The sequence below is a fragment of the Tateyamaria sp. ANG-S1 genome, assembly GCF_000814025.1.
Lineage (GTDB): Bacteria > Pseudomonadota > Alphaproteobacteria > Rhodobacterales > Rhodobacteraceae > Tateyamaria.
Window position 1 is genome coordinate 280740 of sequence record NZ_JWLL01000006.1, and the last position, 110827, is coordinate 391566.

115 protein-coding genes and 2 tRNA genes (2 of these 117 only partly in view) are annotated in these 110827 nt (G+C 60.9%); 55 read left to right on the forward strand and 62 right to left on the reverse strand.

Annotation, left to right across the window (positions count from 1 at the left end):
• From trpC to RA29_RS12630, 3 genes are all read right to left on the reverse strand, one after another.
• On the reverse strand, window positions 1–250 hold the 5' end (the start) of the coding sequence (trpC, locus tag RA29_RS12620) for an indole-3-glycerol phosphate synthase TrpC (RefSeq protein ID WP_039686480.1). 566 nt of this gene lie to the left of the window's left edge; 250 of the gene's 816 nt are visible here — the first part of the coding sequence; the start codon lies at window positions 248–250; its stop codon lies beyond the left edge, outside the window.
• A gap of 75 nt (window positions 251–325) precedes the next feature.
• Window positions 326–1345: an anthranilate phosphoribosyltransferase gene (gene trpD, locus RA29_RS12625; protein ID WP_039686482.1), complete on the reverse strand. Its 1020-nt coding sequence runs from the start codon at window positions 1343–1345 to the stop codon at window positions 326–328.
• A complete protein-coding gene (locus RA29_RS12630; protein WP_039686484.1) occupies window positions 1342–1923 on the reverse strand; it encodes an aminodeoxychorismate/anthranilate synthase component II in 582 nt (193 codons plus the stop codon). Before RA29_RS12630 ends, trpD begins: the two co-directional genes overlap by 4 nt.
• A gap of 166 nt (window positions 1924–2089) precedes the next feature.
• On the opposite strand from RA29_RS12630, the gene RA29_RS12635 reads away from it, so the two are divergent.
• Window positions 2090–3580, forward strand: a complete 1491-nt coding sequence (locus tag RA29_RS12635; RefSeq protein WP_039686486.1) for a divergent polysaccharide deacteylase family protein — start codon at window positions 2090–2092, stop codon at window positions 3578–3580.
• A 151-nt stretch (window positions 3581–3731) separates the two neighbouring features.
• Here RA29_RS12635 and trpE read toward each other — a convergent pair whose 3' ends face one another.
• The 6 genes from trpE to fabI form a co-directional block, all read right to left on the reverse strand.
• A complete protein-coding gene (gene trpE, locus RA29_RS12640; RefSeq protein WP_039686488.1) occupies window positions 3732–5240 on the reverse strand; it encodes an anthranilate synthase component I in 1509 nt (502 codons plus the stop codon).
• Entirely contained in the window at window positions 5240–7087 is a 1848-nt protein-coding gene (locus tag RA29_RS12645; RefSeq protein WP_039687759.1) for a peptidylprolyl isomerase, read from the reverse strand. The genes trpE and RA29_RS12645 overlap by 1 nt, the downstream gene beginning before the upstream one ends.
• A 76-nt stretch (window positions 7088–7163) precedes the next feature.
• On the reverse strand, window positions 7164–8339 hold the full coding sequence (locus RA29_RS12650) for an aminotransferase (protein WP_039686490.1): 1176 nt from the start codon (window positions 8337–8339) through the stop codon (window positions 7164–7166).
• 64 nt (window positions 8340–8403) lie between these two features.
• Window positions 8404–8907 carry a xanthine phosphoribosyltransferase gene (gene gpt / locus RA29_RS12655; protein ID WP_039686492.1) on the reverse strand — a complete coding sequence of 168 codons (504 nt, stop codon included), beginning with the start codon at window positions 8905–8907 and terminating at the stop codon, window positions 8404–8406.
• A gap of 2 nt (window positions 8908–8909) precedes the next feature.
• Window positions 8910–9518, reverse strand: a complete 609-nt coding sequence (locus RA29_RS12660; protein WP_342666413.1) for a LysE family transporter — start codon at window positions 9516–9518, stop codon at window positions 8910–8912.
• 3 nt (window positions 9519–9521) lie between these two features.
• Entirely contained in the window at window positions 9522–10328 is an 807-nt protein-coding gene (fabI, locus tag RA29_RS12665) for an enoyl-ACP reductase FabI (protein WP_039687761.1), read from the reverse strand.
• A gap of 150 nt (window positions 10329–10478) precedes the next feature.
• On the opposite strand from fabI, the gene pdxH reads away from it, so the two are divergent.
• The 6 genes from pdxH (at window position 10479) to RA29_RS12695 (ending at window position 14942) form a co-directional block, all read left to right on the forward strand.
• Window positions 10479–11084, forward strand: coding sequence for a pyridoxamine 5'-phosphate oxidase (gene pdxH / locus RA29_RS12670; protein WP_039686494.1), 606 nt, complete (start codon window positions 10479–10481; stop codon window positions 11082–11084).
• Window positions 11085–11230: 146 nt separating this feature from the next.
• Complete coding sequence (locus RA29_RS12675) at window positions 11231–11740, forward strand: cold shock domain-containing protein (protein ID WP_152613036.1); 510 nt, start codon at window positions 11231–11233, stop codon at window positions 11738–11740.
• A gap of 40 nt (window positions 11741–11780) precedes the next feature.
• Window positions 11781–12212 carry a DUF192 domain-containing protein gene (locus tag RA29_RS12680; protein ID WP_039687762.1) on the forward strand — a complete coding sequence of 144 codons (432 nt, stop codon included), beginning with the start codon at window positions 11781–11783 and terminating at the stop codon, window positions 12210–12212.
• Between the two features lie 55 nt (window positions 12213–12267).
• Window positions 12268–12344, forward strand: a tRNA-Pro gene (locus RA29_RS12685).
• A 202-nt stretch (window positions 12345–12546) separates the two neighbouring features.
• Window positions 12547–13575 carry an AraC family transcriptional regulator gene (locus RA29_RS12690; protein WP_039687763.1) on the forward strand — a complete coding sequence of 343 codons (1029 nt, stop codon included), beginning with the start codon at window positions 12547–12549 and terminating at the stop codon, window positions 13573–13575.
• Window positions 13576–13736: 161 nt separating this feature from the next.
• Entirely contained in the window at window positions 13737–14942 is a 1206-nt protein-coding gene (locus RA29_RS12695; RefSeq protein ID WP_039686498.1) for an acyl-CoA dehydrogenase family protein, read from the forward strand.
• 124 nt (window positions 14943–15066) lie between these two features.
• Here RA29_RS12695 and RA29_RS12700 read toward each other — a convergent pair whose 3' ends face one another.
• Entirely contained in the window at window positions 15067–15453 is a 387-nt protein-coding gene (locus tag RA29_RS12700) for a hypothetical protein (RefSeq protein ID WP_152613008.1), read from the reverse strand.
• A 582-nt stretch (window positions 15454–16035) separates the two neighbouring features.
• On the opposite strand from RA29_RS12700, the gene RA29_RS12705 reads away from it, so the two are divergent.
• Entirely contained in the window at window positions 16036–19698 is a 3663-nt protein-coding gene (locus RA29_RS12705; protein ID WP_039686502.1) for a vitamin B12-dependent ribonucleotide reductase, read from the forward strand.
• A 298-nt stretch (window positions 19699–19996) separates the two neighbouring features.
• Here RA29_RS12705 and RA29_RS12710 read toward each other — a convergent pair whose 3' ends face one another.
• Window positions 19997–20470, reverse strand: a complete 474-nt coding sequence (locus tag RA29_RS12710) for a sigma-70 family RNA polymerase sigma factor (protein WP_039686504.1) — start codon at window positions 20468–20470, stop codon at window positions 19997–19999.
• 234 nt (window positions 20471–20704) lie between these two features.
• Here RA29_RS12710 and RA29_RS12715 point away from each other — a divergent pair, with 234 nt between their 5' ends.
• Window positions 20705–20965, forward strand: a complete 261-nt coding sequence (locus RA29_RS12715; protein ID WP_241462607.1) for a hypothetical protein — start codon at window positions 20705–20707, stop codon at window positions 20963–20965.
• 368 nt (window positions 20966–21333) lie between these two features.
• Here RA29_RS12715 and RA29_RS12720 read toward each other — a convergent pair whose 3' ends face one another.
• Window positions 21334–22875, reverse strand: coding sequence for a trimethylamine methyltransferase family protein (locus tag RA29_RS12720; protein WP_039686506.1), 1542 nt, complete (start codon window positions 22873–22875; stop codon window positions 21334–21336).
• 391 nt (window positions 22876–23266) lie between these two features.
• Between RA29_RS12720 and RA29_RS12725 the strand changes: the two genes are divergently transcribed.
• On the forward strand, window positions 23267–23854 hold the full coding sequence (locus RA29_RS12725; RefSeq protein WP_039686508.1) for an outer membrane beta-barrel protein: 588 nt from the start codon (window positions 23267–23269) through the stop codon (window positions 23852–23854).
• Here the strand turns inward: RA29_RS12725 and RA29_RS12730 are convergent.
• Complete coding sequence (locus tag RA29_RS12730; RefSeq protein WP_039686509.1) at window positions 23851–25029, reverse strand: pyridoxal phosphate-dependent aminotransferase; 1179 nt, start codon at window positions 25027–25029, stop codon at window positions 23851–23853. The two genes, RA29_RS12725 and RA29_RS12730, sit on opposite strands and share 4 nt — an antisense overlap.
• A gap of 114 nt (window positions 25030–25143) precedes the next feature.
• Window positions 25144–25500, reverse strand: coding sequence for an MmcQ/YjbR family DNA-binding protein (locus RA29_RS12735; protein WP_039686511.1), 357 nt, complete (start codon window positions 25498–25500; stop codon window positions 25144–25146).
• A 224-nt stretch (window positions 25501–25724) separates the two neighbouring features.
• On the opposite strand from RA29_RS12735, the gene RA29_RS12740 reads away from it, so the two are divergent.
• The 4 genes from RA29_RS12740 (at window position 25725) to RA29_RS12755 (ending at window position 30562) form a co-directional block, all read left to right on the forward strand.
• Window positions 25725–26384 (forward strand): ZinT/AdcA family metal-binding protein, encoded by a 660-nt coding sequence (locus RA29_RS12740; RefSeq protein ID WP_039686513.1) that lies wholly within the window; start codon window positions 25725–25727, stop codon window positions 26382–26384.
• A 273-nt stretch (window positions 26385–26657) separates the two neighbouring features.
• A complete protein-coding gene (gene cysS, locus RA29_RS12745; protein WP_039686515.1) occupies window positions 26658–28052 on the forward strand; it encodes a cysteine--tRNA ligase in 1395 nt (464 codons plus the stop codon).
• An 85-nt stretch (window positions 28053–28137) separates the two neighbouring features.
• Window positions 28138–29754: a citramalate synthase gene (gene cimA / locus RA29_RS12750; RefSeq protein ID WP_039686517.1), complete on the forward strand. Its 1617-nt coding sequence runs from the start codon at window positions 28138–28140 to the stop codon at window positions 29752–29754.
• Between the two features lie 40 nt (window positions 29755–29794).
• Window positions 29795–30562: a squalene/phytoene synthase family protein gene (locus tag RA29_RS12755; protein WP_039686519.1), complete on the forward strand. Its 768-nt coding sequence runs from the start codon at window positions 29795–29797 to the stop codon at window positions 30560–30562.
• A gap of 20 nt (window positions 30563–30582) precedes the next feature.
• Here RA29_RS12755 and RA29_RS12760 read toward each other — a convergent pair whose 3' ends face one another.
• Window positions 30583–31806, reverse strand: coding sequence for an MFS transporter (locus tag RA29_RS12760; protein WP_039686521.1), 1224 nt, complete (start codon window positions 31804–31806; stop codon window positions 30583–30585).
• A gap of 91 nt (window positions 31807–31897) precedes the next feature.
• On the opposite strand from RA29_RS12760, the gene RA29_RS12765 reads away from it, so the two are divergent.
• The 5 genes from RA29_RS12765 to RA29_RS12785 all read left to right on the forward strand — a co-directional run bounded on the left by RA29_RS12765 (window position 31898) and on the right by RA29_RS12785 (window position 35377).
• The gene (locus RA29_RS12765; protein ID WP_052249644.1) at window positions 31898–32581 is read left to right on the forward strand and encodes a precorrin-6A/cobalt-precorrin-6A reductase; all 684 of its coding nucleotides are present in this window, start codon (window positions 31898–31900) and stop codon (window positions 32579–32581) included.
• Window positions 32578–33210, forward strand: coding sequence for a DNA-3-methyladenine glycosylase (locus RA29_RS12770; protein WP_039686523.1), 633 nt, complete (start codon window positions 32578–32580; stop codon window positions 33208–33210). Before RA29_RS12765 ends, RA29_RS12770 begins: the two co-directional genes overlap by 4 nt.
• Window positions 33207–33872, forward strand: a complete 666-nt coding sequence (locus tag RA29_RS12775) for an alpha/beta fold hydrolase (RefSeq protein ID WP_039686525.1) — start codon at window positions 33207–33209, stop codon at window positions 33870–33872. The genes RA29_RS12770 and RA29_RS12775 overlap by 4 nt, the downstream gene beginning before the upstream one ends.
• Before the next feature lie 141 nt (window positions 33873–34013).
• Window positions 34014–34607 carry a hypothetical protein gene (locus RA29_RS12780; protein ID WP_152613009.1) on the forward strand — a complete coding sequence of 198 codons (594 nt, stop codon included), beginning with the start codon at window positions 34014–34016 and terminating at the stop codon, window positions 34605–34607.
• Between the two features lie 185 nt (window positions 34608–34792).
• A complete protein-coding gene (locus tag RA29_RS12785; RefSeq protein WP_039686529.1) occupies window positions 34793–35377 on the forward strand; it encodes an HNH endonuclease in 585 nt (194 codons plus the stop codon).
• A gap of 53 nt (window positions 35378–35430) precedes the next feature.
• Here the strand turns inward: RA29_RS12785 and RA29_RS12790 are convergent, their stop codons facing one another.
• Both RA29_RS12790 and xth read right to left on the reverse strand, forming a co-directional pair.
• The gene (locus RA29_RS12790) at window positions 35431–35910 is read right to left on the reverse strand and encodes a hypothetical protein (RefSeq protein WP_039686531.1); all 480 of its coding nucleotides are present in this window, start codon (window positions 35908–35910) and stop codon (window positions 35431–35433) included.
• A gap of 83 nt (window positions 35911–35993) precedes the next feature.
• Complete coding sequence (gene xth, locus RA29_RS12795) at window positions 35994–36776, reverse strand: exodeoxyribonuclease III (protein WP_039686533.1); 783 nt, start codon at window positions 36774–36776, stop codon at window positions 35994–35996.
• A 357-nt stretch (window positions 36777–37133) separates the two neighbouring features.
• Between xth and RA29_RS12800 the strand changes: the two genes are divergently transcribed.
• Together RA29_RS12800 and RA29_RS12805 are read left to right on the forward strand one after the other, a co-directional pair.
• Window positions 37134–37652, forward strand: a complete 519-nt coding sequence (locus RA29_RS12800; RefSeq protein ID WP_039686535.1) for a DUF6749 family protein — start codon at window positions 37134–37136, stop codon at window positions 37650–37652.
• A 46-nt stretch (window positions 37653–37698) separates the two neighbouring features.
• Entirely contained in the window at window positions 37699–38766 is a 1068-nt protein-coding gene (locus tag RA29_RS12805; protein ID WP_039686537.1) for a hypothetical protein, read from the forward strand.
• A gap of 2 nt (window positions 38767–38768) precedes the next feature.
• Here RA29_RS12805 and RA29_RS12810 read toward each other — a convergent pair whose 3' ends face one another.
• Window positions 38769–39092 carry an iron-sulfur cluster assembly accessory protein gene (locus tag RA29_RS12810; RefSeq protein ID WP_039687766.1) on the reverse strand — a complete coding sequence of 108 codons (324 nt, stop codon included), beginning with the start codon at window positions 39090–39092 and terminating at the stop codon, window positions 38769–38771.
• An 80-nt stretch (window positions 39093–39172) separates the two neighbouring features.
• On the opposite strand from RA29_RS12810, the gene RA29_RS12815 reads away from it, so the two are divergent.
• From RA29_RS12815 to RA29_RS12850, 8 genes are all read left to right on the forward strand, one after another.
• A complete protein-coding gene (locus RA29_RS12815; RefSeq protein WP_039686539.1) occupies window positions 39173–40306 on the forward strand; it encodes a deoxyguanosinetriphosphate triphosphohydrolase in 1134 nt (377 codons plus the stop codon).
• A gap of 60 nt (window positions 40307–40366) precedes the next feature.
• Entirely contained in the window at window positions 40367–42109 is a 1743-nt protein-coding gene (gene argS / locus RA29_RS12820; protein ID WP_039686541.1) for an arginine--tRNA ligase, read from the forward strand.
• 122 nt (window positions 42110–42231) lie between these two features.
• Window positions 42232–43236, forward strand: a complete 1005-nt coding sequence (locus tag RA29_RS12825) for an SPOR domain-containing protein (RefSeq protein ID WP_039687767.1) — start codon at window positions 42232–42234, stop codon at window positions 43234–43236.
• On the forward strand, window positions 43233–44234 hold the full coding sequence (gene nagZ, locus RA29_RS12830) for a beta-N-acetylhexosaminidase (protein WP_039686543.1): 1002 nt from the start codon (window positions 43233–43235) through the stop codon (window positions 44232–44234). The genes RA29_RS12825 and nagZ overlap by 4 nt, the downstream gene beginning before the upstream one ends.
• Before the next feature lie 10 nt (window positions 44235–44244).
• Window positions 44245–45048, forward strand: coding sequence for a ScpA family protein (locus RA29_RS12835; RefSeq protein ID WP_039686544.1), 804 nt, complete (start codon window positions 44245–44247; stop codon window positions 45046–45048).
• A complete protein-coding gene (scpB, locus tag RA29_RS12840; RefSeq protein ID WP_039687768.1) occupies window positions 45032–45685 on the forward strand; it encodes an SMC-Scp complex subunit ScpB in 654 nt (217 codons plus the stop codon). The genes RA29_RS12835 and scpB overlap by 17 nt, the downstream gene beginning before the upstream one ends.
• A gap of 79 nt (window positions 45686–45764) precedes the next feature.
• On the forward strand, window positions 45765–46001 hold the full coding sequence (locus tag RA29_RS12845) for a hypothetical protein (RefSeq protein WP_152613010.1): 237 nt from the start codon (window positions 45765–45767) through the stop codon (window positions 45999–46001).
• Between the two features lie 99 nt (window positions 46002–46100).
• On the forward strand, window positions 46101–47336 hold the full coding sequence (locus tag RA29_RS12850; protein WP_039686548.1) for a hypothetical protein: 1236 nt from the start codon (window positions 46101–46103) through the stop codon (window positions 47334–47336).
• On the opposite strand, the gene RA29_RS12855 is transcribed toward RA29_RS12850, so the two are convergent.
• The 4 genes from RA29_RS12855 to ihfA form a co-directional block, all read right to left on the reverse strand.
• Complete coding sequence (locus tag RA29_RS12855) at window positions 47333–48415, reverse strand: 2'-deoxycytidine 5'-triphosphate deaminase (protein WP_039686550.1); 1083 nt, start codon at window positions 48413–48415, stop codon at window positions 47333–47335. The two genes, RA29_RS12850 and RA29_RS12855, sit on opposite strands and share 4 nt — an antisense overlap.
• 67 nt (window positions 48416–48482) lie before the next feature.
• A tRNA-Pro gene (locus RA29_RS12860) sits at window positions 48483–48559 on the reverse strand.
• A gap of 70 nt (window positions 48560–48629) precedes the next feature.
• The gene (locus RA29_RS23585) at window positions 48630–49919 is read right to left on the reverse strand and encodes a MerR family transcriptional regulator (protein WP_039686552.1); all 1290 of its coding nucleotides are present in this window, start codon (window positions 49917–49919) and stop codon (window positions 48630–48632) included.
• Between the two features lie 4 nt (window positions 49920–49923).
• The gene (gene ihfA, locus RA29_RS12870) at window positions 49924–50226 is read right to left on the reverse strand and encodes an integration host factor subunit alpha (RefSeq protein WP_039686554.1); all 303 of its coding nucleotides are present in this window, start codon (window positions 50224–50226) and stop codon (window positions 49924–49926) included.
• A 264-nt stretch (window positions 50227–50490) separates the two neighbouring features.
• Here ihfA and RA29_RS12880 point away from each other — a divergent pair, with 264 nt between their 5' ends.
• Window positions 50491–50931 carry an AraC family transcriptional regulator gene (locus RA29_RS12880; RefSeq protein WP_052249645.1) on the forward strand — a complete coding sequence of 147 codons (441 nt, stop codon included), beginning with the start codon at window positions 50491–50493 and terminating at the stop codon, window positions 50929–50931.
• 6 nt (window positions 50932–50937) lie between these two features.
• On the opposite strand, the gene RA29_RS12885 is transcribed toward RA29_RS12880, so the two are convergent.
• From RA29_RS12885 to RA29_RS12900, 4 genes are all read right to left on the reverse strand, one after another.
• Window positions 50938–51909 (reverse strand): beta-ketoacyl-ACP synthase III, encoded by a 972-nt coding sequence (locus RA29_RS12885; RefSeq protein ID WP_039686559.1) that lies wholly within the window; start codon window positions 51907–51909, stop codon window positions 50938–50940.
• On the reverse strand, window positions 51906–52997 hold the full coding sequence (gene plsX, locus RA29_RS12890; RefSeq protein WP_039686561.1) for a phosphate acyltransferase PlsX: 1092 nt from the start codon (window positions 52995–52997) through the stop codon (window positions 51906–51908). Before plsX ends, RA29_RS12885 begins: the two co-directional genes overlap by 4 nt.
• A 35-nt stretch (window positions 52998–53032) precedes the next feature.
• Window positions 53033–53239, reverse strand: a complete 207-nt coding sequence (gene rpmF, locus RA29_RS12895; protein WP_039686563.1) for a 50S ribosomal protein L32 — start codon at window positions 53237–53239, stop codon at window positions 53033–53035.
• A 207-nt stretch (window positions 53240–53446) separates the two neighbouring features.
• Window positions 53447–54001, reverse strand: coding sequence for a DUF177 domain-containing protein (locus RA29_RS12900; RefSeq protein WP_039687770.1), 555 nt, complete (start codon window positions 53999–54001; stop codon window positions 53447–53449).
• A gap of 107 nt (window positions 54002–54108) precedes the next feature.
• On the opposite strand from RA29_RS12900, the gene bamE reads away from it, so the two are divergent.
• From bamE to RA29_RS12915, 3 genes are all read left to right on the forward strand, one after another.
• Window positions 54109–54561 (forward strand): outer membrane protein assembly factor BamE, encoded by a 453-nt coding sequence (bamE, locus tag RA29_RS12905; RefSeq protein ID WP_052249646.1) that lies wholly within the window; start codon window positions 54109–54111, stop codon window positions 54559–54561.
• A 76-nt stretch (window positions 54562–54637) separates the two neighbouring features.
• Window positions 54638–55360 (forward strand): GNAT family N-acyltransferase, encoded by a 723-nt coding sequence (locus RA29_RS12910; protein ID WP_039686565.1) that lies wholly within the window; start codon window positions 54638–54640, stop codon window positions 55358–55360.
• Between the two features lie 206 nt (window positions 55361–55566).
• On the forward strand, window positions 55567–57378 hold the full coding sequence (locus tag RA29_RS12915; protein WP_039686567.1) for an ATP-binding cassette domain-containing protein: 1812 nt from the start codon (window positions 55567–55569) through the stop codon (window positions 57376–57378).
• A gap of 222 nt (window positions 57379–57600) precedes the next feature.
• Here RA29_RS12915 and RA29_RS12920 read toward each other — a convergent pair whose 3' ends face one another.
• From RA29_RS12920 to mnmA, 3 genes are all read right to left on the reverse strand, one after another.
• Entirely contained in the window at window positions 57601–58146 is a 546-nt protein-coding gene (locus RA29_RS12920; RefSeq protein ID WP_039686568.1) for a sugar O-acetyltransferase, read from the reverse strand.
• Entirely contained in the window at window positions 58146–58901 is a 756-nt protein-coding gene (locus tag RA29_RS12925; protein WP_039687772.1) for a 3-hydroxyacyl-CoA dehydrogenase, read from the reverse strand. Before RA29_RS12925 ends, RA29_RS12920 begins: the two co-directional genes overlap by 1 nt.
• Before the next feature lie 71 nt (window positions 58902–58972).
• Window positions 58973–60112 (reverse strand): tRNA 2-thiouridine(34) synthase MnmA, encoded by a 1140-nt coding sequence (gene mnmA, locus RA29_RS12930; protein ID WP_039686570.1) that lies wholly within the window; start codon window positions 60110–60112, stop codon window positions 58973–58975.
• A gap of 123 nt (window positions 60113–60235) precedes the next feature.
• On the opposite strand from mnmA, the gene RA29_RS12935 reads away from it, so the two are divergent.
• The 5 genes from RA29_RS12935 (at window position 60236) to RA29_RS23765 (ending at window position 66041) form a co-directional block, all read left to right on the forward strand.
• A complete protein-coding gene (locus RA29_RS12935) occupies window positions 60236–60514 on the forward strand; it encodes a DUF1153 domain-containing protein (RefSeq protein WP_039686572.1) in 279 nt (92 codons plus the stop codon).
• Between the two features lie 99 nt (window positions 60515–60613).
• Complete coding sequence (locus tag RA29_RS12940; protein WP_039686574.1) at window positions 60614–61333, forward strand: response regulator transcription factor; 720 nt, start codon at window positions 60614–60616, stop codon at window positions 61331–61333.
• Between the two features lie 144 nt (window positions 61334–61477).
• On the forward strand, window positions 61478–63727 hold the full coding sequence (gene ligA, locus RA29_RS12945) for an NAD-dependent DNA ligase LigA (RefSeq protein WP_039686576.1): 2250 nt from the start codon (window positions 61478–61480) through the stop codon (window positions 63725–63727).
• Window positions 63724–65811 (forward strand): ATP-dependent DNA helicase RecG, encoded by a 2088-nt coding sequence (gene recG / locus RA29_RS12950; protein ID WP_039686578.1) that lies wholly within the window; start codon window positions 63724–63726, stop codon window positions 65809–65811. Before ligA ends, recG begins: the two co-directional genes overlap by 4 nt.
• A gap of 101 nt (window positions 65812–65912) precedes the next feature.
• Complete coding sequence (locus RA29_RS23765) at window positions 65913–66041, forward strand: hypothetical protein (protein WP_275041506.1); 129 nt, start codon at window positions 65913–65915, stop codon at window positions 66039–66041.
• Between the two features lie 177 nt (window positions 66042–66218).
• Here the strand turns inward: RA29_RS23765 and RA29_RS12955 are convergent, their stop codons facing one another.
• Together RA29_RS12955 and RA29_RS12960 are read right to left on the reverse strand one after the other, a co-directional pair.
• Window positions 66219–67613 (reverse strand): methyl-accepting chemotaxis protein, encoded by a 1395-nt coding sequence (locus RA29_RS12955; protein ID WP_039686580.1) that lies wholly within the window; start codon window positions 67611–67613, stop codon window positions 66219–66221.
• A gap of 73 nt (window positions 67614–67686) precedes the next feature.
• The gene (locus RA29_RS12960; RefSeq protein WP_039686582.1) at window positions 67687–68139 is read right to left on the reverse strand and encodes an iron-sulfur cluster assembly scaffold protein; all 453 of its coding nucleotides are present in this window, start codon (window positions 68137–68139) and stop codon (window positions 67687–67689) included.
• 75 nt (window positions 68140–68214) lie between these two features.
• Here RA29_RS12960 and hisI point away from each other — a divergent pair, with 75 nt between their 5' ends.
• Window positions 68215–68577, forward strand: coding sequence for a phosphoribosyl-AMP cyclohydrolase (gene hisI / locus RA29_RS12965; RefSeq protein ID WP_039687773.1), 363 nt, complete (start codon window positions 68215–68217; stop codon window positions 68575–68577).
• 28 nt (window positions 68578–68605) lie between these two features.
• Here hisI and gluQRS read toward each other — a convergent pair whose 3' ends face one another.
• The 4 genes from gluQRS to RA29_RS12985 form a co-directional block, all read right to left on the reverse strand.
• Entirely contained in the window at window positions 68606–69475 is an 870-nt protein-coding gene (gluQRS, locus tag RA29_RS12970) for a tRNA glutamyl-Q(34) synthetase GluQRS (protein ID WP_039686584.1), read from the reverse strand.
• Window positions 69472–70077 carry a methyltransferase domain-containing protein gene (locus tag RA29_RS12975; protein ID WP_039686586.1) on the reverse strand — a complete coding sequence of 202 codons (606 nt, stop codon included), beginning with the start codon at window positions 70075–70077 and terminating at the stop codon, window positions 69472–69474. Before RA29_RS12975 ends, gluQRS begins: the two co-directional genes overlap by 4 nt.
• 33 nt (window positions 70078–70110) lie before the next feature.
• Complete coding sequence (trmFO, locus tag RA29_RS12980; protein WP_039686588.1) at window positions 70111–71463, reverse strand: methylenetetrahydrofolate--tRNA-(uracil(54)-C(5))-methyltransferase (FADH(2)-oxidizing) TrmFO; 1353 nt, start codon at window positions 71461–71463, stop codon at window positions 70111–70113.
• Between the two features lie 514 nt (window positions 71464–71977).
• Complete coding sequence (locus tag RA29_RS12985) at window positions 71978–72763, reverse strand: enoyl-CoA hydratase (protein ID WP_039686590.1); 786 nt, start codon at window positions 72761–72763, stop codon at window positions 71978–71980.
• 57 nt (window positions 72764–72820) lie between these two features.
• Between RA29_RS12985 and RA29_RS12990 the strand changes: the two genes are divergently transcribed.
• Window positions 72821–73258, forward strand: coding sequence for a PaaI family thioesterase (locus RA29_RS12990; RefSeq protein ID WP_039686592.1), 438 nt, complete (start codon window positions 72821–72823; stop codon window positions 73256–73258).
• Between the two features lie 69 nt (window positions 73259–73327).
• Here the strand turns inward: RA29_RS12990 and RA29_RS12995 are convergent, their stop codons facing one another.
• The gene (locus RA29_RS12995) at window positions 73328–73561 is read right to left on the reverse strand and encodes a DUF1127 domain-containing protein (protein WP_039686594.1); all 234 of its coding nucleotides are present in this window, start codon (window positions 73559–73561) and stop codon (window positions 73328–73330) included.
• Window positions 73562–73654: 93 nt separating this feature from the next.
• Here RA29_RS12995 and RA29_RS13000 point away from each other — a divergent pair, with 93 nt between their 5' ends.
• Window positions 73655–75070, forward strand: a complete 1416-nt coding sequence (locus RA29_RS13000) for a PLP-dependent aminotransferase family protein (RefSeq protein WP_039686596.1) — start codon at window positions 73655–73657, stop codon at window positions 75068–75070.
• Here RA29_RS13000 and RA29_RS13005 read toward each other — a convergent pair.
• Both RA29_RS13005 and RA29_RS13010 read right to left on the reverse strand, forming a co-directional pair.
• Window positions 75067–76113, reverse strand: coding sequence for a hypothetical protein (locus tag RA29_RS13005; protein WP_039686598.1), 1047 nt, complete (start codon window positions 76111–76113; stop codon window positions 75067–75069). The two genes, RA29_RS13000 and RA29_RS13005, sit on opposite strands and share 4 nt — an antisense overlap.
• A complete protein-coding gene (locus tag RA29_RS13010) occupies window positions 76113–76430 on the reverse strand; it encodes a hypothetical protein (RefSeq protein WP_039686600.1) in 318 nt (105 codons plus the stop codon). Before RA29_RS13010 ends, RA29_RS13005 begins: the two co-directional genes overlap by 1 nt.
• A gap of 134 nt (window positions 76431–76564) precedes the next feature.
• Here RA29_RS13010 and rplM point away from each other — a divergent pair, with 134 nt between their 5' ends.
• Window positions 76565–77026: a 50S ribosomal protein L13 gene (gene rplM / locus RA29_RS13015; protein WP_039687774.1), complete on the forward strand. Its 462-nt coding sequence runs from the start codon at window positions 76565–76567 to the stop codon at window positions 77024–77026.
• Between the two features lie 2 nt (window positions 77027–77028).
• The gene (rpsI, locus tag RA29_RS13020; RefSeq protein ID WP_039686602.1) at window positions 77029–77517 is read left to right on the forward strand and encodes a 30S ribosomal protein S9; all 489 of its coding nucleotides are present in this window, start codon (window positions 77029–77031) and stop codon (window positions 77515–77517) included.
• Between the two features lie 191 nt (window positions 77518–77708).
• Here the strand turns inward: rpsI and RA29_RS13025 are convergent, their stop codons facing one another.
• The 8 genes from RA29_RS13025 to RA29_RS13060 all read right to left on the reverse strand — a co-directional run bounded on the left by RA29_RS13025 (window position 77709) and on the right by RA29_RS13060 (window position 86069).
• Window positions 77709–79220, reverse strand: a complete 1512-nt coding sequence (locus RA29_RS13025; protein WP_039687775.1) for an aldehyde dehydrogenase (NADP(+)) — start codon at window positions 79218–79220, stop codon at window positions 77709–77711.
• A gap of 77 nt (window positions 79221–79297) precedes the next feature.
• Window positions 79298–80302: a 4-hydroxythreonine-4-phosphate dehydrogenase PdxA gene (locus tag RA29_RS13030; RefSeq protein WP_039686604.1), complete on the reverse strand. Its 1005-nt coding sequence runs from the start codon at window positions 80300–80302 to the stop codon at window positions 79298–79300.
• Complete coding sequence (locus RA29_RS13035; RefSeq protein WP_039686605.1) at window positions 80302–81015, reverse strand: GntR family transcriptional regulator; 714 nt, start codon at window positions 81013–81015, stop codon at window positions 80302–80304. The genes RA29_RS13030 and RA29_RS13035 overlap by 1 nt, the downstream gene beginning before the upstream one ends.
• A 1-nt stretch (window position 81016) precedes the next feature.
• Window positions 81017–81925 (reverse strand): dihydrodipicolinate synthase family protein, encoded by a 909-nt coding sequence (locus tag RA29_RS13040; RefSeq protein WP_039686608.1) that lies wholly within the window; start codon window positions 81923–81925, stop codon window positions 81017–81019.
• Window positions 81922–83097 (reverse strand): L-rhamnonate dehydratase, encoded by a 1176-nt coding sequence (locus RA29_RS13045; protein ID WP_039686610.1) that lies wholly within the window; start codon window positions 83095–83097, stop codon window positions 81922–81924. Before RA29_RS13045 ends, RA29_RS13040 begins: the two co-directional genes overlap by 4 nt.
• Before the next feature lie 3 nt (window positions 83098–83100).
• Entirely contained in the window at window positions 83101–84600 is a 1500-nt protein-coding gene (locus RA29_RS13050) for a tripartite tricarboxylate transporter permease (RefSeq protein WP_039686612.1), read from the reverse strand.
• Window positions 84601–84612: 12 nt separating this feature from the next.
• Window positions 84613–85053, reverse strand: coding sequence for a tripartite tricarboxylate transporter TctB family protein (locus RA29_RS13055; RefSeq protein ID WP_039686614.1), 441 nt, complete (start codon window positions 85051–85053; stop codon window positions 84613–84615).
• A 71-nt stretch (window positions 85054–85124) separates the two neighbouring features.
• Window positions 85125–86069, reverse strand: a complete 945-nt coding sequence (locus tag RA29_RS13060) for a tripartite tricarboxylate transporter substrate binding protein (RefSeq protein WP_039686616.1) — start codon at window positions 86067–86069, stop codon at window positions 85125–85127.
• A gap of 390 nt (window positions 86070–86459) precedes the next feature.
• On the opposite strand from RA29_RS13060, the gene RA29_RS13065 reads away from it, so the two are divergent.
• From RA29_RS13065 to RA29_RS13085, 5 genes are read left to right on the forward strand one after another with little or no spacing between them, the layout of a single operon-like run.
• A complete protein-coding gene (locus RA29_RS13065) occupies window positions 86460–87620 on the forward strand; it encodes an ABC transporter substrate-binding protein (RefSeq protein ID WP_241462608.1) in 1161 nt (386 codons plus the stop codon).
• Window positions 87621–87676: 56 nt separating this feature from the next.
• Entirely contained in the window at window positions 87677–88594 is a 918-nt protein-coding gene (locus tag RA29_RS13070) for a branched-chain amino acid ABC transporter permease (protein ID WP_039686620.1), read from the forward strand.
• A 1-nt stretch (window position 88595) separates the two neighbouring features.
• On the forward strand, window positions 88596–89582 hold the full coding sequence (locus tag RA29_RS13075; protein WP_039686622.1) for a branched-chain amino acid ABC transporter permease: 987 nt from the start codon (window positions 88596–88598) through the stop codon (window positions 89580–89582).
• Entirely contained in the window at window positions 89572–90327 is a 756-nt protein-coding gene (locus tag RA29_RS13080) for an ABC transporter ATP-binding protein (RefSeq protein ID WP_039686624.1), read from the forward strand. Before RA29_RS13075 ends, RA29_RS13080 begins: the two co-directional genes overlap by 11 nt.
• Window positions 90324–91013 carry an ABC transporter ATP-binding protein gene (locus RA29_RS13085; protein WP_039686626.1) on the forward strand — a complete coding sequence of 230 codons (690 nt, stop codon included), beginning with the start codon at window positions 90324–90326 and terminating at the stop codon, window positions 91011–91013. Before RA29_RS13080 ends, RA29_RS13085 begins: the two co-directional genes overlap by 4 nt.
• 31 nt (window positions 91014–91044) lie before the next feature.
• On the opposite strand, the gene RA29_RS13090 is transcribed toward RA29_RS13085, so the two are convergent.
• The 5 genes from RA29_RS13090 to RA29_RS13110 all read right to left on the reverse strand — a co-directional run bounded on the left by RA29_RS13090 (window position 91045) and on the right by RA29_RS13110 (window position 95230).
• The gene (locus RA29_RS13090; RefSeq protein WP_039686627.1) at window positions 91045–91683 is read right to left on the reverse strand and encodes a flavin reductase family protein; all 639 of its coding nucleotides are present in this window, start codon (window positions 91681–91683) and stop codon (window positions 91045–91047) included.
• Between the two features lie 23 nt (window positions 91684–91706).
• Entirely contained in the window at window positions 91707–92630 is a 924-nt protein-coding gene (locus RA29_RS13095; protein WP_039686629.1) for a fumarylacetoacetate hydrolase family protein, read from the reverse strand.
• Window positions 92627–93745 (reverse strand): cupin domain-containing protein, encoded by a 1119-nt coding sequence (locus tag RA29_RS13100; RefSeq protein WP_039686631.1) that lies wholly within the window; start codon window positions 93743–93745, stop codon window positions 92627–92629. Before RA29_RS13100 ends, RA29_RS13095 begins: the two co-directional genes overlap by 4 nt.
• A gap of 78 nt (window positions 93746–93823) precedes the next feature.
• Window positions 93824–94267: a MarR family transcriptional regulator gene (locus RA29_RS13105; protein ID WP_039687776.1), complete on the reverse strand. Its 444-nt coding sequence runs from the start codon at window positions 94265–94267 to the stop codon at window positions 93824–93826.
• A 273-nt stretch (window positions 94268–94540) separates the two neighbouring features.
• Entirely contained in the window at window positions 94541–95230 is a 690-nt protein-coding gene (locus RA29_RS13110) for a cysteine hydrolase (protein ID WP_039686633.1), read from the reverse strand.
• Between the two features lie 50 nt (window positions 95231–95280).
• Between RA29_RS13110 and RA29_RS13115 the strand changes: the two genes are divergently transcribed.
• The 5 genes from RA29_RS13115 to RA29_RS13135 are packed head-to-tail and all read left to right on the forward strand — an operon-like array spanning window position 95281 to window position 99651.
• On the forward strand, window positions 95281–95622 hold the full coding sequence (locus RA29_RS13115; protein ID WP_039686636.1) for a hypothetical protein: 342 nt from the start codon (window positions 95281–95283) through the stop codon (window positions 95620–95622).
• Window positions 95623–95624: 2 nt separating this feature from the next.
• Window positions 95625–96236 carry a TetR/AcrR family transcriptional regulator gene (locus RA29_RS13120; protein ID WP_039686638.1) on the forward strand — a complete coding sequence of 204 codons (612 nt, stop codon included), beginning with the start codon at window positions 95625–95627 and terminating at the stop codon, window positions 96234–96236.
• A gap of 9 nt (window positions 96237–96245) precedes the next feature.
• Window positions 96246–97274 (forward strand): hypothetical protein, encoded by a 1029-nt coding sequence (locus tag RA29_RS21960; protein ID WP_052249647.1) that lies wholly within the window; start codon window positions 96246–96248, stop codon window positions 97272–97274.
• Window positions 97271–98263, forward strand: a complete 993-nt coding sequence (locus RA29_RS21965; protein ID WP_052249648.1) for a 4Fe-4S double cluster binding domain-containing protein — start codon at window positions 97271–97273, stop codon at window positions 98261–98263. The genes RA29_RS21960 and RA29_RS21965 overlap by 4 nt, the downstream gene beginning before the upstream one ends.
• A 29-nt stretch (window positions 98264–98292) precedes the next feature.
• Window positions 98293–99651 carry a reductive dehalogenase gene (locus tag RA29_RS13135; RefSeq protein ID WP_052249649.1) on the forward strand — a complete coding sequence of 453 codons (1359 nt, stop codon included), beginning with the start codon at window positions 98293–98295 and terminating at the stop codon, window positions 99649–99651.
• 9 nt (window positions 99652–99660) lie between these two features.
• Here RA29_RS13135 and RA29_RS13140 read toward each other — a convergent pair whose 3' ends face one another.
• The 4 genes from RA29_RS13140 to RA29_RS13155 form a co-directional block, all read right to left on the reverse strand.
• On the reverse strand, window positions 99661–100977 hold the full coding sequence (locus tag RA29_RS13140; RefSeq protein WP_039686640.1) for a TRAP transporter large permease: 1317 nt from the start codon (window positions 100975–100977) through the stop codon (window positions 99661–99663).
• Complete coding sequence (locus RA29_RS13145; protein WP_039686643.1) at window positions 100977–101444, reverse strand: TRAP transporter small permease; 468 nt, start codon at window positions 101442–101444, stop codon at window positions 100977–100979. The genes RA29_RS13140 and RA29_RS13145 overlap by 1 nt, the downstream gene beginning before the upstream one ends.
• Window positions 101445–101447: 3 nt before the next feature.
• Complete coding sequence (gene dctP, locus RA29_RS13150) at window positions 101448–102395, reverse strand: TRAP transporter substrate-binding protein DctP (RefSeq protein ID WP_193743526.1); 948 nt, start codon at window positions 102393–102395, stop codon at window positions 101448–101450.
• Between the two features lie 62 nt (window positions 102396–102457).
• Window positions 102458–103576, reverse strand: coding sequence for an AMP-binding protein (locus RA29_RS13155; protein WP_152613012.1), 1119 nt, complete (start codon window positions 103574–103576; stop codon window positions 102458–102460).
• A gap of 393 nt (window positions 103577–103969) precedes the next feature.
• Between RA29_RS13155 and RA29_RS13160 the strand changes: the two genes are divergently transcribed.
• Window positions 103970–104203: a hypothetical protein gene (locus RA29_RS13160; RefSeq protein ID WP_039686646.1), complete on the forward strand. Its 234-nt coding sequence runs from the start codon at window positions 103970–103972 to the stop codon at window positions 104201–104203.
• Between the two features lie 143 nt (window positions 104204–104346).
• On the opposite strand, the gene RA29_RS13165 is transcribed toward RA29_RS13160, so the two are convergent.
• A complete protein-coding gene (locus RA29_RS13165; RefSeq protein WP_039686648.1) occupies window positions 104347–104778 on the reverse strand; it encodes a thioesterase family protein in 432 nt (143 codons plus the stop codon).
• Window positions 104779–104971: 193 nt separating this feature from the next.
• Between RA29_RS13165 and RA29_RS23230 the strand changes: the two genes are divergently transcribed.
• Window positions 104972–105142 (forward strand): hypothetical protein, encoded by a 171-nt coding sequence (locus RA29_RS23230; RefSeq protein WP_193743527.1) that lies wholly within the window; start codon window positions 104972–104974, stop codon window positions 105140–105142.
• A gap of 112 nt (window positions 105143–105254) precedes the next feature.
• Here the strand turns inward: RA29_RS23230 and RA29_RS13170 are convergent, their stop codons facing one another.
• The 6 genes in view from RA29_RS13170 to RA29_RS13195 are tightly spaced (at most 55 nt apart) and all read right to left on the reverse strand, a layout consistent with a single transcriptional unit that may run on beyond the window.
• Window positions 105255–106046: an ABC transporter ATP-binding protein gene (locus tag RA29_RS13170; protein WP_052249651.1), complete on the reverse strand. Its 792-nt coding sequence runs from the start codon at window positions 106044–106046 to the stop codon at window positions 105255–105257.
• A complete protein-coding gene (locus RA29_RS13175) occupies window positions 106039–106914 on the reverse strand; it encodes an ABC transporter ATP-binding protein (protein ID WP_039686652.1) in 876 nt (291 codons plus the stop codon). The genes RA29_RS13170 and RA29_RS13175 overlap by 8 nt, the downstream gene beginning before the upstream one ends.
• Window positions 106911–107762: an ABC transporter permease gene (locus RA29_RS13180; RefSeq protein ID WP_039686654.1), complete on the reverse strand. Its 852-nt coding sequence runs from the start codon at window positions 107760–107762 to the stop codon at window positions 106911–106913. Before RA29_RS13180 ends, RA29_RS13175 begins: the two co-directional genes overlap by 4 nt.
• A complete protein-coding gene (locus RA29_RS13185) occupies window positions 107755–108765 on the reverse strand; it encodes an ABC transporter permease (protein ID WP_039686656.1) in 1011 nt (336 codons plus the stop codon). Before RA29_RS13185 ends, RA29_RS13180 begins: the two co-directional genes overlap by 8 nt.
• Window positions 108766–108820: 55 nt before the next feature.
• Window positions 108821–110344: an ABC transporter substrate-binding protein gene (locus tag RA29_RS13190; protein WP_039686659.1), complete on the reverse strand. Its 1524-nt coding sequence runs from the start codon at window positions 110342–110344 to the stop codon at window positions 108821–108823.
• 21 nt (window positions 110345–110365) lie between these two features.
• On the reverse strand, window positions 110366–110827 hold the final stretch of the coding sequence (locus RA29_RS13195) for an NAD(P)/FAD-dependent oxidoreductase (RefSeq protein ID WP_039686660.1). 1107 nt of this gene lie beyond the right edge of the window; the window shows 462 of its 1569 coding nt (coding positions 1108–1569); its start codon lies beyond the right edge, outside the window; its stop codon occupies window positions 110366–110368.

The window sequence follows — 110827 nt, forward strand, 5'->3', positions numbered from 1 at the left end:
CATAGGCCTTGGCGAGCGTCGCAGGATCAAAATCCTCGCGGATCAGACCCTTGGATGGGCTGGCCTTTTTGATTTCGGCAATCAGGCCATATGCCTCGCGGTTCGCCATCTGCAGCGCTTGAGCAAAGGGTCGAACGGGGGAGGCTTCGCGCGCTTCGGCCTCCACCGCCTCAAGCGGCTTGGCCGCCTTGTCGGCGGCCACCTCTTCGAGCTTGTAGGCTTTGATCTTGTCGAGGATCGTATCTGTCATCTGTCGCGCTGTGTTTGGCGGCGGAACCGGGGGCCAGCCCCCGGACCCCCGGGATTTTTTGAAACAGAGAAGGGACTAGGCCGCACTCTGGGTGATGTCTGCTACCGCTTTGATCTTAGCCTTTGCGGCGCCGCTGTCGATGCTTTCGGCGGCGAGGGCGACCCCGTCCTGTAGCGTGTCGGCACGGCCTGCGATGTTCAGGGCGGCGGCGGAGTTCAGCAATACCGCATCGCGATAGGCGCCGGGCGCGCCATCAAGCAATGCGGCAAAGGCTTGGGCATTCTCTTCGGGTGTGCCACCGACAATCGCCTCGAACGGGTGGGTCGGCAGACCTGCCTTTTCCGGGTGCACCTCGAAATCGGTGACGGCCCCATTTTCAAGGGCTGAGACCCAGGACACCCCGGTGATCGTCAACTCGTCCGTGCCGTCCGATCCGTGCACGAGCCACGCGGCGTCGGAGCCGAGCTGCGCCAACGTCTCTGCCATCGGCCGGATCAGGTCGCGGGAAAAGGCGCCGGTGAGCTGGCGTTTGACCCCGGCGGGATTGGTGAGCGGCCCGAGGATATTGAAGATCGTGCGCGTGCCCAACTCGGCCCGCGTGGGCATCACATGCGCAATCGCAGGGTGGTGCATGGGCGCCATCATGAAGCCGATGCCAGCGCCCTCAAGCGCCTGTTCAACAACCTCTGCACCGACCATGACATTGATGCCCATCTGGGTCAGCGCGTCTGCGGCACCTGATTTGGAACTGAGGTTGCGGTTGCCGTGCTTGGCGACGGTCACGCCAGCACCTGCCACGACAAAGGCCGTCGCGGTCGAGATGTTCAGCGTGCCCTTGCCATCGCCACCGGTGCCCACGATGTCCATCGCCCCCTCGGGCGCTTTGACCTTGTTGCACTTGGCGCGCATGACGGCAGCGGCGGCTGCATATTCGTCAACTGTCTCGCCGCGCGTGCGCAGCGCCATGAGCAAACCACCGATCTGGCTGGGGGTCGCTTCGCCGTCAAACAGGATTTGAAACGCTGCCTCCGCCTGATCCCGGCTGAGCGGTCCATTGGCTGCGGCGTCAATCAGTGGCTTCAGCGCGTCACTCATGCCGTCACCGGCATCAGGTCGAGGAAGTTTTTCAGCATCGCGTGCCCATGTTCCGATCGAATGGATTCGGGATGGAACTGCACGCCGTGAATGGGCAACTCTTTGTGCGCGAGGCCCATGATGGTGCCATCCTCAAGCGCGCCAGTGACTTCCAGCGCGTCCGGTAGGCTGTCCCGGTCGACGATTAGCGAATGATAGCGCGTCGCCTCGAAGGGCGTGGGCAAGTCCTTGAACACCGACGCGCCATCGTGATGCATCGTGCCCATCTTGCCATGCACGATCTCGCCCGCCCGCACTACCTTGCCGCCGAAAACCTGCCCGATGGTCTGATGTCCGAGGCACACGCCCATCAGTGGCGTGCGTGTCTCGGCTGCGGCTTCGGTGAGTGCAAGACAGATGCCCGCCTGATCCGGCACACCGGGCCCTGGCGAGAGCAGAATGCCATCAGGCTTGAGCGCCATCGCCTCCTGCACGTCCAATGCGTCGTTGCGATAGACATGCACATCTGCGCCCAACTCGCCCAGATAGTGCACGAGGTTGTAGGTAAAACTGTCGTAATTGTCGATCAGCAGCAGCATGGGCGTATTCGATGTTCCAAGGGCGCGCGATGGCCGGTATAGTTGCGCCTACATGTTCAGGCTTGCCCGCCAGCGTCAAGGGGCGGGCAGGGCCGGAACAACGAGAAGAGCAGGCGGCGGCACATCGCAAAGCGGGGCCGCAGCGCGACAGGCAAAGAGGTCACATATGGCACGGGGTTTTCTGAGCGGCATTTTGTGGGGCGGCGTCGTCAGCGTTGCGGGGGCCGCGGCTTTGTCCATCGCCAGCGACAGCCCGACAGGGCCAGACGCCGTGGTGCTTGCACCGCAAGGCGCAGATGCACCCCAGACCGGCACCGGTGAGACGCCCCAAACGATAGGTGACGCTGACCTTGTGCGCGACGGGGATGTACCGCAGGTCGGCAGCCCCGAACCTGACGATGTCACAGCCGCCGAAGCCGCCGGGGCCGACACTCCGACCGTTCCGCAGACAGGGGATGCGGAGGATCTCAGCACACCCGCTGATGCAGACGATGGCGCGCGCATTGCCGTGGACAGCACCGCCCCCGCCCAACCCAGCGTTCAGGGCGATGCGCCAACCGCACCGACGGACGAGACAGAGCTTTCCATTTCCACTGATCCCGCGCAGCCGCCAGCTCCGGATGTCCCGGATGCACCCAGTGCATTTTCCGAAGAAGCGTCCGTCGTGCCTGATGGCACAGACACACCCGGTGCCGAAGCGCCAGCGCCTGCCGCACCAGGAACCACGCCTGCGCCGCAAGCGCCCGAAGTGGCCGACAGCCCGGTTGCAGTCGAACCGGACCCTGCACCCGAACAGACCCAGGACCGCACCGCTGGCTTACCTTCCGCCCTCGATCCTGCAACCGACACCGATCGGCCCAGCATCGGACGACCGGCCACATCGCTCATCGACCGGGACACGGCACCGGACGACACGACCGAAGCCGCGCCAACGGAAACGGCCGAGGTCACACCGGCTGGCCCACCGATGGAGGCGTTTGCGGCCCCCTTCGAAAATCCCGAAGACAAGCCGCTGATGTCGATTGTCCTGATCGACAACGGCGCGGACCTCACGGGTGGCACCGTTGGCCTCGCCGCCTTGCAAAGCTTTCCCTATCCGCTGTCCTTCGCCGTCAACGCATCCCTTCCCGATGCGGCGGAACGCGCCGCTGAATACAGGGGGCAGGGGTTCGAGGTGGCGGTTCTGCTCGACATGCCAACGGGCGCCACGGCCGCTGATGCAGAGGTGACGCTGTCCGCTGCCATCGACGCGGTGCCACAGGCGGTCGCGGTGATGGAGGGCACCGGCATCGGCCTGCAAGAAAGCCGCGACGTGTCGGACCAGGTGGCAGCTGCGGTGCTCGCCTCCGGCCACGGTCTCGTTCTTCAGTCCAAAGGGCTGAACACTGCGCAAAAACTCGCTGCGCGCGAGGGCGTGCCTGCGGGCCTGATCTTCCGCGACTTCGACAGTGCCGGACAAACGCCAACCGTGATCCGGCGCTTTCTGGATCAGGCCGCCTTCCGTGCCGGGCAAGAGGGGGCGGTGATCATGGTCGGTCGCGTGCAGCCCGATACAATCTCGGCCCTGCTGCTCTGGGGCTTGCAGGACCGGGCCGAACGTGTCGCCCTGTCGCCCGTCTCAGCCGCGCTGAAAACGCTGGCGGAACAGCCGGAATAACGGGGGCAACGGCCCGGGGTACTGCCCAGTCGAACCTCAAACAGCGACCAACGGTGTTTGCCGCTACGCAGGCCGGTCCGAATTCCCTGTTTCAAAAAAATCCTCCCCGAAGGGCCGGGTTGCCAAAAGCCGGACCTCAGACAAGAGAGAACTACCGGTTGCCACCACCAAACCGCGCCGCGTCTGCCGCTGCGCGTCGGATCGCACCTGACTTGTGCACGGTTTCCATGAACTCGGCCTCCGGATCGCTGTCATAGACCACACCGCCCCCGGCCTGGATGTACAACTTCTGGTCCTGCACCACCGCCGTGCGCAGCGCGATACACATGTCCATGTCGCCACCGGCGCTGAAATACCCAACACCGCCGCCATAGACGCCGCGCTTTTCCGGCTCCAACTCGTCGATGATCTCCATCGCCCGCACCTTGGGCGCACCTGAAACCGTGCCCGCGGGCATCCCGGCAAAGAACGCATCCAGCGCATCCTTGCCCTCTGCCAACTCGCCCACGACGTTCGACACGATATGCATGACGTGGCTGTAGCGTTCGACGATGAATTCCTCGGTCGGGCGCACGGTGCCGATCCTGGCCACACGGCCCACATCGTTGCGGCCCAGATCCAGCAGCATCAGGTGCTCGGCCAATTCCTTCTTGTCGGCCAGCAGATCGGCCTCCAGCGCGCGGTCGGCTTCGGGCGTATCCCCGCGGGGACGGGTGCCCGCGATGGGGCGGATGGTCACTTCGCTTCCAAAGACGCGCACCAGAATCTCGGGGCTCGCACCCACAACCTGAAAGCCGCCGAAGTTGAAATAGAACATGAAGGGCGACGGGTTCGTCCGGCGCAGACTGCGATAAAGCGCAAAGGGCGGCTCGCGGAACTCCTGCGTCCAACGTTGGGCAGGCACGACCTGAAAGATGTCGCCTGCCTTGATGTACTCGCGGGCCTTCTCAACCGCAGCCTTGTAGCCATCCTTGGTGAAGTTCGACACAGGCTCAGCCACCTCTGACGCATCACCCAGATCGCGGGTTTCGACGGGCATCGCGCGTTCCAGATCGCGTACCGCATCCATCACCCGTTCGGCCGCTTGAGCATAGGCCGCGCGGGCAGACTGACCTTCGCTCACCCAAGCAGGAGACACCACAGTGACCTCCCCCTTCACGCCGTCCAAAACAGCCACGACCGACGGGCGCAGCATCAGCGCATCGGGCAGGCCCAGAGGGTCGGGGTTCACATCCGGCAAACGCTCCACCAGCCGGATCATGTCATAGCCCAGATAGCCAAAGAGCCCGGCAGCGGCTTGCGGCAAGTCGTCCGGCAGTGCGATACGGCTTTCCTCGATCAGCGCGCGCAGCGCATCAAGAGGGTGGCCAGCGACCGGCTCGAACGCATCGGCATCATAGCGCGCCATCCGGTTGATCGACGACGCCTCGCCATCGCAGCGCCAGATCAGGTCGGGCTTCATCCCGATGATGGAATAGCGTCCACGCACCTCGCCGCCGGTGACGGACTCAAGCACAAAGGCGTCCTTCTGCGCGCCCGTCAGCTTCAGCATCAGCGACACGGGCGTGTCGAGATCAGCCGCCAGACGGGTATAGACCACCTGGTTCTCGCCTGCCGCATAGGCGGCGGCAAAGCTGTCATAGTCCGGAACGAGAGCCATCAGGGAAAGTTCACATGCACTGCGTCCAGCGCCTGCTGGTTGATCTGGGTGCCTGCGCGCAGAACGACATCCTCACCGAAGATGTTGAAAATCTCGCCCGCCACGATTTGGCCCATCTCGGCGCTCAGCGCTTCGGTTTCGGCCTGCACTTCGGGGCTGTCTTCGATCGGGTTGATCCCGTCCAGCCGCACGATCAGGACAGCACCATAGCCCGGAATGACACGCACATCGCCCGGCTCCATCTCGAAGACTGAGGTCATGAATTCGGGCGGGGTGCCTTGAACAAAAGCACCGCGATCCAGATCGGTTTCTACAATCGAATCAAGGGACTGGCTGGCGAAGCTTTCGCCTGCTTCAAGCGCAGGCAGCAGGGCTTCGGCTTTTTCGGTCAAGCGGGCTTCGCTCTGCTCAGCTTCCCAGTTGCCCTGCACGTTCAGCTTTGCCTCTTCAAAGGGGGCAGGGCGCGGCGGCAACAGGTCGTCCATGCGCATGGCAAAGATGCCGCCTTCGTCCAGTTGCACGATTTCTGGGAAGTCGTCCTGCGTCAGCTCAGCCGCTGCATCGCGGAAGCCGTCATAGGCGGCCAAGCCTTCGCCGAGCGCCGGGTACCAGTCGATGGTACCAAGCCGCATGTCGGTTTCCGCGTCCAGCTCTTCCAGCGTGGCGCCACCAGCCAGCATGTTGTCGAACTCTTCGGCCAGAACCTCGACCTGACGGCGCGCGGCGGCCATCGACAGCTCCTGCTGCAACTCGGGTTTGGCATCCTCGAAGCTGATTGTCTGCGCGGGCAGCACGGCATTCACACGAAACAGCGCAGGCCCCAGAGACGAGGGCAGCGGACCCACCACATCACCCACATCGGCGGCAAAGACGGCCTCGCCCGCCGCATCCAGTTGCAGCCGCGTGACATCGCCCATGTCGATGTCGCCCAGGTCCAGACCGCGCTCGGCCACAAGGGCCTCAAATGTCGTGCCATCGACCTCAAGCTGCGCTGCCGCACGGTCGGCGGCCTCGGCATCCAGATAGACCAACCGCTCGACCAGACGGCGTTCGGGCTGGTTGTACTGGTCCGCACGCGCCTCGTACTCGGCGCGCAGCATTTCCTCATCGACGTCCATCGAGTCGACGATCATGTCTGGCAGCAGCACGGCATAGGTGATGCGCTTGGTCTCGGGCAACTCATAGTCGGCGAGGTTGTCTTCGTAATACGCGCGCAGGACGTCATCCGTCGGATCTGGCAGGTCGGTCTCAAGATCGGCCTGACCAAGACGGACCCATGTGAAGTCCCGTGTCTCGCCCAAGAAAGACACCAATGTGCGGGCATAGGTGTCGGGCATCTGCACACCCGATACGATGGCCCCCTGCAGGATCGAGCGGGACACTTCCTCGCGCAGCGTCGTTTCGAAATCCGCTTCGCTGGTGCCTTGTTGGTCGAGGGCAAAGCGATAAGCATCACGGTCAAAAGATCCGTCAAGACCACGGAAGGCCGGGATGTTCAGGATCTCGTCCCGGATCACCTCGTCGCCGACGCTCAGCCCCATCTGGCCCGCCTCATAGTCCAGCGCGCGGGCACGCACGAGCTGGGCCAGCACGGCCTGATCCAGACCGATGGCCTGCGCGCGCGCAAATGTCAGCGGCTGGCCAGTCTGCTGACCCACCGCCTGCATCTCGCGTTGCAGCGTGTCGGCGTAGGTTTGCACGTCGATATGCTTGTCACCGACCTTGCCCACAGTGCGGATCGTGCCGCCCAAGCCATCGAGGCCAAAGCCTAGGCTCAGGCCCACAAACAGCAGGCCCAAAAGGATCCAGACAGCGATTTTCGAGATGGAAGTCTTGCCCTGAGCCATGTGCGCCTTCTTGCGGGTTTTGTTGCGTTTGGAGATGTCTAACGGCCCCGCCAGATACGGGCAAGGCCGGTTGATGTCAGAGCGTGAGCGCTGACAGCCTTGTGTAAAGCGCAGCAATGCCATCGGCATCAAGATTGGCAAAGGCGATGCGCAGTTGTGCCTGACCTTCAGCGGCGCCGTCAGGCCAGAACATGGTGCCCGGCAGGCACAGGATACCAGCCTCTGTGACAAGGCGCGGCGCAAGGTCGGCCGAGGAGATGTCGAACGGATGCCGCATATAGGCGAAATACGCGCCCAGTCCCATCAACTGCCATCCCTTGTCGGCCAACACCGGGAAGCCGTCGGTGATGGCCTGTCTGCGCGCCAGAATCTCGTCGCGCTCACCGGCGACCCACTGGCCGAGGTTCTCCAACCCCCAAATGGCTGCATACTGGCCGATCTGCCCGGGACAGATCGCAACGGTGTCCAGAAACTTCTCTGCCTCCGCCAGCCGGGCTGGCGACGTCACCAGCGCCCCGACACGGTGGCCGGTCAGCCGGTAGGCCTTGGAAAAGGAGTACAGGTGGATGAATGTTTGATCCCACCCATCCTGTTGAAACAGCGCGTGGGGCGGCCCGCTGCGGCTGTCAAAATCGCGATAGGTCTCGTCGACGATCAACGCGATGCCATGTGACTTCGCCAATTCATAGAACGCCAGAACCAGAGCGTCCGGATATTCGACCCCGGCGGGATTGTTCGGCGTCACAAGCGCGATGGCCCGCGTCCTGTCGGTGATCAACGCCTTGGCCGCTGCCACATCCGGCAGCATCCCATCCCCAACGGGCAGGGGGACCGATGTGACACCCGCCATATCCAGCCACATCTTGTGATTGAAGTACCACGGCGTTGGCAGGATCACCTCGTCCCCTTCGTCGCACAGGGTGGCGATGGCAGCGGCAAAAGCCTGGTTGCAGCCCGAGGTGATGGCAATGTTTTCGGCCGCGGTCGCCGCGCCATAGTGCCGGTTGATCTGATCCGAGAGGCCTGCACGCAGCGCGGGCATCCCAAGAACCGGACCGTAAAGATGCGCGTCATCGCGGGTCAGCGCGGCGTCGGCCATCGCCTGGCGCAACGCATCGGGCGGGGGATCGACCGGTGCCGCCTGACTGACATTGATCAGCGGACGGTCGGGTGGAAAGGTGACACCGTCAATCCAGCGCCGCGCCTCCATCACCGGTGGGGCAAAGGTTGATGCGGTGCGCGTCATGGTCATCGGATCGCTCACTTTGAAAACGCCGGAGCCTCCGGCGGGAGTTTATTTGGCAAGATGAAGGAGCTTAGTCCTTGCCGCGATACGGCTCGACATATTGCAGGGCCATGTCCCAGGGGAAGAAAATCCATGTGTCCTGGCTGACGCCGGTGATGAACGTATCCACCATCGGCTCGCCTTTGGGCTTGGCGTAGACGGTGGCGAAATGCGCCTTGGGATAAAGGTCGCGGACGACTTCGAGCGTGCGGCCCGAATCCACCAGATCGTCGATGATCAGGATGCCGGTGCCGTCACCCATGAGGTCTGCATCTGGCGCCTTTAGCACTTCGACTTCGCCCTGGCTTTGGTGGTGGTAGGATTTCACGCTGATCGTATCGACGGTGCGGATGTCCAGCTCACGGCTGACGATCATCGCGGGCGCCATCCCACCCCGAGTGATAGCCACCACGGCACGCCAGGCTCCGTTGTCCGGTCCCTGACCATCCAGCCGCCAGGCCAACGCGCGGCTGTCGCGGTGGATCTGGTCCCAGCTGATGTGAAAGCCTTTTTCGTGGGGGAGGCGGTCTGCCATGGTTACTTCTCCAGGATCAGGCGCAGGCCAAGTGCGCCCAGCAGGGTGGCCGCGATGCGGTCAAAGATGGGTTTCAGGCTGACATAACCGCGCCGCACATGCGGTGTGCTGAGCGCCAGCGCCAGACAGGTGTAAAAGATTAGCTCAAGCGCCCAGTGGTTCAGCACGATGACAGCGATGTCGGCGGCGGCAAGGCCCTTGGGAAAGACAACGACGATGACCGCAGCCGCAAAGAGCATGGATTTCGGATTGCCGAAGTTCAGAAGCATCCCCGACAACACGGCACGGCCCCGCGCCATAGGCGCTTCGCCCAAGGGGTCACGGGCATGGCGCCACGTCTGAACAGCGATCCAGATCAGGTAGAGCGCGCCGCCGATCTTCAGCGCCGTATAGGTCCAAGGGAAGAGGGAAAACACGGCTTCCAGGCCCAAAAGTGCAGCCAGCGTCCACATCGCGGCAGCCGTGCCAAGACCAATGCCCGTCGCAATACCTGCACCACGTCCACCGGTCACCGTCGCACGGGTGATGAACAGCATCGCAGCCCCCGGCGACACGAGGGCCGCAAGCAATACGGTGTTGAAGGCGATCAGCTCGGCAATGGTCAGCGACATCGCTCAGCCTTTCGAGATGTCGGGCGCGTCCACCGCCTTCATACCCACCACATGGTAGCCCGCATCGACATGCAGGTTCTCACCGGTGGTGCCCGAACCCAGATCACTGAGCAGATACAGCGCCGACTTGCCCACATCGTCGATGGTCACATTGCGGCGCAGGGGCGAATTGTACTCGTTCCACTTCATGATGTAGCGGAAATCGCCAATGCCCGAGGCGGCCAGCGTCTTGATCGGGCCCGCGCTGATCGCGTTCACGCGAATGCCGTCCTTGCCCAGATCCTCGGCCAGATACTTGACCGACGCCTCAAGGGCCGCCTTCGCCACACCCATCACATTGTAATGCGGCATGACCTGCTCGGCGCCGTAATAGGTGAGGGTCAGCGCACTCGCGCCTTCGCTCATCATCTTCTCGGCGCGCTGCATCACGGCGGTAAAGGAATAGACCGAGATATCCATGGTCAGGGCAAAGTTGCTGCGCGTCGTATCGACATAGCGGCCTCGCAACTCGTTCTTGTCTGAAAAGCCGATGGCATGGACAATAAAGTCCAATCCATCCCACCGCTCTTTCAAGCTGTCGAACAAGGCATCGATGGACGCCTCATCGCCCACATCACAGGGCAACACAATGTCACTGCCAAGTTGGGCGGCCAGCGGATCGACCCGCTTTTTCAACGCCTCGCCCTGGTAGGAAAAGGCCAGCTCAGCCCCCGCCTCGCGCAGGGTGCGCGCAATGCCCCATGCGATGGATTTGTCGTTGGCAAGGCCCATGATCAGACCCCGCTTGCCTGCCATCAGACCGCTCGCCATGTCACTGCCCATCCCGTACCCCATTTTCGGTCGTGTCGTCTGCCGGCCAGCTTTAGGACATTGCCCAAGACGCATCAAGAGAGGCCGCCAAGGTTGAACCTCAATCCGCCTGAGGCTAGCTGTTTCACGACGCACGCAAAGGAGACGGGTATGGCGGATCGGGATGGCAAGTTTGCGGGGGACAACCCCTTCGACATCGTACGCGCCTGGATGGCCGAGGCCGAAGGAGCCGAGGTTAACGACCACAACGCCATCGCGCTCAGTACGGTGGACGCCGACGGTCTGCCCAATGCGCGCATGGTCCTGCTGAAAGAGGTCGAGGACAACGCATTCGTCTTCTACACCAACTACACCAGCGCCAAGGCGGCGGAGCTGGACCAGGCCGGCAAGGCGGCCTTTGTGATGCACTGGAAGTCGCTGCGGCGACAGGTGCGGGTGCGGGGCCTGGTGGAAAAGGAAGAAGGGCCACAGGCCGATGCCTACTACGCATCGCGGTCCCTGAAATCGCGTCTGGGGGCTTGGGCGTCGGATCAAAGCGCACCGCTCGACAGCCGGACAAGCCTGATGGCCAAGGTCGCCAAGATCACCGCGCGGGAGGGGACCAACCCGTCGCGTCCGCCGTTCTGGGGCGGCTACCGGATCACCCCGGTCGAGATCGAATTCTGGGCCGACGGTGCCTTCCGCCTGCACGACCGCTTCCGCTGGCGGCGCGAAAATGCGGCCTCTGACTGGGCCGTTACACGCCTTAACCCATGAATTTCACGTAACGTGAAATGTAAGGCTCTGAAAAATATAAAGCATTTCGTGCTTGAATTCAGACGTCGAAATGGCGCAAGTCTTGGGGGCGGCAACAAGCAATTAAAGAAAGACAAGTCGTGTCAGAACACTCATCAGATACGGACATGGTCACCGGGACGGTGAAGTGGTTCGATCCCGTCAAGGGATTTGGCTTTATCGTCGCCACCGCAGGCGGCCCCGACATCTTGCTGCATGTGAACGTGCTGCGGAATTTCGGGCAATCCTCAGTCGCTGATGGCGCAAACGTAGATGTGCGGATCCAGCACACCGAACGGGGTGTGCAGGCGGTCGAGGTTCTGTCGATCACGCCACCCACCCATACGGATTCCTCGTCGTTGAGCGATCTGGCGCATATAGACGCCACCGCCGTGTCGGACGCACCGCTTCAACCCGGTCGGGTCAAGTGGTTCGACAAGGGCAAGGGCTTTGGGTTCGCCAACGTGTTCGGCAGCAGCGAAGACGTGTTTCTGCATGTCGAGGTTCTGCGCCGTTCGGGCCTGTCGGACCTGCAACCGGGCGAAGCGCTGGCGCTGCGCGTGATCAACGGCAAACGCGGCCATATGGCAGCCGAAGTGCTGGCCTGGGAAGCGGCTCTGCCCAGGGAAGACGCCTAAGGTGCGGGCCCTGCGGGCATGTATTGTCCTGCTGGCCCTCATGGTCGGCGCGCAACATGTCGCGGCAGAGTGCAGTGAAAACACTGTCTGGATTCGCGGCGACTTTGGCGAAGCGCGCTTTTCGGTCGAAATCGCCGACACCCAACGCAGCCGCGCCATCGGCCTGATGAACCGCCCCTCCATGCCGACAAGCGAGGGGATGCTGTTCATCTACCCGCGCCCCCAGCCGCTGTCATTCTGGATGCGGAACACTCTTATTTCGCTCGATATGCTGTTTGTGGACCCTACGGGCACGGTCTCGCATATCCACCACAACGCCATTCCGCTGGACGAGACGTCGATTTATGGCGGTGACGGGCTGACACATGTGCTGGAAATCAACGGCGGGCTGTCACGGATGCTTGGCATTGAAGAGGGCGCGCAACTGCGCCACCCCAGCTTTGACCAGAATAACGCAGCGTGGCCCTGCTGATCGTGCGCTTTGGGCTTTTCAATTCGCAACGCGCCGTCTAAGACAGCGCCACGGTCGGAGCGTGGCGCAGCCTGGTAGCGCACCTGTTTTGGGTACAGGGGGTCGGAGGTTCGAATCCTCTCGCTCCGACCATTTCCTCAGCATCGAATGCTACGCGGCTCGGATCTTTGCTTTAGCACTGCAGCGCTTCAATAGATATCGCACATCAAACCCAAGACCCCAAACCTGTGCGTCACAAACAGCGAAGTGCACGAGTGGTCGAAACCCGTCCCGATTTCATCATTTGCCATCCCGCGATCAAGCGTAGATGCTTGCCCACGACATGAAGGCTTCCTTGAACACATCGGAGCACGCGCAATATGCGACGGTTTCGCGGGCGTTCATCGCCGATTGGCTGACGGCACTCCGCCCTATGTGTTCTGCCTCCCATTTCCGGTCTTTGCTGGAACGGTCCAATCTCCATCTGGATCAGGATCGCGCGCAAGGCCGGGTCACGCTGGACCAGATTGTCAGCCTTTATCAACTGGCCGCCGTTGAAACCGGGGACGAGATGATGGGGCTGTGGTCCCGCCCGATCAAACCGCGCGCCTTGCAACACCTGCTCACCACCGTGCGGGAGGCGTCGTCGCTGCACGGGGCGCTCTATCGGTTCTCGACCTTTTGGAACATGCTGCTCGACGACTACCAGTTCGAGTTGGTCGCCACAGACAATGCGGTGCAGCTCATTCTTCACCCAACGGGGCGCCGGACGCCCCAGCGGTTCGGGCACATGCTGATCCTCAAGCTCGCACATGGTCTGATATCCTGGCTCGTGCAGTACGAAGTGCCGGTCAAGGCCGTCGCGTTCGCCTTCGACCAACCCGAGTTTTCCCACGACTATGCCGTCATCTTTCCCGCCCCCGTCACCTTCGCGCGCGCGGCAACCTCCATCGCGTTTGAAAGAGACGCTCTTGGTCCCGTGCACGCGCGCAGTACCGAAGACCTTCACTCGTTTCTGCAAAACGCGCCGAGGGATTGGATCTTTACACGCTCCAGCGAACACACCCAGTCCTTGCGCGTGCGTCGTTACCTCAGCACGTGTCGGTGGGAGGAAGCCACGCTACAGGACGCCGCCCGCGCCATGAATATGACGCCGCGCACGTTGATCCGACGGCTCGAAACCGATGGAACGTCCTTTCAATCCATCAAGGATGCGCTGCGCAGGGATCTCGCGATCGGGTCTCTCCAAAACGGGCAGCGCAGCATCGAAGCGATCGCGCTGGATCTCGGATTTTCGTCGGCCGCAAGTTTTCACAAGGCGTTCCGAAGATGGACCGGTAACCCACCCAGCCTGTATCGACGGCAACACCGCGCCGACGGATAAGTCTGTCACTTTTGGACAGTGCTGTGTCAGGGCATGAGATGGAGTGGGATCAAACCGCCCACTAAATCAGACGAACACGAGCTCACACGATCCCAATACCCATGTCGCTGCTTCGCAAAGTGGCGCAATGGGACATGCCTGCCAATCAAAGGATTTAACACATGACGCAGAAACGAGACGCTGTTCTATCCACGGCCCACGACCATGCAATGCATGTCATACGCCCCAATGTGGATGCGTGGAACGCGGCAAAGGTTTGGCCGCGTGATGCGTCCGACAAGGCCGGGGTTGCTGGCCTGACAGGGCTTTACGCACCTGAGGAATGGGGCGGTCAGGGCCTTTCGCTCGCCGATGGCATTCAGGTCTATGAACAACTTGGGTTAGGCGATGGCGCCTACGCATTTGCGCTGTCGATGCACAACATCTGCACCTATGCCGCCTGCGGCTACGGTACGGAGGCATTCAAGCAGGGCTGGGCGCGCGATCTGACCGCTGGCCGCAAGCTGGCGAACTTCGCGTTGACGGAACCGCAATCCGGCTCCGATCCGATGCAGATGTACACGCGCGCAACGGTGAACGGCGATGGAACATGGACTATCAGCGGCGCCAAGGCGTGGGTGAGCCTTGCGGATGAGGCGGACATCTACTTCACCGTGGTCAAGACAAGCGACGCGCCGGGTCACAAGGATATGGCCATGATCGCAATCCCCGCTGATGCACCGGGGGTTAGCTTCGGTCCGCGCTATGATACCCCATCCTACAATTTCCTACCCATGTCCGAGATGTATCTCGACCAGGTCGTCGTGAGCGAGGACAACATCATCCTCCCCATCGGCCAGGGCTTCCAGGGGTCGCTCATGGCGATTGATATCGCACGTGTGTCCATCGCCTCGGGCTGTTGCGGATTGATGCAGGCGGCACTCGACACCGCACTGTCCTATTCCAAAAACCGCAAGATGTTTGGCGGCAAGAACATCGATTTGGACGGAATTCAATGGATGCTGGGCGAGGTGGCGACGGATCTGGAAGCCTCCAGGCTTCTGTACCGCAAGGCCGCCGAAGCGCTCGGCACGCCCGAAGGCCCATTGATGGCCGCGCATGCCAAGCGCTTTGTCCCTGATGCTGCGGTTAAGGCAGCCAATACCTGTACGCAGGTGCTTGGCGGTATGGGACTTTTGCAGCCCTACGGCCTGGATCGCTTGTCGCGGCTCGCTCAGATGCTGCGGATCGTGGACGGCACGACCGAGATCAGCCGCGTGGTCATCGGGCGCGCCTTGAAAAAGCGTGCCGCCAACCTGCCTGACCTGCCAGTCCCCAAGGGGTTTGGTGAGACGGACGCGAACACCGTGACGGTAGCCGCTGAGTAAACGTTCTTTTCTGCGCGTGTCTTTTCAGAAATCATTGCGGCGGCTCTTCGGCCGCCGCGATAAACACTGTCCGGCTTCTGAATGAAGAGGCGTCTTTGCCCTTCAGGGCACTCGGACGACACGCTCAGCTGTCGGACACACCGCCCGTGGCAATCAACAACTGGTCCATCAACTGGTCCAGCGCCCGCTGCTTGATATAGATGCGCCGCGGGTTGCCCGACTTCTGCACCACTTCCGCGAAATAGGACAGCTCGACCACGTAGTCGCCATTGTTGCGGTCGGTCTCTTTCTGGACAACCAGCGTAGGCGCCTCAAGCGCACCATCATAGCGCAACAGCAAAAACGCAGCCACGTCCGGCGGCGGCAGGATACGGCACTGCACCACTGACCGGGACACGGTGCGCAACGTGTCGCCCGGCGCATTGCAGGATGAACGGAACGCATCATCCAGTGGCGCGGGATTCGCAGCGAATGTCGCGCGGCGGACGGGCAAATCTTGTTCGTCCGTCACCACCGTCTCTACATATTGTGGTGCGCAAGCACTCAATGCGACGGCAAGACAGGCTATGAAAGGTCGCATTTCGGGCCTCATGTCAGGGATAGGCGCACAACATCACATTTTCCACAACGCGGCAAAACCTTTCTCCGGGCGGGGCTGTTAACCTGTGGATAACTTCAGGTGAAACATCCACAGCCCGGCCTAAACCGCACGAATACTGTCTGTTTTCTGCTTGCCGGCATTGGATCATTTTTGCGCCCGACCGCGCGGCGTTAACGAAGTGAATCGGCACTATCCCGGAACCGGCTCTGGTCAAGAAAAAAGATGTCAAAAAACTTTTAAAATGTCGTTGACGTGCCCCCTCCAGATACGTCACTTTGTGCGGGCTAGGCGCTTCACCACAACATGTAGTGGCCAACACTACCGGCGAGGCGCCAGGCACGAGGGACAGACTTAACCGCGCAACATGCTGATCACGGACTCAACACTCGGGCCCGCGCGGAACTGTTTTGCCCCCCGTGTCGGCACCAGAAATCGGGGGCTCGTAACGTCGATCACCCCTTACCGAACACCAGCTGGGAATGAGGCAGCGCGATGAAAATTGAAAGACAGTTCACCAAAGCCGGACAGGACGCCTACGCGGACCTAGATTTCGTGACCACCGCGTCCGAAATCCGCAATCCTGACGGCACCGTGGTGTTCCGTTTGGACGAAGTGGAAGTGCCGGGCACCTGGAGCCAGGTCGCAAGCGACGTCATCGCGCAGAAATACTTCCGCAAGGCGGGCGTGCCCTCCAAGCTGCAAAAGGTCGAAGAAGCGGACGTGCCCGAGTTCCTGTGGCGCTCCGAAGCAGCCAAAGGCGCAGAGATGGGCGGCGAAACGTCGTCCAAGCAGGTCTTTGACCGTCTCGCAGGCGCATGGGCGTACTGGGGCTGGAAGGGCGGCTACTTCTCGACCGAAGAAGACGCACGCGCCTACTACGACGAAATGCGCCACATGCTGGCGACCCAACGCGCGGCCCCCAACAGCCCGCAATGGTTCAACACCGGTCTGCACTGGGCCTACGGCATCGACGGCCCGGCCCAAGGGCACCACTATGTCGACTACAAGACCGGCAAGCTGACCAAATCCAAATCCTCCTACGAACACCCGCAGCCCCACGCCTGCTTCATCCAGTCGGTTGAAGATGACCTGGTGAACGACGGCGGCATCATGGACCTCTGGGTGCGCGAGGCGCGCCTGTTCAAATACGGCTCCGGCACCGGCACCAACTTCTCCAGCTTGCGCGGCGAGGGCGAGAAGCTGTCGGGTGGCGGCAAATCCTCCGGCCTGATGGGCTTCCTGAAAATTGGCGACCGGGCGGCGGGCGCCATCAAGTCGGGCGGCACCACCCGCCGCGCAGCCAAGATGGTGATCGTCGATGCCGACCACCCGGATATCGAAGACTTCATCAACTGGAAGGTCATCGAAGAGCAGAAAGTGGCGTCCATCGTCGCAGGCTCCAAGATGCACGAGGAAAAGCTGAACGGCATCTTCGAAGCCATCGGCACATGGGATGGCGCCGAAGCAGACGCTTACGACCCCAACAAAAACAATGCGTTGAAGGCGGCAGTGAAAGCAGCCAAACAGGTTGCGATCCCCGAAACCTACATCAAGCGTGTGCTGGATTACGCCCGGCAGGGCCACACCAGCATCGAGTTCCCGACCTACGACACCGATTGGGATAGTGAAGCATATAGCTCGGTCTCGGGCCAAAACTCGAACAACTCAATCCGCGTGACCAACGCTTTCCTCACAGCGGTCGAGAAAGACGCCGACTGGGAACTGATCTCTCGCGTTGACGGCACTGTGACCAAGACGGTCAAGGCCCGCGACCTGTGGGAGCAGGTGGGCCACGCCGCATGGGCCTGTGCCGACCCGGGCATCCAGTACCACGACACCGTCAACGACTGGCACACATGCCCCGAAGATGGCGCAATCCGCGGCTCAAACCCGTGCTCGGAATACATGTTCCTCGACGACACGGCCTGTAACCTGGCGTCGATGAACCTGCTGACCTTCCTCAAGGATGGCCAGTTCCAGGTCGAGGATTACATGCACGCGGCCCGTCTTTGGACCGTGACACTGGAAATCTCGGTGATGATGGCGCAATTCCCGTCCAAGGAAATCGCCCAACGCTCCTACGACTTCCGCACACTGGGCCTCGGCTACGCAAACATCGGCGGTCTGCTGATGAACATGGGCCACGGCTATGACAGTGACGAGGGCCGCGCGCTCTGCGGTGCGCTGACCGCGATCATGACCGGCGTGTCCTACGCTACCTCCGCCGAGATGGCAGGCGAGCTTGGGCCATTCCCCGGCTACAAGAAAAATGCCGACCACATGCTGCGGGTCATGCGCAACCACCGCAATGCGGCCTACGGTGCGACCGAAGGTTACGAAAAGCTGGCGGTGAAACCCGTCGCTCTGGACCACGCCAACTGCCCCGATCCGCGCCTGATCGACGTTGCCATGTCCAGCTGGGACGAGGCGCTGAAACTGGGCGAGGCCAACGGCTACCGCAACGCGCAGTCCACCGTGATCGCGCCCACCGGCACCATCGGTCTGGTCATGGACTGCGACACCACAGGGATCGAGCCGGACTTCGCTCTTGTGAAGTTCAAGAAGCTGGCCGGTGGCGGTTACTTCAAGATCATCAACCGCTCGGTGCCCGCAGCCCTCGAAAACCTCGGCTACGGCTCCGCCCAGATCGAGGAAATCGTCAGCTACGCAGTGGGCCACGGCTCCATCGGCAACGCACCGGCGATCAACCACACGACGCTTGCGGGCCACGGTTTTGGCGCCAATGAGCTGGCGAAAGTGGATGCGGCCCTCGAAAGCGCCTTCGACATCCGCTTCGTTTTCAACCAGTGGACGCTGGGCGAAGAGTTCTGCACAGGCGTGCTGGGCATCCCGGCGGCCAAGCTGAACGACCCGACCTTCGACCTGCTGAAGCATCTGGGCTACGCCAAGGCCGACATCGACGCCGCGAACGACCACGTCTGCGGAACGATGACGCTGGAAGGCGCACCGCACCTGAAGGAAGAGCATTACCACATCTTCGACTGCGCCAACCCGTGCGGCAAGAAAGGCAAGCGCTTCCTGAGCGTTGACAGCCACATCACCATGATGGCCGCGGCACAGTCCTTCATCTCGGGCGCGATCTCGAAAACGATCAACATGCCCAACGACGCAACGATCGAGGACTGCCAACGCGCTTACGAGTTGTCGTGGTCGCTGGGGGTAAAGGCCAACGCGCTCTACCGCGACGGCTCCAAGCTCTCGCAGCCTCTGGCCGCCGCACTGGTCGAGGATGACGAGGACGCACAAGAGGTTCTGGAAAGCGGTGCACCCGCCGAGAAAGCCGCCGTGTTGGCCGAGAAGATCGTCGAAAAGATCGTGGTCAAGGAAATCGTCCGCAGCCACCGCGAGAAGATGCCCCAACGGCGCAAAGGCTACACCCAGAAAGCCATCGTGAGCGGCCACAAGGTCTACCTGCGGACGGGCGAGTATGAGGACGGCAACCTCGGCGAGATCTTCATCGACATGCACAAGGAAGGCGCAGGCTTCCGTGCGATGATGAACAACTTCGCCATCGCCGTGTCCGTGGGCCTGCAATACGGTGTGCCGCTCGAAGAGTTCGTGGATGCCTTCACCTTCACCAAGTTCGAACCGGCGGGCATGGTACAGGGCAATGACAGCATCAAGAACGCAACGTCGATCCTCGACTACGTGTTCCGCGAACTCGCTGTCAGCTACCTGGACCGCACCGATCTGGCGCATGTCAAACCCGAAGGGGCCACATTCGACGATCTGGGCCGGGGCGAGGAAGAGGGCGTGTCCAACGTCTCCGAACTGTCCGAGACAGCGGCGTCGAAGTCCCTGGAAGTGCTGAAGCAGATCAGCTCGACCGGCTACCTGCGCAAGCGCCTGCCCCAAGACCTCGTGGTGCTGCAGGGCGGCATGGCCGAGACGACGTCCATGGACGCCGAAGTGGCCCTGCAAACCCTCGTGCCCGAAGTGGCAGCGGGTGGCGGCGCAGCGGCTGTGTCGACGACCACGGTATCAGCCGCTGCAGTGACCATGGACGCACGCACCAAGGCCAAGATGCAGGGCTACGAGGGCGAAGCCTGCGGCGAATGCGGCAACTACACGCTGGTGCGCAACGGCACCTGCATGAAGTGCAACACCTGCGGCGCGACAAGCGGCTGTAGCTAAGACAAACGCTCCCCGGGGAAGGGGGGCGAGGGGGCCGGGTTGGACGAACGGATCCGGCTCCCGACGATACAAGAGATAGGGTGGGGCGGTACTTGAAGTCCTTCCCACCTTCACACGGGGCGGGTGCGCTCGCCCCTGACGACGTGCAGGCCGCAGGCAGAAAAGTACCGGGCGGTTAACATATTGAGCCTGTACGGCGAAACTTTCAGGGGGGCCTTTCGGTCCCCCTTTTTTCATCGGCGTGGCCCGGCGGGATGGTCTCTTTGCTGCGCAAATTCGCCCACCCGCCGACCCGGCCTCATGTCTCCTCGGCCAGCTCCAGCCGCAATTTCGCCCGTGCGCGTGCCAGGCGTGACATGACCGTGCCCAGCGGCAGGCCCGTCGCGTGGGACAGAGCGCGGGGCGAGGTTTCACCCGACACCACCAGATCCATCAACTGCCGCTGCGGTTGGGGCAACCGTTCAATCGCGGCCAGCGTGTCCGCGCAATCCAGCCGCACCAGCGCGTCGGGCTGGGTCAGCGCGTGGTCCTCCTCCAACTCGTCTGTCGCCTCGATCCGCCACGTCCGGCGTGCGCGATTCGACAGGGTGCGCATGGCATAGGCGGGCAGATCGTCGATCTCGCCGCCGCTCCGCAAGCGCTGGCACAGGCTCAGGAGTGTGTCCTGCACCAGATCCTCCGCTTCGGCCCGCGTGCGAGACAGCCGACGGGCCCGCCGCGTCAGCAAGGGGATCAGTGGCACAAGGCGGAGGGCGGTCGGGCGCTGTGTCATGTGACATAGGCTGGGGACTATTGGATCGCTTGAACAGCCCGGGGGTTTTTGCCGACGCGGCCCCGTCGCCCTTTTTGGGCAGCCCGCCGCCCATCGTCGCCACGCAGATCGGCAGGCGGTTGCGCGATCCCTGCCGCTGCATCGGTAGGGGGATGAAAAGCGGCAGAATGTGTTCAATCTCTATGAAACCGCACGACAGCGCGGCACAGAACCAAACTCAAATGGAGTTCACCCATGAAGAAGCCCATGAACAAGATGGCGTTCCTGACCTTCCTCGCAGCACTCAGCGTCCCTGCGCTCGCCGCAGCCGAGATCCCCGCAGATATCGACACCGACGGAGACGGCGTGCTGACCATCGACGAGGTCCAAGCGAGCTTTCCCGAGGTCACATCAGATGGTTTCTCTGCAATGGATTTGAACGCGGACGGTGTCCTGGATGAAGACGAGGTCACAGCCGCGCAGGAAGCGGGCCTGATGCCGCCCACCGAGAGTTAACCCGAACACCCGGCTTTGGCTGCGTGTTGTAACGTCCGCGCAGTCTAAAGGTGGGAGTGTGGGGTCCGGTCTCCCCCCAGGGACCGGGCCCCGTTTTGTTTGTCCTGTGCCTCCAAATATGTGGACCACGGCTTTTTGGCCAACCGGCCCTTCGGGGAGGATTTTTTTGAAACAGGGAATTCGAACCGGTCCGCGCAGCGGCAAACACTCCGGGGGAGTGTTTGAGGTTCGAATGGGCGGAGCCCCGGAGCTATATGCGTAACGGAACACCGTCGAAGGGACTTCCACTTTTGCGCGCCGCGTTGCGGCACGCTTGTTGAGGTCCGAATGGGCGGAGCCCCAGACCGCTCCGCCCTAAAGACCTAGCCTTACGCCTCCGGCAAATGGATCGCGAATTTTTCCCGGATCGCAGCATCAAGCAAAGGGTCAAAAGCCGCTTGGGGGCGGGTGGCGAGGATCTCGTCCTTGCGGGCCTTTGCCTTGGCAATCAGGTCCGGCTTGCCCAACTCCACCCATTCCTTGGGCGAGGTGCGGTCGCCGAATGTCGGATAGACACAGTCCGACTGCATCCGCGACAACGTCTGATCCGTGCCCAGATAATGGCCCGGCCCCTCCAGGCAGACCTGCGCGATCTGGTCGAGGGCCAGAGTGTCCTCCGTAACCTCAATCCCGCGCGTGCAGCGCAGCGCCTGACCGATGATGTCATCGCCCAGAATCAGGCTTTCATGGCAGAACCCGAGCAGTGAGGCGTGCATGCCCGCGGCCTCATAGACCATGTTCAGCCCCGACAGGCCTGCCATGACGTTGGAACACATCTGTTCCCAGCCTGCCTGCATGTCGGGCAACTTGCTGTCCGTGGCCCCGGCTGCCGCCCCGCCGGGCAGGTCGTAGAACCGGTGCATCTGCGCGCAGCCCGCTGTGAGCAGCGCCTGTTCACCTGACCCGATGGACATGGCCCCTGTGCGCAGATCAAGGCCAAAGGGCCACGTGCCGAAGATCGCAGGTGCCCCCGGCTTGACCGCGTTGACATAGACAAGGCCCGCAAGGCATTCCGCCACGGCCTGCACGATGGCGCCCGCGATGGTCGACGGGGCCGTGGCCCCCGACATGCCCGCTGACAAGAGCAGGACGGGCAGGCCCGCTTCGATACACGCCTCCATCACCTGACAGGATTCGGGTGCGAATTTCATCGGCGGCACGACAAAGCAGTTCGTGTTCGACATGAAAGGCCGCGCGCGCCAGGCGTCCTCGCCACCCGCGATCATGTGCAGCATCTCGACCGCCGGAGCGACGCACTGCGCCTCGGAAAAGCTCATGCCGATATGTTTCGTCGTGCCCGACACGCAGGCGTAGACCGCGTTGTACTCGCTCTCGACCATGTCGGGGATGTCGCGGCACACCATGGGCCGCTGGCAGAAGTGGATGTTGTCCAGCGCGTCGCAAATGCGTGCGGCATCGTGCAGGTCCTGCACGGTGCTGTCGCGGTAATTCTGCCCGTCCACATCGACCATGTGCACGGCAGCTCCGGCGGTGCCGTAATGCACGCGGCTGCCGCTCAGCTCGAGGTCGTGCTTGCCGTCACGGCTGGGCAGGGTGATGGCGCGGTTGGCCTTGGCCAGCGTGTCCTCGACCAGCGCACGCGGAAAGCGGATGCGCCCGTCATCGCCCTGAATTGCGCCTGCTCCGGTCAGATAGGCGACACCAGACGGCGGGGCATCGGCCAGCCCGATGGTTTCAAGTGCATCGAGGGCGGCGTTGTGGATGCGCGCGACCTCCGCGTCGGTCAGCGGATTGTACCGCCCGCCTTGCAGGCCGGGGCGCACGGGGCGCAGGTGGTCGGGCAGGGCGGTGGCGCGGGCCGCACGGCGGGCAGCGCGCCCGCCCGAGCGGGAAGGGGTTTGGTCATTCATGTGATGGTGTCCGCAGATCTGAGGTGACGTTGAAATGGCGTTCGCTATGACGCCACAGGTCGCCCGCGCGCCGCGCGACCGCGTTCGGCGCCGATGGTGCGTGTCACCAACCTGATCTTGCTAAAGGCACCCTGCACGCGCCGCGTCGCCTCCCATCCGCGTTTGTTTCAGTCTGTCGTGTGTTCACAGGATGCTGTGCAAAATGCCGCCTGTCTTGTCTGTTTGCGACCTGCGCACGCGGCTTGTTGCTGTCGTCCTTGCGCCATTTGAGCGATCTGCTGCGCAGACACGGGAGTGTGATGCACCGGGACTGGAACCATATCCCGTTCTCGCCACTTGTACGCCGAGAGGTGCGCGATGCGTGCCTTACGAACACAAAAGGAGCAGACTTATGAAGACGCGCATTCTTGCGATTGGCTTGGCAGCGGCGCTGGCAGGCCCCGCTTTGGCAGGCAGCCTTGAGCCGCCCGCGCCAGAGCCCGCGGCACCGGCCCCGCTGCCGCCCGCACCTGTGCAGAGTTTCGGCGGTGACTGGACAGGCGGCTATGCCGGTCTGCAGTTGGGCTATGGCGACGTGGACGGCAGTGGTGCAGCGGATGGGGATGATTTCCTCTACGGTGCCCATGTCGGGTATCGCTACGACTTCGGCACCTTCGTGCTGGGTGGTGAACTGGACTATGACTTCGCCGACATCGACCTGAACGGTGCGGCAAGCGTGGACAGCGTGGCCCGCCTGAAGCTGCAGGGCGGCTATGACTTCGGCCGGACACTGGCCTACTTTACCGCCGGTCTGGCCGAGGTGGACACGTCCCTGGGCAGCGAGTCGGGTGAATTCTACGGTATCGGCGTCGCCTACCAGATCAACGACCGCTACACCGTGGGTGCCGAGCTTTTGGATCACAACTTCGACGACATCAACGGAACCGGGGTCGACGCGGATGCGACAACCCTGACCGTGCGTGGTTCGATCAACTTCTAAGCGGCACGCGCGCGGGTTTCGGCAAAGGCCGTAAGCGTGCGCAACGCAGCTTCGAAACCTGCGTCGTCGATGGTCATCGCGACGCGGATATGCCCGGCGGCAGCGCCCCCAAAGCTTTCGCCGGGCATCACTGCAATGTGGTGCTGATCGAGCAGCGCATTGGCAAACTCATCACCACTCAACCCCGTCGCCCGGATGTCCAGCATCAGGTACATGGCCCCCTGCGCGGGGATCAGGCCGATGGTGTTCTGTGCGCCCAGCACCCGCTGCGCAATGGCCCGGCGGCGCAGGAAGGGGGCCGCGATCCCGGCCTCAAAATCAGGGCCCTGGCCCAGAGCAAAGACCGATGCATCCTGGATAAAGCCCGGCACGCCATAGGTCGTGTGCGTGGCAAAGGTGATCAGATGCGCAATCACCTCCTCCGGCCCGATGATCCAGCCACAGCGGGACCCGGTCATGGCGTGGCTCTTCGACATGGACCCGACCACCAGCGTCCGCTCCGCCATGCCCGGCAGGGCGCGGGGCGAGATATGCGCCCCCTCCCACACCTGCGTGTCATAGACCTCGTCCGAAATCAGCCACAGGTCGTGCGCCGTGCAAACCTCCGCGATGCCGTCGAGCGTGGCGCGGGAATAGACCGTGCCGGTGGGGTTGTTGGGCGAGTTGATCAGCAGACTGCGCGCGCCCGGCGCATGGGCGGCAATATCCGCGGCACGGGGCTGAAACGCATCCTCCGAACGGGTCCGAATGGCGCGCGGTATGGCCGACACACCACGGATCGTGCCGGGATAGGTGGCATAGTAAGGATCAATGTAAAGCGCGGTGTCACCGGGATCACAGGCTGCGGCATGGGCGGCAAAAAGGGCGGCCTGCCCGCCGGGGGTGATCAGCACATTGTCGCGGGTCGTGGGCACGCCCGTGCGCTCGGTCGTGCGTGCGGCCACCACGTCGCGCAGGGCATCGGTGCCCGGCACCATGGCATAGCCCGTGTGCCCGCCCATCGCACTGCGGTGCATGTCCTGCAGGATGGGGGCGGCGGTGCGAATGTCATGCTCGCCAATGGTCAGCTCGGTCACGGCCGTGCCCTCTGCAATCATCCGGCGGGCCTTGAGGAACACATCCCACCCGTCAGATCCGCCGCCGGTCAGGGTCTGCATCCGTTGGGACAGGGTCATGCGCGCGCTCCTTGGCAGGTGGTGGCGCCAAGGGGACAGAGGGGGCGGGGGATGTCAACACGATGGACCGGGGCGCTGCCCCGGACCCCGTCGTATTTCCAGTCAGAAGAAGACCTAGATGCCGTCCTGCCAGGCAGCGAGCTCTGCCTGCGCCTTCTTGGACAGGCTCTTGCGGATCAGGCCATATGAGGTGTGGATGCGGTCCGCCAGGGCCTCCATACCCGGGTGATCGAACGGGATGCGGACCCAGGAGCGGTGGAAATACTTCGCCTTGATCGCGGCACCAATCTCGATCAGGAACTGCGCGCTCTCGGGATCGGCGGTCTTCACCGAAATCCCGTCCAGAGCGTGGCCGTAACAGGCAAACATCTTGTCGCCCACCTTCCACGCCTCCAGCCCGCCATCGGCATTGGAATGATACCAGGCCCCGGGCAGGGCGGCGCACATGCGGTTCGCGTCATCGAGAGTCATGGCCGCAACTCTAGCGATCTCACGCCGTGAAACCATAGTTTTCAGCTGGTCGCATCCACCAAAACCCCGCTTTACCAGCCACACGTGCACCCCTGTCATGAGCGGTTCAGCGCAGGTTTGAGGATGGCATGACAACACGTCTTGCCAACGCCACCGGATCCCCATACGTGCAATGTTACGGTATAACGTATCATATTCAGACTGACAGAATCAGGAAGCGTCACATGCAACATACACTCTCCAAAACAGCAGGAATGATCGCGGTCAGCGCGCTGTTTGCGCTTTCGTCCCAGGCCATGGCCCAGACAACGACGGACACCGACCACTCACACGATCACAGTCACGATGAACAAGCCGAAGAGCTGTATCTGATCGACGAAGCAGACGTGCGCGCGCGCGAGCTGTCCGATTGGGCGGGGGACTGGCAGTCCGTTTACCCGTATCTGATGGATGGCACCCTGGATGCAGTGATGGAGCACAAGGCAGACCACGGCGACCAGACCGCCGAGGAATACCGCGCCTATTACGAGATCGGCTACAAAACCGATGTCGAGCGGATCGTGATCGACGGCGCGGACGTGACCTTCTTCCGCAACGGTGAGCCGACCCAGGGGCAGTACGAGGCTGACGGCTACGAAATCCTGACCTACGCGTCCGGCCACCAGGGCATCCGCTTCATCTTTGAAAAAGCGGGCGGCGATGACGCGGCCCCGCAGTTCATCCAGTTCAGCGACCATGAAATGGTGCCGACCCAGGTGGATCACTACCACCTCTACTGGGGCGAGGATCGCGCCGCGCTGTTGGAGGAAGTGACCAACTGGCCAACTTACTACGCCTCCGGCCTCAGCGGTGACGAGTTGGTGGCCAAGATGGTCGCCCACTAGAACGGCCCATACATAGCAGCGCACCCGCCTGTTTCGGCGGGTGCGTTCGCGCCTCCGCGCCACGGCCCGTCGTGGACGATACGCCCTGACGAAAAGGGTTGACCGCCCGCAGCCCCCCGCGCTACCCACACGTCATGACCGGAACGATCTGCATTCTCTGCTGCATCATCTGCTGATTTCTTCAGCGGGCCGGTTCTTTGTTTCCATGACATCTCAGAATTGCTAGGCCCGCGCCCAACCCGCGCCCGCGCCCTGCATATCTGAGGCTTCGACATGACCATCCAGCTCTACAACACCGCGACCCGCCGGAAAGAGGGGCTCGCGCCCCTCGATCCCAGCAATGTCCGGATGTATGTCTGCGGCCCCACGGTCTATGACCGCGCCCATCTGGGCAACGCGCGCCCCGTGCTGGTCTTCGACACGCTCTTTCGCCTGTTGCGCCATGTTTATGGCGAAAATGCAGTGACTTACGTGCGGAACTTCACGGATGTGGATGACAAGATCAACGCGACAGCGCTGGCACGGAAAGAGGCAGGCGCGCCCGGCACGCTTGAGGAATTGGTGGCCCAGCGGTCGGATGAAACCATCGACTGGTATCACGCCGACATGGACAGTCTGGGCGCCCTGCGCCCCACCCATGCGCCGCGTGCGACGGCCTTCATCACCCAGATGGTGAACATGATCTCGGGCCTGATCGACCGCGACTTTGCCTATGCGCGCGACGGCCACGTGCTGTTCCGGGTGCGCAACTATGACGACTACGGCAAGCTGTCGGGCCGCTCGGTGGACGACATGATCGCCGGTGCGCGGGTCGAGGTCGCGCCCTACAAGGAGGACCCGATGGACTTCGTCCTCTGGAAACCCTCCGACGACGATCTGCCCGGTTGGGACAGCCCATGGGGCCGGGGACGCCCCGGCTGGCATATCGAATGCTCCGCCATGGCCTATGAGCTTCTTGGGGCGCAATTCGACATCCATGGCGGCGGCAACGATTTGCAGTTTCCCCACCACGAGAACGAAATCGCGCAGTCAAAATGCTGCGGCCACGACTTCGCCAACATCTGGATGCACAACGAGATGTTGCAGGTCGAGGGCAAGAAGATGTCCAAATCCCTGGGCAACTTCTTCACCGTGCGCGACCTGCTGGATCAGGGCGTGCCGGGCGAGGTGATCCGGTTCGTGATGCTGTCCACGCACTACCGCAAGCCGATGGACTGGACCGAGAAGAAGCGGGCGGAAGCGGAGGCCACCTTGCGCAAGTGGGCCGGGATCGTGGCTGATGATGATGCACGTGCCAACACCAGTGCATCACAGGTGCCGCAAACCATCCTCGACGCGCTCTCCGATGACCTGAACACGCCGCTCGCCATCACCCATTTGCACCGCCTCGCATCCGACCGTGACGGCGCCGGACTCTCCGCGGCATTAAACTTAATGGGCTTTAACCTTGATGCGATGGACGTGTCTGAGCCGGTCGATCTGGGCGACTTGGCAGCACAGCTCGCCGCGCTGCGGGCCGATGCAATGGTGTCCAAGGACTTTGGTCCCGTCGATGCAATGAAGTCCGCGCTGACGGAGGCTGGTGTCGAAGTCCGCATGAGCAAAGAGGGTGTCGAACTGGTGCCCGGCACCGACTTCGATGCGACCAAACTGGAGGCGCTGAAATGACCCCAAACCTTACCAACAGGTTAAACCGCCTCTGTAACCCCTTGAAATCGTGTCGCTCCAAAAGCGTCCCAGCAAGGGACAAGACATGACCCGCGAACGCCTCTACCTTTTCGACACCACCCTGCGGGACGGCCAGCAAACCCAGGGAGTCCAGTTCTCGACCCCCGAAAAGCACCAGATCGCCCAGGCCCTCGACACGCTCGGGATCGACTATATTGAGGGCGGTTGGCCCGGTGCCAATCCCACCGACAGCGCCTTTTTCGAGGACGCCCCCAAAACCCGCGCCACCTTCACCGCCTTCGGGATGACCAAGCGGGCGGGCATCAGCGCCGAAAATGACGACGTCCTCGCTGCCGTCCTGAACGCGGGCACCAAGGCCGTCTGTCTGGTCGGCAAGACCCACGATTTTCACGTCGAAAAAGCCCTCGGAATCTCGCTGGTTGAAAACACCGCCAACATCTCCCAAACCTTTGCCCACCTCGCGGCCCAGGGGCGCGAGGCGATCTTTGATGCCGAACACTTTTTCGACGGCTACAAAAGCAACCCTGACTACGCCGTTGAGGCGATCCAAGCCGCCTACGACGCAGGCGCGCGCTGGATCGCCCTGTGCGACACAAACGGCGGCACGCTGCCCCACGAAATCCACGAGATCACCAAGGCCGTGATCGCATCGGGCATCCCCGGTGACAGGCTGGGCATCCACACCCACAACGACACCGAAAACGCTGTCGCGGGATCTCTGGCAGCCATCGACGCAGGCGCGCGGCAGATCCAGGGCACCCTTAACGGGCTGGGCGAGCGCTGTGGAAACGCGAACCTGACGGCCCTGATCCCGATCCTGCTGCTCAAGGAACCCTATGCCAGCCGGTTCGAAACGGGCGTTTCGAAAGAGGCGCTGGCCGGGCTGACGCGGACAAGCCGGATGCTCGACGACATCCTGAACCGCGTGCCACAGAAACAGGCGGCCTTTGTGGGCGCTTCAGCTTTTGCTCACAAGGCGGGGCTGCACGCCTCGGCGATCTTGAAGGACCCGACAACCTACGAGCATGTCGATCCTGCCACTGTCGGCAACACCCGCATCATCCCGATGTCGAACCAGGCGGGGCAGTCGAACCTGCGCAAGCGACTGGCCGAGATGGGGCTGGACGTCGCGCCCAAGGACCCAGCCCTTGCCCGCATCCTCGACCGGATCAAGGCGCGCGAGGCGGAGGGGTATTCCTATGACACCGCGCAGGCTTCCTTTGAACTGCTGGCGCGGGACGAGCTGGGATTGCTGCCCGAGTTTTTCGAGGTCAAGCGCTACCGCGTGACCATTGAGCGGCGCAAGAACAAGCGGGACCAGATGGTGTCGCTGTCCGAGGCGGTCGTGGTTGTGAAAGTCGACGGAGAAAAGATGCTGTCGGTGAGCGAATCCATGGACGAGGCAGGCACCGACCGTGGCCCTGTGAACGCGCTGGCCAAGGCCTTGGCCAAGGACCTGGGGCGCTACCAGACCTATGTCGAGGACATCCGCCTCGTCGACTTCAAGGTGCGCATCACCCAAGGCGGGACCGAAGCCGTCACCCGCGTCATCATCGACAGCGAAGACGGGCAGGGGCGCCGCTGGTCCACAGTGGGCGTGAGTGCGAACATCGTGGATGCGTCCTTTTCCGCCCTGCTGGACGCGATCCGCTGGAAGCTGGTGCAGGATGGCGTGACATGATGGTACGCCAACCTGCTGCCCTCCGCACGATGTGCCGGATATGACCCTGCCCGACGTTGTTGTCCCCTGTGCGCGCATCGTTGAACAGGGCGACCCAGATCGCTTTCGCACCGTGATGGCAGCGCCGGTGTCAGCCCGCGCGGTTCTCTTTCCCCTTTATGCCTTAAATGTCGAAGTGGCCCGCGCGCCTTGGGTGACGCAGGAAGCCATGATCGCCGAGATGCGTTTGCAGTGGTGGAGTGATGCTCTGGAAGAGATCGCTGACAGTAACGCGGTACGAAAACACGAGGTGACGACGCCGTTGGCATCTGTTCTGACGCCCGTGATGGCGCGCCGTTTGGACGAAGCGGTCGCGGCACGCCGCTGGGATGTGTACCGCGATCCGTTCGAGGATGAGGCGCATTTCGACCGCTACCTCGACCAGACGGCGGGGCATTTGATGTGGACCGCCGCCGAGGCCTTGGGCGCACCGGCGGATCAAGAGGATGCAGTGCGCTCTGTTGCAGCGGCAGGGGCTCTGGTCGCTTTCTTGCGCGCGGTCCCCAAGCTGGAGGAGGCGGGGCGCATTCCCTTGGTCGATGGCACGCATGAGGGTGTCGCCGCACTTGCACGGCGCATCAGGATGCGCCTTACGCCGCCGCGCCTGCCTGCGGGTGCTCGCGCAGCACTTTGGCCCGCGCTTGGGTCAAGTCAGATTTTGAAGCAGATCGAGCGCACACCGGGCATCGTCGCGGATGGCGCGATCCCTGCGCCACTGGCTCCGTGGCGTCTGAGCGTGGCGGCCCTGACAGGGCGGGCGATGCTGTAAGGCGGATCTTGATCCGCCTGCTATACAGTGACTGCGCGCTGTCGCATCACCAGCCAGATCAGTGACCCACCCGCCAGAACAAGAAACGGCACCATTGCAATGTTGACGGCAGCCCAGCCCTCGACCGCGTCGCCGCCTGCGCAGTTCATCAGACCGCCCGATGCCAATGAGGCCAACGTCACTCCGCCAAAGACGATCAAGTCATTCATGCCCTGCATTCGGCCACGCTCTTGCGGGCTGTGTGCGCCTGCGAGCATTGTGGTCGCGCCGATGAAGCCGAAGTTCCACCCCAGGCCAAGCAGGAAGAGGGCCCAATAGAAGTTCTCCAGCTCGACGCCCTGAAGCGCCACCACGCCCGCAAGGCCCAAGATGGCGAGGCCAAGGCCCATGATCCGCTCAACCCCAAATTTCGAGATCAGGTGCCCAGTGAAGAAGGAGGGTGCGAACATGGCGAGCACGTGCACGGTGACGACATTCGCCGCGTCCGGCTCCGTGAACCCGCAGCCGACCACGGCCAATGGCGTGGACGTCATCACAAGGTTCATAAGGGCATAGGATACGGCGGCGCATATGACCGCCACGGCAATGCGCGGGTCGCGCAACAGTTCCTTGCGGGACCGCCCGGGACCGTCCGTGGCTGAGGGTGCGGGTGGCTTGGGAATGTCGAGCAAGAAGAACAGTGCCATGCCCATCAGGTTGAACCCCATCGCGACCCAGTAGATCGGGATGTAGCGGGCGACGGTTGCGTCCGCCGTATCCGCCGTGACGTAGCCCACCACCTGCGGGCCGATGATCGCTGACAGAAGGCCACCCGCCATGACATAGGAGATGGCCTTGGGCCGGAACGCGTCCGATGCCGTGTCGGCGGCGGCAAAGCGGTAGAAGCCCTGCGCGGACATGTAGATACCCGTCATGTAGCTGCCGACCAGAAACAGCCAGAAGCTGCCTATGCTCAGTGCCCAGACGCCAATTGCGGCCCCCACAAGGCCGCCGAACGCGCCCACGATGAACCCGGTACGTCGCCCAAAGCGCTGCATGACATTCGAGAGCCACGGCGCGGTCGTCATCGACCCGAACACGATGAGGGAGATGGGCAAGGTCGCCAGACAGGCGAACGGTGTAAGCTGTTGTCCGGCAAGTCCGGCCACCACGAACATCATGGTGATCTGGCTGCCGAGGAACGCCTGCGCCGCCACGAGGACGGCCACGTTGCGCTTGGCGCGTGTATCGTCGATTTGGGTCATGGGAGTTGACTATCCCTACGGCAAGCGCCCCACAAGCGCGCGTTTGAGCACAGGTGCTTGCGCGTGAGATGAACGGGGGTAGGGTGGCGATATGACACGGCTTCTGATCCTGGGTGGTTCGGCGATGACCGAACCTGCGCTACATGCGCTGGTCGGGGCAGGGCACGAGGCGTCGGTATATTGGTCGCGCGATCCGATGCAGACAGATGTGCCTTGCGTGCGCGACCTGCGTGATGGTTTGCGGTCCGCAGATGCCATGGTCGATACGACCCATCCTTTCGACACCTCAGTGCGTTCTATCGCGGCGCAACTGGCCCCGGATTTGCCGCGTGTGCGTCTGCGTCGCCCCGGATGGACGGCAACGGCGCAGGACCAATGGCGGCACGTTGATACGCTGGCCGAGGCTGTGGCCGCGCTTCCGCCCAGGGCGCGCGTCTTTGCGGCATCGGGCCGTGACAGCGCAGAGGTTCTGACCCATCACGACGGCCCCGTTTTCCTGCGTCAGCTACATCGCCATGATGGCGCGGCACCTGCCGGCTGCACATATGTTTTCGGCGCTGGTCCGTTTGATGTGGACGATGAAATCGCTCTGTTCCGGGAGATGGCGATTGATGTGATTCTGGTCCGCAATATCGGGGGATCGGGCAGCTTTCCGAAGCTGGCGGCGGCGCGGGCGCTGGGGTTGCCAGCGGTCCTGATCGATCCGCCGGACAGCGGTTTTGACGTACAGGTGGATGACAGCGATGCGTTGCTGAACTGGGTGAGGGCCCTATGAGCCCTGGACGCATCATTTCAGCGGACGCTGATGTTGCAGAGGGCGCGGCTTGGCTGGCTGCGCGCGATCCGGCGCTGGCGAAGGCGCTTGATGTGGCGGGGCCGCTGCCGCTGCGCCGCAGGCCTGACGGATTTGCCGCGCTTCTGAACGCAATCATCGGACAGCAGGTCAGTACGGCGTCGGCCAACGCGATCTGGGGCCGGTTGGAGGCGGACGGCATGACGCAACCCGTCACTGTCATTGCAGCGGGTGAGGACGGGTTGCGCGCCGCAGGCCTCAGCCGTCAAAAGATCACCTATGCCATCGCATTGGCCGAGGCGGGGATTGATTATGAGGCGTTGCGCGCGGTGCCTGATGCCGAGGTGATCGCGACACTGACGGCCGTAAAGGGGATCGGCGTCTGGACGGCAGAGGTCTATGCCATGTTCGCGTTGGGGCGGGCGGATGTCTTTGCGCCGGGCGATTTGGCGCTGCAGGAAGCGGCGCGGATGATCTTTGACTTGTCGGAGCGGCCCAAGGAAAAAGCCCTGCGCCAGATGGCCGAGGACTGGTCGCCCTGGCGGGCGGTTGCTGCGCGGCTGTTCTTCACCTACTACCGGGTCGCAAAGGGCCGAGAGGGGATCACATGACACGGGTGTTGCAGGCAGGGCGGGTCGAGCCGCGTTCGGGGGAATTGCGGTCGATTGTCGTGTTCCTGCATGGCTACGGTGCGAATGGTGCGGACCTTCTGGGGCTGGCCGAACCGCTGGGCGAACACCTGCCGGACACTCTGTTCGTAGCCCCCGATGCGCCTGAAACCATCCCGATGATGCCCAGCGGCTACCAGTGGTTTCCGATCCCCTGGATTGACGGCTCGTCCGAAGAAGAAGCCGAGCGCGGCCTGCGTGCGGCGGCGGAGGATCTGAACGCCTTTCTCGACGCGCTTATGGTGGATGAGGATGTGCTGCCCGAACAGGTGGTGCTGTTCGGCTTTTCCCAAGGCACGATGATGTCGCTGCATGTGGCCCCTCGGCGCGAGGACCCGGTGGCGGGGATCGTCGCCTTCTCCGGTCGTCTGTTGAACCCGGAGGTGCTGGCCGACGAGGTGTTGAGCCGCCCGCCGGTCTTGCTGATCCATGGCGATCAGGATGATGTTGTGCCGCCGCAATCCCTGCCGCAAGCCGCCGAAGCGTTGCAAGGGGCAGGTTGGAAGGACGTCTATGCCCACGTCATGAAGGGCACCGCGCATGGAATCGCGCCCGACGGTCTGAGCGTTGCGCTTGCCTTCATGCGGGACAAATTGGGTCTTTAAGCAGAACAATACTGCTAAATCGGCCATTTTTTATCGCGCTGACCCTTGATCTGGTGCCGTATCGGCACATTTACTTTGCCCCATCGCCAAATTTGTGGCGCACTGAACGCATAACAAAAGTGCGCAACAGGGGGACGCGAGATGAGGATGGCGCTTGCTGGGGGCTTTGCCCTGGCGGCGGCAGTGCTGAGCATGAGTTGGGCAGCACCTGCCACGGCCTTGAATATCGATGAACTGAAAACGACGTCCGAAGCCGTCGATACCGAGATGGACCGGGCCATTGTGCTGCGGTCGGTCCGGATGCCCGGCGCCTTTGGAAAACTGATCCTGGACATGGACGCCGAAGCAGGCCTGATCGACCGCAAGCGCGAGGTGGCCAATCTAACGGACGCGGATGTCTGGGTGGTTGGCCTGAAGGGGTGGTCGGACACCGATTGGCTGGAAACCAGCCCGCTTCACAGGCTGTTTGCAGCACAGTTGCACGCGGCCTCTCCGGCGCAGCGGTTCAAATCCTTTCAGTGGAATGTGCGTGGGGGACAGATGCTGGATGTGCATTTTGTGAACCTCAGCCGCGCGGCCGAGCTGTCCGAGGCGTGTCTTGCCGAATTGGTGTACCGCCTGTCTCAACGCGCGGTCACCAGCAGGCGGGTCGCCGACCTGTCACTGGTCAGCGCCCGGGCCGAACCGCTGGTCGCGCTGACCGAAGCACCAGCCGATGCCGGGCATTGCAGCTGATCGCGCGCCCTGTGGATAACCGTCACATGCCTGTCACGAAGCTGCCCTATCCGACCTGCGACATCTCGTGGTTGCCTCGACACTTGTCAGACGCTTTCCACAAGATATAGTCGTCATATAAAGCCGGGGCGGGTTCCCCGCTCTGGTGCCGATAACGGGCAGACAGGGCGAAGACGGAGTCACGAATGAACGGCGATTTCAGGACAGAATTTACGCGCAGCCCCTCTGCGCTGAAACAGCATCCGGCGCTGGTGCTGAATGCGGATTACAGGCCGCTCAGCTACTACCCGCTGTCGCTGTGGCCCTGGCAGGAGGCGATCAAGGCGGCCTGGCTCGACCGGGTGGACATCGTGGCCGAATATGACGAGGTCGTCCGTTCCCCGAGTACCGAGATCCGAATACCGTCGGTCGTTGTTCTGAAAGACTATGTAAAACCTCAAAAGCGCGTGGCCTTCACGCGCTTTAATTTATTTCTGAGGGACGAATTTCGCTGTCAGTATTGCGGGGCCAAGGGCGATCTGACCTTTGATCACGTGGTGCCGCGCGCGTCGGGCGGGGTGACGAGCTGGCAGAACGTCGTGGCGGCGTGCAGCCCCTGCAATCTGAAAAAAGGCTCCAAACCGTTGCACCGAACCGGCATGGCCCTGCGCAAACCGCCGCGCCAGCCGGGGGCAGAGGAGTTGCGGAATATGGGTCGCAAGTTCCCACCGAACCACCTGCACGAAAGCTGGATGGATTTCCTATATTGGGATGCCGAGTTGGAAGCATGAAAAACGGGAGCCAGGGGCTCCCGTTACTGGTTACAGACGATCGCGTTTGAGCGTTATTGCAGCTTTTTGACCACGTTATCGGCGAAGGCGGCGATGATCGCCTCATAGTAGATGTCACTTCCCAGCGTCAGGTCCGCCATAACGGTGCCGTCCGGAAAGTACTGCTGGGCCTGATCCGTGGTCACGGTCAAAGTATACCGCTCATTGTTGGCCAGCCCGGGTACCTTGATCTTCACCTCACCGGACAGAACGGAGTCGGCCGTGCCGATGCTTTGTTCAAAGCTGTTGGCCAGTTCCACCTCATCGATGTCGATTTCGATCTTTGCACCACGCTCTTCGATCTGCGGCGCGAGACGCTCTGCCAGTGCGGTTTCAAGGTCTGCATCAAGGCCGGACCAGACCGATGCCGCCTTTTCATTCTCGATTGCGGTCAGATCGGTTTGAACGTCGATTTCACCGACCGGGATTGTCGCCAGTGCGGCAGTGCCGGCAAGTGTCAGGGCGGCGGCGGTTGTCAGCAAGAAGCGTTTCATGTCGTCTCTCCTATCTTTCCGCACGCATGCCTGCGTGCTTGGGAGATACAACACCGTAGGCGCAAACTAGTTCCCAAGCGCTGCTAGGCGGCGAGGTCCACCCAGACAGGAACGTGGTCCGACGGCTTTTCCTCGCCGCGCACGCCCTTGTCGATCTGGCAGTCCGTCATCAGGTCGGCGCAGGTCGGGCTGAGCAGGAAATGGTCGATGCGGATGCCGTCGTCCTTGTTCCAGGCGCCTGCTTGGTAGTCCCAGAATGAATAATGTCCCGGCCCGAACGTTCGCGCGCGAAAGGCTTCGGTCAGGCCCAGGTTGAGCAGCCGCCGGAATGCCGTGCGGCTGTCGAGGCGGAAGAGCGAGTCTTCTCGCCACGCATCAGGGCGTTTGGCGTCCTCCGCCTGCGGGATGATGTTGTAATCGCCTGCCATGAGGAAGGGCGTTTCTTCCGCCAGCAGTTCTGCCGCGCGGGCGCGCAGTCGTTCCATCCATGCCAGCTTATAGTCGTGCTTCGGACCGGGCGTCGGGTTGCCGTTTGGCAGGTACAGCCCACACAGGCGGATGGCGTGGGTGTCGCCCATCACGGTTGCTTCGATGTAGCGGGCCTGTTCGTCCGTGTCGTCACCGGGCAGGCCGCGTGTCACATCCTCAAGCGGCAGCTTGGAGAGGATGGCGACGCCGTTGAAAGACTTCTGGCCATGAGTGGCCACATTGTACCCGCGATCCTCGAACAGCTCGGTGGGGAAGTTCTCGTCCACCGACTTGATCTCTTGCAACAGCACAACGTCGGGCTGCGCTTCGTCCAGCCAGCGCGGCAGCGCCTCGATCCGGGCCTTGATGCCATTGATGTTGAACGTTGCGATTTTCATATCCACCCCACGCGCTACTGCTCCCGACATGTCGCGCATCCTATGCGTAACGGCAAGCCCCCGGATCAGGTGGCCAAGAAGGTGCAAATTAACTATTTCTTAACTATTCGATTCGCGCTAAAAGTGGGTAACCACAGGCCGTGATCTTGAAAAACTGATTGAAATCAGGGCTGTGGATAAGTTTTTTTATTCCCATACCTTCTGGTTTGAAGCTGGCCGCGACCAATTGGTTCTGCGGCTTTCCTTATGTGGATAAGTTCCCATGAACTCGCCTTTGAGAAGAAAAATCCTTTTGTGAATCTCCTTTAGCGGGCAACGCTTGAGGGGTCTCAACTCAAAGGCGAAAGGATTTCAGCCATGACAGCCCAACGCAAAATGAACACCGCTCTCGACACGTCCGCACTTGGTGGATTGCACGCCGGAGACGGCATCGAACTGTTCTCGACCAGTAGCGCACCAAGCGCCGTGGATACCATCCTTGGCGAAGGGATCGAGATGTTCTCGACCAGCAGTGCTCCTGCGGCAACAGACGCGACCGTCGGGGATGGTGTTCACCTGTTTTCCACCAGCAGCGCGCCCATGGCATCCGATGTAACCGTCGGAGAAGGCGTGGAAATGTTCTCAACCAGCAGCGCACCGACAGCGACGGATGCAATTGTTGGCGACGGCGTTGAGATGTTTTCGACAAGCAGCGCACCGACCGCCGCGGAAACGGCAGCGGGCGATGGTGTGGAGCTTTTCTCGACCAGCAGCGGCCCGACGGCTTCGGATGTGACGTCTGGCGATGTGACCGGTGCGTTTTCCTCCGGCTCCGGCCCCGTGACAGGCACCGTCATGCAGGGTGATGTCACCGGCCTGTTCTCCTCGGGCTCCTGATCCGCGTCGGCGGGACATGACCAACAGCACGTGAAAGGACACCCCCATGTCAAATATCATTGCGCTCAATGTCCCGCCGCGCCGTCAGCGCCTGGCCGAACGGACGGACAGGCTGATAGACCTCTTTGCCACGCAACGCCGTCTTCCGGACGATGTGCACTGGCTAAAGGAGAACGCCGAACTGCTCAGCATCCTGGAATGTACCGGGATGCAGATGCGCCAAGGCGCTCTCGATCCGCAAGTCGATTTCTATGCCGGGTTGAGGGCGCGTTTGCAGTTCTTTCCGCAATACTACCGCTTCCTGCTGTCCATCGGTCTCGATCTTGAAGAGCTGGGGATCACAGGCACAGGTGTCGATGGCCAGATGGAAGCTTTGTGCCACTGGGTTGTAGGGCAGGGGCTGCCCGACGCCGAACTCAGCGACCTGCAACGCGCCGAAGCGCGCCGCTTGCTGGCCCGTCGTGATGTCACCTGTACGGCGGCTGACCCGCATCTTGACCAACGTTTGCGCGCGTTCATCGGTCGGTCGCATACGTTTGCCCTGCCAAACAAAAAAGCGGCCTACGAACTCACGCATATCGTGTTCTATCTGTCCGAATACGGACGGCGCGACCCTGCGCTTGATGCAAGCGCGCTGCGCAGCCTCGAATATGTCGGGATCCTAGCGCATCTGGACCAGAACATCGATCTGCTGGCCGAGGTGTGTATCGCGCTGAAACAGGCGGGTGAGCAGCCCAATGCTGTTTGGGTCGATGCAATCCGCAACGCCATGGGCGCATTTGTTGTGACCGCAGACGATACCGTAACGCCGGGTGATGATTATCACGAATACCTGGTCGCAAACTGGGCGGGTCAGGTTTTGGGTCACGATGATACGGGTGCCGCCATTCCAATCGGGCGTGTGCGCTTCGATCAGACCGAATATCGGCCAAGCGCATTGCGCGGCGTATCAGGTGCCTTGTTCGAGGCAGCGCAGACCCGCAGCAACGATTGGGAACACATGTCTGACTATGTGTTCAGCACGCTCGAAGACGACGCAGCCCTGATGCTGGAGACGACAATCGCCTCCACTACCGAATTCGGGGCATTCTTCGAAGTCTTCGCGCGGGCCTGAGCCTACATCGAGAACGATGTGCCGCAGCCGCAGGAACTCGTGGCATTCGGATTGTTGATCACGAATCGGGCGCCAATCAACTCTTCGGAGAAGTCGATGACCGCATCCGAAAGGAAGGGCAGGCTGATGCTATCTACGACAACTTTCTGGCCCGCGCCTTCCAATACGAGGTCGTCTTCTTTCGGGTCGTCCAGCGCGATTTCATATTGAAAACCGGAGCATCCGCCCCCTTCGACCGCCACACGCAAGGCCTGTCCCTGATCGGCGGCACCAATCTCGGCCAGGCGTTCAAAGGCGCGGTCGGTGACTTTGGGTGGCAATTGCATTTGCGTCTGCTCCGAACGGTTTTCATCGTGCTGAGACTGCAATATATGCGCATCAGCAACAGGCGACAAGGATTTGGCAGATGTCTGCGCCCTATGCCTCGGATCCAGCCCGCGCACGGGGACGGCGCTGGCCGGAAGAGGAGATGTCATTCCGGTCGCCCTTTCAGCGGGATCGGGACAGGATTATCCACGCCTCGGCCTTTCGGCGGCTGAAGCACAAGACCCAGGTGTTTGTCGAACACGAGGGCGACTATTACCGCACCAGGCTGACCCACTCGATCGAAGTGGCGCAGGTGGCGCGAACGATTGCGGGGGCGCTCGGTCTGAACGATTGCCTGACCGAAGCCGTCGCGCTGGCCCATGATCTGGGCCATCCACCGTTCGGCCATACGGGTGAAGATGCGCTGCAATCGCTCATGGCACCTTACGGCGGCTTTGATCACAACGCGCAGGCGATCAAGATCGTGACGCGCCTTGAGTGCCATTATGCTGACTTCGATGGGTTGAACCTCACCTGGGAAGCTCTTGAAGGTATTGCAAAACATAACGGTCCGGTCGTGGGCGATCTGCCCTATGCGTTGGCTGAATACGACGCGGAACATGATCTGGAGTTGAGCACCCATGCCAGTGCCGAGGCGCAGGTGGCCGCACTGTCCGATGACATCGCCTACAACAACCACGACCTGCATGACGGATTGCGCGCCGGGCTGTTCAGCGAAGATGACATCTGCGACCTGCCAATGATCGGCCTGGCCTTTGCCGAGGTGGACAGCCTTTATCCTGCGCTTGATGCTATGCGCAGGCGGCACGAAGGGCTCCGCCGCGTCTTTGCTGCAATGGTCACCGACGTGGTCAACACCTCCCGCAGCTTGCTGGCCGACAGCGGGGCGCAATCGGTGGAAGACATCCGCCATCTTGGCCGCCCCGTTATCCGGTTTTCGGACGCGCTTTGGTCCGACCTGAAACAGATCCGGGCATTTCTGTTCACCAACATGTACCGCGCGCCGTCCGTCATGGTGGAACGCGAGCGCGTGACCTGTATCGTCAATGATCTCTTCCCGCTGTTCATATCTCAACCCGATCTGTTGCCGACGGAATGGCGGCGCAATGTGGATATTGGTGACGAGATCGCGCTCGCCCGAAGCGTGTCAGACTATATCTCCGGCATGACGGACCGCTTTGCGCTGCAGGAACACATCCGCCTCACAGGCTAGTCCCGCTTGACGCTTCGGGTGCGCGTGATACACCGCGCGCACCCAATGAATAGGCCCCAAATGAACCTCTTTGCCGACATCCGCGCCCTTGTGCTGACCAACCTTGCCGCCATGGTCGAGGCGGGCCAGCTGCCCGAAGGTTTGGCGACCGACAACGTCACGGTCGAGCCGCCTCGCGATACCGCACACGGCGACATGGCAACGAATGCTGCAATGGTTCTGGCGAAACCCGCCAAGATGAAACCGCGCGACATCGCCGAGATGCTGGCCACACGGCTGTCCGAAGACGCGCGGATCACGAGCGCCGAAGTGGCAGGTCCGGGGTTCCTGAATCTGCGGCTGGACCCGTCTGTCTGGCAGGGCGTGGTGGCGGCGGTTTTGCAGGCGGGTGCAAGTTATGGGCGCTCCGAGCTTGGCGCGGGCAAGAAGGTGAACGTCGAATATGTCTCGGCCAACCCCACCGGTCCGCTGCATGTGGGTCACACACGGGGTGCCGTCTTTGGCGATGCGCTCGCATCCCTGCTCGACTTCGCAGGTCATGATGTGACCCGTGAATACTATATCAATGACGGCGGCGCGCAGGTGGATGTGCTCGCGCGCTCCGTCTATCTTCGCTACCTCGAAGCGCACGGGCAAGAGGTCGCGTTCGAGGATGGCACTTACCCCGGCGACTACCTGATCGGCGTGGGTGAGGCGCTCAAGGACAAGGTTGGCGACGCTTTTGTCGACAAGGGTGAGCAGTTTTGGCTGACCGAGGTGCGGGAATTTGCAACCGAAGCCATGCTGGACCTGATCCGCGATGACCTCGCCGCACTCGGCGTTGAGATGGATGTCTTCTATTCCGAAAAGTCGCTCTATGGCACGGGCCGGATCGAAGCGGCGCTCGATGATCTGCGGTCCAAGGGGCTGATCTATGAGGGCGTGCTGGAGCCGCCCAAGGGCAAAAAGCCCGAGGATTGGGAGCCGCGCGAGCAAACCCTGTTCAAGTCCACAGACCACGGCGACGACGTGGACCGCCCGGTGATGAAATCGGATGGGTCTTGGACCTATTTCGCCCCAGACATCGCCTATCACTATGACAAGGTGCAGCGCGGGTTTGACGCGCTGATCGACGTGTTCGGCGCTGATCACGGGGGCTATGTCAAACGGATGAAGGCGGCGGTGAGTGCGCTTTCCGAAGGCGCCGTGCCGCTCGACATCAAGCTTACCCAGCTGGTGAAACTGTTCAAGAACGGGCAAGAATTCAAGATGTCCAAGCGGGCAGGGACCTTTGTCACCCTGCGCGATGTCGTGGACGAGGTCGGGCCAGACGTCACACGCTTCATGATGCTGACGCGCAAGAACGACGCGATGTTCGACTTCGACCTCGACGCTGCACTGGAGCAATCCAAGGAAAACCCTGTGTTCTACGTGCAATACGCGCACGCGCGGGTGAAATCGGTTCTGCGCAAGGCGGAAGAGGCGGGCATCGCCGCCGATGACGCCACGCTGGCAACCGCCGATCTCACAAAACTGGATCACGAGGCCGAATGGGCGCTCGCCGCCAAGCTGGCCGAATGGCCGCGGCTGGTCGAGACTGCTGCTCGCACGAACGAACCGCACCGGATCGCATTCTACCTCTATGATCTCGCCGGCGTCTTCCACGGCCTCTGGAACCGGGGCAACGATCTGCCCGAATTGCGCTTTTTGCAGGACGATGTCGCGACATCGCAGGCAAAAATCGCACTGGCCCGTGCCTCTGCCGTTGTAATTGCAGCGGGCCTTGGTATTCTTGGTGTGGAACCGGCCGAAGAGCTGCGTTAAGGCCTCGCAAACGGGGCACACAGGCACACTTCCCAAGGCGCGCAGTGACCCATGGTGTCACGCGGGCAGAAACAGACACATGACTTGCGCGGGCACGTATCCGCGTGGGCAATGAGGCAAAGATGGCAGATATGCACTACACCCACGAGATGGGTCACGGGGGCTATGATGCGCACGACGATGCATCTGCGCTACCTTCGAACATTCTGAAAAACCTTACAAACTTCGCGGGAGCCGCGGTATCGCTGGCGTTGATCGCAGGCGTATCGGTCTGGGGTTACAAGCTGGTGATGCGCGACGTATCCGGCATCCCCGTCGTGCGCGCTGCCGAAGGCGAGATGCGCGTGCGGCCTGAAAATCCCGGTGGTCAACTGGCCCGCAATACCGGCCTTGCCGTCAACGAAGTCGCCGCTGCGGGTGAGGCGTCGGGCCCTGTTGATCAGGTCACTCTGGCCCCGCGCCCCATTGATCTGACGGACGAGGACCAGCCGATCCCCGCGCAAGCCGTGGCACCCGTGCAACAACCCCAGCCGCTGGATGTCGAGGCCAGCCTTAATGCTCCGCAACTGGACGTGGCCGCTGCCCTTGCCGAAGGCAATGTTCAGGGGCTGGTGAACCAGCTGACCGCCGGTGTCGATACCATCGAAGCCTCACCGATCGAGGATGCGGTGGCCGAAGCGGTGCTTGCCAGTGTCAGCGCAGCCGATCTGCCGGAAACACCCACACCTGTGCCCGCCGTGGTCACGGGGCCGGGGCCACAAACCTCTGTCCGGCCGCAATTGCGCCCTGCCTCCGCTCCGCGAACAGTCACGCCGGCCCCGACGCAAGTGGCCGCTGCACCTCAAACATCCGAACTCGACGCTTCCGCCATCCCGACCGGTACACGGCTTGTTCAGTTGGGCGCATTTGACAGCCCAGACATCGCCCGTGCCCAATGGGATCAGATGCAGGGGCGCTTTGGCGACTTGCTGCGTGACAAGGACCGCATTGTGCAGCAGGCGCAATCCGGTGGGCGCACCTTCTACCGTCTGCGCGCACACGGTTTTGCTGACCTCAGCGACGCGCGCCGCTTCTGTTCGGCTCTTGTGGCCGAAGGTGCCGACTGCATCCCGGTTGTCACACGATGAGCAATTTCGGCGCGACCATCCTCGACGCGGATGGTCTGCGTCTGACGCCAGACGAAAAAGCGTTCTTTCGCGACGCTGATCCGTTCGGTTTCATTCTCTTTGCCCGCAACATCGACACGCCCGATCAGGTCTATGGCCTGTGCTCGGAAATGCGCGATGCGGTGGGCCGTGATGCAATCATTACCATCGATCAGGAAGGCGGGCGCGTGCAGCGCCTGCGTGGCCCAATCTGGACCGAGTGGCTGCCGCCACTCGACTTCGTGCAGGCCGCAGGCGACGACGCAGAACGCGCAATGTATTTGCGTTACAGGCATATAGCGCATGAACTCAAAGCGCTGACCATCGACAGCAATTGCGCCCCCATGGTCGATCTGATCGTCAGTCAAACCCACGACTTCCTGCGCAACCGCTGCTACGGCACGTCGCCGGGTGACATCGCGGCCCTTGGCCGTGCGGCTGCACAAGGGCATCTCGACGGCGGCGTTGTACCGGTCCTGAAGCACATGCCCGGCCACGGGCGCACCGATCTCGACAGTCACTACGACCTGCCGCGCGTCGACGTCAGCCTCGACACGCTGCGGGAAGAGGATTTTGCCCCTTTCCGCGATTTGAACGACCTGCCCATGGGGATGACCGCCCATGTCGTCTACGAGGCGGTAGACGAAGTACCGGCGACTCTGTCCAAAGATACGATGGACCTGATCCGCAGCGACATCGGCTTTGATGGCCTGATCATGACCGATGACATCGGGATGAAGGCGTTGGAAGGGACCGTTGACCTCATCACGCGCCGCGCCCTCGACGCTGGCTGTGACGTCATCCTGCACTGCAACGCGCCGCTGGCGGCGCGCATCGCCTCCGCCAACGCCGCTGGTCCCATGACCGACGCGGCTCAAGCCCGCGCAGAGGCCGCGCTTGCCGCGCGCAAAACCCCTGACGACATTGACATTGCCGAGCTCACCGCCGAACTTGAGGCGCTTTTGGGCGGGGCAGGTTAAAGCGTGGGGCATGGCTGAAGACACATTCGAGGAAGACCGGATTTCGGTCGCCGACCGCCTCGCGGCGGAGGCGCTGATCGTAGATGTCGATGGGTTCGAGGGTCCGCTCGACCTGCTTCTGACGCTCAGCCGCACGCAAAAGGTCGACTTGCGTAAAATCTCGGTCCTGCAACTCGCGCATCAATACCTGGCATTCGTTGAAAAGGCCAAGCAACTGCGCCTTGAACTCGCTGCCGATTACCTCGTCATGGCGGCTTGGCTTGCCTTCTTGAAATCGCGCCTGCTTCTGCCGCCGGACCCGGCGGAAGAGGGGCCTTCGGGTGAAGAGCTGGCCGCGCATCTCGCGTTCCAACTCGAACGGCTGCAAGCCATGCGCGACGCAGCGGCGCGACTGATGGCGCGCGACCAATTGGGGCGCGATTTCTTTGCGCGGGGGCAGTCCGAGATGGTGACGCGCGTGCGCAAGGTCACCTATTCCGCGACGCTCCTTGACCTGATGCAAGGTTACGCCCGCATCCGCACCCGCGACGAATTCCGCCCCTTTGTCATGGACCGCGACGCGGTATTTACGATGGAACAGGCGCTCGACCGGATGCGCGGGTTGATCGGCTTTGCCGGCGACTGGACGGACATCCTGTCCTATCTGCCCGAAGGCTGGGAGATGGACCCGGCCAAGCGCCGCTCGGCTACTGCGGCCACCTTTGCCGCGAGCCTGGAACTGGTGAAAGAAGGGCATCTGGAAATCCGGCAGTCCGAGACATTCGCGCCGATCCAACTGCGCAAGAGAGATGAAAATCGTGACCGAAGCACCTGAAGAACAAGAAGAAAGCCTGTTCGAAGCCCCGCCCATGGCGGAACAGGAACGCATGGTCGAAGCGATCCTTTTTGCCACCGCCGAACCGATCACCACACGCGAATTAGAAGCGCGCATGCCCCATGGCTGCGACGCGGCCGAGGCGCTGGTTTACCTGCGCAAACGCTACGAGGGGCGTGGGGTGCAAGTGATGAAGGTCGGTGATGCCTGGGCGATCCGGACCGCTGCCGACCTCGGCTTCCTGATGCAAAAGGAAACGGTCGAAACGCGCAAACTCAGCCGTGCCGCCATCGAAACGCTTGCCATCATTGCCTACCATCAACCCGTCACACGGGCCGAGATCGAGGAAATCCGGGGCGTCAGTGTCAGCCGGGGCACCGTGGACCAGCTTCTGGAACTCGAATGGATCCGGTTCGGGCGGCGCAAGATGACGCCGGGGCGGCCCGTGACCTTTGTGGTCACGCAATCCTTCCTGGATCACTTTGGGCTCGAAAACGCCCGCGATCTACCGGGGCTCAAGGAGTTGCGCGCCGCCGGGTTGCTGGAAAACCGACCGCCACCCGGCACATTACCCGGTCCGGAAACAGATGTCGAAGACGAAAGCGAAGAGGGGCAATCCGAGCTTTTTGAGGATTGATCGGGCGAGTGGGCCTGAAAAACGCCCCATTTGTCTCTATGTTGTGCCCAAGCCAGATGGCAGGAGCAGTCCGATGAATGTGAAGCAGATCATCAACATGATCATGCGGATCGTCATGCGAAAGGCGATCAGCAAGGGCATCGACGCAGGTGTCAACCGGGCGACGCGCGGTCGCGGTCAACCCAAGGCGCCGCCTCCGCACCCCGATGATATGGCGCAAAGCGACGGCCCGACGCAGGCGCAGATCCGTGAACAGCGCAGGGCGCGGCGCGCGGCGCGTCAGGCCCGGCAGGCCGCTAAAGAAGGGCGAGAATAGCAGCGACCCCGCGCCGGAGAGGTCGGGAATACCACCGTTGATTGAGACCGCACGCTGCCGTAGCGTCACCTCCATTGATTTAAATGGGGGATTTCAATCATGCCAGATCGCGCACCCAGCCTCTTTGTGTCGTCCGTATCGCTGGGCGTCACCGTTATTGGGCTCTACATCGTCTTCGTGCTGTTCGTCACAATCGGCTTTGGCAGCTACATTTACCGCACCGCCTGGCAGGCGGAGCCGGTCACGGCTACCGCACAGGAAAACCGAACGCTTGTCGCGGATATCGACAACCTTCTCTTTATCATCAAGCGCGAACAGGATCTCGAACGCTCCAAGACATTGGTGAGCGAAGACATCCAGATCCACGCCGCCGCTATGTCAGATATCGAAACGCGGCACAGCAAATCCTTCGGCACGATTGCGACAGCCAAGCGCGCGCTGCGGGCAGAGGTGGATGCCACGCTCGGAAAGCTGTCAGAGTATCAATATGACCTCGCCGGTCCGCAGCGCCTGATCTACGACACCACGCTCGAAAACATGTCCATCGCCGTGGCCGCAGAAGAGGCAAATCTGCGCGCCACCACGGCTGACCTGCAGCTCCGCGCCTTGCTGCGCACGCTTGGTGAGGGGTTGGCGGGCAGTGACGTCGATCTGGACACCACGGACCGCTATGCGGCCTTTCATGACGACGCGCTTGCCAAGCTGGACCTGTTGTCAAAAGGGGTCGACAGCGCCAACACCGCATCTCTGGCCATCAAGGCCGAGAAAGCGGCGCTTCAGGCCCAGATTGACGCGTTGCGCCTGCGCTGGACGGCGCATGACGAACAGATCCTCGCGCTGCAAAGCACGCTGGGGCCCGGCGATCCGGCACGCGCGCGGCTGTCGGCGCTGTCGTTGAACTTTCCCATCTTTCCCGACATCCTGATGCGCTTCGTCAGCTTTCCTACGATCTTCCTGACCCTGATTGTGACCATTGCGGCAGGGGGGCTCGGCACCGTTGTGGCCTTTTCCCGGCGCTATTACTCCGCCAAGAATGCCAATGAACTGACCCTGTCGCGCCTCTTTGTAAACGTGGGCGAGGGGATCGCCGCCGCCATCGCGATCTTTCTGTTCTCTGGCGCAGGGATGCTGGCGCTGACCCAGGGCAGTGGCCCGGCAAACGATGTGGAGCTGAGCCCCTATACGGTTGCCTTCATCGCGTTCCTGTCGGGCTTCATGGCCGAGGATGCCTTTGCCTCGATCCAGTCAGCAGGCAAGCGTATCTTCAAACCCGACCCACCCGCTGAAAAGAACGGTCAGGCAACGGACGAAGGCGGTAAGCCGGAGCAGGTCTAACCTTTCGGCACGGTGAAGTGCTTGGACAGCTTCAGGCCCTGTCCTTGATAGTTCGACGCGATGCCCGCGCCGTAAAGCTGCGCGGGCCGGGCGGCCATGCGTTCATAGATCAAGCGGCCGACGATCTGGCCGTGCTCCAGCACAAACGGCGCCTCGTGGCAGCGCACCTCAAGCACCCCGCGTGATCCGGTGCCACCGGCCGCGTCATGACCAAAGCCGGGATCGAAGAACCCCGCATAATGCACCCGGAACTCACCCACCATGGCGAGGTAGGGGGCCATTTCGGCGGCAAAGTCCGGCGGGATGTGTACCGCCTCGCGGCTGACCAGAATGTAGAACGCGCCAGGGTCCAGAATGATGTGACCATCCCGCGCGTGCACCTCTTCCCAGAACTCCGCAGGGTCGTAGTGCCCGATATTGTCGAGGTCGATCACGCCTGTATGCGGTTTCGCCCGGTATCCCACCAACGTGGTGTCGGGCAGGCGCAGATCGACGGAAAAGCCCAAGCCCTCGTCAATGACCGCGTCCCCGTCCACCAGCGGCATCTCCGCATGCAGCGCGGTCAGAGCCGCATCATCCAGCACGGCTTGGCCCGCGCGGAACCGGATCTGGTTTAACCGCATGCCCGGGCGCACCAGCACTGAAAAGGAGCGTGGGCAAATCTCGGCATAAAGTGGCCCCGAATAGCCCGGTGGGATGCGATCGAACTCCACACCGCCATCCGTGATCGTACGGGTCAACAGGTCCAACCGGCCAGTCGAGCTTTTGGCATTGGCGACGGCTTGCACGCCATCGGGCAGGTCCAGCGCCTCCATCAAGGGCACGACATAGACGCAGCCCTTCTCCAGCACCGCACCGCCCGACAGATCAACCTCGTGCATCTGGAACTCATCCAGCCGGTCGGCCACGCGCCGGCCGTGCCCCGCCAGAAAGGACGCGCGCACACGGTAGGCTACGTTGCCCAACCGCAGATCAAGGCTTGCGGGCTGTATCTGTTCGGCGATGACGGCGGGTTCTGCGGTGATCTCACCACGGGCCATCATGGCCTGTAATTCTGTGTCTGGAAGTACGCCGATCATGTCGCCCCCTCTGTGACTGTCGCGAGGCTTTCTATCAGCGGCCCCGTAGCGCTGGGGCGGTGTGTTATGGTCGGGCTAGCAGGACTCGAACCTGCGACCTTCCGTCCCCCAGACGGACGCGCTACCAGGCTGCGCCATAGCCCGACGTGAGGGGTGTCATACCCGATTTCTGGCCGGGGGCAAGGGGGAATTGGCACTGTTCGACCGGTTCTTGTTACCGTGGCTCGCGCCGGTTGTTGGCCATCTGATCGCGCAGGGCGGTCAGTTGCACCAACAGGGGCCGGATCATGTCGCGCTGCGCATCGCTCAGATGCGTGAGGCCCGCAGCTTTGCTCAGGGCAGAGGGGGCAACCGGGATCGTGGCCGGGTCGGGATCGTCCGGTACATCAACCACACGCGCGACTGGGCGCGCAGGCTCCTCCGGCTCAGGCTCCGGTTCAATTGTCTCTTCGGCAGGTGCCGCATAGTCGGCAAGGAAGGAGGGAAGGCCGGTATCCGCAGGGGCCGGTGCATCGACCTCCTCCTGCGGCGCGGCCACGGGCGCAGTCTCCACTTGGGCCTCTTCCAAACCCTCAAATGCGGCAGGCTCATCAGCGGGCTCTACGGCCGCCTCTTGTACCAGCTCCGCGGCGGGCTCCGGCGTCTCAACAGACTCTTCTTCACCCGGGCTCTCTTCTTCCGCAGCGAAGTTCAAAGTCGGTTCACGCGGCACATCATTGTCCTGCGGTACGGGGTCCGGTTCGGCAGGCATCTGATCAAAGAGCGTCGGTGCGTCCGCCTGCTCCTCGATATGGGTATCGACGGGTTCAGGCGGCGTCTCGACAGGTGCAGTCGCTTCGGGCTCTTCGATCAGTGCGGCTGGCTCTTCCTCGGCAAGCACAGGTGGGGTGTCGTCAGTACCGTCCAACGCCGTCGCTGGGTCGTCAGCCGGGGCGTCTTCGACGAAAGGTGGATAGGACAATTCCTGGTGATCGTCAGGTTCAGCCGTTGGCTGCGGCTGTGCAGGCGTCCGAAGAAAGGCTGGCAAGTGCGCTGTCCGGTCGTCTTGCTCGGCGACAGGCTGCGCCGGTGCTTCGGTTTGCGCGGATTCCGTTTCGTCGAGGGTGTTATCCGGTTCGGATTTCGGCACAGTTGAAAAGGACACGATCTCCGCCTCGACCGGCGGCTGTTCGACATCCTCAACCATCCGTGCAGTCAGATCGGCGTCAAGCTGTGCGTCGGTCTCCGCATCCAGTGGCGGGGACATGTCTGCGACATGGGCCATGCCCTCTTCCCGCAGGATCTTCTGCACACCCTTGATGGTCAGGCCATCCTCATGCAGCAGCTTGCGGATGCCACCCAACAACAACATATCGGCCGGACGGTAGTACCGCCGACCACCGGCCCGCTTGACGGGCTTTACTTGCGTGAATTTGCTTTCCCAAAACCGCAGCACGTGGGTCTGAACCCCAAGCCACTCGGCCACTTCGGAAATGGTGCGAAAGGCGTCTGCGGATTTGGTCATCGGCTCAGGACTTGTTGCCTGCGGCCACACGATCTTTCATCAGATGCGAGGGCCGGAAGGTCAGAACGCGACGCGGATTGATCGGCACCTCTTCGCCCGTCTTGGGGTTGCGTCCGATCCGGGCAGACTTGTCACGTACTGAAAACGTACCGAAGGACGAAATCTTGACTTGCTCACCCCGAACAAGGGCATCCGACATGTGATCCAGCACGCTCTCAACCAATTGCGCGCTTTCGTTCCGCGACAATCCGACCTCACGAAAAACGGCTTCGCTCAGATCCATGCGCGTCAAAGTCTTGTCAGTCATACGAACTCCCCTTTGGCAAACCATAGGGCGCGGTGAAATTCCGAGTCAATATCAAGAGCTTGAGCAAAGGAGCGGAAGTCGGCTTTGTGCGCGCTTTCGGACCACCACGTGTCGAAAAAATCCGAGCAGACGGGCGCGTCTGGCGCGATCGGCGAAAATCCGCGGAAATCTTCGGCGAGATAGGAATGATGGCCAGATCGCAAAAGACCTCGTTCCGCAAATGCAGTAGACTCAACCTGTGATTATGCCAAGGGAGGACGCACCGTGCCGCACTTCGCTGCCGTATCGAACGACATGCCGAACTTTCCCGTCATCTCACCCATCGCCAGTTCCGTGTCAGCGGCTGGCGACAGGCAGGCCCAGGACCGGACAACCCATCACCTGACGACCAAGTCGTATCATCGGATCATCGCCCGGATGCGCGCACGCATCGATGAGCGGATCACCGAAGAGAGCCTGTGCGCGCTTAGCTCGTTAAACAAGGAGGCGTTCCGGCGTGCGTTCAAGGCGCGGGCAGGGATGGGGCCCATGCGCTATCTGACATGGCTGCGCGTGGACATGGCCGTCCGGTTGCTGATCGACACCCGCTTTGACCTGAAAGAGATCGCCTTTGTCACCGGCTTCAAGTCAGAGCAGGGGTTGATCGCGGCCTTCGTTAGCACGCTGGGCGTCCGCCCGCATGCGCTGCGTGCTTCACCTATCTGAGCAACGCTACCAGCGCAGCACGACGGATCCCCACGCCAGCCCGCCGCCAATGGCTTCGGTCACCAACAGATCACCATCCTTGATCTGACCGTTCTTGCGCCCGACCGAGATCGCCAGGGGGATCGACGCGGCTGACGTGTTGCCGTGGTCCTGAACGGTGACCACAACCTTGTCCATTCCGATACCCATCTTCTTGGCCGTGCCTTGGATGATGCGGATATTGGCTTGATGGGGCACGATCCAGTCGACCTCGTCCGCGGTCACGCCAGCGCGCTCCATCGCTGTTTGTGCTGTTGCCGCCAGCTTTTCGACTGCGTGACGGAACACCTGGTTGCCTTGCATCCGCAGATACCCGCTGGTCCCGGTGCTCACGCCGCCATCGACATAAAGAAGATCACGATGCCGCCCGTCCGAGTTCAGATCGGTGGCCAGAATGCCCCTGTCAGCCTTGGTGCCGGCCCCGTCCTGCGCCTCAAGCACAAGTGCACCGGCGCCATCGCCGAACAGCACGCAGGTGCTGCGGTCGGTCCAGTCCATGATCTTGGAAAAGGTCTCGGCCCCGATCACGATCACACGCTTGGCCTGGCCCGACACAATCAGCGCATTGGCATTGGCCAGCGCATAGACAAATCCGGCACATACGGCTTGCACGTCAAAGGCAAAGCCGCGGGTCATGCCCAGCTTGTCCTGCACCATGGTTGCGGCAGACGGAAAGGTCAGGTCAGCGGTGGATGTGGCCAGCACAATGGCGTCGATGTCGTCCGGCCCAAGCCCCGCGTCCTCAAGTGCCGACCGCGCGGCTGCGGTTGCCATGGACGACGTCGTGTCATCCTCGGTCGCGAAATGCCGCCGTTCGATGCCCGAGCGCGCGCGAATCCACTCGTCCGAGGTGTCCAGCGTCGCCTCGAATTCCGCATTCTCGACCACCCGCGACGGCAGGTAGTGGCCTACACCGCGCACCACAGCACGAAGCGTCATCGCTTGCTCTCCTCTGCCAGCGCAGTGGCCCGTGCAACCCGGGCAGCTAGCTTGTCGTTAAAGCCCTGTTCGGACAATTGGGCAGCCAGTTTAATCGCCGCCGAGATCCCCGTAGCATCGGCCCCGCCGTGCGATTTGACAACCGTGCCGTTCAGACCAAGAAAAACACCGCCGTTCACACGGCGCGGGTCGATCCGCTTTTTTAGGCGGCGCATCGACGTAAAGGCCAGCAGATAGGCGAGGCGGGACAGGGGAGTGAACTTGAAGGCTTCGCGCAGCAGATCGCCAATCAGGCTTGCGGTGCCTTCGCCCGTCTTTATGGCCACGTTGCCGGTAAAGCCATCGGTCACGACGACGTCGACCACATCGCCCTGAATATCGCCGCCCTCGACAAAGCCCACGAAATCGAACTCAGCCGCATCCGCATGTGCGCCGATCAGGTCATAGGCTTCTTTCAGCTCGGAGCGTCCCTTGTGCTCTTCGGTGCCGACATTCAGCAGCCCGATTCGCGGGCGGGGCAGGTCCATGCCGTTCCGGGCGTACGAGGCGCCCATCAGTGCATAGCGCAGCAGATCGTCGGCATCGGCGCGCACGTCGGCACCCACATCCAGCATCACGTTGAAACCCTGCGGGTTCCGGCTGGGCCACAACACGGCGATGGCGGGACGGTTCACGCCGGGCAGCTTGCGCAGGCGGATCATGGACAGCGCCATCAATGCACCGGTGTTGCCGCAGCTCACGGCAACATCAGCATCGCCCGCCCGCACCGATTCAATGGCGGACCACATCGACGTGCCCTTGCCATTGCGGACAACATGGCTGGGCTTGTCATCCATTGTGACGACGCCCTGCGCATCACGGATGATGCAGCGCTTGGCCAGGTTCTTGCGCTTGGCGACAAGCCGCTCCAATTCATCCTGCGGACCATGCAGGATGAAGCCCAGCTTCGGGTTTTTCGCGGCAGATGTCGCACAGCCAGACACAACAGCGGCGGGTCCCATGTCCCCGCCCATCGTGTCAATGGATACGATTATCGGAAAGGCAAGCTTCGCACTGGCATCGGCCGTATCGGTGGAAGGGGCCGTCATCGCGCGCTGTCTTGCCTTGTCGCTGGGGACGCCGCTCAGGCCGCGTCGTCTTCCAGTTCAACCTCTTCGGTCATCGCGACGATTTCGTTGTCGTCATAGTGACCGCATGCCGCGCAAATGTGGTGCGGGCGCTTCAGCTCGCCGCAGTTGGGGCATTCGTTGGGGTTGGCGGGGGTCAAGCTGTCGTGGGCGCGGCGATTGTTGCGGCGCGATTTCGACACTTTATTCTGTTGTACAGCCATTGAAGCGGGCCTTCGGTTCGGGCAGCGCCGCGCAACAGAGCGCGGATGCGAGTTGTTTCATCTCGCCCAGCAGGGGGCATTCGGGTCAACCAAGTACGGGTTGGAGCAGCGTTTAGGCAAAGCGCCGCGACATGTCCAACCCAAAATCTCGTGAGGGCGGCAAAATACGCATCCTTCCCCAAGACGCAAGTGTAAATCGGGGGCAAATCAGCCGTCTTCGTCGCGTTCCAGCTTTGCCTTCAGATCCGACAATCCGGCAAAGGGTTTGGCAGCCTCGTCGGTAAGTGGGGCAACGCCCGGCTCGGTCAAAACCATCTGGCCAAGTTCGGCCCCATCGGCGCGCGGAAAATCGGGGACGGCAAGGCTCAACGCCTCGACCATGACGGCTTCCGGGTCAATCCAGACGCCCAGGGGCTCGACCTCATCATCTTCCGGCATTTCCGCCTCGGGCGCGTCAATTTCTTCGTAGTCACGGATGTAGAGACGCCGAACTTCGGTATCGATCCGGGTTGTTACTGGCACAAGGGTCACGGCGCAGGGCTGCGTCACCGTTGCGCCCAACATGCCGGTCAGCAGCCAGTCGGTCGCGCCATGGGCGGCGATCTGCCCTTCGAAGCGCAGCTTGCGCAGCCCGGACAGTTCAAGTTCCTGCGCCAACCCGGCCATCTTTTGCGAATCCGGCTGCATGGAAAAGGGCGTGGGCGCATTCTGTGCCAGCCCGCTCACCCGCAGGGCCGAGGTTGATGGAGGCGTCTGTGACATGGGGTGAACTTTCGTTTCTTGAACCAAGGCCAACACTTGAGTAAGTCGGGATAGATAAAAGCACCACGCCCCCTGAGCAAGGGGCTGCGCGTAACAAGGGGGGTCAGATGGGGACCTTTAGACCACTTTCCACGGCGGGCCTGGCCCTGATCATCACGCTTGGCGTCGCGGCCTGCTCCCCCACATTCCGCAATCATGGCTATGTGCCGCCGGAAGAAGACCTTGCCGAACTGGCCGTGGGAATCGACACACGCTCCACGGTCGAGGATCTGATCGGGCCGCCGACAGCCGGTGGCGTGCTCGAAGGTGGCGACTTTTTCTATGTGCGCAGCCGCGTCCGCACCTTTGGTCCGCGCCGCCCGGAAGTGATCGAGCGGCAGGTTCTTGCTGTGACTTTCGATCAGGAAGGCGTGTTGCAGAACATTGAACGGTTCGGGTTGGAAGACGGGCGCGTCGTCGCGCTTTCGCGCCGCGTGACCGACAGCGGCGTAACCAACACCACCTTCCTGCGTCAGCTTCTCGGCAATATCGGCCGCATCGGGCCAGAGGGCGTTATCTGACCGGTCTTGAGTCATCTAGCTGTCATCTGGGCTGTGTTACCCGGGCGGAGAAACACATGAGCAGAGGGCAGATCAGATGATCGGGCTCAGCAAAGGGCGCTACGCGGCGCGGCAGGCAGAGACACCACAGGACGTCGCGGCGGCACAAGCCCTTCGGGCAAGATGCTTTGGTCTGGACACGGACGCCGACGCTTTTGACAATCGCTGCACGCATATCCTGATCCATCGGGTATCGGACAACGCCCTTGTCTGTTGTTTTCGGATGATGCCCCTGACCGGTGCTACGATCTCCCACAGCTATTCGGCGCAGTATTACGAGCTCAGCGCCCTCGCTGACTATGATGGCAAGATGGTGGAGATGGGCCGATTCTGTATCGACCCGGAGGCCGCAGACCCGGACATCCTGCGCGTCGCGTGGGGTGCGATGACCTCTTACGTGGATGCGGCAGGGGTTGAGCTGCTCTTTGGTTGTTCGTCTTTTGCGGGGACGGAGACGGCGGATTACCTTGATGCGTTCGCCATGCTGAAGGCCCGGCACCTAGCCCCCACGCGGTGGCTGCCCAGCGTCAAGGCGCCCAAGGTGTTCAAATACGCGGCCCGCCTGCGCCGGAAACCGGACGCGAAGAAAGCCATGCTGAGGATGCCGCCGCTGTTGCGCACCTATTTGATGATGGGCGGCTGGGTCAGTGACCATGCCGTCGTCGATGATCAGATGAACACGCTGCATGTGTTTACGGGGGTCGAGATTGGATCGATCCCGCCTGCACGGAAGCGTTTGTTGCGCGCCGTTGCCGGTTAGGGATTTCGGATCGGGGTGCCCCGATCCGACCGGCTGGGGGGCCAGCCCCCCAGACCCCCCGGGGATTTTCTTGAAACGGGGAAGACGATGTGTTGCGCGACGGGGCATCCGAGCGCCCGATGGGGGTGCACAGGGGGTGTACGCATGGTGCACGGGGGGTGACACCCTGGTTGACGGCCCTGAATTGACCCACTAGCTGCCCCGATATGGCGCGTGTTCCTCTCCTCCAGCTCTCCGATATTTCGCTTACTTTTGGTGGCGATCCTGTCTTTGACGACCTATCCCTTGTTGTTCAGCCGGGCGACCGCGTGGCGCTTGTGGGGCGCAACGGGTCGGGTAAGTCGACCCTGATGAAAGTCATGGGCGGGCTTGTCGAGCCTGACAGCGGCGAGGTCGTGCCAGGCCCCGGCGTAAGTGTTGGGTACATGGAGCAAGACCCTGACATGACAGGGTTTTCCACGCTGGGGGATTTTGCGATCCATGGGCTGGAAGCCTCCGATCTCTACAAGGTCGAGCGGGCGGGCGAAGGTCTCAAGTTCGACCCTGCGCGCCCGGTCGAGACGGCCTCGGGCGGTGAGCGCCGACGGGCAGCCCTCGCGCGTTTGATGGCCGAGGCCCCCGACCTGATGCTGCTCGATGAGCCAACCAACCATCTCGACATCGAAGCCATTGCGTGGCTGGAAGCCGAGTTGAAGGCGACGCGCGCTGGCTTTGTCCTGATCTCCCACGACCGCGCTTTTTTACGTGAGCTTACCCGTGCAACCCTCTGGATTGACAGGGGAATGGTGCGGCGGCAGGAAAGGGGTTTCGAAGCGTTCGAGGCCTGGCGCGACACCGTGTGGGAGGAGGAAGACACCGCCCGCCACAAGCTGAACCGCAAGATCAAGGCGGAGGCGCGATGGGCGGTCGAAGGCATCAGCGCGCGGCGCAAGCGCAACATGGGCCGCGTGCGCGCGCTGCAGGATTTGCGGGCAGAGCGTGCCGCACAGATCAAGCGTCAGGGCACGGCTGCGATGGCCCTGGAGGGTGGTCCAAAGTCGGGCCGCAAGGTACTGGAAGCGAACGATATTTCAAAGGCTTTCGACGGAAATACGATCCTCTCGCCATTCTCGTTGAAAGTGCAGCGCGGCGACCGAATTGCATTTGTCGGCCCCAACGGCGTGGGAAAGACGACGCTGCTCAAGATGCTGATCGGAGAGGTTGCGCCGGACACAGGTGCCGTGAGCATGGGCACCAATCTTGAACTGGCAGTGTTTGATCAGACCCGCTCGAAGCTCGACCCCGACGCCAGCCTTTGGGACAGCCTGACCGGCGATCCGGAGATGCGCGTCAGCGGAAAGGCGGACCAGGTGATGGTGCGGGGTACTCCCAAGCATGTCGTTGGATACCTAAAAGAATTTCTGTTTGACGAGGCGCAGGCCCGCGCGCCTGTCCGGTCTTTGTCAGGGGGCGAAAAGGCGCGGCTGCTGCTGGCCAAGATCATGGCACGGCCCTCGAACCTGCTGGTGCTTGATGAGCCGACGAATGATCTGGACGTCGAAACCCTTGATTTGCTTCAGGATCTTCTGGACCGATATGACGGAACGGTCCTTCTGGTCAGCCACGACCGCGATTTTTTGGACCGTGTTGCGGTGACCACGATTGCGATGGAAGGCGACGGCCGGGCCACTGTTTATGCCGGAGGATGGAGCGACTACCAGTCCCAGCGCGCGCCGCAATCGACATCCGGTCAGGATGACGCCCCGAAGAAGGCCAAGGTTTCAGCGTCGAAACCGAAGCAGGCCGCTAAACAGGGGCTGTCCTTTACAGAAAAACACCGGCTGGAGGCGCTGCCCGCCGAGATTGAGCGGCTGGAAGCGGAGATGGCGAAGCTGCAGGAGCTGTTGTCAGACCCCGACCTTTACACGCGCGAACCGGTGAAGTTTCGCAAGGCGACGGAAGCGCTTGCCGAACGCCAAACCAAGCTAGAAGCCGCCGAGGAGGAGTGGTTGCTGCTTGAGGAGAAGGCGGAGGCCTGAGGCTGTCGGGATGAGAAGACGCTTTGCGCCACACTTGACTGTAATTAATTGAAAAATGCCGGTACGGGTCTGCACCCGAGTGGGCAGATTTCGGACAAACCTCGGCTGGCCTGAACACCGTGTTTTACGATCCGCACACAGGAGCTGCCGTTTCGAACTGCTTGTGAGTGCCTTACGCTTCGGTTGAAGGTCACGGGACGCAGTTGCGCAATCAGCGCAGGGTCAGAGCCGCTTCGCAGGAACGCCAGCCACCGTTGCACCCGCTGGCACGTCGCGGGTCACAACCGCGCCTGCACCGATGATGGCTTCCGCGCCAACGGTCACGCCCGGCATGACCATTGCCCCGGCACCGATCCAAACATCCGCACCGATGATCACGGGATGTGCGATCTCAATACCTGCCCGCCGTTTGACCGGATCGCGATGGTGGTCTGCACAAATCAGCTGCGCACCTGTCCCGATCAATGTGCCATCACCGATATGCACCGGCGCACTGTCGAGAATGACGCAACCGCTGTTGATGAACACATTGCTACCCAGATGAGTGTTGCACCCGTAAGAGCAATGAAAAGGGGCTTCGACCAGGCAATCGGCGCCTGAGGCGGCAAAGAGGTCCCGCAGCGGCGCGCTGAGCGTGCGCCGTTCGGATGGAGGCAGGTGGTTGTGTGCGTAGACTGCGTCCAGCGCCACCATCCGCATCGCCTCCAACTCGTCGTCTAGGCACGAGTACCAGTCTCCAGCCTCCATCTTTTGTCGTTCGCTTTGCATCACCGCATCCGTAGCGCGCCGTCGAGGCGGATCACTTCTCCGTTCAGATATCCCATTTCCACGATGAACGCGGCAAGCCGCGCGTATTCGTCCGGATCGCCCAGGCGGGGTGGATTGGGCACATCTGCTGCAAGTGCGGCCTGAACCTCCTCGGGTAGACCGGCGAGCATGGGTGTCTTGAAGATACCCGGCGCTATGGTCATGACCCGCACGCCGTTTGCGGCCAGATCGCGCGCCATGGGCAGGGTCATTCCCGCGACGCCCCCCTTTGATGCGGCATAGGCGGCTTGACCCTTTTGCCCGTCAAATGCCGCAATCGATGCGGTGTTGATAATGACACCGCGCGCCCCGTCCGTGTCCGGTGCGTTCTCCGTCATGGCGGCAGCGGCAAGGCGGGCGACGTTGAAGCTGCCAATCAGGTTGATGTCGATTGTTTTTTGAAAGGCGGGCAGGGGGTGCGGGCCATCCTTTCCCACCGTCTTGATCCCAAGGGCAATGCCCGCGCAGTTTACCGCTGCGGTGATGCGTCCCATCCGGGACTGCGCCAGGGCAATGGCCGCTGCGACAGAGCTTTCGTCCGTCACATCTGTTTCTGCAAAGTGTCCACCAATCTCATCAGCCACCTGCGATCCGCGATTCGAATCGCGATCTAGCACTGTGACCTGTGCCCCACGCGCCGCAAAATGGCGCGCGGTTGCCTCTCCCAAGCCCGAGGCGCCGCCGGTTACTACCGCCATGGTTGTGTCGAGTTTCATTGGCTCCTCCGGTTTCCGCATATGAACGCGCGTTCATTTAAGCGGAATGGCAAAGCGCTTACAAGGCAGGCTTACCCTTTGTGGATCCACCCACCGCCAAAGATGCGGCTGCTGTCGCGGTCATAGAAAACGCACGCCTGACCGGGGGATACGCCCGCTTCGGCAGCGGCGAGTTCCACGGTAGCCTCTGTGGCGCTAATCGGCCGGATGATCGCGTCCGTCGGCGGCCTGGTTGAGCGCACTTTGACTGCGACGGGCCATGTTTCCTGGCTGTCGAATGGCGCGTCGCCCAGCCAATTGACCTCGCGGATTGGAACGGTGCGCGTGGCCAGCATGTCCCGCGGGCCCACGATCACCTGGCGATTGTCTGCGTCGAGCTTCACCACGTAGAGCGGGTCGGACAAGCCGCCGATCCCAAGCCCGCGCCGTTGCCCGATGGTGTAGTTGATCACCCCATCATGGTGTCCCAGCACGCGGCCCGTGTGATCCACGATGTCGCCCGGTGCAGCGGCTTCTGGCCGCAACTTTCGAATGACGGACGCATAGTCGCCATTTGGAACAAAGCAGATGTCCTGGCTGTCCGGTTTGTCGGCCACGCTCAGCCCGTATTTGGCCGCCAGCGCGCGCGTGTCATCCTTTGACGGCAAGTGGCCGAGGGGAAAGCGCAGATAGTCCAGCTGCTCCGGCGTGGTGGAAAACAGGAAATAGCTTTGGTCCCGGTTGGCGTCGGCAGCCGCATGCAATTCAGCGCCATGATCGCCCACTTTGCGCTGGATATAGTGACCTGTGGCCATGCAATCGGCTTCCAGATCCTTGGCCGTTTCCAGCAGATCCTTGAACTTCACACGCTCATTGCAGCGGATGCACGGCACAGGTGTCGCGCCGCCCAGATAACTGTCGGCAAACTCGTCAATCACGGCGTCCCGGAACACGTTTTCGTAGTCGAGAACGTAATGTGGAAATCCCATTTCCTCTGCCACGCGACGGGCATCATGGATGTCGCGCCCGGCGCAACAGGCACCTTTTTTGGCCAAGGCCGCGCCGTGGTCATAGAGCTGCAGTGTCACGCCAACAACGTCGTATCCTTGGCTTTTCAATTCGGCAGCGACCACCGAGCTGTCGACGCCACCGGACATGGCAACGACGACACGGGTGTCGGCAGGGGCTTTGGCAAAGCCCAACGAATTCAGCGGACCGGACTGGTCGAGCATGGCGTATCTCCGAGGGAATTGGACGCATATATATGAAAATGCGAAATAGTCTCAAGGCCCCGTTTAACGGCACATTAAACGCAAACGTCCAAGTTCGCGCGAAAGCGATGAACGAGCGGTGAGATGTATTTAAAGAAAGTGGACGGCCCCCGCGCCGTGACGCTGCCAGATGGCACGGTGTTGAGCCAGGCGGATCTGCCGCCGCACACGACGCGACGCTGGGTGGCCTCGCGCAAAGCTGCGGTTGTGCGTGGCGTACTCTACGGTCTGATCACGCAGGACGCCGCCCTTGAGCGGTATGGGTTGAGTGAAGAAGAGTTCCACGAGTGGGTCCGCGCCGTGTCTTTGCACGGTGAGGATGCGCTGAAGGCAACAGCACTACAAAAATATAGACAACTTTAAGTTGTTAAGATAAGTTTGCATCAAGGGTAACGTGTGGTTAACCTTTTCGGTTCACGTTTGGTTCAACACTTGAACACCCCCAGTGTGGAGACCGATAGAATGCGTGTGCTGCTTGTAGAAGACGATCCAACAACTTCCAAAAGCATCGAGTTGATGCTGACCCATGCCAACCTGAACGTCTATGCGACGGATTTGGGGGAGGAGGGGATCGACCTTGCAAAGCTGTATGATTACGATCTGATCCTTCTCGACCTTGATCTGCCGGACATGAACGGTCACGAGGTGCTGCGCCAACTGCGCCTTGCTCGGGTCGAAACGCCGATCCTGATCCTGTCCGGTGCGGATGACACGGAAAACAAGATCAAGGGGTTCGGTTTTGGTGCTGACGACTACCTGACCAAGCCGTTTCATCGCGAGGAGTTGGTCGCCCGGATTCATGCCATCATTCGCCGGTCCAAGGGACATTCCCAATCGGTCATTGAAACTGGTGACATTTCGGTCAACCTGGATGCCAAGACTGTCAGTGTGGACAACAAGACGGTGCATCTGACGGGCAAGGAGTACCAGATGCTTGAACTGCTCAGTCTGCGCAAAGGCACGACGCTGACCAAGGAAATGTTCCTCAACCATCTTTACGGTGGCATGGATGAGCCGGAGCTGAAGATTATCGACGTGTTCATTTGCAAACTCCGCAAGAAACTGAGCAACGCAACCGGCGGGCAAAACTATATCGAAACCGTCTGGGGCCGCGGATATGTGCTGCGCGATCCAGAGCCTGTTGAAGCAACCGAAGACAGGGCCATAGCCATCGGCGCTTGAACCTGGCGCACGTTCCCCAAAAGGGCCGGCATAGCATTTGCGTGCCGGTCTTTTTTTGTTTGTCTCTCACGGTTTGTGATCAATGACTGGACCCCACCGGTTGCGGCTTTTATCTCTTGTCGCAAGACGAACAGGGGATGCGTCGTGACAGATACAATCGAAGTTGACGCGCTGACGGAGGCGCAGGCCAGCACCGAGTTGGCGCACTTAGCCAAGGCGATTGCAAAGGCGAACGCAGCATACCACACGGACGATGCCCCAGAGATCAGCGATGCCGCGTATGACGATCTCAAGCGCCGCAACGCTGCGATTGAAGCGCGTTTTCCCCAACTTAAACGTGCTGACAGTCCAAGCGATCAGGTCGGCGCCCCGGTCGCCGAAGGGTTTTCAAAAGTCACCCATGCGGTTGCGATGCTGTCGCTCGCAAACGCCTTCGATGACGACGATGTGGCTGAATTCGATCAGCGTATTCGCAAATACCTCGGCATGGATGCCAAAGCTGCATTGAGCTACACGGCAGAGCCCAAGATTGACGGGCTGTCACTGTCCTTGCGCTATGAAAACGGTGAATTGGTTCAGGCGGCGACTCGTGGAGATGGGGCTGTTGGTGAGAATGTTACGGCCAACGCCCGCACGATAGAAAACGTGCCGCAAAGGATCGCGGGCGCCCCGGAACTTCTTGAGGTGCGCGGCGAAGTTTACATGTCCCACCCTGATTTCGAGGCTTTGAATGAACGCCAGGCCGAAGCAGGTCAGAAAACCTTTGCCAACCCGCGCAATGCCGCGGCCGGGTCTCTGCGCCAACTTGATGCAAACATCACCCGCGCGCGTCCGTTGCGTTTCTTTGCATATGCTTGGGGTGCGCTGTCCGACCCGCTGGCAGACACGCAAATGGGTGCGATCCAGCGCTTGGAAGCATTTGGATTTCAAACCAACCCTCTGACCCGTCTCTGTGACGGGACGCAGGACATGATCGCGCATTATCGCCATATCGAGCAGGAGCGCGCGACGCTCGGCTATGACATTGATGGCGTTGTCTACAAGGTCAACGACCTTGCCTTGCAATCACGCCTGGGCTTCAGGTCAACGACACCCCGCTGGGCCGTGGCCCATAAGTTTCCGGCGGAACTTGCCTGGACGCGCCTCGACGCAATCGACATTCAGGTGGGCCGGACCGGCGCGCTGAGCCCTGTGGCACGGCTCACCCCTGTGACTGTCGGCGGCGTGGTGGTGTCCAACGCAACGCTGCACAACGAGGACTACATCGCCGGACGCGACAGCAAGGGGGGCGTCATCCGCGATGGCAAGGATATTCGGGTCGGCGACTGGGTGCAGGTATACCGCGCAGGTGACGTTATCCCGAAGATCGCGGATACAGATGTGTCGAAACGCCCTCAAGACGCGGTGGCCTTTCAGTTCCCGCACCGGTGCCCCGAATGCGGCTCTGACGCAATCCGCGAGGAGGGGGATGCGGTGCGGCGTTGCACCGGAGGGCTGATTTGCCCCGCGCAAGCTGTTGAAAAATTAAAGCATTTTGTGGGGCGCAGTGCATTTGACATCGAAGGGCTTGGCGCCAAACAGGTCGAGATGTTCTATCATGATGATCAGCTGCCAATTCGCACGCCCGCCGATATCTTCTCACTGAAAGACCGCGACGCACGCAATCTCAGCAAGCTCGCCAATCGAGACGGGTGGGGCGAGACGAGTGCACGCAACCTGTTCAACGCGATTGAAGAGCGGCGCAAGGTGCCTCTGGGCCGCGTGATCTTTGCGCTGGGCATCCGCCATGTAGGCGAGGTGGCGGCGAATGACCTGGCCCGACATTACACGACGTGGCCGTCCTTTGCCCTGGCCGTCGATACCGCAGCACCCGCGGCCGAGTGTCAATTGCAGGCTGACGCGGCCGAGGTGGCAGAGCGGGAACAGGCCGCACAGGAAGGACGGCGTGCGCGGATCAAGCCGGTTCGCGATGCCGCGTGGGCCGACCTGCCCGCAGATGCACGGGCGGCGTGGTTGGACCTGACCGGTATTGACGGCATTGGCGCTTCGGTGGCCACGGCCCTGGTCACGACATTCCAGCAAGAGGCCGAACGCCAATCCATTGATGCGCTGATTTCGGGGTTGGATATTCAGGAGGCGGAGGCTCGGACAACAGCGGACAGCCCCGTGGCTGGCAAGACTGTTGTGTTCACCGGGACGCTGGAAAAGATGACGCGCGCCGAGGCAAAAGCGCGGGCCGAAACCCTCGGGGCCAAAGTGTCAGGGTCGGTCAGTGCCAAGACCGATTTGCTGGTTGCAGGGCCGGGGGCTGGGTCCAAGGCGAAGAAGGCAGCTGACCTCGGGGTTGAGACCATCGACGAAGACGGCTGGCTGGAGCTGATCGAGGCGTTATGAGCCGCCCCGAAATCCTGTTTCCGCTTTTTGCTGCGCTTGAGACGCTTGAGGGCGTCGGGCCGAAGACGGCGCAGAGCCTTGCCCATCTGGGTGTGCAAGCGCCGCGCGATCTGTTGTTTACTTTGCCGCATACAGGCATCGACCGCGCGTTGCGCGACACGGTTGAAGGCGCACCTATGCCCGCAACTTTGACCGTGCGTGTGAAGGTCGGCGCGCACTATCCGGCCCGCAATCGCGGCGGGGCCTACCGCATCCATGTCGAGGACGCCCAGACCTGTTTCCAACTGGTCTTTTTCCACGGGCGCAGCGACTATTTGAACAAGGTCCTGCCAATCGGCAGCACGCGCGTGGTGTCGGGCAAGGTCGAGCTGTTTGATGGGATCGCGAATATGGTGCATCCCGACCACATTCTGGCAGAGGCCGACGCTGCCGACATTCCCGCTTTCGAACCCGTCTATCCTTTGACGGCCGGGGTCACCCAGAAAACCATGTTCAAGGCGTCTCGATCATCTTTGACCCGGGTGCCACAGATGGAGGAGTGGATAGATCCCGCGCAGCTTGCCCAGGCAGGATGGCCGGACTTTGCGACCGCCATGCAGACGGTGCACACTCCGCAATCGCCCAAGGATCTGTCGCCGGACGCGGTGGCGCGCACAAGGCTGGCCTATGATGAGTTGATGGCACATCAACTGACGCTGGTACTGGCCCGTGCCTCAGAGCGTCAAGTTGCCGGGGTGAGCAGCGTAGGCACCGAACGGTTGCAGGCCAAGGTCCGGGCGTCGTTGCCCTACGCTCCGACGGGGGCGCAGGAGCGGGCGATTGCAGAGATCGTCAAGGACATGGCAGCGGCCACACGGATGAACCGTTTGCTGCAGGGCGATGTGGGGGCTGGCAAAACGCTTGTTGCGTTCATGGCGCTTTTGGTCGCCGTTGAGGCGGGCGGCCAGGGCGTGATGATGGCGCCGACAGAAATCCTTACGCGCCAGCACCTGGAAGGTTTGCAACCCTTGGCCGAGGAGGCTGGAGTTGTGCTTGAGATTCTGACCGGGCGCGACAAGGGCGCGGAGCGTCGCGCCAAGCTGGAGGCCCTGGCGCGCGGCGACATTCAGATCCTGGTTGGGACGCATGCTGTATTCCAGGACGACGTGCACTTTGCGGACCTGAGGTTGGCCATCGTCGACGAACAGCACCGGTTTGGTGTGCGCCAGCGTCTTGCATTGGGCAAGAAGGGGAGTGCGGCGGACGTGTTGGTGATGACGGCCACGCCGATCCCGCGGTCTTTGGCGTTGGCGCAATATGGCGACATGGACGTGTCGGTGCTGGATGAAAAACCGCCCGGGCGCAAACCGATCAAGACAGCCATGGTCAGCACCGGGCGGATGGACGAGGTGGTGGCCCGGTTGCGCGCCGCGATGGAAGAAGGACGCCAGTGCTACTGGGTTTGCCCTCTCGTCGAAGAAAGCGAGGTTGTGGACCTGACCGCGGCTGAGGAGCGGTTCAAGCGTTTGCGCGCGGTGTTGGGAGAGGACCGCGTCGGACTTGTCCACGGCCAGATGCCGCCCGCCGAGAAAGACGCCGCGATGGCAAAGTTTCAGTCAGGTGAAACAGGCGTTCTTGTAGCAACGACTGTGATCGAGGTTGGGGTGAATGTGCCTAACGCGACGATTATGGTGATCGAACGGGCTGAAACATTTGGCCTTGCGCAACTGCACCAATTGCGCGGGCGGGTCGGGCGCGGGGATGCAGCCTCCACCTGTTTGCTGTTGTACCATGCACCGCTTTCGGACACGGGACAGAAGCGGCTGGAAGTTCTGCGCGAAACGGAGGACGGGTTTCGCATCGCCGAGACCGATTTGCAGATGCGCGGGTACGGAGATCTGATCGGCACCGCGCAGTCGGGTGTGCCCCGGTTTCAAGTGGCTGACATGGAACGGCAGGCCGGTTTGATGGCGATTGCCCAATCTGATGCGCGCAAGCTGTTGGCCGATGACCCCGCGCTTTTGTCCTCGCGGGGACAGGCGGCGCGTGTTCTGTTGTGGCTCATGCGGCAGGACGAAGCAATCCGTTTGATATCAGTGGGTTAGGCCTACGTGTTCTGAAAAGTTCGCAAATGTTCTTAAAAAGTTCTTTACCAATGGTTAAGAATGTGAGAACAAAGTAGAAACTCAAGGACGGAGACGCTGACATGACGACGCTGCGCCACATCAAGGATATCGCAACCCGCGCCGAAGCAACGTTGCTTCACGATGCCATGGGCGTTGCTGCTCTGACCGTGATGCTTGTCGTTGGTCTGCACCTTCCGGCTTTGATCTGAGTTCTGCCTGCGATCTTGCTTGATCCCATACCGCACCCGTCCCAGGTGCTGTTCCCGCGTCCCCTCGGCTCTGCCTGCCGATCATGACGCCCCCGTTTGCCTCGGGGTTTCCGGATCTGTCCCAAGCAAGAGACGCTTTCCCTGCGCCGCCATCCGCCCGGATGTGCGGCGCTTTTTTTAGAAAGTGTAGGCGAGGCGCAAACCACCCCAGTGCCGCCCGTTCACGAAAATGGGGGCGGAGAGGTCTTTCATCATTTTGAATGTCCCGCCGCCCATATCGCGGCGATAGACTTGGAGAAGAAAGGGCGCGGTGCTCCGCCCGGCTTTCAAGCCGACCCGGTCGTCAAAGATACGCCGGTTGCGGCAATGCGCTGTGTTCCAGACCTCATTATCCGATTGCGGTCTGGAAAACTTGGTATTGTGCGTTGGCAGGTAGCCGTTGACGTCCACCGCAGCGCAAAAGACCACACGCCTGTCAAAGTCCAGCGCGGGTTCCTGAAGCGGCGGCAGGATCTGATCCAGAACATCATTGTACGAGGTTGCGACCTGCTGCGGTTTGGTGCCGGGCACTGGCACATAGCTGCGATCGAAAAGCCTGGCCTCTGAAATAAGATCGCGCGCAAGGGCGTCTTCGAAAGCTTCGGCAACGGCCATCGCGCGTCGGCAGACATCTGTGATAAAGGGCGCGTCGTCGGTCGTCCCACCCAAGGCCGCGCTGGATTGTACGATCTGCTCCGAAGTATCGACCATGCGTTCGATGCGTTCATGCGCCTCGGCGATGCCGTCGGTGGTCTGTTTGATGCTGTGCTCAATCCCCTGCATGTTGGGCCCAAAGGCAGTTATGGCCCGCCGCACTTGGACGGAGTGTTCAGCAATCCGCGCTGCTTCTTCCCGTGTATCGTTGACGGATTTTTCCATCCGTCCCAGGGCACGGTCCGTTTCGGTGCTGTGTGCGATGACATCCATGGCCTGTTCGGACACTTGGGTGGATTCTGTGCCAAGGTTTGCGATCCACTGCGTCAAGGTTTCGATATTGGCCGAGATTTCGGCGGCTGCCCCTTTGGTTTTCTGGGAGAGTTCGGTGATGGCTTCGGCGACCACCGCAAAGCCGCGCCCGGCATCGCCTGCGCGTGCTGCTTCGATCTTGGCATTGATGGCGAGCGTGTTGACCTGCATTGAAATGGCGGCAATCTGCGTGTTGTTGGCGGTGACGGCTGCCAGGGTCTTGCGCACCGTATCGCTGCGGTCCGACAGGTCCTGAACCCAAGCGGCCACGTCGCGTGACCGGGCACCCAGATCGCGCATCATGCCAACGGAGTCACCGACATCGGCATGCGTACGCGCCACGCTTTCAACAAGGTCGGCCGCCGCCGCGTCCACTGCGACATTGGCGGTTTCGATGTCTTGGGCACTGTCGGACAACTCAGCAAGTGCTGCGCGCTGGTCCTGCGCCTGCCGTTCGATCATGTCAAGAAAGCCCGCAAGGTCCACGATCTCGTACCCGAGGGTCGAAGCCGAACCGGCCAGATCATTCACAAGAGGGACTTCCGGGAAATCGGCCCTGGCCGTCATAGCAAAACCTGCAGCAATTGCGGAGTGCCACAGGGCTAAACCCGAATCGTTCAGATTTTCCTAAGCGGATTGATCAGGCGCAGTCGGATTGCAGTGCTTGTTCTATGGCCTCAGCGGCCGCCTCAATGCTCAGCAGGATAGAGGCGTGGCGATTCTTGTAGTCGCGGGCGGGTTCCAGAACCTCAAACCCATCAAACGGCGCCGACGGCACCGGGCCGCCAGATTTCAGCATGGATCGCAAGGCATCCCGACCTGTTTGCACATCCTGAAGGGTCAGTCCGACCACTGCGCTGCCGGTCACAGCCGCGGCTGCCTGGCCGAGCGCGCAGGCCTTCACGTCCTGGCCGAAATCCGTGATCCGTCCGTTTTCTACCCGCACGTCTACGGTCACGGTGGACCCGCAAAGCGGCGACCGTTTTTTTACGGTCGCATCGGGACCATCGAGCCGTGTGTGATGCGGGATGTCAGCGGCAAGGCCGAGGATGCGGCTTGAATATAGCTTAATCAGATCGGTATCGGCGGGCATGTCGCCTCCGCACTGGTGTTGCACTGGGTTTGGCCATATTTAATCGGCCTGATCTCAGATGCAAAAGGTTTTGCCATGTCGGCCTTTGATCCCAACAGTTTGAAATTTAATGATCAGGGCTTGATCCCTGCGATTGCGCAGGACGCGGATAGCCATGAGGTGTTGATGATGGCGTGGATGAACGCCGAAGCCGTTGCACGCACATTGGACACTGGCCGCGTCACTTATTGGTCGCGCTCGCGTCAGTCATTCTGGGTGAAAGGCGCGACATCGGGACATGTACAGGAACTGGTGTCTTTGCGCGTCGATTGTGACCGTGACTGCCTGTTGATGCTCGTGAACCAGACGGGTGCGGCTTGTCACACCGGGCGTCGGACCTGTTTCTATACGGACGTTTCAGATGGGTCCGAGGTCGAGTTGATGAAACCGATGGCCTGAAGAGGACTGTCTGCCATCTCGGCCCGCCTCACTCCCTAGGGTTTTGTTCAAACAGAGACGCGAGACCGACCATTTCGCGGATATCTTCCGGCGTTGCGCCGTCTGCGCGGTACTTTGCGATGGCCCGGGCGTCGTCCCGTTTGGCGAGCCGCTTGCCGGTGTCGTCCCGGATCAGGCGGTGGTGGTGGTAGGTGGGCGTCGGCAGATCTAGGAGGCGTTGCAGGAGGACTTGCAGCGGCGTTGTGTCGAACAGGTCAGCACCACGGATGACATGCGTGATCTCTTGGACCGCGTCATCAATCACTGCGGCAAGGACATAAGACACCGTTTCGATTTCCTTGCGCCCAAGCACTGCGTCGCCGGTTTGCTTGACCAAGCTGTCGGCATCGACACTGTGTTGACCAGTGTGCAGCGGGCCGTTGTCTTCAAAAGTCACGGGCGTATCGAGCCTCGCAACGGCGCGCGCCATATCCAGACGCAGCGCATCACCGGGTTTGCGGGATGACATTGGGCGCCCTCTGCATGTTCCGGGATAGACAGGCGGCGTTGTCACACCCTCCTGCGGGGCGGAGAGGGCCGCGCGAATGTCGCTGCGCCGACAGGAGCAGGGATAGACCAGCCCGTCTTTGGCCAGTTGCATGAGCAGCGAATTGTAGCGCTCCAAGTGTTCTGACTGGCGTAACACCGGCTGGGCCCATGTCAGGCCAAGCCAGTTGAGGTCATCATAGATTTTTGTTTCCCAAGCCGGGCGTGCGCGGCTGGTGTCCGTATCCTCAATCCGCAGAAGAAACGTGCCATTTGCGTCTCGGGCCATGTCGTGGGCCAGCAGCGCAGAATACGCATGACCCAGGTGCAGCGGCCCTGTTGGGGATGGTGCAAACCGCGTGACGAAGGTCATTTCTTTTCAATCACGTACACGGTGGAGTTCAGGTTGATGCCAGGAAGATGCGGACCGTGTTCTTTGAACAGAACGGACGCTGCGCCGCAATCGGTCCATTCGGCCACACCGGCCTCGTTTTCCGGGTTTTCGAGGGCATGATCGTTGAAGGAGAAGACAAGCTTGCCTTGAGCCGGCAGCGTTCGCATCAAAAGATGCAGCACGCTGATCGGCGCTGCGCCCGCGCCGATCACGCCGATGGCCGCGATGGCCTTGTAGTCGGTGCGCGGCAGGGGGCCATCGGCGTCGATCCGGTCAAGGGTGCGGTACACATTCTTTGCGCGCGCGCCGTCGAGCATTTCGCCGGACAGATCAACGCCGTCGATGGTCTCAAAACCCGCCAGTTTCAGGGCAAGACCGGACAGTCCCGTGCCGCATCCGAAGTCCAGGATCGGGTCAGACAGATCGTCAATATGTGCCTTAAGGGCATCTGCGCAGCGCGCAGGCGTGGCATATCCGTTCCCACGCACCTCAGCGTCGTAGCTCGCCGCCCACTCATCATAGAGCGTCCGGGTAGAGGCTGTGTCACGCGCCTGATACGCCTTGTCCAGAAAGCCCGTCATGTAGTGACAGTAGCGGCCAGCACGGTGGCGCGTCTAGGCCGCAGCCGCCTGAGGCGCCAGCCAGGCCAGCCAATCTGCCTTGGCCCGGTCAGTATAGGCTTTGTAACGATCCTTGCGCCCGCGACGACCGCCGCCCAGCCCCTCGACCGGGGGAAACAGACCGAAGTTCACGTTCATGGGCTGGAATGTCTTTGCATCGGCACCGCCCGTAATGTGAGTGATGAGTGCGCCCATGGCTGTGGTGTTCGGCGGCACGTCCAGCGCGCCACCCAGGATTTCGGTGGCAGCGGCACGTCCGGCCAGCAGGCCCATGGCTGCGGATTCCACGTACCCTTCGACACCAGTGATCTGCCCCGCAAATCGGATGTTGGGGCGGGACTTCAGGCGCATGTCGTTCGTCAGCAGCGTCGGTGCATTCAGAAACGTGTTGCGATGAATGCCGCCCAGGCGGGCAAAGCGCGCATCTTCTAGGCCGGGAATGCATTTAAAAACATTGGCTTGTGTGCCATACTTCATCTTGGTCTGGAAGCCGACGATGTTGTAGAGCGTGCCCAGCTTGTTGTCGCGGCGCAGCTGAACCACGGCATAGGGTTTGATGTCCGGCTGGTGCGGGTTGGTCAGACCCACGGGTTTCATCGGACCGTGGCGCAGGGTCTCGCGGCCGCGTTCTGCCATAACCTCGATGGGCAGGCAGCCGTCAAAATATCCTGCGGTCTCACCCTCGTGAAACTCCGTCTTGTCGGCGGCCAGCAGTGCGTCGATGAAAGCCTCGTACTGGTCGCGGTCCATCGGGCAATTCAGATAGGCGGTGCGTTCTTCCTCTGTCTCGCCCTTGTCGTAGCGGGACTGCATCCACGCCTTTTCCATGTTGATCGAGTCAAAATAGACAATGGGTGCGATGGCGTCGAAAAAGGCCAGCGCCTCGGCCCCGGTCTCTGCGGCGATAGCTTGCCCGAGGGTGGAGGATGTCAGCGGACCGGTGGCGATGATCCAGTGGCCGCTGTCGGGCAGGGCGGTGATCTCACCATACTCAACCGTCACATTCGGATGCGCCATCAGCGCGTCCGTCACAGATTGCGCAAACGGATCGCGGTCCACCGCCAGCGCACCACCTGCGGGCAGGCGGTGCTTGTCGGCGGTCTGCATGATCAGGCCGTTTGCCTGCCGCATTTCCCAATGCAAAAGACCGACGGCGTTCTGTTCGCTGTCATCCGACCGAAAAGAGTTCGAGCAGACCATTTCCCCCAACAGGCCGGTCTGGTGCGCAAAGGTGCCAACCTGAGGCCGCATTTCGTGGATCACCACGTTGACGCCCATGTTTGCGGCCTGCCACGCGGCCTCGGACCCGGCCATGCCGCCGCCCACGATATGAAGAGTGTTTGCCATGGCGCGGATGTAGGGCAAGCGACCGGTTCACGCAATGGCACGGACTGATCTGGATCAACGCGGTGCGGCCAGGTGCTGCTAATTTCGCAGTATTATTGGAATCAGGAAGATATGACGATGACTCTGAAGACTGCTTTGATGCTTTTGGCGTTGATTGGTTTGGCTGCGTGTGGGGAGCCCGACAGGTATCCGATTTCTGGGCAGGCATGTTCACCGGACGATCCGGTGCAAGATATGCAAGTGGACATGTGTGCGCCCACGCCATAGGCGAATGGCCCACTGCTGGGTTTGAGGTCTGACGTTATGGGGAGTTTTGGGGTCGCCGCTGCGGGAATGGTCGGTCAGAGAGAGGCTGACCTGGAGGGACCTTCCGCCCACGGCGACCCAAAATCGTCATCGGTTTGTTAACCGTGTCCAATTTGTGCCTCATTTGCGCCCAAATTGCCAGCGGTGATTTGGAAATAGTCAGGTGACGATTTGGAAACAACCAAAAGTCGTGGCGCATTTTAGCGATCTATTGTGACCAATCCGGCGGGCGCTTTTCGATAAAGGCGTCGATACCTTCGGCCGTGTCGGGGTTCAGCATGTTCGTGACCATCACTTCACCGGTGTAGGCATAGGCCTGCGCGACGGGCATCTGGAGTTGTTCATAGAAGGCCTGCTTGCCGATCCTGACGGCGCTGCCCAGCTTTGACGCGATGCGATCTGCCATCTGACTTGCCGTGTTTTCCAATGTGTCATACGGAACCGCATGGTTAACAAGGCCCAGTTCGACAGCGCGGTCAGCCTCGATGAATTCACCGGTTGTTAACATTTCGAAGGCTTGCTTGCGCGGGATATTGCGGCTGAGCGCGACCATCGGAGTAGAGCAGAAGAGACCGATGTTCACGCCGTTGACCCCAAATCGCGTGCCATGGGCGGCTACGGCCAGATCGCAGGTCGCAACCAGTTGGCAGCCTGCCGCCGTTGCGATCCCATGAACCTGCGCGATGACAGGCTGAGGCATGGATTGGACGCGTGCCATCATAGCGGCGCATCGGTCGAACAGGTCCTTGAAGTATGCGGCCCCACCGTCAGCGGCCTGACGCCCGGCTGTCATCTGTTTCAGGTCATGGCCCGCGCAGAAGGCTTTGCCTGCGCCGGAAAGAATGACGGCCCTAACCGCGCTGTCTGCGGCCACGTCATCAAGCGCGCCGTGCAATTCGGCAATCATTTCGTCCGACAGCGCATTCAGCCGATCCGGCGTGTTCAAGCGCAGATGGGCGACAGCGCCCGTGACCTCACGTTCCAGAATTGCCATCTTGCCCTCCCATCCATTTGCGGCTCACCCTACGGCAGGGACAGGGGAAGGAAAAGCATGGCCGTTGTAATGACCGCGTCTGAGATGAACGCATTTCTACAAAAGGTTTTTCTTGAGGTCGCAGGCGAGTTTCATGTCGAAGAGGTGACGGAAGAGGGGGTGGTCTTGCGTCTTTTGGTCTCCGAGCGGCATTTGCGTCCAGGCGGCACGATCTCCGGGCCTGCGATGTTCGGGCTGGCTGATGTGACCGCCTATATGGTGACGCTTGCGCATATCGGGCCGCGCGCTTTGGCTGTCACGACCAATTGCTCCATCGATTTCATGCGTAAACCCAAGGCTGGCGTGGATCTGATTGCCCAAGGGCGGCTTTTGAAATTGGGTAAGCAGCTGTCAGTGACCGATACGCTGTTGTTTTCCGAAGGGGATGATAAGCCCGTCGCCCGCGCCAGTCTGACTTATGCCATTCCGCCGCAGGGCGTTGATATTCCCGTCTAAAAAACGGCCGGGACAGGGGTTATCCTGAACCCGGCCGCAGGAAGAGGTCTGGCAGACGCCACGGGGATGTCACATCCGCCAGAACACACGCCGCGCTTCATATTCAGCCTCGGCGGGTGTCAGTCCAATGTCGCGCAGAAGGTGCGGGTCCAAATGACGTAGGTGCAACCGTGTTCTGCGACGCATGGCCCATTTCGACAGCACCACAGCGACGCGCAGCGCAAAGACCGAGGCAGCCGGAATGCGGTTTTGCGCAGTCAGGTAGGCCAGGTGTGAAGCGGGCGATTGCATGTGGTATGCCATGGGAATCTCCTAAATTGTATTGACACAATATGGCGAAATTGCCATAGTTGAGTGATACAATGCCAAATAAGATAACGCTACGGAAACATTGTAATGGGTACAATTTGGTCACCAGAGCTGCTGGACGGGCAGGGGCCGAAATACAAGGCGGTGATGCAGGTCATTCGCCAGCGCATTGCGGAGCACGATCTGACTCCGGGGGACAAGCTGCCGCCGGTGCGCGACCTGGCCTGGAGCCTTGGGATCACGCCCGGCACCGTGGCGCGCGCCTATACGCTTCTGACTGACGACGGAACGCTGATGGCCGAAGTTGGCCGGGGCACATTCGTGGCGCAACCCAATGAAAAAGGACCACTTTTTGCGGATGTTCCGATTGAGATAGACAGTGTGGCGCACAATTCCGGCGCGCAAGCCTGGAACGTCAATCTGTTCTCCCCGCACTTGCCGAGTGTGGGGCAGGCCACCTTGATCCGCAGGCTGCTGGCTGACGTGGCGCAGGATCCGCCGTCAGGCGTGATGCACTACCCGACCCGGACAAGCAGCGCCGCGGCGCGGACGGCAGCGGCGGCCTGGCTGGCCGGGGCGCCGCTTGGGTCCTTTGGACCGGACGACATTGTGCTGGCCAACGGGGGGCAGAACGCAATTCTGCTGGTGTTTCAGGCGCTTCTCAAAGGGCGCCGTCCGGCCATTCTGGTCGAAGATCTGGCCTATCCCGGTTTCAGACGGGCGGCTGAACTGTTGCGTGCAGATGTCATTCCGGTGGAGATGGATGCGCAAGGTGTGATCCCCGAAGCGCTCGGAGCAGCTGCCAATGCGCATGATGCTCAGGTGTTCTGCACGTCGCCCGAAGTCCACAATCCAACCTGCGGATTTACGCCGCTCGAACGGCGGGAAGCGCTGGCAAAAGTCGCCAAGCGTCAGGACCTGCAGATCCTTGAGGACGATTGTTACAGGTTGGGGCAGGCTCAGGCCCCGAGCTACCGCATGATTGTACCAGAGCGGACTTGGTACATTTCGTCGATCTCGAAATCCATCACGCCTGCGCTGCGGTTGGGCATCGCTGTAACGCCAAAGGGGCGCGCCAACATCCTGCGGCGCACTGCGGAGTATTCATTTTTCGGGCTGCCGACGCCCATGACGGACCTGTTTGCCGCACTGCTGGTGCATGACGACTTGCCCGACCTGATGGCGGATGTGCGCAAAGCGATTGGAACCTATGTGCAGCGCACGGTGAATATACTCGGGGGCTATGACATCGTCTGGCGAAAGGACGTGCCGTTCCTGTGGCTCCGTTTGCCGGAGGGATGGCGTGCGGGTGCCTTTGTTCAGGCAGCGGCACAACAAGGGGTCGGTATTCGGGCGGCCGAAGATTATGCGTGCCGTGACGCGCGCACGCCCCATGCGGTCCGCATGGCCATCAATGCTGGTGTAAGCCTGCAATCCTTTGAAGCGGCGATTGAACGTTTGCGTGATCTTCTGGACAATCCGCCGGATCAGATCGGCGTCTAAAGCAACCCACCTGCGCCCCAGGCGAGCCCAAAGGTGATGGTCGCCATCGACAAAATCGCTGCATAGGCGGCCAGTTTGACGTAAGCAAACGGGCGTTCCCCATAGGTGCGCCCCTGCATGCCGCAGACGACGACTTTCATCGCCTCACCTTTGTACTGGTAATGCAAGATCCAGACCGGCAGCAGAATGCGGCGATATCGTATGCCCGTTGTGTCGGTTGTATAGCGCACATCGTGCACGCCGGACTTGTTCACATGACCCTTGATCCCGTTGCGGATCAGCAAATCCTTGTCGTCGGCATTGGCTTTCAGCCCTTCAGCGACGGATTGGTGATGCCGTTCCGCCCCAAAACCAGCGAGATAACCGGGCCTATAGGGCCGCAGGCGGCGCGGTTCGAAATCGTGCAGGATGCCATCGCGGATCAGCGGTGTGACATGCGGTGAGGCGGGAACGAGCAGGTCATCGAACCGGATGCGCAAAGCGCCCGAGGTGCGGCGGGTCACCGTGCTTTTGTTGCGGCGGACCTTGTACTTGGCCCAGTAGTTCACGGCCTCGTCGCTGTCGAAGGTCCAGAAGGGGACGTAAATGCCCGCAACCCGCGCTTTGGGCACCACCGCTTTGAGGTCCGACGGGGCGGCCCACCGCGCTGCCACCCATGCCAGTGCTGCGGCTTGCGCATCGCGTTCCGGAACACGGAAGGGGATGAGCGCCTTGGTCCGGTATCCCGTATCGGATGTCGCCAGCACGACCGGTCCGTCACAATAGGCGCAGCGCTCCGACAGCGTTTGGCCAACAAACACAACGTCACCGCCGCAGGTCTGACAGTGGTGGACGCGCGTTTCCTCGACCACGGGCGGATCCGTGTCTGGCTCATCCGGATCAAAACTGAACTCGCGCGCCGCGTCTGCATCGTTTTCTGTTTCCAGCCCGTATCGCGTTGCGCAGCTTGAACAAACAAGCGCTTGCTGTGCGGGATCGTACACGCATTGCCCTGCGCAGTTTGAACACTGCAACTCGGACTGTGTGGCGCTCAGATCATCCATCAGTCGGACTCCATGATCGCCATCGCGATTTCCAGCAGGATACGCAGGCGCAACCAGCCCCGGTCGATGGCAGCCTCGAGATCGCCGTTGACGGCCCAATCGCCAAAGATCGTTGCAATGAACCAAGTGGTCATCAGCCAGAAGGCCACCATGGACCAGCCCCGCAGGGATCGCAGCCATCCGGCTGAGCCGTGCTTGAGCTCGTGCTTGGCCTCGTAAACCACAATAAGCTTTCGCATGGCCGGGATGCCGACGACCGTGGCCGCAGCCAACAGTGCCAGGGTTGCAAGGGCAGGGGCGGCCAATTCACTCAGCATGTGGGGTATTCTGTTACCTTATTTTTAAGCATATGTTTTTGCTTCATAAAAACCGCCATACCGCAGTTGACGCGATCTGGTCCTGCTGTATAACCGCGCAATCTGAATTTCCACCCTTCAAGGGATTCACCGTAATGAAAACCTATACCGCAACCCCTGCGGACATCGACAAGAAATGGATCCTGATCGACGCCGAAGGCGTTGTTCTGGGCCGTCTCGCATCGATCGTCGCCATGCGTCTGCGTGGCAAGCACAAACCGTCGTTCACACCCCACATGGATTGTGGCGACAATGTCATCATCGTCAACGCCGACAAGGTGCAACTGACCGGCAACAAGCGTCAGGAACATCACTACTGGCACACCGGCCACCCCGGTGGGATCAAGTCGCGTACCAAGGAGCAGATTCTTGAGGGTGCGCATCCCGAGCGTGTTGTGACCCTGGCCGTGAAGCGGATGCTGCCCGGCAACCGTCTGAGCCGTCAGATCATGACCAACCTGCGTGTCTATGCCGGTGCCGAGCACCCGCACGAGGCACAGAGCCCCGAAGTTCTGGATGTCAAATCCATGAACAAGAAAAACACGCGGAGCGCATAAAGATGGCCGACGAAATCAACACACTCGAAGACCTGCAAGCCGTGGCCGGCGATGCCGCCCCGGTTGAGGTCGAGATGACGCCTCGCGAACCCGTTCGCGACGAGTTTGGTCGCTCTTATGCCACCGGCAAGCGGAAAGACGCGGTTGCACGTGTCTGGATCAAGCCCGGTTCAGGCAAGGTCACCGTGAACGGCAAGGAAATGGACAAGTATTTTGCGCGTCCCGTGCTGCAAATGATCCTGCGCCAACCTTTCGACGTTGCCGGTGTTGCAGATCAGTTTGATGTGACAGCAACCGTAAAGGGCGGTGGCCTGTCTGGTCAGGCTGGTGCGGTAAAGCACGGCATCTCGAAAGCGTTGCAACTGTACGATCCCGCCCTGCGCGGTGCGCTGAAAGCGGCAGGCTTCCTGACCCGTGACAGCCGTGTGGTCGAGCGTAAGAAATACGGTAAGGCCAAAGCGCGTAAGAGCTTCCAGTTCTCCAAGCGCTAACGCTGAACGGACCAAGAGTTCAACAAAATCAAACGCCCGCTTGCAAAAGCGGGCGTTTTTCGTCGTTGGCACCAGCGTCACCAGGTGGGATGACCCTCGTGTCGCCGGAGGGTGACTTTTAGCTGTGCAAAGGGCCTGTTGTCACCCTCTGAGGGAACAGCCAATCATCTTGGCGAGTTGTGCCACTCACTTCAAAAGCTCTCAGGCAAAAGGGCATCCGGCATGTTTTGATAGCAAACAGGGCGGAGGAAGCGCCGAATGGAGAGAGTGCCGACGGAGGTTGCGCCGAAATTTGTGGATGCAGGATATGGCCCTCCGTGGACCATGGTATCTGCCACTTCCACGCCGGTTGGAAAGCCATTGACGAGAACCCGACCGGCCTTGCACTCCAACACTGGCAGCAAGCGGGCGGCGTGCGCCATATCCGCGTCTTCCATCTGCAACGTGCACGTTAATTGCCCATCGAAGGACTTTGCCAACACAACCATTTCGTCGATGTCTTCTACTTCAATGACCAGCCCTACCGGACCAAACACTTCTTCGGAGAGCGTTTTGTTCGCCTGCCATTCGGCGGAAGTGACCTTGTAGAGCGCGGCAACGGCCTGACGGCCCTGGCTGGTCTCAGAAACAAGCTGTTGCACTCCGTGCGTTGAAGCAATCTCTGCTACGCCGCGCGCATAAGCTTCGGCGATCCCATCTGTCAGCATGGTTTGTGGCGTTGCGTCCTGAAGCGCAGAGACAGTCGCTTCGACAAACGTGTCTGCTTGCTGACCCTTCACGACCAGTGCAACGCCCGGGTTGGTACAAAACTGACCCGCCCCCATGAGAAGTGAGGCTGCCCAAGCCTGACCCAGCGCTTCGGCCCGGTTTTCGATGGCACCGGGCAGGCAGAACACAGGGTTGATCGATCCCAGCTCGCCAAAGAAGGGGATCGGTTCGGGGCGTGCTGCACACAGGTCGAAGAGCGCTCGCCCGCCGCGCAGCGAGCCTGTGAAACCTACGGCCCGGATCAGCGGGTGCTGCACAAGCGCGCTGCCCACCTCATATCCGTTGTCTTGAATGAAGCTGAAGGTCCCAGCGGGCATTCCGGTTTTCTGGATGGCGGCGTGGATCGCCTCGGCCACGATCTCTCCTGTTCCGGGATGGGCCGCATGGCCTTTCACAACGACCGGGCATCCTGCAGCAAAGGCAGCAGCGGTGTCGCCACCCGCCGTCGAGAACGCGAGTGGGAAGTTCGATGCCCCGAAGACCGCGACCGGGCCAATCGGTCGCTGGATCATCTTGAGGTCGGGGCGCGGCAGCGGCGCGCGGTCGGGCAGGGCGGTGTCGTGGCGGCGATCCAGGTAGTCGCCCCTGAGGATGTGATCCGCAAATAGGCGCAGCTGGCCGCATGTGCGGCCCCGTTCGCCTTCGAGCCGTGCCTCGGGCAGCCCGGTTTCCTGTGTTCCGATCTGGGTGATCGCAGCGCCCCGTGCCTCGATTTCATCAGCGACTGCGTTCAGAAAGCCAGCCCGCGTTTCGCGGTTGCTGTAGCCATAGGTCTCGAAAGCGGCTTCGGCTGCGGTGCAGGCGCGTGCAACAAGGTCCGGCGTGCCAACGCAAAACGTGTGGGACGGACCGTGGGCGGGTTCCGAGCTGAAGGTGGCGTCTGTTGCGACCCATTCGCCTTCAACAAGGTGTTTTCCGTGTGGAGTGAAAGTCATCATGCTGTCCGTTGTTCAAGAAAGGTCAAGTCGTGCGCGCCTAGGCGGCGTGCACGGTCGCATATGCGATCAATGGGTCAGGCGGCGGTGTCAGCCTTGGCGGTCAGTGCCATGCGTACCAGCAGATCAAAGGCTTGCCGCGTCGCACCGACGTTGGCGATGCCTCGTCCTGCGATGTCAAAAGCGGTGCCGTGTGCAGGCGTGGCGACAGGGATCGGCAGGCCACCGGCGATTGTCACACCGCGTTCAAACCCCATCAGCTTGATCGCGATCTGCCCCTGGTCATGATACATGGTGACCACGGCATCGACCTCACCCCGCTTGGCCTTGAGGAAGACCGTGTCGGAGGGCCAAGGCCCCGTGACGTTCATTTGTCTTCCCCAACAGGCTTTCACGACCGGTTCGATCACGTCGATCTCTTCTCGCCCAAACTTGCCGTTGTCGCCTGCATGGGGGTTGAGAGCCGCGACCGCGACATGGGGGCGAGACTTGCCCGCACGTGCCAGTGTTGCGTGCGCCAGTTCGATGGCCCGCTGGATGCCCGGTCCATCGATATTGGCAGCCACATCCTTGAGCCCGATATGGCTGGTGACGCGCGTTGTCATCAACTCATCCAGCACGTTGATCTCGGAGTGGTAGCCCTCAAATCCAAGATAGCGCGCCATGTACTTGTGTTCGTCTTCGGCATTGAGGCCCGCAGCCGTCATCGCGGCCTTGTTGAAAGGCGCAAACAGGACGCCATCGACATGCCCGGCAACGGCCAGGTCGAGTGCCTTGTCGAGACACCGCAAGGACGTCGTACCGCCGGCGACCGTCACCTCCGCGACCTGCACGTCGGCGGGGTCGATGGTTTCCATCTCCAAATGCGCAAGACCTTTGAATGTGCTCACCTCTTGTTCGGGGATCGTGGTTAATTTCACTTCTGAATTGGCCTGTGCGGCACCGCGTTGCCACAGGTGGCTGTCACCGACCAGAAGGATGTCGGCCGCGTCACGCACGCCGTCTTCGTTGAGAAGTTTGGCGATGAGTTCCGGGCCAATCCCCGAAGGATCTCCGGGCACTATGGCAAGTCTGGGTCGCATCACTTGGCCTCCTTGGTGTTTTCCATCTCGCGCACAGCGGCTGCGATATTGACCTCTGCGGTACGCAGGTGGTTTGTCAGGGCTGCCCTAGCGGCAGCGGTGTCTCGCGCTTTCAGGGCCGCCACGATGTCTTTGTGTTCGTTGCGCGTGGCATCTCTGCTGGCCTTCCGCTGAGAGGACAGGAACCGAACACGCCACAGCCGGGCGTTGTAGGTTGCATGCGTTTCAGCCAGTGCTGCGTTTCCCGACGCAGCCACGATGGCTTCGTGAAACCTCATGTCCATGCGGAACGCCTCAAGCTGGCCCTGCGTGTCGCGTGCTTCCTTGATCGCGGTATTGATCTGCTCGATTTGCTTGATCTGAGCGTCCGTTGCGTTGGCGCAGGCCAGTTCACCGGCCAGCGCCTCAAGCGCGCCCTGCACCCTCAGCCAATCGTTGATTTCGTCCAACGACGGGTCGGCGACACGCGGACGTCGGGTCGGTCCGTAGACAATCAGACCTTCGGTTTCGAGAATGCGCAGCGCCTCCTTGAGCGGTGTGCGGCTGATCCCGAAAGCCTCTGCCAAATCGCGCTCGCGCACCGGCATGCCTGGGGCGAGTTTACCGAGCAGAATGAACTCGCGCAGATTGTTGGCGGCATCTGCTGCAAGCGACTGTCGGGGTTTCAGATCGACGAAGTTGCGCAGTTCATTTGTCCATGCCGTGTCAGTCATTCTATGTTCCCCATCGCAGGACCAACGGGTCCAGTGGTCGCAGCAAATCCAACAGCCGGGACCGGATCGCCGGGTGCAGGGGCGGGATCGGATGGCGGCAAAACTCCGACTTGATCACGCCGCCTTCGACCATGGCCGCTTTGCAAGATTGCCAACCACATTGCCGGTTCTCGTGATTGATGGCCATGGCGACGCGCCCGTAGGCGGCTGTGGCGTCATCAATACGCCCCGCATAGTGGTGGGTCAGCACCGGTTTGATTTGGTCGACAATCATACCGCTGGTCATAGAGCCGCGCGCGCCCGCGTCGAGATCGGCCAGAAGCGTGATGGCCTCTTCCCCGTCGAAGGGGCCCTCGATGGCATCGCCGCCTTGATCGATGAGGTCGCGGATTTTGTTCGCGGCGCGTGGGCATTCGATCTTGAACAGCTTCACGGCTTCAATCTCTTGCGCCATGCGGACCAAAAGGGGCACGGACAGGTCAACGCCGGAGAGGGGCGCGTCCTGCACCATGATCGGTATGCCCACCTCACTTACGGCTGCGAATTGTTCAAAGCTTTGCTGGGGCGTCCCCTTGAGCAGTGCGCCGTGGTAAGGCGGCATCATCATCACGATGTCGGCGCCCAGGTCCTTGGCAAAGCGGGCGCGTTCGACGGCAATCTGTGTGGCATAGTGGCTGATGGTGACGATGACCGGCACCCGGCCCGCGACATGTTCGACGCTCAGGCGCGCAAGAACCTCGCGCTCTGCGTCCGAGATCAGGAACTGTTCCGAGAAGTTCGCGAGCACGCAGATGCCGTCAGCCCCCTGATCGATCAGGCAATCAAGCACGCGCTTCATCCCATCCAGATCAAGGGTGCCATCGTCGTTGAAGGGCGTGGGCGCGACAGGCCAGATACCGGTGTAACTCATTCGATGATCTCAAAATGCTGGAGGTGTTTGTCGGTGATCGAGATGCCAAGCCCGGGCGTTTCATCATCAAGCTGCAAGTACCCGTCGACGGCCTCTACGTCGCCTTCGAAGATGTAGTAGAACAGCTCGTTGCCGACTTCGATGTCGAAGACAGGGAAGTATTCGCTGATCGGGCAGTTCGCGTTGGCCATGGTCAGGTGATAATTGTGCATCTGGCCCGCATGCGGGATCACGGGGATCTGCGCGGCTTCGGCGATGGCGTTGATCTTTTGCGCGGCCGTGATTCCGCCGACACGGTTGGTGTCATATTGCAGCACGCTGACCGCCTTGCGGTTGATCAGTTCGGCGCAGCCGATGACGCTGAATTCGTGTTCTCCGCCCGAGATGGGCACGATCCCCATCGCATTCAGTTCGGCATATCCGGCAACGTCATCTGCGATTACCGGCTCTTCCAGCCAGCGCGGTTCGTACTTCGCCAGTTTGGGCAACATCCGTTTGGCGTAGTCGAGGTTCCAGCCCATGTAGCATTCGAGCATCAGATCGACGTCGTAGCCCAGCACCTCGCGCAGCGCCTCGACACGCTTGAGGTTCTCGCGCATGCCCGCCATGCCGTCCTTGGGGCCGAAGCCGAAGCGTGATTTGTAGGCGTTGTAGCCGTTCTTCTGCGCCTCTTCGGCCTCGCGCTGCATGGCTTCGATGCTGTCGGCGTAGAGTTTGGAGTAGTAGACAGGGATCTTTTCCTTGGTCCTACCGCCCAGCAGCTTGAAGACGGGTTTATCCACAAGCTTGCCCATCAGGTCCCAGATCGCAATATCGATTGCCGAGATCGCGGTCATGCCGATCCCCTTGCGACCCCAGGCATGCGACCGGCGATACATCTTTTCCCAGATATAGGCGTAGTCGAACGGGTCTTCGCCGACAATCAGGGGCGCATACCAATCATCAATCGCTTTCTTGACGACTGTTGGGGCAAGGGCCGCATTTCCGATCCCGATGGTGCCGTCTTCGGCCTCGACCTCGCAGGTCAGCCATTGATGGAAGCGGAAGGACGCCATGGCGTCACCCTTGTCCCAAAGAGCGTCAGAGGCGTTGGTGCAGAAGTTGCCTTGCGGCGGCACGGTCGGGCCTGTCCAGTTCCAAACGCGCGTTCGAACGGATTTGATCTTGGTCATGTATTACTCTCCGGTAGAAACCATGGGATCGCGCTGTTTGAACAGACGCCGCCAGAAGAAGGGCCCGAACAGGGCAAGAATTGTGAGAACGAAGAACAGAAGCGTCAGGGGCCGAGCGAACATCAGCCACCATTGGTCGTCGAGCATGATCAGGGACTGACCCAAGCGCTTTTCGAGCATGCCGCCGAGGATCAGTCCGATTGCTAGCGGGACAACCGAGTAGCCGAAACGGCGCATGAAGTAGCCGATCACGCCAGAGCCGATAGCGATGTAGACGTCCAGCATGGATTGATCGAGCGCATAGGCGCCAACAATCGAGAACGTGAATACGATAGGCCAAAGGATCTGGACCGGCACGAACGTAACGCGGGCAAAGATCTTGGCCCCGAACAGCCCAACGAAGATGAACATCACATTGACTAGAAGCATCGACCAGAAGATGGCGTAGGCAAAGGTCGCCTGTTCGGTGAACATGGTCGGGCCGGGCTGCAATCCGTGAACCATCAGGCCCGCGAGAATGACGGCTGCAGTCGGGCTGCCGGGGATGCCGAGCGCCAGAGTCGGCACCATGGCGCCTCCGGTGGCCGAGTTGTTGGCTGCCTCGGATCCCGCGATCCCTTCGATGGATCCTTTGCCAAACTCCTCAGGCTTTTTCGACCAGCGCCGCGCCTCATTATATCCGATCATGGAGGCGACGGTTGCGCCTTCGGCGGGCAGGATGCCGATGAACGTGCCGATGCCGGAACTGCGCAGAACCGTTTTCCAAACGCGCGCGTAGTCTTCGCGACCGGGCAGTTTGATCGCTTTCATAAAGACTTGCCGCCGCTCCACGCTGAGCCGTTCGGCCTGCACAAGCAGCTCGGAGATGCCGAAGATGCCGATCATCACGGGCACGAACCCGATCCCTTCCGACAGTTCGTTGAACCCGAAGGTGAACCGCTCGACCGTTGTCAGCAGGTCCTTTCCAACTGTTGCCAGAAACACGCCGAATGCGCCCGCGATAATGTTCTTCAGCGGTGTGCCGTCGCCGATTGTGGCCAGCATCGAAATGCCGAACACGGTCAATGCGAAGTATTCGGGCGGCGCAAAGTTGTAGGCCATGCGCGCCATAAGCGGCGCAGCCAGCATCAGGCAAATGACCGAAATGATCCCGCCAACGGTTGACGAGATTGTCGCCATGCCAAGAGCGCGGCCCGCTTCACCTCTCTGCGCGAGGGGGAAGCCGTCGAGACAGGTGGTCGCGCTGGCGGATGTTCCGGGCGTATTGATCAGGATCGCCGTGATCGCGCCTGCAAAGGTTGCGGCACAGTAGATGGTTGTCAGGATGGCAATGGCCGGGATCGGCTCCATCGTGATTGTAAATGGCAGCAAGAGTGCGGCCCCGGTGGTTGCGTTCAGCCCAGGTAGGGCCCCGATGATCACGCCGCCCAGCGTCGCAGCAAAGAGCAGCACAAGCAGGTTGGGGTCCATAAGCGCCGTGAGGCCAGCAATAAGAGGTTCCATCGTCAGTCGCCCTTATCCGTACCAAAGGTTGGTCAACAGCCCGCGGGGGAAGCGGATGTTGAACACCTGGTCAAAGAGGAAGAAGATCAGCGCGGGGCTGACAAAAGCCACGGTGCCAAGGGCCCATGGCCGCCGTTCTCCCCATGTCCATGCCAGGGCACAGGCAAAGATGCCAAGGCCCAGAAACAGATCAACCTGCGCAGCGAGGGCGAAGGTCGCGAACAAGGCGAGGCTGACCCAGACCGTTGCCGGAATGCGGCCATGTTCGATGGGCCGATCAAAGAGGGCGACGCAGACTGACAGTACGATGATCAGGATCAGGACCATCTGGGGAAAGTCCGCGGGTTGCATACCGCGCAAGAGGATCGGGGGTACCTTGTCGAATTGGGTGCTCAGCCAAAAGGCGAGACCGCAAAACGCTATGATACCGGTTGGAACGGCAAATCGCGTCATCAGGACATCCAGGCAAAAGGGTTGTCAAAAGGGACCGGCTGGCACGTTCCAGCCGGTCCAGTTGGGGAGAGTTACTCGATAAAGCCCAGCTCGCGCAGGGCCGCATCCATGTCTGTTTGCATCGATGTGAGCTGGTTGCCCCATACATCCGCGCCAGCCACTGAGGTGGCGTCAAGCCCAACGGATGTCAGAAAACCCTGGTAGACCGTGTGGTTCATTGCGTTAAGCAGTGCGCCTTCGATCTTGGTTGCCACGTCGTCGGGGGTGTCGGCATGAACCACAAAGCCACGTACGGTCGAGAAGTTGGCGTCGATCCCAAGCTCTTGTGCCGTCGACACGTCGGGCAGGCCACTCATCCGCTCGGGCGCCAGCACGACCATAGGGCAGACATCGCCTGCGTCGATCTGCGATCCCGCTTCGGCCAGGTTCAGGACAGCTACGTCGACCGCACCGGCCACAAGCTGCGTCGCCAATTCCCCGCCGCCTTCAAACGGAACGATCTTGGGCGTCGCAAGCTCACCGCGTCGGGCGAACATGAAGGCGGAGACGTCGTCAATGCCGCCAAGATGTGTGGTGCCGTAAGTTAGCGGCTCGTCCTTCTGCGCAGCGACAAATGCGGCAGCGTCATCGTAGACACCGCAACGGGTCATCAGGATCTGCGGGTCGTCGGTGCCGCGTGCAATTGGACGCACATCGTCCAAGGACATTTCCGTCTTTCCAAGAGCAACGGTCGCCGAGTGGCCGATGGTGAAGGTCAGGATACTATGACCGTCCGCATCCAGCGTCAGGTAGTGATCCATTGCGGTGGCTCCTCCGCCGCCGCGCTTGTTGATCACAACCATGTCGGTGCCAAGTTCACGCCGCGCACGGATCATCATCATGCGGGTCGTGACATCGGTGCCGCCGCCGTTCCCGGCGTGGGTGATCACTTCGATTGTTTTGGATGGGAACTCCTGTGCGGCAAGTTCGCCGCCAATAAGAGTACAGGCCGCAGCAAGAGCGAGCAGGTTTTTCATCAGATTTCCTCCCTCGGATGAAGCGTCGGGTTAGACGCCGGATGACTCCTAGCGCAACAATCTGCATTTTGGAATACCAAATTTTAAAATGCAAAAAGTGCGGCTAGCGATTTGCCAAAGGCTTTGGAAACAAAGAAGGGGTGGTTGGGTCGCATGGCGGTGGAAGCGTAGATCCGTCCTGATTACGATCCCTGACGGGGATTGATTGGTGCGATTGTTCAAACGAAAGGCAGCAAGAGACACGTGCGGGTCGTAAGCATAGTAAAAAACATTTTAAGCTTGAATTATTTGCCGCGCAGGTATTACGTCGATTATGGTGACGTGCAAAAAGCGGATCCGCCTGTAAGGTAAAAGCCGCGAACACGACTTTGTAAGACCGGGAGAGTACACATGAAAAATGGAATGGCGCGGAAAGCGTTTCGGGCACTTTGCGCTGGAACAGCACTGGCCCTGGCATTGAGCGCCCCAGCGATGGCTGATGTGAAGGTCGGGCTGATCACGACCCTGACGGGCGGTGGCGCTGGCATTGGTGCGGATATTCGCGATGGCTTTATGCTGGCGATTGACCAGGCCGGAGACGTCGGTGTCGAAGTGGTGATCGAAGATGATCAGCGCAAACCCGACATCGCGGTACAATTGTCGGACAAGCTGATCCAGTCGGAAAAGGTGGACATCCTGACAGGGATCATCTGGTCCAACCTTGCACTGGCCGTCATTCCAAGTGCGACCGCTCAAGGTAAGTTCTACCTCTCGCCGAATGCAGGGCCGACGCAACTGGCGGGACGCAGGTGTCACCCAAACTACTTCAATGTCGCCTGGCAGAATGACAACTTGCATGAAGCGGCTGGTGCCCACGCGACCGCGTCGGGATTCAAAAACGCCTTTATCCTCGCGCCTAATTATCCTGCGGGCCAAGATGCCTTGAAAGGCTTCAAGCGCATGTACGAGGGCGAGCTGGCTGGCGAGCTTTATACAAAGCTGGGCCAGACAGATTATGCCGCCGAGATTGCGCAAATTCGGGCGTCAGGTGCTGATGGCATCTATTTCTTTCTTCCCGGTGGTATGGGCATCTCGTTCCTCAAGCAGTTTGCAGGCAGCGGCATTGATCTGCCCATCGTCGGTCCGGCGTTCAGTTTTGATCAGGGGATTCTGCAAGCTGTCGGAGAAGCCGCGCTGGGCGTGCAGAACACATCCCAGTGGAGCAAGGACATCGACAACGCGGCCAACGCCGCTTTTGTGGAAAGCTTTCAGGCCGCTTATGGCCGGCTGCCGTCGCTCTATGCCTCCCAGTCGTTTGATACGGCCAATCTGATCCTCAGCGCCGTCGCAAAGGCCGATGTGAATGATCAAGACGCATTCCGCGCGGCGTTGAAGGCCGCTGAATTCGCTTCGGTCCGGGGTGATTTCAAGTTCGGAAACAACCAGCACCCGATCCAGGACATCTATGTCCGCGAAGTGATCCAGGAAGGGGATGTGTTCACCAACAAGATCATCGGAACAGCCATGACCGATCATCAGGACGTCTATGCCGCTGATTGCGCATTGAACTGATTTTTCAATGATCCCCGGCGGGCAGCACCGCCGGGGAGTTGACGTCCAGAGGGCATATGTCAGTCATTCTTCTGATCGAGCAGATCCTGAATGGATTGCAGTTTGGCGTGATGCTGTTCCTGATGGCAGCCGGGCTCACCCTGATCTTTGGGGTGATGGGGCTGATCAATCTCGCGCATGGATCGCTTTACATGGTCGGCGCATTTGTTGCCGCCGCGGTGGCTGCATGGTCCGGCTCCTTTCTGCTGGCGCTGGCCGCGAGCCTTGTCGCCGCTGCCATGTTCGGGGCTTTGATCGAACTTACTGTCATTCGGCGTCTCTACGCCCGGGACCACCTGGATCAGGTGCTGGCGACATTCGCCCTGATCCTGATTTTTTCAGAGGCAACCCGCTGGGTCTTTGGCTCTTTCCCTTTGTTTCTGGACACACCGGCCTGGCTATCGGGCACCGTGATCCTTCCGTTCGGCATCCAGTATTCCGCCTACCGGCTTGCGATTATCATTGTTGGCCTTGTCGTGGCGCTCGGACTGTTCCTTTTGATCACGCGCACCCGGGTTGGCATGCGCATAAGGGCAGGGGACAGTGATCGCGAAATGATTGCGGCGCTGGGTGTCGATATCTCGGTGCTCTACACCTTGGTCTTTGCTCTGGGAGCGGCCTTGGCCGGGCTGTCAGGTGCGCTTGTCGGTGCAATCCAATCGGTTGAGGTTGGCATGGGTGAGCCCGTACTGATCCTTGCGTTTGTGGTCATCGTCATCGGTGGGATTGGCTCGATCAAGGGCGCTTTGCTGGGCGCAATTCTGGTCGGCCTGACAGACACGCTAGGCCGGACACTACTGCCGGTCTTGCTTTCAACAGTTATGGACGCATCGGCTGCAACGGCTGTCGGTTCAGCGCTTGCCTCAATGTTGATCTACATCCTTATGGCGGGCGTCCTGCTGTTCAAACCAACCGGCCTTTTCGGGACTGCGTAACATGATCCGCGAACGCTATCTCAATCTCATCATATTGGCCGGGCTGGTGATTGTGCCCGCATATGCGCTTATGGTTGATGAGCCTTTCACGATCACGCTCGCCACCAAGGTGGTGATCCTTGCCTTGGCCGGGGTGGGGCTAAACCTGGCGCTGGGGCAGGGAGGTTTGGTGAGCTTTGGACACGCGGCCTATTTCGGCATTGGCGGCTACACCATGGGTATTCTGGCCAGCCACGCGCAGAACTACACTCCATTGATGACCAGCCCGTTCCTGATCGAAGGGACCAATTCGATGCCGGTGATCTGGCTGGTGGCGGTTGTCGTGTCCGCGCTGCTCGCGCTTTTGATCGGTGCGTTGTCGCTGCGGACATCGGGCGTTTATTTCATCATGGTGACGCTGGCGTTTGGCCAGATGCTTTACTACTTCGCCATCAGTTGGCCCGCCTATGGCGGCGAAGACGGGCTGTCGATTTACGTCCGCAATCAGTTTCCCGGGGTCAACACGCTGGTGCCCATCCAGTTCTATGGGCTGTGCTTTGCCATTCTCCTGATCGTTCTGTTCCTCGTGGATCGGCTGAACAAATCGCCGTTCGGTCTGGCACTTGATGGTGCACATCAGAATGAAGAGCGCGCACTGACGGTCGGCATCAACGTCTATCGGCTGCGCTTGGTGGCGTTTGTGATTTCTGGTGCAATCACCGGATTGGCGGGCGCGCTTTTTGCGGATCTGAACCGCTTTGTCAGTCCCGTGATGTTCGACTGGCACACCTCAGGCCAGATCATGATCTTTATCATTCTGGGAGGTGTGGCCCGCCTGTTCGGGCCGATTGTGGGGGCCGCGCTCTACATTCTGCTCGAACACTTTCTGGGTGGGCTTTCCGAGTATTGGTTCATCTACTTGGGCGCGATCTTGTTGTTTGTGGTGCTGTTCGCCAAAGGCGGGATCGTCGGTGGCCTCTCCAAAAAGGAGATGAGCCATGGCGGATAGCATTCTGGATGTCGTTGACGTTCACAAATCCTTTGGTGCGCTGAAAGCATCCGACGGGATTTCGCTGACCCTGAAACCGGGCGAGATCCACGCGCTGATCGGGCCCAATGGCGCCGGTAAATCCACCCTCATCAAACAGATTGCGGGCGGTTTGCAGCCGGATGAGGGGGCGGTAAAGTTTCTGGGGCAGGACATCACCGGCAAGACCACGGCGCAGCGGGCACAGCTGGGGCTCGGGCGCACGTTCCAGATCTCTGCGTTGGCCATGGGGTTCACGGTGCTGGAGAACGTTGTGCTAGGCGCCATCGGGCAAAGCGGCTCGGTCTTCCGGTTCTTTTCGCCTGCTATGAAAGATCGCGCGCTGCTTGACCGGGCGCGCAATGCACTTGAGCGCGTCGGGCTGAGCGACAGGGAAACCACCATCACGTCAGAGCTGTCTCACGGACAAAGGCGTCAGCTTGAGGTGGCCGTCGCTCTGACACTTGCCCCCAAGGCGTTCTTGATGGACGAGCCGATGGCCGGCCTTGGGGCCGAAGGGTCTCGGGAGTTGACCGGCTTTCTGCGCACGCTGAAGTCCGAGGCGCCGATCCTGCTTGTTGAGCATGACATGGATGCGGTCTTTGCCTTGGCGGACCGGATCAGCGTGCTTGTCTATGGCAAGATCATCGCGACCGGCAGCGTTGACGACATTCGCAACAACGCCGAGGTCAAGACCGCCTATCTTGGTGAGGAGGACGCGGCGTGAGCCTGTTGCAGCTGGAGCAAGTGACTGCCATCTATGGCGACACACAGGCGCTTTTCGGTGTGGACCTCAGCGTGGATGAGGGTGAAGTCGTTGCCCTGATGGGGCGCAACGGCATGGGCAAGTCGACCACGATCAAGGTCATTTGCCGGATGCTGAAAAACCCGGAGGGTCAGGTTCGGTTCGCAGGCAAGGACATCTCGGGGTTGCCCTCGCACAAGGCGGCCCGGCTGGGGTTGGGCCTTGTCCCTGAAGGTCGGCGATGCTTCACGAAGCTCTCTGTGCGCGAAAACCTCTATGCCTCTGCTCGACCGGGCGAGTGGGACTTTGCCAAGGTGCATGCGCTTTTCCCCCGGCTGGAGGAACGCGGCGCGCAGATGGCGGCGTCTTTGTCGGGGGGCGAACAACAGATGTTGGCCATCGGGCGGGCGCTTATGACCAACCCGAGACTGCTGATATTGGATGAGGCTACCGAAGGTTTGGCCCCCGTCGTCCGGCAGGAGATTTGGGCCGCGATTAAAACGCTGAAGGAAAACACAGGGCTGTCGATCCTGGTCGTCGACAAATCTATCCGGGAGCTGCGCCAGATTGCAGACAGCGTGGTCATCCTTGAGCGCGGCAAATCGGTGTGGAGCGGGGCAATGGACGCGCTCGGCACAGAGATCAAGGATCAGTATCTGGGGATCTAAGCCGGGTATTTATTGCGACACTGAGGCGTCACTACGACCCGTTTTCCGCCTTCCAAGTGGCGTAGTCCGGGCGCTCCATCTGAAACAGATCGCTGGTGCGCGCGTAGACCCCAGCACCATGCATCCGTCCGACCAGCCCCAACGCTGGCGTATCGATATAGGCTTTCTCGGCATCCAATACATATTGGTCTGCGACGTGGATTGCGTGAACTTGGCCGATGACGATGGCCTGTTGGGGGCCGGTGGTAACGACTGTGTGCGTCTTGCATTCAAATGACACCGGCGCATCGGCGATGCGCGGCGGTCGAACATGGTTTGATGGAGAAGATTGCAGCCCCGCGATCTCCATCTCGCTCACCTCGACCGGCGCGTTCATGCAGGTTTGGTTCATCGCGCCTGCCATCTCCTCTGAGACCAGGTTCACGACAAACTCTCCGGTATCGAGGATATTGCGCGCGGTGTCTTTCCACCCTTTTTCTGGATCAGCGAGAATACCAATCGCCACCGTGGGCGGCTTATGGCCCATGGCGTTGAAGAAACTGTATGGTGCGGCGTTGATGACGCAATTGAGGCCCAGACTGCTCACCCACGCGATCGGGCGCGGCGTGACGCAAGCCGCCAGTAGCTTGTAGCTGAGTTGGGGGGTGGCCGGATCAAGATCAAACCGCATTTAACGCAGCCTCTGTGCCGCGCTCATGAAAAGGATCTGCCATCTATGATCGGGTGGCGAATGGTCCCGATACCCTCCACATGCGCTTGCATCACGTCGCCGGGCCAAAGCCATTCCTGCGGCTCGCGCCCTGCGCCAACGCCTTCGGGCGTGCCAGAGGCGATGATGTCTCCAGGCTCCAGGGTGATGCCTTTCGACAGGTCCGAGATTAGCTCATCCACCTTGAACAGCATCTTCGCGGTGTTCGAGCGCTGTTTTTCAACCCCGTTCACTGTCAGCCAAAGGTCTAGAACCTGCGGGTCTGGGATTTCGTCCGCGGTGACGATGCAGGGCCCGAACGGAGCATAGGTGTCCATCCCCTTGGAGAAAATCCACTGGCCCGCGCGTCTGTTGTCGCGGGCAGAGACATCGATCATCACGGAATACCCAAACACGTGCTTCAGCGCGTCTTCGCGCCCGATCCGGGTTGCCGTCGTGCCGATGATAACGGCCAGTTCCACTTCCCAGTCGAGTTGCTGTGTCATGTTGCCATCGTGGCGCACAGCATCCCCGGGCCCGATGACGGCTGTGGGTGGTTTGGAAAAAACCACTGGTTCCTTGGGCAGCGCATCGTCCGTGTCGAGCGCCTTGGCGCTTTCGGTGACGTGATCAAGGTAATTGAGCCCGATGCCAAAGATGTTCTTGCGCGGTTTGGGGATGGGGGCCAACAGTTTGACTGTTTCAATGGGCAGGGCAAGGGCGCTTCCCCAGTGACCGTCTGCTTCTGAAAGCGCCTGTCCCAATTGACGGACGGCAACGGGACCGAGGTCAATAAAATCCAGCATGCGGTCGGGAAAATCCATGTCGACAGCTTCGCCAAAGCCAGCAACATCGACCACGATCCCGTCTTCGACCACACCCAATCGTGCCGCGGCTTCCACGTCGGTTTTATACGTTACAAGTTTCATATCCGTCCTTGGTCTGCAGTCAGTTGGTGGCCGCCATTGTCGCCCAGGGCCTCCTCGCGGTAGAGGCCCATCGCCCGGATCACCGGCAGATCATTCAGGCAGAACAGAACTGCGTCGTCCCGATCTGACGTATTGCCATGTTCGTGCCAGGCCCAGGAGGGGACGCAGAATGTGTCTCGTTCGGTCCAGTCAAATCTTTGTCCGTTGATAACCGAATAGCCCGATCCCTTTACCACCTGGTAGAGATAGCTGCCGGTGTGCCGATGCGCTTTGGTCTGCATGCCGGGTGCCAAAAGTTGCATGCTCGCGCCAAGGGTCTTCATCACCGGGCCATTATTGATCGGGTTCACGTACTCCATGAGGGTCCCGTCAAAGGGGGAAGGCTCCGCGCTCGCGGCATAGGCCTGCAAAGCTTCATAGGTGCGGCCCCATTCATATTTGAACATCGGGCTATAGCCTTTGTCCCACGTACCTCCGCCGGGGGTCAGCCCCGGATTGCCCCAGGTTTTGCTCATGTCATCAACCGGGTAGGCCACAGGTTCACTGAGGTCGGGATGCACTTCGAAGAAATTCGCCTCCATCGCGTTTACGAACGGGATGTCCAGACCATCCTGCCAGATACAAGGGGTGCCCGTGTCTTCCACCGCGTGTTCGTGCCAGGTGCCGTTCGGGGTCAGCACAAAGTCGTTCCGCCCAAGCGTCATCTTGTGCCCATCGACAACCGTGTATGCCCCAGTACCCTCCATGATGAAACGTATTGCAGAGGCAGAGTGGCGGTGCGCCGTGGCCTTCTCTCCGGGGTGCATCACTTGCAGTCCGGCATAGATCCAGCCAACCGCAGCGGACACGTCTGTCCGACCCGGGTTGTTGAAATAGATGACGCGCCTGCCAGCCTTCTCGGGCGTCACCAATTCAACCGAGCGCAGGACCTTTCCCCGCAGATCCTGATAGCGCCAAAGCACCGGCACCGATTGGGATTGCGGCTCCCACGGTTCGATCTTGTTGGCGACCGTCCAAAGCGCGCCGGTGTGATGGCCGCTGAGTTCATCGTAGTATTGCAGCAGTTCCGGCGTGTCTTCGACATTGGCCCGTCCTACAACGTCTTCGCGTGTCATATCTTGGGTCCCTCGGGGGGCGTGTCTCACCTTTAGGATTATAATGTTTTAGGTTTAAAGTAAATCTGTGATAGCGCGCTAGTCGCGGGCTTCGGCTTGCCGCAGCAAATCGCGGATGACGTCCAGTTGCGGATGGTCAAGGGTTTCAAATATCTCGTTTATGACAATCTCGTGTCCGCGCGCCTGTTCTTCAAACTCGGCTCTGCCTTTCTCCGTCAGGGCCACATTCACCACGCGGCGGTCGTGTTCGGTTGGCTCGCGGGTGACCAGGCCATCGCGCTCCAGCATGTTCACGATGGTCGAGGAGTTGCCGTTTGAAACCAACAGCAGCTTGCTGAGATCCCCGATATTGAGCGGCTCATCACTGCGATAGAGGGCCGCCATGACATCGAACCTTGGCAGGGTCGTATTGTGCTCCACCCGCATGTATTCGCGCAAACGCTTCTCGGTCGCACGGGTAAGGCGCAGCAGGCGCAACCAGGTGCGAAGCCTGCGGCGGGCGAGGGGCGTCTGTTCAGTCAAAAGCACGGTCCGTTCGTTCGGTTGCCGTAAGTTACCTAGGCAAAATCCGCGTTTCAAGCGATGGTGGAACCGGCGCCGTGCTCAATCTGTTTTGGGTTCAAGCTGGTTCGTTGGTTTTCTGGGAGTGCCTTGCTCTGTCGATAAGAGTTCCTGGTCCGCAAGATCAGGCATGGCAATGCAGGTCTGATCACAAATGCTACGAAAAGGTGGCCGATGCCCAAGTGGCGTCAACTGCATCCAAGCCAGATCAATTCGGGGTTCAGTGAGGCGGGTCTAACGGACTGGCGTGAGCCGCTGCGCAATCTCATCGACGGTGTAGACATCGCCAAATTGCTGAATGATCGTTTCAAGCGCGGCGCGATGTTCTTCGTCTGATAGCGCCGCGGTGGCGTCGGATACCATGACCACATTGAAATCCATCATCATGGCATCGCGCGCGGTGGACTCGCAGCAGACATTTGTCTTGGTCCCGGTGATGAGCAGTGTGTCGATCCCCAAAGATCGCAGGATCCGCTCCAGCGGCGATGATCCAGGGATCAGTGCAGAGTAACGGTTTTTCATGATTTTCAGATCGTCTTCCTGCACATCCAGACCTTGCCAGATCTCCTGACCCGGGCTGCCGGGCGCCATGCTTTGGATCGTGCGGGCGCGGATGTCGTCAGAGACGAAATTGTCGAAAAAGCCTGCCCAGTCACTTGCGCCGTCCTTGTTCTGGTTGGCGTGGTTGACCCAAATGACATGGCCGCGCTGTGCGCGCATGATCGCGTTGAGACGGTTGATCGGCTCCAGCAGCCCCCTTGACGCCGGGACCTCCGCCGGCCCGCCCTCGGCACAGAATGTCGCCTGCATATCAATGACAATCACCGCTGTCCTGGCGGGATCAAAGCTGTCGAAGAGGTGCACCTTCCCACGCCGCGCGATCACGCGGTCCTTGATTTCCTGGCGTATCCCTGTGGTGTGCATTGCAGGTGCTCCTGTTTTGCTAATCCTTGCGTAAACGAAGGTACGTTCCCTTGTTCTATCTTAGATGGATCAAGGGTTTAGCACAGGGGGTCAACAAATATGTTAAGCTTGACGTAATCTATACAAAAACGTATACAAAATCCCATCGAAGCTTTTTCCAGCCCTTGCCGCGCAGGTTGCGCGCCATTCAGGACGCCTTGATGCTGACAATTTTCTTTATTGGGCCCAATGGTGTTGCCAATGAGGCTGAATTCAACGGCGTTGTAGCTCCAATAGGGGCTGCTAGCGCCAATGGTATTCCTCAGATTGATGCGGGGCACGGTGTCGCGATGGCGAGCCAGGCCACCAAGCCCGATGGGCTGAGCGGCGTTCGCATCCGGTCGCGTAGCTGATCATGGCGCAAGCGAAAACCTCCACTGCGACGAGAGCGTACACCCGCAGCGGTCGGGATGGTGCGCGTGTCTGGATCATTGGCGCGCTCGATATGCTGGTGCGCGGTGGCGTTGGCGCGATCAAGGTCGAACGGCTGGCGAGTGAGATCAACGTCTCTAAGGGCAGCTTTTACTGGTTCTTCCGCAACACCGATGAGTTGCTGCGCCGGAGCCTGGAACACTGGCGGGAACACCTGAACAACGCAGTGTTCGAAGAGGTGCGCGCCTCGCAAGGGCCGGTCCAGGATCGACTCTGCGATATGGTGGATATGGTGCTTCAGTCGCGGCTCGGGCGCTATGACGCTGCCATTCGCGCGTGGGCCACGACGGATCAGAACGTGCAGGCGATTGTGTCCGAGGTTGATCAGGAACGGCTTGCATTTCTGGTAGAGCTTTTCGAAGAAGCCGGGCTGGCACCTGATCTTGCGGCGCAAAATGCGCATCTTTTTTACCGAGCTTTCATCGCGGAATCCTACCTTCGTATGTATCCCGGCGCGGCCAAGAAGGGGGCCTATCTGAAAGACCTGCTTGGGATTCTTCTGACTGCACCCGCGTCGCAAAACTATCGGGAATGATGCCGCGCGATGGATGCTCTTGAGGTCAAATCCATCGCCAAGACCCTTGGTGCAGACCTTGTCGGGATCGCCAGCGCAGAGGTGTTGAATGCACATCCGCCTGACCCGAAGGTCCCCCAGACGCCGGACCGTATTTCCCCGCACTGCAAAAGTGTGATCGTCATCGCCAGCCGTATCCCGGTTGCGGCCTTTCGGGCCAAGTCCAGCGTGGCCGTGCAGTACATGGACATGCTGGTGTTGCGGCGCATGGACAAGATATCCCATCGGCTTGCGACGCGATTGGAAGAGGCGGGGCATCCCAGCTTTGTCACGGCCGCGCAGGAGACTGACTGGGACTATAAGCGCGCGAGCTACGGCAGGCTTTCGACCCGCCACCTTGGGGTGGAGGCTGGTCTGGGCACACTTGGCCTTGATGTGAATATACTGACGCCCGAATACGGGCCGCGCGTCTACCTGACCGGCATTCTGACGGAGCTGGAACTTGAGCCCGACGGCAAGACGACCGAGCAGGTCTGTATCGGAGAAAGCTGCTCGCGCTGTTTGCATTCCTGTCCCACCGACGCGGTCGAGCATTTCAATCTGAACAAACGCGCTTGCGCGCAGGCTGCTCAGGAGTTCGGCTTCATGACGTCGCTTGCACTGTGGGAAGCCATGGTCGACGGCGATGCGACGCGAAAGAAGGAGTTGATCGCAAGCCGGGATATGTTTGGTTTCTGGCAAGGCATGCTGCGGGTCGTGGGGTCTTTCGGGGACTGCCCGCGCTGTCTGGCCGTGTGTCCGGTGGGCAATGACTACCATGCCTTTTTGGCCAAGCCGCAGAAGGTGATCCCGGAAAAGACGCCCGAGAAAGTGGCCAAAGCCCAGGCATTTAAAGCCGCGCGCTTGGCGGGCGAGCCTGTGACCGGCTTGTCGGATCACAACAAACGTTGGGTCGGCGAAGAGGGGTATCAGGGGATCGTCGCGCGCCAGTTAAAGGGCTTCAAAGCGGCGCAGAAAAAGCGCGCCGAAGACGCAGAGCAGCCGGGTGCTGATACATGACGGTGATGTTCCAGGAACCGATCGCCGCCTCGGACATCAAGGACAAGGCGCGCAGCCTCGGGGCGGATTTGGTCGGTATTGCCGATGGTCACATCATGAACGCGCATCCGCCCAATCCGCGTGTGCTGCAAACACCAGAACGGATCACGGATCATGACGGCGACCGCTGCATCGTGATGGCGAAACGGTACAGCGTGGGCACGACCCGGCTGCCGCGCGTGGATGAGCGACACAAATACTACAACGACGAACTGACCCTGACAGAGCTTGAAAGCATCTCGCTTGAAATGGTGCTGTGGCTGGAGGACCGGGGATATCCGGCGTTTATCATTCCGCCAACCCATGTCGACCCTTGGGTCTATTTCGGAGAGCCGGATCAGCATGTAGAGACGATCCTGTCGCTGACCCATGCCGCGGTTGAGGCGGGCCTTGGCACTTTGGGCATGGCCGAGCAATTGATTACTCCCGAATATGGCCCGCGCGTTCTGCTAACCGCCGTTCTGACCTCCGCACCCGTTGAAGCAGATACCAAGCGGACGGACGCCCTATGTCTCGGGGCCTCATGTGGGCGCTGCGTGCAAACCTGCCCGGCCGACGCCGTGCATCATTTCGAACGCGACTGGCAGGCCTGTGACACCCATCGCTCGCCACATGGGTTTCGCGCACTGGCAGACCACTTGTCGCGCATTATCGACGAGCCGGACCCGGCAGAGAAAAAGAAGATGCTGCGCAGCAAGGATCAATTCTACATCTGGCAATCCATGTTGCGCGGTGCCGGTGTGGTGACGGGCTGCAGGCGGTGCCAGGACGTGTGCCCGGTCGGTGAAGACTATACGCGCCTGTCTGACGTGTTGGACGATATACCAGAAGCCACGCCCGAAAAGGCCGATCGGGCCGCAGCCTACTACATGGCAGAGCAGGCCGGTGAACTGCCCCCGAGTTATCACAAAGCCGCACGCTGGATGGGTGCCTTCCCCTCCAAAGATTGACGTGCGCATCTGAAAGGAGCGGCACACTCATGAACAAGGTCGCAGATACCAAACCAGCAAAGCTGCTGTTTCCCGAGCAAGCCCAAGCGCCTGCGCAGAACGAGCCGTTTGCAAACTCCAAGAACATCGAGATTACGCCGGAGTTCAGCGGGTTTCATCAGCACAACGATATGTTCAGCCGGGGGTTTTGGGACAAGGGCTTCGCCAACAGGATAACGATGCGGTTCTTTCGGTCTTTTGTTAAGCCCAAGGAGCGGATGCGCGACGAAGAGGGTTTTGGGCAGGAGGACTTTGCCGTGCGCAACGGCCCCTGGGTCGTAACCGAGATGTTTGCGGAGATGAAAAAGCACGATGACCGCCGGGAAGGCTTCACCGATGATTTCAGCCCGCATATCCCGCCTAAGGTCGAGCCCATGGACATGGGCAGTCCGGCCAAAGCCACGAAGCGCGTCAAGAAAGTGGCCAAGCTGTACGGGGCTGATCTGGTGGGCATTACGGCATATGATCCACGCTGGACCTATCGGTCGAAATTCAGCGCGCGCAAGATCGCCTCAAAACCGGTCGAGATCCCTGCGGAAGTGACCAATGTGATCGTCCTGGGCAAAAGTATGCGGCACGACGTCGTGCGCATGTCACCAACAGCCACGGCGGCGACCTCATCTGCTGCGGGGTATGCCGAGGATGCGATCACCTTGCTGGCGTTGGCGCAGTACATTCGCAGTCTCGGCTACATCGCCATTGCCAATCAGAACGACACGAACCTTGCCATTCCTTACGCTATTCAGGCGGGGTTGGGCGAATACGGGCGAAACGGGCTTTGCATCACGCGGGAATATGGTCCCCGTGTGCGCTTTGGGCGTATCCTGACGAATATGCCGCTGGACCACGACAAACCGATTGCCTTCGGGGTTGAGAAAACCTGCGAAATATGCCGTCGCTGCGCCAACAATTGCCCGCCTCAGGCGATAGATCACGGCCCTCCCAGTACGTACACGTTCAACCGCTCAAATACGCGGGGCATCAAGAAATGGACCACGGACGGCGAGAAATGCTTCAAGTTCTGGGTGTCGCGCGGCAGCGATTGCGCCAATTGCATCCGCACCTGTCCCTACAACAAGGAGTTCGACAAGCTGTGGTCGAAGGTCCTGCGCTTTTTGCTGTCGACCCGGCTGCGCAAGCTTGCCCTGCATCTGGATGACAAGACCCGGATGCATGATCAGATCAAACCCTCCAGCTGGTGGGCGTCTGAAAAGGGGCCGTTCACCGTACTGGAGCGTGCGAAAGATCATGCGTTGATGCCGGATCTGAAGGGTCAGCAGGATCGCATAAAGGCCATCCGCGATGCCAAGCGCGCCAAGGCTGAGGCGGAAGCGGGCGCTGCCGATTAACAGGTGGCCCTAGCGTTGTATGAGGCTGGGCAACCACAGGGCAATCTGCGGGACAGCCAGCAAAAGCAGCAGTACCATCACTGACATAAGCAGGAAGGGAAAGACCGAAGCCACGATCTGGCCTAACGTCGTGCCCTTGGGCGCTGCGCCCAGCATGACGAAGAGCAGCAGGCCAAAGGGAGGCGTCGCAAGGCTGATCTCAAGCACGAGCAGCATCAGGACGCCGAACCAAACTGGGTCAAACCCAAGGGCGCTGACAAGTGGCAGATAGAGCGGCACGGTCAGCAGGATCATACTCACCTGATCAATGAAACACCCCAGCAGCAAGGTCAGCCCAAGCATCCCGAGAAGGATAATGTAGGGTGCCAGATCAGCGGAGAGGATCAGGCTGGACAGCCCCCGTGTTGCACCGGAGAACGACAGGATTTGCGAAAACGTGAGCGACCCTGCGACCACGAACAGGGTGAGGGTTGAGTATTTCAGCGTCTCAACCAGCGCCCGTTTTAGCCCCTCGATGCTTAAGGCGCGATAGGCTGCCGCCGCGATTAAAGTGGCCAGAACGCCCAGGGCCGCGCTTTCCGTGGGTGTTGCAAGCCCCGTGATGATGGAGCCCACGACGACAAAGAAGATCCCCAGAAGCGGTACAACATCTCGGAAGAAGGGCACCCAACGGTCACGCAGGCTTATCTCTTCAACCGGGTAGGCGGGCGCAAGCGTCGGGTCGATCGTACAGCGCAGGATCACGTAGAAGAAGTATAGCGCGGCCAGGATCAGGGCAGGGATGATGGATGCCAGCAGCAGCTCTGCGATAGGGATGCGAGCGACCGAACCGAACAGCACGGCCAGAGCCGAGGGCGGGATCAGCATCGCGATCCCGCCGACAGCCACGATGGGGCCGATTGCAATGGCGGGTTTATAGCCGCGCTTGAGCATTGCGGGCAGCAAGGTTGAGCCAAGCATGGCTGTGTTGGCAATGGTACTTCCGGACAGGGAGGAAAAGACGGTGCCGCCCAGGATCGCAAGGATGGAGAGCCGGCCAGGGACCCGGGAAATCAGCCGATCCATTGCCGCGATCGCGCGACCTGCGACGCCGGTGTGAAACATCACCTCACCCATCAATATGAACAGGGGGATCGGCAACAGGGAAAAGGACTGCACCCCATCGACCATGGAGCGCAGGAACTGCAGCACCCCCGGATCGCCGCGCATGAACACGACCGCGCCCAGAATGTTGACGCCAAAAAACGCGAATGCCACAGGCAGTCCGGAGGCCATGAGCACCAGCAAACAGCCGATCAGCATCGACAGCGCCCAATACCACTCCATCAGGCGGTCTTTCTTGCGGCGTTGCGCAGAAACACCAGCGCCATCAAGGCGAAGGTCACGGGCGGCAGCACGAACAGCCACCATTGCGGATAGACCAGCATCCTGTAGACCTGTGTGTCCGCCGTATAGGAGCCGACGAGAACCCGCACCGCATAGACGCCAAGCAGGGCGCAGATCGCGCACCCCAAGAGGTTCACGAGCCGTTCCACAAGCGCGCGTAGTCGGTCGGGCAGCGTCATGACCAGCGAATCTACTGCAATGTGCGCCCCTTCGCGCAGCACCCACGGAGCGGCGAGGAACGTCATCACAAAAAGGGATACGGAGGCGATGTCACCGATCCAGGTGATGTTTATGATCTGCATGTACCGCACCGCCACATCAACGCAGAGCAATAGTGTCACCACCACAAGCAGAGCCCCTGCCAGCACGGCAAGTGCATCAATCACCCTGTCGAGCGCGCGTGCCACAGGCTATTCCGTGCTGACCAATGGGCGCAGCGCGCTCACGTCCTCTTCGTTCTGCTCCAGCAGGAATTGCCAGTAGCTCTCATGCGCGGCGCGCCGGAACTCCGGCCCGAGGTCGATATACTCGATGCCAGCCGCCCTGATCTTGTCGTCTTCCTGCGCGTTCCGCTCTTCCAGCCAAAGCGGCCATTGCGCCTCCATCCAGAGCGCTTGTTCGTTCAGGCAGGCGCGTGCCGGTTCTGGCAGGGTGTTCCAGCGGTCAAGGTTGCTTAGGATTGATATCGATACGTTCATAAAGCCGGGACCATGCTGGTACTTCACGATCTCTTCCCAGCCAAAATCAGTGACGCCCCAACTGGGCCAGCCGAGCCCGTCAACTGTGCCGCGCTCAAGGGCGGTGTAGACATCCGGGGGCGGGATCTGGACCGTGGTGGCCCCAAGCGACTGAAAGAACGTCTCGAACAAGGGCGAGGTGCGCAGGCGGGCATTGTCAAAGCGACCATCGTCCGACGGTTCTTTTGTCCAGGCGAAGAAGCTGATGCCGTCGCCATATGCGGTCAGGAATTGCGCGTTCATTTTTTGATTGTGAAGCTTGTTCAGCAGCTCCCACGCGCCATTGGTGCGTTGTTCGGCCATTGGCACGTTGCCCAAGACCAGCGTGTCCACCTCAATCATATCACCCTTGTAGTAGGTGCCGGGTGAGGCCAGCAGATCCAGCACGCCGATCTTGAGCGCATTGGGCTGTTCGAACGATCCGATGGCGTCCGGGCCGGTTACCTCAATAGCCACGTGATCCGCGCAGACGTCGTTGACATGATCAACCCATCGTATGAAGGGGACAGAGAACGCCGCTTGTGGTGGCAGGAATACACCGGCTGTCAATGTCACCGGCTCGGCAGTGGCCGAGGCGGCCGCCATTGCTGTCAGGGCTGTGGCTGCAAATGTCGTTCTCATCGTCATTTTTCCCGTTGTTGAGTGTTGGCAGATGTTGGTGGGCGGTCTCCTTCAGGATCGTGCTAGCCGCGCAAATCCTGAACGCGCTGGGGCTTAAAGGCGCCTTCAAACGACTTGGCGATGGCACCCGGAGCGCTGACAACAATCCGGGGAGCCACACCAAACACCCGACGGATTTGTGCCTTGATGCGCTCCTGACCCGTGGTGTCATCCGCCGCGCCGGTCAGTTCGACGTGGATGTCAAGCTCGTCCCGGTCGTCTTGCCAGACCACTTCGACGCGGAAATCAGCGACATCGTCGCTGTTGAACATTAGATCTTCCAGATCGCCGAAGGAGATGTTCACGCCCCGGACTTTGACGAAACCGGCAGTGCGGTGGGTATGCTTGATCAGGGGAAAGACGTCATAGGCCGTCCCCCGTTCGATGCCGGTGCGCATGGTGACGATGTCGCCGGTATTCCACCGAATAAAAGGTGTGGCGTTGTTGGTGACCAAGGGCGTGACCACCAGCAAACCCGGCTCTCCCTGGGGCACAGGCTCCAGTGTGGTTTCGTCCAGAACCTCCGGGTAGCAATAGTCCGACCAAAAGCGGAAGCCGTCACATGCATCGTCTTCAGCGCCCAGCATCATCACCTCTGTCATGCCGTAGCAGTCGCGCACCTGCGCGTTCCACAAGCTGGACAGTTTGCTGCGTTTCGAGGGCGACAAGGGCTCGGCCGAGCAAAGGATGCGCTTTACGCTGGCACTGGCCAGGTCGAACCCATCAGCGCGGGCAAGGTTTGCAAGCTGGATCCCGTAGCTTGCCATTCCGATCCAGGCAGAGGGTTCAAACATGCGCAGCAGATCAAGCTGACTGTCCGAGCGAAGGGTATTTCCGCCCCCGGCCCAGACCATTCCGATGCCCATATCCGAACCCGACCGCGCCATCATGTGGCCAGCGGGATGAATGCCAAGCGGCATCGACATATGCGCCACGTCATCGGCAGTAAATCCGGCCAAATCCAGTGCACGCTTGAAACCGATTTGACCGTATTTGATGTCTTCTGCGGTGCGGGGATAGAACAGCGGTGTTCCAGTTGAGCCGCCAGAGCGCCAGAACTCGGTTATGTCGCGACGGTCACCAAGGCAGAAATTGTCGTAGAAGGACTTGGGCGACAACGCGCGCAGTTCTTCCTTGTCCAATATCGGAATTTTTGCCCATTCGTCATCATCGGTGACGGCGTCTGGATTTATGCCGTCCAACCTACCTGCAAAGAACGGCGCCCTGCGTGCCTGTTCGAATGCGGTTCGGCGCCTTTCTTTTTGTCTTGTCTGTAGTTCAGCTTGCGCTGTTGGGAGGTCCAATTCAGACCGCTGCGCTGACGTCACTGTGTCTTCCCCATCATTGCGTCCAGCCAACAGGCTGGTGTACCGCGAAACTATATTAAGCTTAAACTAATCTATACAATAACGTATACAAAGCAAGGAATTCCTCTGAAAGCCTTGCCTTTGGCAATCGCACTCCGTGGCCGCGCGTCCACAAAGCACATGACTTAATCACCATGCACCAACTCGGCGTCTTCAGATGCTGAAGCAATGGTGGCGCTTGATGCAAAAAACACGCAGATTATGGCCTCACTGCTGGGCGCAGGGATGGCGTTTGCCTTAAAAACGGCAGCCGCAATTGCAGCTGATGCGACGCTGAAAAACTCTACATCGCCGCCGCGAAGCTTGCGGGGCTACGCCCCGACCTTGTTTGGCCTCATCGTTGTCGTGCTGACCGAGACACGTCTGATCACTCCGCTTGTGGGGCTAATGTCTTTGTGCTGAAAGGTGCTGTCGGCGATGTGCTTGCGGGGAGGAGTTGCCGCGGTGTAATGCCGTTCTGGGTTGCTGACATCACTCGGTTTATCCAGTTGCTCGCGGTGCCCGCTGTCGCACCGTATTTGCCGACGCAAATGCGACGGCAGGTGCTAGAAACCCAACTCTTCTTGCGGAGTGACCCAACCTTGAAGCGTGTCACGCACGGCATCCGGCCAGGGGATCGAGCTGTGCTTGTCCAGATCGCTGGCGGCCAGAACCTGTGTGCTGGTCCAGCGTTGCTGTCCCTCGCAGCTGATCTGGTGGCGCAGTGTGACTGAAGACCTGCCCAGACGGATGACGCCAAGGTCAAAGGTCAGGGTTTCGCCAAACATGGACGGTTTTGAGAAGTCGCAACTCAGGTGCACGGTCGGTGTGCCCCAACGCTCGTTCCAAATAATGTCATGCCACGGGAAGCCGATATGGGTCCAGAACTCCTCGTTCACACCGTTCAGGATATTGACGTAGGCCGGGAAGTAAGCGGTGCCGGAAATGTCGCAGTCGCCGAACCGGAGTGCGCGGTCTGTGCTGAAGATCTTTGTCATGTACGAAATCGACTTTCGAAGTGGTTTTGACCGCAAGAGGATGTGCAAATTGCGCGGATGTGAACCCCAAAATGCGCAAAATCGGTAGGGCGGGTTCGTCCTGTCTTTGCTCCGGTATCTTTAGAAGGGTCGTCAATGTAAGTTTCAGCGTACTCACCCGGTCGCTGTTGAACCGGGCTGGCAGTCGCGTGTCATGCGCGGCAGCCTGCTCAATCAGATCCTGCGCCAGCTTGCGCCCAAAATCGGTCAGATAGATGTAGACGCGACGACCATCGGCCTTATCGCTCCGGCGTTCGAAAAGGCCACGTTTGACCATGTTTTCGATAAAGTGCGCCAGACGGGATTGCAGGCAATGGCCACATGAACCACCGACACATTTTTGTTCTCTGCTGACCGAGCCAAGAGCTTTGTCAACGGGCAGACGCGTTACGTCCTCGGTGGGGTCCGCATTGGCGCAATGCCACTCTGGGAGTCGCTCACGCCCATTCCTGATACGGATCGGGCAATGGGATCGCCGCCAGAAGCTCTCGGGTATAATCTGCCGCGGGCGCGTCGAAGAGCGCTGCCGTCTCCGCCTGTTCCACGATCTTCCCGTGATGCAGCACAAGCACTCGCGTACACAGACGCCGGATCACCGATAGATCGTGGCTGATGAAGGCGAGCGTCATCCTCAGCTCATCCACGAGTTGGCTCAGCAGGTTTAGCACCTGCGCCTGAGAAGAAACGTCGAGGCCCGAGACAATCTCGTCCGCCAGAATGAAGTCGGGCTCCAGCGCCAGGGCGCGTGCAATCCCGACCCTTTGGCGTTGCCCGCCGGAAAGCTCATGCGGATAGCGGGTCGCAAAGTTCTGCGGCAGGCCAACCATGTCGAGCGCCCGCGAGACGCGCCCTGTCACATCCTCCATCCCATGCAGGCGCAGTGGCCCTGCGATCAGGCCGTGGACCTGCCGCCGCGGGTTCAGGGACGACATGGGATCCTGAAAGATCATCTGGAAGCGACGTCGCAGCGGGCGCAGCTCGGGCTCTGACAGGTGGGTGATGTCGGTGCCGTCAAACCGGATGGTGCCGGAAGACGGCTCCAACAGCCGCAGCATGGCCCGCCCCAGCGTGGATTTGCCGGAACCGGAGCCGCCGACGATGCCAAGGACGACACCTTTGGGGATGTCGAAGCTCAATCCTTTCAAGATCTCGATCTGCGGCGGCGCGCCGAATAGTGGTTTGTGCGCCATGTCCGGGAACGACAGCCGAAGGTTACGGATTTCATACATCGTATCCGGCCCTTTGCGCATGCTGATGGACTTCGGTTTCGACCTCCTGAATCACCTCCGCTGGTACGGGTTGCAAGCTACCGTCAGGGTCCAGATAGGTGGGTGTCGCCGCAAGCAACGCGCGCGAATAGGGGTGAATGGGTTGGGTGAAAAAACGGTGCATCTGCGCCTCTTCCACCACCTTGCCAGCATACAGCACCGACAGTGAGTTGCAGACCTTGGACACCACCCCCAGGTCATGGGTCACAAACAGAAGTGCTGTGCCATGGCGCGCCCGCATCTCATTGATAAGGCGGAGGATCTGTTTCTGCACCGTCACATCCAATGCTGTCGTGGGTTCATCCGCGACAATCAGCTTTGGCTCGGCTGCGAAAGCTGAGGCGATCAGCACCCGCTGCCGCATCCCGCCAGACAACTCATGCGGATAGCTCCGCATCACGCGGGCGACATCGGGAATATGCACTTCGTCCAGAATATCCCGCGCGCGGCGGTTCGCATCAGCTTTGGACCAGCCCAGAATGTCGATCAGGCGCCGGGTGATCTGGGGGCCGATCCGCTTTGAGGGGTTGAGCGCTGTCAATGGATCCTGCGGGATCAATGCCGCCGTGGCTCCGATCCGCCGCCGCCGCTCGCGCGGGGGCAGGGCCAACAGGTTGACCCCGTCCAGCCAGATCTCGCCACCCGTGATTTCAATCGCGCGGGGCAGGGTACCCAGCACAGCCTTGCCGATCGTCGATTTGCCCGCACCGGACTCTCCCACCAGCCCGTGGACCTTGCCTGATGCAACCCGCAGTGAAACGGAACGCAGGATCGTCGGCCCGCCGCGCAGGCGCAGTGTCAGACCTTTGATATCGAGGAAACCGCTCATCGCAGCACCGGGTCGAACCGGTCTTTCAGCCCTTCGCCCAATTGCGAAAAGCTGAGCACCGTGAGGAAGAGCGTAAAGAGGGGGAAGACCAGCACCCACCATGCCTGATGCACTGACGTGCGGCCTTCGGCGATCATCCCGCCCCAGGTGGGGCTGTCGGTCGAGATGGAGAGGTTCACGAAACTCAGGATGGCTTCGACAATCACCGCGATGCCCATCTCAAGTGTCAGCAGCGCGATGACTGTCGGCAGGATGTTGGGCAGAATCTCGGCGATCATGGTGCTGAACCGGGTGCGCCCGGCCACCTGGGCGCTTGCGACGTAGTCCATGGCACCTTGGCTCAGCGTCTCGGCGCGGATGACACGGGCAAAGCGTGTCCAGTCAATGATCACAATGGCGAGGATGATCGACAGCAAGCCCGGCCCAAGGACCGCAATCAGCAGGATGGCAAAGAGCACCGGCGGAAAGGCCATCCAGATATCCACCAGTCGGCTGATGATCCGGTCAGACCAGCCGCGATAGAAACCGGCGAGCACCCCAAGCGTGGCGCCGATCAGGCAGGTGAGCGTCCCCGCGATGAGCGCCACCATAAGGGCGATGCGCGCGCCGTGGATCATGCGCGACAGCACGTCCCGGCCGAGGCTGTCGGTGCCCAGCCAATACCCCGGCTCCGCCCCGTCCATCCAGAAGGGCGGTAGGCGGCCCAGAAACAGATCCTGGGCCAGCGGATCATGGGGCGCGACCCAAGGGGCGAAAAGCGCAGCCAGCGCCAGCAGGCCCAACCATGTCCCCGAGAGCCAGAGCCGCGCACCCAAGGGTCGCCTGATCTGTGTCCTTGCGTCACGCATGGCGCAGCTTGGGGTTCAGGATCACGCAGAGCATGTCCACCACCAGATTGATGACCGTAAAGAGCGCCGCAAAGAGCAGCACGATCCCCTGGATCAGCGGTAGATCGCGGTTGATCACCGCGTCGATGGCCATATTCCCCAGCCCTTCGTAGCTGAAAAGACGTTCTATGATGACCGTGCCACCGATCAGAAAGGTGAACTGCACCCCGATCAGCGTGAGCGTGGGCAAGACCGCATTGGGCAACGCCTCGCTTAGGATCACCCACGTCTCGCTATACCCTTTGGTGCGGGCCAGCGTGACGTAATCCAGATGCATGGTTTCCTTAAGCGATTGTTTCAGCAGTTGCGCGATGATCGCCGCCAGCGGGATCGCCAGCGCCAAGGCGGGCATGAAGGAGCGGCCAAGCAAATGCCCCACCACATCGAACCGCAGGCGCAATGCCGCCTCGATGATGTAGAAGTTGGTCGCAAAATCGAAGTCGAGCGAGGGTGAGACCCGGCCCGAGATGCTGAAGACCGGCCAGAGCACACCGAAGAGCAGGATCAGCACCAGCGCCCAAAGGAAATCCGGCACCGACAGCGCCGTGCCGGACGTCACATCCACCGCCGCTTCTGCCATCGAGTGGCGATAGAGCGTGCCCAGAAAGGCCATGAGCCCGCCGAGCAGAATGGCGATCACCAACGCAAAGAGAGACAGTTCCAGCGTCGCGGGCAGGCGGCCCAGCACAAGCTCGGACACCGGCTGGCGCAGGGAGATCGAGGTGCCGAAGTCCCCGCGCAGCACGTCACCGCCCCAGATCAGGAACTGCTGAAAGAGCGACTTGTCGAACCCATAGAGCGCTTGCAGCCGGGTGATGTCCTCCTCTGTCGCGCCGGGCGGCAGCATCATCGCGATGGGGTTGCCGGGCACGACGCGGATCAGGAAAAACACGACAACCGCCACGCCAAAGAGCGTGATCGCCATTGTCAAAAGCCGCATGAAAAGCGCGCGCAGAAGGGTCATGGGGGCGGTCCAGATTGGACAGGGCGGTTTGCGCCGCCCCGTTTGCTCATGCCGATCATGCGCGGGTCATCAGATAGGGTTGCAAGGCACCCGAGCGGTGCGGTGTCACCTTGACGCCAGAGGCATGCAGGATCGGCTGCACATACTGCAGCAGCGGGATCACCTCGGCATTTTCGGCAATGCTGCGGTCCACCGCTTTCCAGCCCTCGATACGTTTGTCCTCGTCCGCCTCTCCCCACAGCGGCAGGATCTTGTTGAACGTCTCCTCACCATCCCAAACCGAATGCGGTGAGGGGCCGAACATCGCAAACCCGGTCGAGGTGGTGGGGTCGCCCACCGAATTGCCCCAGTTATAGAAGGCCGCCGGTGCCAGTTGGTCGGCTGCGCGCAGCTCGAAATGTTTGGCGATCTCATAAACCTCGATCTCGGCCTCGATCCCCACGCGGCGCCATAGACCAACGATGGCCTGGATCATCTCATAGTCTTTGGGCTTGAAGCCACGCGTGGTCTGGATCTTGAAACGCACCGGGTTGTCGGGGCCATAGCCGCTCTCCGCCAGCAGCGATTTCGCGAGGTCCGGATCGTAAGGCACCTTGATGTTTGGGTCGAAGGCGATGTAGTCAGGCGTTTGCAGCGTGTCGATGGCGATCCCGTAACCCGACAGCAGCCGGTCGATAATCAACTGCTTGTCGATGGCATGGGCCGCCGCCTTGCGCACGTTGGCATCTTCCATCACCTCAATGTCGTTCAGAAAGATCATCCCGATGTCGGAAATGGGGGAGGCTGTGCCTTCGATACCATCCTGTTCGCGAAGGCGGTCGTATTCCTCATAAGGCACCTCGAGTGTCACATGGGCATTGCCGGATTCCACCTCTGCCACTCGGCTGGCGGAATCTGTTACGAATTTGATGGTCACCGTTTTAAACTCCGGCGCGCCGCCCCAGTAGTCTTCGTTTGCGACCAGACGGACAAAGGCGTTCCGTTCGAACCGCTCAACCTTGTAGGGGCCGGAGCCTATGGGCGCGGCCTCAAAACCCTCTGCGCCGACTTCTTCAAAGTATTTCTTGGGCATCACATAACCGGTGAGGAATGACATCCACTTGAAGATCGTGGGTTCAAACTCCACCACATCGGCGGTCACCCGGTTTCCGTCAGCGGCGATATTTGTGATCTTGCCCCAGATGAATTGAATAGGATTGCCGGTGTCGGGATTGGCCGCACGTTGCAGCGACCAGGCGACATCTTCGGCGGTCAGCGGATCGCCATTGTGCCAGGTCACGCCTTCGCGCACATTGAGGAAAATCTTGGTGTTGTCATCGGTCCATCCGTAATCAGTCACGATCCCCGACCCAAAGCTGAGGTCCGGGTTCTGCGGGATGAAGAGATCGAAGACCGACAGGTAGTACCCTTGCAGCGTCGGGTTCACAGCCGAAGGGCCCACGGTCGGGTCCCAACTGGGCAGGGTGACGTTGTAGGCGATGACAAGATCATCGATCGCGGCCAGCAACGGCATTCCGACCGTTGCAAAAGTGGTTGCTGCAACCGTGGTTTTAAGAAGTGTTCTTCTGGAAAGTGTCATGAAAATCTCCCTGATTTTTTGTTATTTTCCAGCCAGTTTTTCGGCCAGCATCATGCCTGAGCCTGCACCCGTTCCGCCGCCCGGCCAGACGGCGGCACCGGTGTGAAAGAGATTTCGCAGCGGCGTGCTGCCATCCGCGTAGCCGCGTGCTGGGCGGTTCAGGAAATGCTGATGAAGGTGGTGGCTGCCGCAGACCTGATCGCCGCCGACGAGGTTGGGGTTGTCTGCTTCCAGCATGTCCGGGGTCACCACATGGCGGCCTAAAATACTTGCGCTGGTGCCGGGTGCGTAGCGATCCAGGATGCCCAGTACACGGTCCGCCATGGCAGGTCCTGCTTCGGTCCAGTCGGTTGTGGATATCGAGCCGCCGGCGTCTCCTTTGATCTGGCCGGGCACCATGCGGACCTGCAGCCACAGGACATGCTTGCCGTCCGGCGCACGTGATGGATCGACGACCGTGGGTTGCCCGCAGACAATCACGGG

What these genes read in the sequence shown, in the direction of transcription:
- trpD (WP_039686482.1), bottom strand. Translation starts at nt 1,345, where the DNA reads ATGAGTGACGCGCTGAAGCCACTGATTGACGCCGCAGCCAATGGACCG.
- RA29_RS12630 (WP_039686484.1), bottom strand. Translation starts at nt 1,923, where the DNA reads ATGCTGCTGCTGATCGACAATTACGACAGTTTTACCTACAACCTCGTG.
- RA29_RS12635 (WP_039686486.1), top strand. Translation starts at nt 2,090, where the DNA reads ATGGCACGGGGTTTTCTGAGCGGCATTTTGTGGGGCGGCGTCGTCAGC.
- trpE (WP_039686488.1), bottom strand. Translation starts at nt 5,240, where the DNA reads ATGGCTCTCGTTCCGGACTATGACAGCTTTGCCGCCGCCTATGCGGCA.
- RA29_RS12645 (WP_039687759.1), bottom strand. Translation starts at nt 7,087, where the DNA reads ATGGCTCAGGGCAAGACTTCCATCTCGAAAATCGCTGTCTGGATCCTT.
- RA29_RS12650 (WP_039686490.1), bottom strand. Translation starts at nt 8,339, where the DNA reads ATGACCATGACGCGCACCGCATCAACCTTTGCCCCACCGGTGATGGAG.
- gpt (WP_039686492.1), bottom strand. Translation starts at nt 8,907, where the DNA reads ATGGCAGACCGCCTCCCCCACGAAAAAGGCTTTCACATCAGCTGGGAC.
- RA29_RS12660 (WP_342666413.1), bottom strand. Translation starts at nt 9,518, where the DNA reads ATGTCGCTGACCATTGCCGAGCTGATCGCCTTCAACACCGTATTGCTT.
- fabI (WP_039687761.1), bottom strand. Translation starts at nt 10,328, where the DNA reads ATGGCGAGCGGTCTGATGGCAGGCAAGCGGGGTCTGATCATGGGCCTT.
- pdxH (WP_039686494.1), top strand. Translation starts at nt 10,479, where the DNA reads ATGGCGGATCGGGATGGCAAGTTTGCGGGGGACAACCCCTTCGACATC.
- RA29_RS12675 (WP_152613036.1), top strand. Translation starts at nt 11,231, where the DNA reads ATGGTCACCGGGACGGTGAAGTGGTTCGATCCCGTCAAGGGATTTGGC.
- RA29_RS12680 (WP_039687762.1), top strand. Translation starts at nt 11,781, where the DNA reads ATGGTCGGCGCGCAACATGTCGCGGCAGAGTGCAGTGAAAACACTGTC.
- RA29_RS12695 (WP_039686498.1), top strand. Translation starts at nt 13,737, where the DNA reads ATGACGCAGAAACGAGACGCTGTTCTATCCACGGCCCACGACCATGCA.
- RA29_RS12705 (WP_039686502.1), top strand. Translation starts at nt 16,036, where the DNA reads ATGAAAATTGAAAGACAGTTCACCAAAGCCGGACAGGACGCCTACGCG.
- RA29_RS12710 (WP_039686504.1), bottom strand. Translation starts at nt 20,470, where the DNA reads ATGACACAGCGCCCGACCGCCCTCCGCCTTGTGCCACTGATCCCCTTG.
- RA29_RS12715 (WP_241462607.1), top strand. Translation starts at nt 20,705, where the DNA reads ATGAAGAAGCCCATGAACAAGATGGCGTTCCTGACCTTCCTCGCAGCA.
- RA29_RS12720 (WP_039686506.1), bottom strand. Translation starts at nt 22,875, where the DNA reads ATGAATGACCAAACCCCTTCCCGCTCGGGCGGGCGCGCTGCCCGCCGT.
- RA29_RS12725 (WP_039686508.1), top strand. Translation starts at nt 23,267, where the DNA reads ATGAAGACGCGCATTCTTGCGATTGGCTTGGCAGCGGCGCTGGCAGGC.
- RA29_RS12730 (WP_039686509.1), bottom strand. Translation starts at nt 25,029, where the DNA reads ATGACCCTGTCCCAACGGATGCAGACCCTGACCGGCGGCGGATCTGAC.
- RA29_RS12735 (WP_039686511.1), bottom strand. Translation starts at nt 25,500, where the DNA reads ATGACTCTCGATGACGCGAACCGCATGTGCGCCGCCCTGCCCGGGGCC.
- RA29_RS12740 (WP_039686513.1), top strand. Translation starts at nt 25,725, where the DNA reads ATGCAACATACACTCTCCAAAACAGCAGGAATGATCGCGGTCAGCGCG.
- cysS (WP_039686515.1), top strand. Translation starts at nt 26,658, where the DNA reads ATGACCATCCAGCTCTACAACACCGCGACCCGCCGGAAAGAGGGGCTC.
- cimA (WP_039686517.1), top strand. Translation starts at nt 28,138, where the DNA reads ATGACCCGCGAACGCCTCTACCTTTTCGACACCACCCTGCGGGACGGC.
- RA29_RS12755 (WP_039686519.1), top strand. Translation starts at nt 29,795, where the DNA reads ATGACCCTGCCCGACGTTGTTGTCCCCTGTGCGCGCATCGTTGAACAG.
- RA29_RS12760 (WP_039686521.1), bottom strand. Translation starts at nt 31,806, where the DNA reads ATGACCCAAATCGACGATACACGCGCCAAGCGCAACGTGGCCGTCCTC.
- RA29_RS12765 (WP_052249644.1), top strand. Translation starts at nt 31,898, where the DNA reads ATGACACGGCTTCTGATCCTGGGTGGTTCGGCGATGACCGAACCTGCG.
- RA29_RS12770 (WP_039686523.1), top strand. Translation starts at nt 32,578, where the DNA reads ATGAGCCCTGGACGCATCATTTCAGCGGACGCTGATGTTGCAGAGGGC.
- RA29_RS12775 (WP_039686525.1), top strand. Translation starts at nt 33,207, where the DNA reads ATGACACGGGTGTTGCAGGCAGGGCGGGTCGAGCCGCGTTCGGGGGAA.
- RA29_RS12780 (WP_152613009.1), top strand. Translation starts at nt 34,014, where the DNA reads ATGAGGATGGCGCTTGCTGGGGGCTTTGCCCTGGCGGCGGCAGTGCTG.
- RA29_RS12785 (WP_039686529.1), top strand. Translation starts at nt 34,793, where the DNA reads ATGAACGGCGATTTCAGGACAGAATTTACGCGCAGCCCCTCTGCGCTG.
- RA29_RS12790 (WP_039686531.1), bottom strand. Translation starts at nt 35,910, where the DNA reads ATGAAACGCTTCTTGCTGACAACCGCCGCCGCCCTGACACTTGCCGGC.
- xth (WP_039686533.1), bottom strand. Translation starts at nt 36,776, where the DNA reads ATGAAAATCGCAACGTTCAACATCAATGGCATCAAGGCCCGGATCGAG.
- RA29_RS12800 (WP_039686535.1), top strand. Translation starts at nt 37,134, where the DNA reads ATGACAGCCCAACGCAAAATGAACACCGCTCTCGACACGTCCGCACTT.
- RA29_RS12805 (WP_039686537.1), top strand. Translation starts at nt 37,699, where the DNA reads ATGTCAAATATCATTGCGCTCAATGTCCCGCCGCGCCGTCAGCGCCTG.
- RA29_RS12810 (WP_039687766.1), bottom strand. Translation starts at nt 39,092, where the DNA reads ATGCAATTGCCACCCAAAGTCACCGACCGCGCCTTTGAACGCCTGGCC.
- RA29_RS12815 (WP_039686539.1), top strand. Translation starts at nt 39,173, where the DNA reads ATGTCTGCGCCCTATGCCTCGGATCCAGCCCGCGCACGGGGACGGCGC.
- argS (WP_039686541.1), top strand. Translation starts at nt 40,367, where the DNA reads ATGAACCTCTTTGCCGACATCCGCGCCCTTGTGCTGACCAACCTTGCC.
- RA29_RS12825 (WP_039687767.1), top strand. Translation starts at nt 42,232, where the DNA reads ATGGCAGATATGCACTACACCCACGAGATGGGTCACGGGGGCTATGAT.
- nagZ (WP_039686543.1), top strand. Translation starts at nt 43,233, where the DNA reads ATGAGCAATTTCGGCGCGACCATCCTCGACGCGGATGGTCTGCGTCTG.
- RA29_RS12835 (WP_039686544.1), top strand. Translation starts at nt 44,245, where the DNA reads ATGGCTGAAGACACATTCGAGGAAGACCGGATTTCGGTCGCCGACCGC.
- RA29_RS12850 (WP_039686548.1), top strand. Translation starts at nt 46,101, where the DNA reads ATGCCAGATCGCGCACCCAGCCTCTTTGTGTCGTCCGTATCGCTGGGC.
- RA29_RS12855 (WP_039686550.1), bottom strand. Translation starts at nt 48,415, where the DNA reads ATGATCGGCGTACTTCCAGACACAGAATTACAGGCCATGATGGCCCGT.
- RA29_RS23585 (WP_039686552.1), bottom strand. Translation starts at nt 49,919, where the DNA reads ATGACCAAATCCGCAGACGCCTTTCGCACCATTTCCGAAGTGGCCGAG.
- ihfA (WP_039686554.1), bottom strand. Translation starts at nt 50,226, where the DNA reads ATGACTGACAAGACTTTGACGCGCATGGATCTGAGCGAAGCCGTTTTT.
- RA29_RS12885 (WP_039686559.1), bottom strand. Translation starts at nt 51,909, where the DNA reads ATGACGCTTCGTGCTGTGGTGCGCGGTGTAGGCCACTACCTGCCGTCG.
- plsX (WP_039686561.1), bottom strand. Translation starts at nt 52,997, where the DNA reads ATGACGGCCCCTTCCACCGATACGGCCGATGCCAGTGCGAAGCTTGCC.
- rpmF (WP_039686563.1), bottom strand. Translation starts at nt 53,239, where the DNA reads ATGGCTGTACAACAGAATAAAGTGTCGAAATCGCGCCGCAACAATCGC.
- RA29_RS12900 (WP_039687770.1), bottom strand. Translation starts at nt 54,001, where the DNA reads ATGTCACAGACGCCTCCATCAACCTCGGCCCTGCGGGTGAGCGGGCTG.
- bamE (WP_052249646.1), top strand. Translation starts at nt 54,109, where the DNA reads ATGGGGACCTTTAGACCACTTTCCACGGCGGGCCTGGCCCTGATCATC.
- RA29_RS12910 (WP_039686565.1), top strand. Translation starts at nt 54,638, where the DNA reads ATGATCGGGCTCAGCAAAGGGCGCTACGCGGCGCGGCAGGCAGAGACA.
- RA29_RS12915 (WP_039686567.1), top strand. Translation starts at nt 55,567, where the DNA reads ATGGCGCGTGTTCCTCTCCTCCAGCTCTCCGATATTTCGCTTACTTTT.
- RA29_RS12920 (WP_039686568.1), bottom strand. Translation starts at nt 58,146, where the DNA reads ATGCAAAGCGAACGACAAAAGATGGAGGCTGGAGACTGGTACTCGTGC.
- RA29_RS12925 (WP_039687772.1), bottom strand. Translation starts at nt 58,901, where the DNA reads ATGAAACTCGACACAACCATGGCGGTAGTAACCGGCGGCGCCTCGGGC.
- mnmA (WP_039686570.1), bottom strand. Translation starts at nt 60,112, where the DNA reads ATGCTCGACCAGTCCGGTCCGCTGAATTCGTTGGGCTTTGCCAAAGCC.
- RA29_RS12935 (WP_039686572.1), top strand. Translation starts at nt 60,236, where the DNA reads ATGTATTTAAAGAAAGTGGACGGCCCCCGCGCCGTGACGCTGCCAGAT.
- RA29_RS12940 (WP_039686574.1), top strand. Translation starts at nt 60,614, where the DNA reads ATGCGTGTGCTGCTTGTAGAAGACGATCCAACAACTTCCAAAAGCATC.
- recG (WP_039686578.1), top strand. Translation starts at nt 63,724, where the DNA reads ATGAGCCGCCCCGAAATCCTGTTTCCGCTTTTTGCTGCGCTTGAGACG.
- RA29_RS23765 (WP_275041506.1), top strand. Translation starts at nt 65,913, where the DNA reads ATGACGACGCTGCGCCACATCAAGGATATCGCAACCCGCGCCGAAGCA.
- RA29_RS12955 (WP_039686580.1), bottom strand. Translation starts at nt 67,613, where the DNA reads ATGACGGCCAGGGCCGATTTCCCGGAAGTCCCTCTTGTGAATGATCTG.
- RA29_RS12960 (WP_039686582.1), bottom strand. Translation starts at nt 68,139, where the DNA reads ATGCCCGCCGATACCGATCTGATTAAGCTATATTCAAGCCGCATCCTC.
- hisI (WP_039687773.1), top strand. Translation starts at nt 68,215, where the DNA reads ATGTCGGCCTTTGATCCCAACAGTTTGAAATTTAATGATCAGGGCTTG.
- gluQRS (WP_039686584.1), bottom strand. Translation starts at nt 69,475, where the DNA reads ATGACCTTCGTCACGCGGTTTGCACCATCCCCAACAGGGCCGCTGCAC.
- RA29_RS12975 (WP_039686586.1), bottom strand. Translation starts at nt 70,077, where the DNA reads ATGACGGGCTTTCTGGACAAGGCGTATCAGGCGCGTGACACAGCCTCT.
- trmFO (WP_039686588.1), bottom strand. Translation starts at nt 71,463, where the DNA reads ATGGCAAACACTCTTCATATCGTGGGCGGCGGCATGGCCGGGTCCGAG.
- RA29_RS12985 (WP_039686590.1), bottom strand. Translation starts at nt 72,763, where the DNA reads ATGGCAATTCTGGAACGTGAGGTCACGGGCGCTGTCGCCCATCTGCGC.
- RA29_RS12990 (WP_039686592.1), top strand. Translation starts at nt 72,821, where the DNA reads ATGGCCGTTGTAATGACCGCGTCTGAGATGAACGCATTTCTACAAAAG.
- RA29_RS12995 (WP_039686594.1), bottom strand. Translation starts at nt 73,561, where the DNA reads ATGGCATACCACATGCAATCGCCCGCTTCACACCTGGCCTACCTGACT.
- RA29_RS13000 (WP_039686596.1), top strand. Translation starts at nt 73,655, where the DNA reads ATGGGTACAATTTGGTCACCAGAGCTGCTGGACGGGCAGGGGCCGAAA.
- RA29_RS13005 (WP_039686598.1), bottom strand. Translation starts at nt 76,113, where the DNA reads ATGGATGATCTGAGCGCCACACAGTCCGAGTTGCAGTGTTCAAACTGC.
- RA29_RS13010 (WP_039686600.1), bottom strand. Translation starts at nt 76,430, where the DNA reads ATGCTGAGTGAATTGGCCGCCCCTGCCCTTGCAACCCTGGCACTGTTG.
- rplM (WP_039687774.1), top strand. Translation starts at nt 76,565, where the DNA reads ATGAAAACCTATACCGCAACCCCTGCGGACATCGACAAGAAATGGATC.
- rpsI (WP_039686602.1), top strand. Translation starts at nt 77,029, where the DNA reads ATGGCCGACGAAATCAACACACTCGAAGACCTGCAAGCCGTGGCCGGC.
- RA29_RS13025 (WP_039687775.1), bottom strand. Translation starts at nt 79,220, where the DNA reads ATGACTTTCACTCCACACGGAAAACACCTTGTTGAAGGCGAATGGGTC.
- RA29_RS13030 (WP_039686604.1), bottom strand. Translation starts at nt 80,302, where the DNA reads ATGCGACCCAGACTTGCCATAGTGCCCGGAGATCCTTCGGGGATTGGC.
- RA29_RS13035 (WP_039686605.1), bottom strand. Translation starts at nt 81,015, where the DNA reads ATGACTGACACGGCATGGACAAATGAACTGCGCAACTTCGTCGATCTG.
- RA29_RS13040 (WP_039686608.1), bottom strand. Translation starts at nt 81,925, where the DNA reads ATGAGTTACACCGGTATCTGGCCTGTCGCGCCCACGCCCTTCAACGAC.
- RA29_RS13045 (WP_039686610.1), bottom strand. Translation starts at nt 83,097, where the DNA reads ATGACCAAGATCAAATCCGTTCGAACGCGCGTTTGGAACTGGACAGGC.
- RA29_RS13050 (WP_039686612.1), bottom strand. Translation starts at nt 84,600, where the DNA reads ATGGAACCTCTTATTGCTGGCCTCACGGCGCTTATGGACCCCAACCTG.
- RA29_RS13055 (WP_039686614.1), bottom strand. Translation starts at nt 85,053, where the DNA reads ATGACGCGATTTGCCGTTCCAACCGGTATCATAGCGTTTTGCGGTCTC.
- RA29_RS13060 (WP_039686616.1), bottom strand. Translation starts at nt 86,069, where the DNA reads ATGAAAAACCTGCTCGCTCTTGCTGCGGCCTGTACTCTTATTGGCGGC.
- RA29_RS13065 (WP_241462608.1), top strand. Translation starts at nt 86,460, where the DNA reads ATGAAAAATGGAATGGCGCGGAAAGCGTTTCGGGCACTTTGCGCTGGA.
- RA29_RS13070 (WP_039686620.1), top strand. Translation starts at nt 87,677, where the DNA reads ATGTCAGTCATTCTTCTGATCGAGCAGATCCTGAATGGATTGCAGTTT.
- RA29_RS13075 (WP_039686622.1), top strand. Translation starts at nt 88,596, where the DNA reads ATGATCCGCGAACGCTATCTCAATCTCATCATATTGGCCGGGCTGGTG.
- RA29_RS13080 (WP_039686624.1), top strand. Translation starts at nt 89,572, where the DNA reads ATGGCGGATAGCATTCTGGATGTCGTTGACGTTCACAAATCCTTTGGT.
- RA29_RS13090 (WP_039686627.1), bottom strand. Translation starts at nt 91,683, where the DNA reads ATGCGGTTTGATCTTGATCCGGCCACCCCCCAACTCAGCTACAAGCTA.
- RA29_RS13095 (WP_039686629.1), bottom strand. Translation starts at nt 92,630, where the DNA reads ATGAAACTTGTAACGTATAAAACCGACGTGGAAGCCGCGGCACGATTG.
- RA29_RS13100 (WP_039686631.1), bottom strand. Translation starts at nt 93,745, where the DNA reads ATGACACGCGAAGACGTTGTAGGACGGGCCAATGTCGAAGACACGCCG.
- RA29_RS13110 (WP_039686633.1), bottom strand. Translation starts at nt 95,230, where the DNA reads ATGCACACCACAGGGATACGCCAGGAAATCAAGGACCGCGTGATCGCG.
- RA29_RS13120 (WP_039686638.1), top strand. Translation starts at nt 95,625, where the DNA reads ATGGCGCAAGCGAAAACCTCCACTGCGACGAGAGCGTACACCCGCAGC.
- RA29_RS21960 (WP_052249647.1), top strand. Translation starts at nt 96,246, where the DNA reads ATGGATGCTCTTGAGGTCAAATCCATCGCCAAGACCCTTGGTGCAGAC.
- RA29_RS21965 (WP_052249648.1), top strand. Translation starts at nt 97,271, where the DNA reads ATGACGGTGATGTTCCAGGAACCGATCGCCGCCTCGGACATCAAGGAC.
- RA29_RS13135 (WP_052249649.1), top strand. Translation starts at nt 98,293, where the DNA reads ATGAACAAGGTCGCAGATACCAAACCAGCAAAGCTGCTGTTTCCCGAG.
- RA29_RS13140 (WP_039686640.1), bottom strand. Translation starts at nt 100,977, where the DNA reads ATGGAGTGGTATTGGGCGCTGTCGATGCTGATCGGCTGTTTGCTGGTG.
- dctP (WP_193743526.1), bottom strand. Translation starts at nt 102,395, where the DNA reads ATGAGAACGACATTTGCAGCCACAGCCCTGACAGCAATGGCGGCCGCC.
- RA29_RS13160 (WP_039686646.1), top strand. Translation starts at nt 103,970, where the DNA reads ATGGTGGCGCTTGATGCAAAAAACACGCAGATTATGGCCTCACTGCTG.
- RA29_RS13165 (WP_039686648.1), bottom strand. Translation starts at nt 104,778, where the DNA reads ATGACAAAGATCTTCAGCACAGACCGCGCACTCCGGTTCGGCGACTGC.
- RA29_RS23230 (WP_193743527.1), top strand. Translation starts at nt 104,972, where the DNA reads ATGCGCGGCAGCCTGCTCAATCAGATCCTGCGCCAGCTTGCGCCCAAA.
- RA29_RS13170 (WP_052249651.1), bottom strand. Translation starts at nt 106,046, where the DNA reads ATGTATGAAATCCGTAACCTTCGGCTGTCGTTCCCGGACATGGCGCAC.
- RA29_RS13175 (WP_039686652.1), bottom strand. Translation starts at nt 106,914, where the DNA reads ATGAGCGGTTTCCTCGATATCAAAGGTCTGACACTGCGCCTGCGCGGC.
- RA29_RS13180 (WP_039686654.1), bottom strand. Translation starts at nt 107,762, where the DNA reads ATGCGTGACGCAAGGACACAGATCAGGCGACCCTTGGGTGCGCGGCTC.
- RA29_RS13185 (WP_039686656.1), bottom strand. Translation starts at nt 108,765, where the DNA reads ATGACCCTTCTGCGCGCGCTTTTCATGCGGCTTTTGACAATGGCGATC.
- RA29_RS13190 (WP_039686659.1), bottom strand. Translation starts at nt 110,344, where the DNA reads ATGACACTTTCCAGAAGAACACTTCTTAAAACCACGGTTGCAGCAACC.